Annotated in this window: 98 protein-coding genes and 3 pseudogenes; 59 read left to right on the forward strand and 42 right to left on the reverse strand. The window is 63.1% G+C overall.

Going from position 1 to position 106,515, the window contains the following annotated elements; genetic code table 11:
* Window positions 1-174: 174 nt before the first annotated feature.
* The gene (locus MPN20_RS04270; RefSeq protein WP_242779875.1) at window positions 175-1,506 is read left to right on the forward strand and encodes an MFS transporter; all 1,332 of its coding nucleotides are present in this window, start codon (window positions 175-177) and stop codon (window positions 1,504-1,506) included.
* A gap of 84 nt (window positions 1,507-1,590) precedes the next feature.
* Here the strand turns inward: MPN20_RS04270 and MPN20_RS04275 are convergent, their stop codons facing one another.
* Window positions 1,591-2,241: a GntR family transcriptional regulator gene (locus MPN20_RS04275; protein ID WP_242779877.1), complete on the reverse strand. Its 651-nt coding sequence runs from the start codon at window positions 2,239-2,241 to the stop codon at window positions 1,591-1,593.
* A 105-nt stretch (window positions 2,242-2,346) separates the two neighbouring features.
* Window positions 2,347-3,957 carry an aminotransferase class I/II-fold pyridoxal phosphate-dependent enzyme gene (locus MPN20_RS04280; protein ID WP_242779879.1) on the reverse strand — a complete coding sequence of 537 codons (1,611 nt, stop codon included), beginning with the start codon at window positions 3,955-3,957 and terminating at the stop codon, window positions 2,347-2,349.
* A gap of 74 nt (window positions 3,958-4,031) precedes the next feature.
* Here MPN20_RS04280 and MPN20_RS04285 point away from each other — a divergent pair, with 74 nt between their 5' ends.
* On the forward strand, window positions 4,032-4,946 hold the full coding sequence (locus MPN20_RS04285; RefSeq protein ID WP_242779881.1) for a LysR family transcriptional regulator: 915 nt from the start codon (window positions 4,032-4,034) through the stop codon (window positions 4,944-4,946).
* Window positions 4,947-4,992: 46 nt separating this feature from the next.
* Here MPN20_RS04285 and MPN20_RS04290 read toward each other — a convergent pair whose 3' ends face one another.
* Window positions 4,993-5,940 (reverse strand): IclR family transcriptional regulator, encoded by a 948-nt coding sequence (locus tag MPN20_RS04290; protein ID WP_242779883.1) that lies wholly within the window; start codon window positions 5,938-5,940, stop codon window positions 4,993-4,995.
* A gap of 191 nt (window positions 5,941-6,131) precedes the next feature.
* Between MPN20_RS04290 and MPN20_RS17470 the strand changes: the two are divergent.
* The 4 genes and pseudogenes from MPN20_RS17470 to MPN20_RS04310 form a co-directional block, all read left to right on the forward strand.
* A pseudogene (locus MPN20_RS17470) lies at window positions 6,132-6,224 on the forward strand (lycopene cyclase family protein); the annotation flags it as partial.
* A gap of 105 nt (window positions 6,225-6,329) precedes the next feature.
* A pseudogene (locus MPN20_RS17475) lies at window positions 6,330-6,572 on the forward strand (acyl-CoA synthetase); the annotation flags it as partial.
* Between the two features lie 158 nt (window positions 6,573-6,730).
* Window positions 6,731-7,543: an ATP-binding cassette domain-containing protein gene (locus MPN20_RS04305; protein ID WP_347566796.1), complete on the forward strand. Its 813-nt coding sequence runs from the start codon at window positions 6,731-6,733 to the stop codon at window positions 7,541-7,543.
* Between the two features lie 160 nt (window positions 7,544-7,703).
* Window positions 7,704-7,898 (forward strand): hypothetical protein, encoded by a 195-nt coding sequence (locus MPN20_RS04310; RefSeq protein WP_242779885.1) that lies wholly within the window; start codon window positions 7,704-7,706, stop codon window positions 7,896-7,898.
* 56 nt (window positions 7,899-7,954) lie between these two features.
* Here the strand turns inward: MPN20_RS04310 and MPN20_RS04315 are convergent, their stop codons facing one another.
* The gene (locus tag MPN20_RS04315; protein WP_242779887.1) at window positions 7,955-8,965 is read right to left on the reverse strand and encodes a threonine/serine dehydratase; all 1,011 of its coding nucleotides are present in this window, start codon (window positions 8,963-8,965) and stop codon (window positions 7,955-7,957) included.
* 62 nt (window positions 8,966-9,027) lie between these two features.
* The gene (locus MPN20_RS04320) at window positions 9,028-10,380 is read right to left on the reverse strand and encodes an MFS transporter (protein ID WP_242779889.1); all 1,353 of its coding nucleotides are present in this window, start codon (window positions 10,378-10,380) and stop codon (window positions 9,028-9,030) included.
* A 311-nt stretch (window positions 10,381-10,691) separates the two neighbouring features.
* Between MPN20_RS04320 and paaZ the strand changes: the two genes are divergently transcribed.
* Window positions 10,692-12,728: a phenylacetic acid degradation bifunctional protein PaaZ gene (gene paaZ, locus MPN20_RS04325; RefSeq protein ID WP_242779891.1), complete on the forward strand. Its 2,037-nt coding sequence runs from the start codon at window positions 10,692-10,694 to the stop codon at window positions 12,726-12,728.
* 75 nt (window positions 12,729-12,803) lie between these two features.
* Here the strand turns inward: paaZ and MPN20_RS04330 are convergent, their stop codons facing one another.
* The 3 genes from MPN20_RS04330 to paaI are packed head-to-tail and all read right to left on the reverse strand — an operon-like array spanning window position 12,804 to window position 15,413.
* Window positions 12,804-13,541 carry a TetR/AcrR family transcriptional regulator gene (locus MPN20_RS04330; RefSeq protein ID WP_242779893.1) on the reverse strand — a complete coding sequence of 246 codons (738 nt, stop codon included), beginning with the start codon at window positions 13,539-13,541 and terminating at the stop codon, window positions 12,804-12,806.
* 57 nt (window positions 13,542-13,598) lie between these two features.
* Window positions 13,599-14,894: a phenylacetate--CoA ligase PaaK gene (gene paaK, locus MPN20_RS04335; RefSeq protein ID WP_242779895.1), complete on the reverse strand. Its 1,296-nt coding sequence runs from the start codon at window positions 14,892-14,894 to the stop codon at window positions 13,599-13,601.
* Window positions 14,895-14,954: 60 nt separating this feature from the next.
* Window positions 14,955-15,413, reverse strand: coding sequence for a hydroxyphenylacetyl-CoA thioesterase PaaI (paaI, locus tag MPN20_RS04340; RefSeq protein ID WP_242779897.1), 459 nt, complete (start codon window positions 15,411-15,413; stop codon window positions 14,955-14,957).
* Between the two features lie 373 nt (window positions 15,414-15,786).
* Between paaI and paaA the strand changes: the two genes are divergently transcribed.
* The 9 genes from paaA to MPN20_RS04385 all read left to right on the forward strand — a co-directional run bounded on the left by paaA (window position 15,787) and on the right by MPN20_RS04385 (window position 22,624).
* Window positions 15,787-16,755, forward strand: a complete 969-nt coding sequence (gene paaA, locus MPN20_RS04345) for a 1,2-phenylacetyl-CoA epoxidase subunit PaaA (protein ID WP_242779899.1) — start codon at window positions 15,787-15,789, stop codon at window positions 16,753-16,755.
* Window positions 16,752-17,054 (forward strand): 1,2-phenylacetyl-CoA epoxidase subunit PaaB, encoded by a 303-nt coding sequence (gene paaB, locus MPN20_RS04350; RefSeq protein ID WP_242779901.1) that lies wholly within the window; start codon window positions 16,752-16,754, stop codon window positions 17,052-17,054. The genes paaA and paaB overlap by 4 nt, the downstream gene beginning before the upstream one ends.
* A gap of 13 nt (window positions 17,055-17,067) precedes the next feature.
* Window positions 17,068-18,036: a 1,2-phenylacetyl-CoA epoxidase subunit PaaC gene (paaC, locus tag MPN20_RS04355; protein ID WP_242779903.1), complete on the forward strand. Its 969-nt coding sequence runs from the start codon at window positions 17,068-17,070 to the stop codon at window positions 18,034-18,036.
* Window positions 18,030-18,623, forward strand: a complete 594-nt coding sequence (paaD, locus tag MPN20_RS04360; RefSeq protein WP_242779905.1) for a 1,2-phenylacetyl-CoA epoxidase subunit PaaD — start codon at window positions 18,030-18,032, stop codon at window positions 18,621-18,623. Before paaC ends, paaD begins: the two co-directional genes overlap by 7 nt.
* Window position 18,624: 1 nt before the next feature.
* Complete coding sequence (paaE, locus tag MPN20_RS04365) at window positions 18,625-19,761, forward strand: 1,2-phenylacetyl-CoA epoxidase subunit PaaE (RefSeq protein ID WP_242779907.1); 1,137 nt, start codon at window positions 18,625-18,627, stop codon at window positions 19,759-19,761.
* 87 nt (window positions 19,762-19,848) lie between these two features.
* A complete protein-coding gene (locus MPN20_RS04370) occupies window positions 19,849-20,001 on the forward strand; it encodes a hypothetical protein (protein WP_242779909.1) in 153 nt (50 codons plus the stop codon).
* Window positions 19,998-20,867, forward strand: a complete 870-nt coding sequence (locus MPN20_RS04375; protein WP_242779911.1) for an enoyl-CoA hydratase/isomerase family protein — start codon at window positions 19,998-20,000, stop codon at window positions 20,865-20,867. The genes MPN20_RS04370 and MPN20_RS04375 overlap by 4 nt, the downstream gene beginning before the upstream one ends.
* Window positions 20,864-21,703: a 3-hydroxyacyl-CoA dehydrogenase family protein gene (locus MPN20_RS04380; RefSeq protein WP_242779913.1), complete on the forward strand. Its 840-nt coding sequence runs from the start codon at window positions 20,864-20,866 to the stop codon at window positions 21,701-21,703. Before MPN20_RS04375 ends, MPN20_RS04380 begins: the two co-directional genes overlap by 4 nt.
* Window positions 21,704-21,847: 144 nt before the next feature.
* Window positions 21,848-22,624: an enoyl-CoA hydratase-related protein gene (locus tag MPN20_RS04385; RefSeq protein ID WP_242779915.1), complete on the forward strand. Its 777-nt coding sequence runs from the start codon at window positions 21,848-21,850 to the stop codon at window positions 22,622-22,624.
* A 33-nt stretch (window positions 22,625-22,657) separates the two neighbouring features.
* Here the strand turns inward: MPN20_RS04385 and MPN20_RS04390 are convergent, their stop codons facing one another.
* On the reverse strand, window positions 22,658-23,251 hold the full coding sequence (locus MPN20_RS04390; RefSeq protein ID WP_242779917.1) for a YdhK family protein: 594 nt from the start codon (window positions 23,249-23,251) through the stop codon (window positions 22,658-22,660).
* Between MPN20_RS04390 and MPN20_RS04395 the strand changes: the two genes are divergently transcribed.
* On the forward strand, window positions 23,242-23,958 hold the full coding sequence (locus MPN20_RS04395) for a CueP family metal-binding protein (RefSeq protein WP_242779919.1): 717 nt from the start codon (window positions 23,242-23,244) through the stop codon (window positions 23,956-23,958). The genes MPN20_RS04390 and MPN20_RS04395 overlap by 10 nt on opposite strands.
* Window positions 23,959-23,985: 27 nt before the next feature.
* Here MPN20_RS04395 and MPN20_RS04400 read toward each other — a convergent pair whose 3' ends face one another.
* From MPN20_RS04400 to MPN20_RS04440, 9 genes are all read right to left on the reverse strand, one after another.
* Window positions 23,986-24,786, reverse strand: a complete 801-nt coding sequence (locus MPN20_RS04400; RefSeq protein WP_242779921.1) for a TVP38/TMEM64 family protein — start codon at window positions 24,784-24,786, stop codon at window positions 23,986-23,988.
* Between the two features lie 143 nt (window positions 24,787-24,929).
* Entirely contained in the window at window positions 24,930-26,513 is a 1,584-nt protein-coding gene (locus MPN20_RS04405) for a trypsin-like peptidase domain-containing protein (RefSeq protein WP_242779923.1), read from the reverse strand.
* Between the two features lie 201 nt (window positions 26,514-26,714).
* Window positions 26,715-27,326: a DUF998 domain-containing protein gene (locus tag MPN20_RS04410; RefSeq protein WP_242779925.1), complete on the reverse strand. Its 612-nt coding sequence runs from the start codon at window positions 27,324-27,326 to the stop codon at window positions 26,715-26,717.
* Between the two features lie 86 nt (window positions 27,327-27,412).
* Window positions 27,413-27,856 carry a MarR family transcriptional regulator gene (locus MPN20_RS04415; protein ID WP_242779927.1) on the reverse strand — a complete coding sequence of 148 codons (444 nt, stop codon included), beginning with the start codon at window positions 27,854-27,856 and terminating at the stop codon, window positions 27,413-27,415.
* Window positions 27,857-27,959: 103 nt separating this feature from the next.
* Window positions 27,960-28,649, reverse strand: a complete 690-nt coding sequence (locus MPN20_RS04420; RefSeq protein ID WP_242779929.1) for a DUF3592 domain-containing protein — start codon at window positions 28,647-28,649, stop codon at window positions 27,960-27,962.
* 26 nt (window positions 28,650-28,675) lie between these two features.
* A complete protein-coding gene (locus MPN20_RS04425) occupies window positions 28,676-28,846 on the reverse strand; it encodes a hypothetical protein (protein ID WP_242779931.1) in 171 nt (56 codons plus the stop codon).
* Window positions 28,847-28,863: 17 nt separating this feature from the next.
* On the reverse strand, window positions 28,864-30,237 hold the full coding sequence (locus MPN20_RS04430) for an OFA family MFS transporter (RefSeq protein ID WP_242779932.1): 1,374 nt from the start codon (window positions 30,235-30,237) through the stop codon (window positions 28,864-28,866).
* Between the two features lie 178 nt (window positions 30,238-30,415).
* Entirely contained in the window at window positions 30,416-31,207 is a 792-nt protein-coding gene (locus MPN20_RS04435) for a SurA N-terminal domain-containing protein (RefSeq protein WP_242779934.1), read from the reverse strand.
* A gap of 199 nt (window positions 31,208-31,406) precedes the next feature.
* Window positions 31,407-31,979 (reverse strand): dihydrofolate reductase family protein, encoded by a 573-nt coding sequence (locus MPN20_RS04440; protein WP_242779936.1) that lies wholly within the window; start codon window positions 31,977-31,979, stop codon window positions 31,407-31,409.
* Window positions 31,980-32,152: 173 nt separating this feature from the next.
* Between MPN20_RS04440 and MPN20_RS04445 the strand changes: the two genes are divergently transcribed.
* The 9 genes from MPN20_RS04445 to MPN20_RS04485 all read left to right on the forward strand — a co-directional run bounded on the left by MPN20_RS04445 (window position 32,153) and on the right by MPN20_RS04485 (window position 42,105).
* Window positions 32,153-33,367, forward strand: a complete 1,215-nt coding sequence (locus MPN20_RS04445) for a M20 family metallopeptidase (protein ID WP_242779938.1) — start codon at window positions 32,153-32,155, stop codon at window positions 33,365-33,367.
* Between the two features lie 182 nt (window positions 33,368-33,549).
* Window positions 33,550-34,713, forward strand: a complete 1,164-nt coding sequence (locus tag MPN20_RS04450) for a thiolase domain-containing protein (RefSeq protein ID WP_242779940.1) — start codon at window positions 33,550-33,552, stop codon at window positions 34,711-34,713.
* Window positions 34,713-36,470 carry an AMP-binding protein gene (locus tag MPN20_RS04455; protein ID WP_242779942.1) on the forward strand — a complete coding sequence of 586 codons (1,758 nt, stop codon included), beginning with the start codon at window positions 34,713-34,715 and terminating at the stop codon, window positions 36,468-36,470. Before MPN20_RS04450 ends, MPN20_RS04455 begins: the two co-directional genes overlap by 1 nt.
* Window positions 36,467-37,303, forward strand: a complete 837-nt coding sequence (locus MPN20_RS04460; protein WP_242779944.1) for an SDR family oxidoreductase — start codon at window positions 36,467-36,469, stop codon at window positions 37,301-37,303. Before MPN20_RS04455 ends, MPN20_RS04460 begins: the two co-directional genes overlap by 4 nt.
* Window positions 37,304-37,364: 61 nt before the next feature.
* The gene (locus MPN20_RS04465; RefSeq protein WP_242779946.1) at window positions 37,365-38,402 is read left to right on the forward strand and encodes a DctP family TRAP transporter solute-binding subunit; all 1,038 of its coding nucleotides are present in this window, start codon (window positions 37,365-37,367) and stop codon (window positions 38,400-38,402) included.
* A 1-nt stretch (window position 38,403) separates the two neighbouring features.
* Complete coding sequence (locus tag MPN20_RS04470; RefSeq protein ID WP_242779948.1) at window positions 38,404-39,009, forward strand: TRAP transporter small permease; 606 nt, start codon at window positions 38,404-38,406, stop codon at window positions 39,007-39,009.
* Window positions 39,006-40,484: a TRAP transporter large permease gene (locus tag MPN20_RS04475; RefSeq protein WP_242779950.1), complete on the forward strand. Its 1,479-nt coding sequence runs from the start codon at window positions 39,006-39,008 to the stop codon at window positions 40,482-40,484. The genes MPN20_RS04470 and MPN20_RS04475 overlap by 4 nt, the downstream gene beginning before the upstream one ends.
* Before the next feature lie 46 nt (window positions 40,485-40,530).
* Window positions 40,531-41,298 carry an SDR family NAD(P)-dependent oxidoreductase gene (locus MPN20_RS04480; protein WP_242779952.1) on the forward strand — a complete coding sequence of 256 codons (768 nt, stop codon included), beginning with the start codon at window positions 40,531-40,533 and terminating at the stop codon, window positions 41,296-41,298.
* 27 nt (window positions 41,299-41,325) lie between these two features.
* Window positions 41,326-42,105 (forward strand): MOSC N-terminal beta barrel domain-containing protein, encoded by a 780-nt coding sequence (locus MPN20_RS04485; RefSeq protein WP_242779954.1) that lies wholly within the window; start codon window positions 41,326-41,328, stop codon window positions 42,103-42,105.
* Here the strand turns inward: MPN20_RS04485 and MPN20_RS04490 are convergent.
* Window positions 42,102-43,082 (reverse strand): DUF296 domain-containing protein, encoded by a 981-nt coding sequence (locus MPN20_RS04490; RefSeq protein ID WP_242779956.1) that lies wholly within the window; start codon window positions 43,080-43,082, stop codon window positions 42,102-42,104. The genes MPN20_RS04485 and MPN20_RS04490 overlap by 4 nt on opposite strands.
* An 84-nt stretch (window positions 43,083-43,166) precedes the next feature.
* Window positions 43,167-44,075 carry a LysR family transcriptional regulator gene (locus MPN20_RS04495; protein WP_242779958.1) on the reverse strand — a complete coding sequence of 303 codons (909 nt, stop codon included), beginning with the start codon at window positions 44,073-44,075 and terminating at the stop codon, window positions 43,167-43,169.
* Window positions 44,076-44,188: 113 nt separating this feature from the next.
* Here MPN20_RS04495 and MPN20_RS04500 point away from each other — a divergent pair, with 113 nt between their 5' ends.
* A complete protein-coding gene (locus MPN20_RS04500; protein WP_242779960.1) occupies window positions 44,189-45,832 on the forward strand; it encodes a M20/M25/M40 family metallo-hydrolase in 1,644 nt (547 codons plus the stop codon).
* Window positions 45,829-47,124: an MFS transporter gene (locus MPN20_RS04505; RefSeq protein ID WP_242779962.1), complete on the forward strand. Its 1,296-nt coding sequence runs from the start codon at window positions 45,829-45,831 to the stop codon at window positions 47,122-47,124. Before MPN20_RS04500 ends, MPN20_RS04505 begins: the two co-directional genes overlap by 4 nt.
* A gap of 156 nt (window positions 47,125-47,280) precedes the next feature.
* Here the strand turns inward: MPN20_RS04505 and MPN20_RS04510 are convergent, their stop codons facing one another.
* A complete protein-coding gene (locus MPN20_RS04510; protein WP_242779964.1) occupies window positions 47,281-47,976 on the reverse strand; it encodes a YoaK family protein in 696 nt (231 codons plus the stop codon).
* Between the two features lie 206 nt (window positions 47,977-48,182).
* Between MPN20_RS04510 and MPN20_RS04515 the strand changes: the two genes are divergently transcribed.
* Genes MPN20_RS04515 through MPN20_RS04540 form a run of 6 tightly spaced genes read left to right on the forward strand, consistent with a single transcriptional unit; the run spans window position 48,183 to window position 55,912 of the window.
* Window positions 48,183-49,796: an ABC transporter substrate-binding protein gene (locus tag MPN20_RS04515; RefSeq protein ID WP_242779965.1), complete on the forward strand. Its 1,614-nt coding sequence runs from the start codon at window positions 48,183-48,185 to the stop codon at window positions 49,794-49,796.
* The gene (locus MPN20_RS04520) at window positions 49,793-50,749 is read left to right on the forward strand and encodes an ABC transporter permease (protein ID WP_242779966.1); all 957 of its coding nucleotides are present in this window, start codon (window positions 49,793-49,795) and stop codon (window positions 50,747-50,749) included. The genes MPN20_RS04515 and MPN20_RS04520 overlap by 4 nt, the downstream gene beginning before the upstream one ends.
* Entirely contained in the window at window positions 50,746-51,660 is a 915-nt protein-coding gene (locus tag MPN20_RS04525) for an ABC transporter permease (RefSeq protein WP_242779967.1), read from the forward strand. The genes MPN20_RS04520 and MPN20_RS04525 overlap by 4 nt, the downstream gene beginning before the upstream one ends.
* Before the next feature lies 1 nt (window position 51,661).
* Entirely contained in the window at window positions 51,662-53,491 is a 1,830-nt protein-coding gene (locus MPN20_RS04530; protein ID WP_242779968.1) for a gamma-glutamyltransferase, read from the forward strand.
* A 23-nt stretch (window positions 53,492-53,514) separates the two neighbouring features.
* On the forward strand, window positions 53,515-55,140 hold the full coding sequence (locus MPN20_RS04535; RefSeq protein ID WP_242779969.1) for an ABC transporter ATP-binding protein: 1,626 nt from the start codon (window positions 53,515-53,517) through the stop codon (window positions 55,138-55,140).
* Window positions 55,133-55,912, forward strand: a complete 780-nt coding sequence (locus MPN20_RS04540; protein WP_242779970.1) for a GntR family transcriptional regulator — start codon at window positions 55,133-55,135, stop codon at window positions 55,910-55,912. The genes MPN20_RS04535 and MPN20_RS04540 overlap by 8 nt, the downstream gene beginning before the upstream one ends.
* A gap of 50 nt (window positions 55,913-55,962) precedes the next feature.
* Here the strand turns inward: MPN20_RS04540 and MPN20_RS04545 are convergent, their stop codons facing one another.
* From MPN20_RS04545 to MPN20_RS04555, 3 genes are all read right to left on the reverse strand, one after another.
* Complete coding sequence (locus MPN20_RS04545) at window positions 55,963-57,075, reverse strand: PLP-dependent cysteine synthase family protein (protein WP_242779971.1); 1,113 nt, start codon at window positions 57,073-57,075, stop codon at window positions 55,963-55,965.
* Between the two features lie 212 nt (window positions 57,076-57,287).
* Entirely contained in the window at window positions 57,288-57,782 is a 495-nt protein-coding gene (locus tag MPN20_RS04550; RefSeq protein WP_242779972.1) for an SRPBCC family protein, read from the reverse strand.
* A gap of 1 nt (window position 57,783) precedes the next feature.
* A complete protein-coding gene (locus MPN20_RS04555) occupies window positions 57,784-58,197 on the reverse strand; it encodes a metalloregulator ArsR/SmtB family transcription factor (protein ID WP_242780048.1) in 414 nt (137 codons plus the stop codon).
* Between the two features lie 298 nt (window positions 58,198-58,495).
* Here MPN20_RS04555 and MPN20_RS04560 point away from each other — a divergent pair, with 298 nt between their 5' ends.
* The 10 genes from MPN20_RS04560 (at window position 58,496) to MPN20_RS04605 (ending at window position 71,677) form a co-directional block, all read left to right on the forward strand.
* Window positions 58,496-59,347 carry a fumarylacetoacetate hydrolase family protein gene (locus MPN20_RS04560; RefSeq protein ID WP_242779973.1) on the forward strand — a complete coding sequence of 284 codons (852 nt, stop codon included), beginning with the start codon at window positions 58,496-58,498 and terminating at the stop codon, window positions 59,345-59,347.
* A 293-nt stretch (window positions 59,348-59,640) separates the two neighbouring features.
* On the forward strand, window positions 59,641-60,921 hold the full coding sequence (locus MPN20_RS04565) for a CaiB/BaiF CoA-transferase family protein (protein ID WP_242779974.1): 1,281 nt from the start codon (window positions 59,641-59,643) through the stop codon (window positions 60,919-60,921).
* A 271-nt stretch (window positions 60,922-61,192) separates the two neighbouring features.
* Entirely contained in the window at window positions 61,193-62,113 is a 921-nt protein-coding gene (locus MPN20_RS04570) for a hydroxymethylglutaryl-CoA lyase (RefSeq protein WP_242779975.1), read from the forward strand.
* Window positions 62,106-63,350: a CaiB/BaiF CoA-transferase family protein gene (locus MPN20_RS04575; RefSeq protein ID WP_242779976.1), complete on the forward strand. Its 1,245-nt coding sequence runs from the start codon at window positions 62,106-62,108 to the stop codon at window positions 63,348-63,350. Before MPN20_RS04570 ends, MPN20_RS04575 begins: the two co-directional genes overlap by 8 nt.
* Window positions 63,351-63,470: 120 nt before the next feature.
* Window positions 63,471-64,547, forward strand: coding sequence for a tripartite tricarboxylate transporter substrate-binding protein (locus MPN20_RS04580; RefSeq protein ID WP_242779977.1), 1,077 nt, complete (start codon window positions 63,471-63,473; stop codon window positions 64,545-64,547).
* 5 nt (window positions 64,548-64,552) lie between these two features.
* Complete coding sequence (locus tag MPN20_RS04585; protein ID WP_242779978.1) at window positions 64,553-65,098, forward strand: tripartite tricarboxylate transporter TctB family protein; 546 nt, start codon at window positions 64,553-64,555, stop codon at window positions 65,096-65,098.
* A gap of 9 nt (window positions 65,099-65,107) precedes the next feature.
* Window positions 65,108-66,622, forward strand: coding sequence for a tripartite tricarboxylate transporter permease (locus MPN20_RS04590; RefSeq protein ID WP_242779979.1), 1,515 nt, complete (start codon window positions 65,108-65,110; stop codon window positions 66,620-66,622).
* 50 nt (window positions 66,623-66,672) lie between these two features.
* A complete protein-coding gene (locus MPN20_RS04595; protein ID WP_242779980.1) occupies window positions 66,673-67,488 on the forward strand; it encodes a helix-turn-helix domain-containing protein in 816 nt (271 codons plus the stop codon).
* Window positions 67,489-67,793: 305 nt separating this feature from the next.
* Window positions 67,794-69,875, forward strand: a complete 2,082-nt coding sequence (locus tag MPN20_RS04600; RefSeq protein ID WP_242779982.1) for a hydantoinase/oxoprolinase family protein — start codon at window positions 67,794-67,796, stop codon at window positions 69,873-69,875.
* An 11-nt stretch (window positions 69,876-69,886) separates the two neighbouring features.
* The gene (locus tag MPN20_RS04605) at window positions 69,887-71,677 is read left to right on the forward strand and encodes a hydantoinase B/oxoprolinase family protein (RefSeq protein ID WP_278189664.1); all 1,791 of its coding nucleotides are present in this window, start codon (window positions 69,887-69,889) and stop codon (window positions 71,675-71,677) included.
* An 89-nt stretch (window positions 71,678-71,766) separates the two neighbouring features.
* On the opposite strand, the gene MPN20_RS04610 is transcribed toward MPN20_RS04605, so the two are convergent.
* The 12 genes and pseudogenes from MPN20_RS04610 to MPN20_RS04665 all read right to left on the reverse strand — a co-directional run bounded on the left by MPN20_RS04610 (window position 71,767) and on the right by MPN20_RS04665 (window position 84,195).
* A complete protein-coding gene (locus tag MPN20_RS04610; RefSeq protein ID WP_242779984.1) occupies window positions 71,767-72,222 on the reverse strand; it encodes an FCD domain-containing protein in 456 nt (151 codons plus the stop codon).
* A gap of 612 nt (window positions 72,223-72,834) precedes the next feature.
* Window positions 72,835-73,650 carry a CoA ester lyase gene (locus MPN20_RS04615; protein WP_242779986.1) on the reverse strand — a complete coding sequence of 272 codons (816 nt, stop codon included), beginning with the start codon at window positions 73,648-73,650 and terminating at the stop codon, window positions 72,835-72,837.
* A gap of 33 nt (window positions 73,651-73,683) precedes the next feature.
* Complete coding sequence (locus MPN20_RS04620; protein ID WP_242779988.1) at window positions 73,684-75,057, reverse strand: MmgE/PrpD family protein; 1,374 nt, start codon at window positions 75,055-75,057, stop codon at window positions 73,684-73,686.
* Window positions 75,058-75,071: 14 nt separating this feature from the next.
* On the reverse strand, window positions 75,072-76,226 hold the full coding sequence (locus MPN20_RS04625) for an acyl-CoA dehydrogenase family protein (protein ID WP_242779990.1): 1,155 nt from the start codon (window positions 76,224-76,226) through the stop codon (window positions 75,072-75,074).
* Window positions 76,227-76,230: 4 nt separating this feature from the next.
* Window positions 76,231-77,394, reverse strand: coding sequence for a CoA transferase (locus MPN20_RS04630; RefSeq protein WP_242779992.1), 1,164 nt, complete (start codon window positions 77,392-77,394; stop codon window positions 76,231-76,233).
* A gap of 58 nt (window positions 77,395-77,452) precedes the next feature.
* Window positions 77,453-77,980, reverse strand: a complete 528-nt coding sequence (locus tag MPN20_RS04635; RefSeq protein WP_242779994.1) for a MaoC family dehydratase — start codon at window positions 77,978-77,980, stop codon at window positions 77,453-77,455.
* Window positions 77,981-78,056: 76 nt separating this feature from the next.
* The gene (locus MPN20_RS04640; RefSeq protein WP_242779996.1) at window positions 78,057-79,346 is read right to left on the reverse strand and encodes an MFS transporter; all 1,290 of its coding nucleotides are present in this window, start codon (window positions 79,344-79,346) and stop codon (window positions 78,057-78,059) included.
* Window positions 79,347-79,419: 73 nt separating this feature from the next.
* Entirely contained in the window at window positions 79,420-80,868 is a 1,449-nt protein-coding gene (locus MPN20_RS04645; RefSeq protein WP_242779998.1) for an amidase, read from the reverse strand.
* A 1,198-nt stretch (window positions 80,869-82,066) separates the two neighbouring features.
* Window positions 82,067-82,396, reverse strand: coding sequence for a putative quinol monooxygenase (locus MPN20_RS04650; RefSeq protein WP_242780000.1), 330 nt, complete (start codon window positions 82,394-82,396; stop codon window positions 82,067-82,069).
* A gap of 87 nt (window positions 82,397-82,483) precedes the next feature.
* Window positions 82,484-83,095 (reverse strand): annotated as a pseudogene (locus MPN20_RS04655) (SDR family oxidoreductase); the annotation flags it as partial.
* Between the two features lie 18 nt (window positions 83,096-83,113).
* On the reverse strand, window positions 83,114-83,272 hold the full coding sequence (locus MPN20_RS04660) for an SDR family NAD(P)-dependent oxidoreductase (RefSeq protein WP_242780002.1): 159 nt from the start codon (window positions 83,270-83,272) through the stop codon (window positions 83,114-83,116).
* 164 nt (window positions 83,273-83,436) lie between these two features.
* Complete coding sequence (locus MPN20_RS04665; protein ID WP_242780004.1) at window positions 83,437-84,195, reverse strand: IclR family transcriptional regulator; 759 nt, start codon at window positions 84,193-84,195, stop codon at window positions 83,437-83,439.
* Between the two features lie 182 nt (window positions 84,196-84,377).
* Here MPN20_RS04665 and MPN20_RS04670 point away from each other — a divergent pair, with 182 nt between their 5' ends.
* From MPN20_RS04670 to MPN20_RS04690, 5 genes are all read left to right on the forward strand, one after another.
* Window positions 84,378-84,953: a hypothetical protein gene (locus tag MPN20_RS04670; protein WP_242780006.1), complete on the forward strand. Its 576-nt coding sequence runs from the start codon at window positions 84,378-84,380 to the stop codon at window positions 84,951-84,953.
* Window positions 84,950-86,554, forward strand: coding sequence for a GMC family oxidoreductase (locus MPN20_RS04675; RefSeq protein ID WP_242780008.1), 1,605 nt, complete (start codon window positions 84,950-84,952; stop codon window positions 86,552-86,554). Before MPN20_RS04670 ends, MPN20_RS04675 begins: the two co-directional genes overlap by 4 nt.
* Before the next feature lie 268 nt (window positions 86,555-86,822).
* Entirely contained in the window at window positions 86,823-87,455 is a 633-nt protein-coding gene (locus MPN20_RS04680) for a dihydrofolate reductase family protein (RefSeq protein ID WP_242780010.1), read from the forward strand.
* Window positions 87,456-87,532: 77 nt separating this feature from the next.
* Window positions 87,533-88,291 (forward strand): aldolase/citrate lyase family protein, encoded by a 759-nt coding sequence (locus tag MPN20_RS04685; protein ID WP_242780012.1) that lies wholly within the window; start codon window positions 87,533-87,535, stop codon window positions 88,289-88,291.
* Window positions 88,292-88,435: 144 nt separating this feature from the next.
* Window positions 88,436-90,157, forward strand: a complete 1,722-nt coding sequence (locus MPN20_RS04690; protein ID WP_242780014.1) for a thiamine pyrophosphate-dependent enzyme — start codon at window positions 88,436-88,438, stop codon at window positions 90,155-90,157.
* A gap of 106 nt (window positions 90,158-90,263) precedes the next feature.
* Here MPN20_RS04690 and MPN20_RS04695 read toward each other — a convergent pair whose 3' ends face one another.
* The gene (locus MPN20_RS04695) at window positions 90,264-91,472 is read right to left on the reverse strand and encodes an SLC13 family permease (RefSeq protein ID WP_242780016.1); all 1,209 of its coding nucleotides are present in this window, start codon (window positions 91,470-91,472) and stop codon (window positions 90,264-90,266) included.
* 32 nt (window positions 91,473-91,504) lie between these two features.
* Between MPN20_RS04695 and MPN20_RS04700 the strand changes: the two genes are divergently transcribed.
* From MPN20_RS04700 to MPN20_RS04715, 4 genes are all read left to right on the forward strand, one after another.
* Complete coding sequence (locus MPN20_RS04700; RefSeq protein WP_242780018.1) at window positions 91,505-92,443, forward strand: phosphoglycerate dehydrogenase; 939 nt, start codon at window positions 91,505-91,507, stop codon at window positions 92,441-92,443.
* 69 nt (window positions 92,444-92,512) lie between these two features.
* Window positions 92,513-93,364, forward strand: coding sequence for an aldo/keto reductase (locus MPN20_RS04705; RefSeq protein WP_242780020.1), 852 nt, complete (start codon window positions 92,513-92,515; stop codon window positions 93,362-93,364).
* Window positions 93,365-93,601: 237 nt separating this feature from the next.
* Window positions 93,602-94,204 carry a hypothetical protein gene (locus tag MPN20_RS04710; RefSeq protein ID WP_242780022.1) on the forward strand — a complete coding sequence of 201 codons (603 nt, stop codon included), beginning with the start codon at window positions 93,602-93,604 and terminating at the stop codon, window positions 94,202-94,204.
* A gap of 101 nt (window positions 94,205-94,305) precedes the next feature.
* The gene (locus MPN20_RS04715; RefSeq protein ID WP_242780024.1) at window positions 94,306-95,838 is read left to right on the forward strand and encodes a PepSY-associated TM helix domain-containing protein; all 1,533 of its coding nucleotides are present in this window, start codon (window positions 94,306-94,308) and stop codon (window positions 95,836-95,838) included.
* A 67-nt stretch (window positions 95,839-95,905) separates the two neighbouring features.
* Here MPN20_RS04715 and MPN20_RS04720 read toward each other — a convergent pair whose 3' ends face one another.
* The 5 genes from MPN20_RS04720 to MPN20_RS17270 all read right to left on the reverse strand — a co-directional run bounded on the left by MPN20_RS04720 (window position 95,906) and on the right by MPN20_RS17270 (window position 100,890).
* Window positions 95,906-97,423 (reverse strand): tripartite tricarboxylate transporter permease, encoded by a 1,518-nt coding sequence (locus MPN20_RS04720; RefSeq protein ID WP_242780026.1) that lies wholly within the window; start codon window positions 97,421-97,423, stop codon window positions 95,906-95,908.
* A 9-nt stretch (window positions 97,424-97,432) separates the two neighbouring features.
* Window positions 97,433-98,047 carry a tripartite tricarboxylate transporter TctB family protein gene (locus MPN20_RS04725; protein ID WP_242780028.1) on the reverse strand — a complete coding sequence of 205 codons (615 nt, stop codon included), beginning with the start codon at window positions 98,045-98,047 and terminating at the stop codon, window positions 97,433-97,435.
* Entirely contained in the window at window positions 98,044-99,111 is a 1,068-nt protein-coding gene (locus MPN20_RS04730) for a 4-hydroxythreonine-4-phosphate dehydrogenase PdxA (RefSeq protein WP_242780030.1), read from the reverse strand. Before MPN20_RS04730 ends, MPN20_RS04725 begins: the two co-directional genes overlap by 4 nt.
* A complete protein-coding gene (locus MPN20_RS04735) occupies window positions 99,111-100,079 on the reverse strand; it encodes a tripartite tricarboxylate transporter substrate binding protein (RefSeq protein WP_242780032.1) in 969 nt (322 codons plus the stop codon). The genes MPN20_RS04730 and MPN20_RS04735 overlap by 1 nt, the downstream gene beginning before the upstream one ends.
* Window positions 100,080-100,161: 82 nt before the next feature.
* Window positions 100,162-100,890 (reverse strand): GntR family transcriptional regulator, encoded by a 729-nt coding sequence (locus tag MPN20_RS17270; RefSeq protein ID WP_347566797.1) that lies wholly within the window; start codon window positions 100,888-100,890, stop codon window positions 100,162-100,164.
* 130 nt (window positions 100,891-101,020) lie between these two features.
* Here MPN20_RS17270 and MPN20_RS04750 point away from each other — a divergent pair, with 130 nt between their 5' ends.
* From MPN20_RS04750 to MPN20_RS04775, 6 genes are all read left to right on the forward strand, one after another.
* Window positions 101,021-102,226: a CoA transferase gene (locus tag MPN20_RS04750; protein ID WP_242780034.1), complete on the forward strand. Its 1,206-nt coding sequence runs from the start codon at window positions 101,021-101,023 to the stop codon at window positions 102,224-102,226.
* Window positions 102,227-102,251: 25 nt separating this feature from the next.
* The gene (locus tag MPN20_RS04755) at window positions 102,252-103,046 is read left to right on the forward strand and encodes an enoyl-CoA hydratase (RefSeq protein WP_242780036.1); all 795 of its coding nucleotides are present in this window, start codon (window positions 102,252-102,254) and stop codon (window positions 103,044-103,046) included.
* Window positions 103,047-103,864: 818 nt separating this feature from the next.
* Window positions 103,865-104,647, forward strand: a complete 783-nt coding sequence (locus MPN20_RS04760) for a hypothetical protein (protein WP_242780038.1) — start codon at window positions 103,865-103,867, stop codon at window positions 104,645-104,647.
* Window positions 104,648-104,680: 33 nt separating this feature from the next.
* Complete coding sequence (locus MPN20_RS04765; RefSeq protein WP_242780040.1) at window positions 104,681-105,073, forward strand: hypothetical protein; 393 nt, start codon at window positions 104,681-104,683, stop codon at window positions 105,071-105,073.
* Window positions 105,066-105,530, forward strand: coding sequence for a hypothetical protein (locus MPN20_RS04770; protein WP_242780042.1), 465 nt, complete (start codon window positions 105,066-105,068; stop codon window positions 105,528-105,530). Before MPN20_RS04765 ends, MPN20_RS04770 begins: the two co-directional genes overlap by 8 nt.
* Window positions 105,502-105,972 carry a hypothetical protein gene (locus MPN20_RS04775; RefSeq protein ID WP_242780044.1) on the forward strand — a complete coding sequence of 157 codons (471 nt, stop codon included), beginning with the start codon at window positions 105,502-105,504 and terminating at the stop codon, window positions 105,970-105,972. Before MPN20_RS04770 ends, MPN20_RS04775 begins: the two co-directional genes overlap by 29 nt.
* The last annotated feature ends 543 nt before the right edge of the window (window positions 105,973-106,515 follow it).

The raw sequence follows: 106,515 nt of genomic DNA on the forward strand, positions 1-106,515 counted from the left end.
GGTTATAACTGGTCCGCTCGACGGTAAGTGGTCCGCTCGATGTTGTTTCGTGCAGGCTGGCGCGGAGGCGCGCCCACGCGCGGTTCCATCTAGGATGCAACATGTATCCTAGATGCGGAGCGCTCACTGAAGGGCGACCAGACACAGTCGTCTGACGAGAGGGAATCTCAGGCAGTGAAGTACTCGCGGGTGGGATCGCAGCTCAAACTCATCATCGCCCAGCTCTTCGCTGGAGCCGGGATCGCCTCCGGCTACGCGGTGGGCGGCCTGCTCGCTGAGCAGATTACGGGCAAGACGGCGATGGCCGGCTTCGCCCAGATGAGCGTCATCCTCGGCGCCGGCCTCATCGCCTATCCGCTTGCCGTGTTGGCCGGAAAGCGCGGTCGACGTACGGCTCTGACCTTGGGCTTCAGCATCGGTGCGGCGGGTGCACTCGTCGTCCTCCTCGGAGTCACCCTCCAGCTGCTGCCGATCTTCATGCTGGGGATGATGATGTGCGGCTCGGCCACCGCCTCGGGTCTGCAGGCTCGCTACGCCGCCGCCGAGCTCGCGTCCTCGGCCCACTCCGGTCGCGCGATGTCACTGGTCGTCTGGGCCACGACCGTCGGTTCGGTGCTGGGCCCCAGCTTCACTGCTCCCGGCGCTCACTTGGGTCAGGCGTTGGGTCTCAACTCCTTGGTCGGCCCCTACCTCATCTCGATGGTGGCGTTCCTCCTCGCCATGTTTGCCGCCTCAACGTTCGTGAACGCGCCGAAGCAGCTCGAGGCCTCGGGGGCAGACCCGTCACCGGCCGATTCGTCACCGACGGATTCGTCACCGACGGATTCGTCACCCGATGAGCCGACACTGCGTCTGGGCCCGGCACTGCGCCTTGCCCTGTCCCACCCACTGCCGCGGCTGGCCATGATCACGATCATCGCGGGCCAGATGATGATGACCAACGTCATGGTCATGACCCCGGTGCACATGGATCATCAGCACTTCGATCTGCGCATCATCGGCATCGTTGTCAGCGTCCACATCGCCGGCATGTACGCCCTGTCGCCCCTCTTCGGGTGGGTCGCCGACCGGTGGGGCGCGGCCACCGTGATTCTCGGCGGCATCGTCGTCTTCGCCGCCAGCATCACCCTGGGCATGATCGCGGCCGTGGGGCCCGAGGATTCCATGGTCCTGCTGAGTCTGGCCCTGCTGCTCCTGGGCATCGGATGGTCGATGTTCCTCATCGGGGGCTCCGCGCTGCTGTCGTCATCGGTGCCGAAGCCGGCCCGCGTTCCGCTGCAGGGAGCCTCGGACGCTGCGATGAACCTCGGCGGCGCGCTGATGGCGGCCATGGCGGGAACGGTGCTCGGCGCCGGGGGCTTCCTGGCCATCAATTTCATGGCCACCGGCGTCCTGGTGATCACGGTGATCGTCTTCGCAAGCGCTGCCCGCTCGATCCGTTGGCCATGGCAGTCACCCGCCGAGGTTGTCGACCGTGACCGTGTCAGCGCCGGAGCGTCGGACTGAGAGGACCGAACTTTCCGGCTGAGGTCGCCGGTCAAATGGCAACTTCGCCAACTTCGCCAGCTGCGCCAGGTTCGGCGTTCGACCTCAGTCTCGCGGACCTCCGTGGTACGTGTTCGTCAGGTGACCCTCGAGCAGATCGCGGAACTCGTCGGCATTGCCCGCGGTGACCGCGGCGAGAAGCTCCCGGTGCTCGTCGACGATGGACGCAGAGCGCTCGAGGAGCCTGTCGCCGAAGCTGTAGAGCAGGAACCGCTGCCGGTCGGCCAGGCGGTCGTAGAGCTCGAGGACCACTGAGTTTCCGGCCGCGGTGACGAACGACCGGTGAAACGAGACGCTGAGTTCGACGAAGGTCCCGACATCACCCGTCTCGAGTGCGGTCTGCTGCTCGTCCAAATGCGATTCGAGCTCGCGCGCAAGCCTGACCAGGGCCGAGTCCGCTGTCCGGCGCACCGAGTTCGACTCGATCATGGTCTTCGCCTCGGCGAGCTCATCGATGTCGCGCTCACTGAGCGTACGCACCAGTGCTCCGCGCTTGGGGAAGATCGTCAGCCAGCCCTCGTCCTGCAGTCGAGCCAGAGCCGATCGCACGGGGGTGCGGCTGACGCCGAGCTTTGCCGCGAGCTCCGATTCGCTGAGCATCGTGCCGCTGAGCAGGTCGCCGCTGAGGATTCCGTGACGGATGTGGCCATAGGCCCGTTCGACCGCCGAGGTGGTGCCGGCGTCCGCGTTCGCCATGGTCATCTCCTCCTCCCGCGCTTCAGTCGCTGCCGCGCTCAGTCGCAGCTCGTGGGCCGGGTGCGTGCTCGTCCGGTGACGACGACACATCTTCTCAGTCTGTCGTCACCTCAGATTACGGTACCCGGAATCGTGGGCGACGATGCGGAACGTGTCCATCGTCGAGTCCTGGGCTCCGCGGACGTAGCCCGACGGAGCATCGGCGGTCATGCGGAGGAAGGAGACCACTTCGGCGCTGAGGACCTCACCGGGCAGGACGTTCGGAACTCCGGGCGGGTACGCGGCCAAAGAATCAGCGGAGACCCGGCCGATCGCCTCGGCGAAGGGAACCGTCCGGGTCTGGGCGAAGTACGCATCGCTGATCTCCATGGCCTTCTCGCAGCTGCCGGGCAGCACGATGGGACGCTCCGGCTCGACCTCGGACTGCGGGAGCGACTGAAGCGCAGTCCAGAAGCGATCGACGTCGACCGGCGAGGTCGCGCCGATGAGCAGCAGCAGCGCCGAGGGGGTCGCGAGTTCGCAGTAGATCCGGTGATCGCGGATGAGCTGGTACTGCGCCTCGGACCCGGTGATCCCGGCGCCGCGGGTGTCGATGACGACCTTGAACGGGTCGTTGGCGATCGCATCATGGCCGTCGAGGATGTCAGGGGTCGCGTCGCGGAACCGGGCGTCGTTCTGGACTCGGGTGCGGATCTCCTCGGCGGTGTTCAGCGCTGCCTCGATGGCTTCGGGGTGGGTGACGAGATGACGTCGTGCTTCGTCGAGGGAGGCCAGCAGCAGGGCACTCGTCGAGGTCGACTGGTAGGACTTGACTACCCGATCGACGAGGGTCTCGATGCGCTGGGCCTGCGGTCCGTGGCCCAGCTGAACCATCGCGGATTGGGTGAGTGAGCCGGCGCCCTTGTGCGTGCTCGAGATGACGAGGTCGGCGCCGCAGCGCACGGCATTGACGGGCAGCCGAGAGTGCATGCCCAGGTGGGAGCCCCAGGCCTCGTCGACGATGAGGGGAACATCGTGGCGGTGGGCCACCTCGGCGATGGCGGCGATATCGGCCACCGCACCGAAGTAGCTGGGGGAGACGAGGTAGACGGCAGAGCTGTCCGGGTGCTCGGTCAAGGCGGCCTCGACCTGATCCGGGGTGACGCCGTGGGAGGAGCCGAGTCCGGCATCGACGCGACCGTGGACGAAGTGCGGGCGCAGGTCTGCGTGGGTGATGCCGTCGATGACCGAGGAGTGGACGCTGCGCTGGAGGACGAATTCGCGGCCGAGCCCACGCACGACGGTCGTCGCAATGTGGTTGCCGCCCGAGGCGCCGTTCGTGATGAACCAGGCGCGCGACGCACCCCAGGCCTCGGCGGCGAGCTGCTGAGCTTGGACGATCGGAGTCTGGCGTGAGTGGTTGACCATCCGCCAGTTGTCCTGGTCGATGCCGCTGAAGAGCATGGGAAAGTCGATGCGCAGGGCGTCCTCGCCGACGACACCGCCCAAGCCCGGTGCATGGTCACTGCTGCCCTGATGGGCGGGCACGTGCAATCGCAGCCAGTCCTCGTTTGCCAGGGAGCGCACGGCATCTGCGTAGGGCGCAGTGTGCTGGCGGGGGTCGATGGCGCTGCCCGCCTGTGCAGGTGCAGGTGCCTGTGCAAGTGCAAGTGCAGGTGCAAGTGCAGGTGTAGAGTCGATCGTGGTGTCTGGGTGCAGGTGAGTTTCGGCGAGCATGTGTCCCACGTTAGGGACTCGAATCGATCTACGATATAGCAAGAAATCGTTCACGTTGACATAGTCTCTATATCATGATGAACCTGCAGCAGTTCCGCGTCCTGCTGGCCATTCGGGACGAAGGAAGCCTCAACCGCGCCGCCGAGGCGCTCGGCTTCGGAGTGCCGACCGTGACCCATCATCTGCGCACGCTCGAATCGCATCTGCGGGTCAGGCTGGTCGAACGAGCGCGCAGCGGGACCCGTCTGACGCCGCTGGGAGAGTCCTTCGTGGAGGAGATCGCGCCCGTGCTGGAGCGCATCGACCGCGCAGAGAAGATCGTCACCGCCCAACGCGATGCCGGTGTCGTGTCATTGCGGATCGGATCGTTCGCCTCGCTCGGCTCACGTCTGCTGCCAGCCGCCATCGCCGAGCTGCAGCATCGGACATCCGTGCGAGTCGAGGTCGTCGAGGCTGAGCCGAGTGAGGTGGTGCGCATGCTCCACACCGGCGAAGTCCATGCCGGCATCATCTACGACATTCCCGATCTCCCCGAATTCACCGGACCTGACCTGCGGCTGCGCACTCTCCTCGAGGAGCCCTATCGGGTCATGGTCGCCCGTGACGGGGAGCTCGCCGCCCACGACATCCTCGATTTCGAGGACATGAGCATGATCGATTGGGTGCTCAGCCGCAGCGAATCCGAAGCCTCGGTGCGGGTGCTGCGCCGGATCTACGGGGCGCTGGGCTTCGAGCTGCGCGAGCTCATGCGCAGTGACGACCTCTATATGATCCACGGGCTCGTGGCCGAAGGCCTTGGTTGCGCCCTGACCACCGAGGCTGCTGTCGACACGGACTTCGACGTGGTCCTCAGGCCGGCGAAGCAGGACCTGGGCCAGCGGCGGGTGTCGTTCGTGAAACGGTCCGGGGCAGTGCCTGCCGCCGTGAACTGGTTGGGGACGATTCTGGAATCGGTTGCTGCGGGACGGGGAGCCGCCTCGGCGAAATGAGGGTGCGGGCCGGTGGCGGTGCGCGCCGCCACGATGACTGTGCGGTTCAGAGCTGTTCGTCCGTGACCGGGGTGTCGTCGGTGAAATCCGGCTCGGAGTCCTCGATCGGATCCTCGTGGTCGCTCTGCGCCTCGGCGATGGCCTTGGCTTCGCGGCGGAGCAGGGCGACGAGGCGTTCGACGCGGGCGCCGGTGACACGGTCGGCGATGCTCGCGATCGACAGGGCGGCGCGGGGACGGCTGCCGCGAATCCTCAGCGGCACGCCCACGGCCCATGACCCCTGGGCGAAGAGGCCGGGGTTGTGCACGAATCCGTCGATGCGGGCCTGGTCGATGACGTCGCGGAGCTGTGTGACCGAGACCTTCGGGTAGCGCTCGGCGTAGATCTGCGCGTTCGCGTCGAACTGCGCATCTACCTCGGCGGGGGAAAGCTCCGAGAGGATCGCGAGGCTGCCGGCGCCGATGCCCAGCGGGTGGCGATCACCCACGGACAGGGCGTTGTTCAGGATCTTGCCGAAGCCCTCCTCGCGGCGGGCGCAGATCGAATAGCTGCCCGTACGTAGGGTGAGGAACGCGGTGTCCTGGCTGAGTTCGGCCAGTCGCAGAAGGCTCGACTCCGACTCGGTGACCAAGGGGTCGACCGATTTCTGCGCAAGCTGACCCAAGATCTGGGACTGCACGCCGAGGCGGTAGCCACCCTCGTCGAAGCGTTCCACGTAGCCCATGGCGATGAGTGCCTGGAGCATTCGGTGGACGCTGGCCTTGGGGCGGCCGCTGATGGAGGCGACCTCGGACAGGCTGGCCCCGCTGCTGCGCTCGCCGGCGATGAGGCCAACGAGGTTGAGCAGGGTGAGGGCGCGCTGGATGCTCTGGGCACCGGTGCCCGGCTCGAGGTCGTCGACGGCGTGGGCGACATTGAACGACGCCGAGCGGCGCAGAATCTTCCCGCGCATCTTCACGCGGTGTTCGTCAGTGGGATCAGCGCGGTTGTGCATGACTCCATTATGGGCCAGCGCTCGGCGCTTGAGCGCACCTTGCTGGGAAACGGAGTCGAAGGGCTGAATGCAAGGTCCGCTTGTGGTCCAGCCACAATCGTGTGTCGAAAAATCTGGACCCGTCCACGAAGCTGGGCGTATGTGTCGCAGGTCACACTCGAAGGACATGCACAAGCGATAGTGAGGAAACCATGTACGACTACATCGTTGTAGGAGCAGGTTCTGCCGGATGTGTGATGGCCGCACGGCTGACCGAGGACCCGAACATTCACGTGGCGCTGATCGAGGCAGGAGCGCCCGACACCGCCGATGAGATCCACATCCCGGCGGCCTTCGGCTCTCTGTTCAAGAGTGAGTGGGACTGGGACCTGGACACAGAGCCCGAACCCTACTGGGAACGAGAGGACGCGACGAAGGAGAGCATCCGTGACGGGTGGTTGCTCTCTGGCGACCTGGCCCAGCAGGACGAGGACGGCTACTACTTCATCGTCGACAGGAAGAAGGACCTCATCATCCGCGGTGGCTGCAACGCCTATCCGCGCGCCATCTGGATCGTAGACGTGCTCCCCAAGGGGCCTACCGGCAAGATTCTGCGTCGCGAGATCTCCGCACCGGAGGACGAGGACTGGTGAGCACACTCGTGCGATCCAGGATGTGGAACATGCTTCTGCCCGGGATCGCCCACCTCGGTGCGGACGCGGCCTAGAATCGGATCGGCCCAAAGCCCTCGACCCCTCGCCGAGGGGCCTGCCTGAGCGAGGGGCAGGCGGCCACGATGAGGAAAGCGAGTGTGAACGAGGTGGACACGACGGTTCTGCAGCTAGACGATGTGACCTTCCGACGTGGGGAGACGAAGATCCTCCACGGCATCAATCTGACAATCGGACAGGGCGAGCATTGGGTCCTCATCGGACCGAACGGTGCCGGCAAGTCCACGATCCTCAGCTTCGCCTCGGCGCAGGTCTTCCCCACCTCGGGAACGGTGGACATCCTTGGTCAGCGCATGGGCCGCGTCGAACTCCAGGCCCTGCGTCGCCACATCGGACACGTCAATCCGCGTCACCCTCTGCGCTCAAATCTGTCCGCGCGCGAGGTCGTCCTCACCGGCCTGACCGGCACGATCGAACGCCCCCTCCGGTGGGAGCCTGCACCGGACGAGATCGCGAAGGCCGACGATCTCATCGCCGAGGTGGGGCTGAGCGCCCGTGCGGATGCGGGTTGGAAGGTGCTGTCCCAGGGGGAGCGGGGACGGGCGCTCGTTGCCCGATCCCTCATCGCCGATCCGGAGCTCCTCCTCTTCGACGAGCCGACCACCGGCCTCGACGTGGCCGCCCGCGAACAGCTGCTCGAGACCATCGATTCGCTGTCCGTGACCTCACCTCAGCTGACGACGCTGCTGGTGACCCATCATCTCGAGGAGATCCCGGAGTCCACATCCCACGCCATGCTGATCTCCCACGGTCGACTCACCGCGGCAGGTGAGATCGCCGAGGTGCTCACCACCGACCAGGTCAGTGCTGCCTTCGAGCACCCGATCGACGTCGGTTTCGCCGACGGCCGCTTCTCGGCCCGCGCGATTCGTCCGCGGGCAGCAGCGGTGTAAGTGGCGGCGACGGTCTGAGGGAATCTGTCAGCCGTTCAGCTACGCAGCCGCCTCGGCGAAGACCTGCCTGACCGGGCTCTGGCGGGTCGGCCGCTTCGGCCGGTTCGATTCCGGGACCCGCGTCATTGCGCACTCACACCACGCGGCATAGTCTTGAAGCATGAAGATGAGTACCGTATGGAGCATCGTTGGCGCGATCATCGCCATCATCATCGCGTGGTGGGTGGTCAACGTCGCGTTCTCAATCGCGTGGTTCCTCGTCAAGGCGATCATCGCCGTCGTCGTCGCGGCCGTCATCTTCGCCCTCATCAAGCAGGCCTTCCGGTCCAAGGACAAGCAGCGCACCCGCGACTGACTCTGCGCGCCGGTACGCATCAACCGCTGCGTCGGCGCACGTGAAGCGAAAGTGCTTCAGAGATCGCCGAGGCTGGTGTTCGCTCCGCACAGCACGACGCAGACCTTCTCATCTGGTGCCGGCACATAGCTCCCGGAGCCGGCTGAACCGTGGATCCCCGCCAGTGCAGTCGCGGCGGCATGCTCGACGGCCAATCGGTGTTCGCCCCACAGATGACGGCGAGCGGAGATGATCTGCTCGTCATCGACCAGCACCGAGGTGACCAGGTCGTTCTGCGCTGCAGCCACAGCCAGGGGCGTCGCCCGACGTGCACCCAGAGAGTCCGCGGCCACCGAATCGACCGGAACGTCGACGGGCTCGCCGGCCTCCAGTGCAGCATTCAACGCTCGACAGTTCCTCGGTTCCACCGCGACGGTGCGCACCCCATGGAAGGTGGCGGCCGTTGCCACGCCGGCGAACAGCCCGCCTCCGCCGACGGAGACGACAACCGTGTCGAGGTCGGGGATCTGGGACAGGATCTCGGTCATCATCGTCCCGGCACCGGCGGCGATGAGCGGATGATCGTAGGCATGCGAAGCCAACGCCCCTGAGGACTCGGCGAATTCCTGGCAGGCCAGGGCCGCCTCGGCGAATTCCGATCCGATCAGACGCACATCGGCACCGTAGCTGCGCAGCCGCTCGACCTTGACGGCGGGAGCGTTGGCCGGCAGGAACACGGTCGCCGGAACACCAGCGTCCCGAGCAGCCCAGGCGCAGGCCAAGCCCGCGTTGCCGCCGGATGCGATGGTCACACCCGCCTCGGGGAAGGTGCCCTCGGTGAGGTGGGTTTGGATGAAGTTCTGCGCTCCGCGGGCCTTGAATGTGCCCGTGTACTGCATGAACTCAAGGGCGAAGTGGACGCCCGAACCTGCGGGGTCGTCTGCTGGCGGGGCACTCCAGGTGGCGGCCGTCGGCGTCGGTGCCTCTGGGCGATTCCCGGGCTGGGCCGAGGCGACCGTGACCGGACGGACGCGTCCGGCGATCCGTGCGGCGGCCGCTTCGATATCGGGATAGGACAACTCTGTCACTGGTGCCTCCTGAGGTTTGCGGTTCGGCTGTTCCTCCAGCCTAGACCCCTTGGGCTGCCCGCTCAGCTCGTGTGCTTGGCGATGCCCAGCGACACGCCCTTCGTCTCCTTAACCAGGCTGACGGCGATGAGCGAGATGACGCAGACGATGATCATGTAGACCGCGATCGACAGTGACGACCCGGTGCGTGCCAGCAGGGTCTCGGCGATGGTCGGAGCGAAGGCGCCGCCGAGGATCGCACCCAATGCGTAGCCGATCGAGACCCCGGAGTAGCGGACCTGGGCTGGGAACATCTCCGCATACATCGCGGACATCGGGCCGTAGGACAGGCCCATGCCGACGGTGAGGACGAAGATGCCGATGCCGTACATCCAGATGCTGCCGGTGTCGATCATGAGGAACGTGGGGACCAGCCACAGGATGAGGAAGATGTAGCCGATCTGGAAGGTCCGCACGCGGCCGAGCTTGTCCGACAGGGCTCCGCCCCACATCGTGAAGATCAGCCAGCCGAAGCTCGCCAGCGTGGTCGCCAGCAGTACGGGAGCTCGGTCGAGGCCGACCATCCCGCCCTCTTCGATAGGCCGCGAGGCGTAGGCGGCGAAGAACGCGATGATCATGTAGCCGACGGCGTTGTTGCCGATGAAGATCAGTGCCGAGAGGACGACTTCCTTCGTGTTCTTCCGAAACAGCGTCGACAGTGGGGCTGAGGATTCTGCGCGGCGTTCGGCGAGCTCCGCGAAGATGGGGCTTTCCTCGACCTGGCGGCGAATGTAATAGCCGACGACGACCAGCACCACCGAGAACAGGAACGGGATCCTCCAGCCGAAGCTCGCGAACTGCTCAGGGGTGAGGATCGTGGTGAGGATCCAGATCACGCCGGTCGCGAGGATCATGCCGACGGGCACGCCGATCTGCGGGTAGGCGCCGAAGAGTCCGCGCTTGTTCACGGGTGCGTGCTCGACGGAGAGAAGGGCCGCGCCGCCCCATTCTCCGCCCGCGGAGAAGCCCTGCAGGATCCGCAGCAGCGTCAACAGGATGGGTGCGCCGATTCCGATGGCCGCATAGTTCGGCAGGAGCCCGATGAGCGAAGTCGCCAGACCCATGAGGATGAGTGTGAGGACCAGCATCTTCTTGCGTCCGATGCGGTCGCCGAGGTGGCCGGCGATGATCGCGCCCAGTGGCCTGAACAGGAAGGAGATTCCGAGAGAGGCCCAGGCCATGATCTGGGCGAGAGCTGGGTTGTCGGAGGCGAGAGGACCGAAATACTGGACCGAGAGGATGAGTCCCGCAGCCTGAGCGTATATGAAGAAGTCGTACCACTCGATGGTGGTGCCGACGAGGGTCCCGGCCAGAACTTTGCGTTCCTCGCGGGTGATCGAAGTGGGAGCCGCCGCGGCAGGCGTTGCTGAAGTCATGGGTGAACTTTCCGTCGCTGGTGCTGTGCTGTGCTGTGTTGTGTGGTGCTGTGCTGAGCTCTGCGCTGCGGCTGTGGTGATCCTCGACTCTGAGTGATCCTCGACTCTGAGTGATCGCCGCTGTCTCCGCCCGGGTGACCGAACGGTCAGTAATTGGTTTCGAGCATAGTGCAGATGGTGACTGCTGTCACTCGATCTCTCGATCAATGACATTAACCGACCAAGTGGTTAGTATTGCAGTCAGGAATCGGCAGCGGTGCCGAAGATGGCCGCCGTGCACCGGGAGACATCGTTGAACAGGGAGACCAGACATGACCGAGATTCTCAGTTCGTATGTGGCAGGCGACTGGCACACCCCCAGTGGGAGCCCGGACAGCGCTCGGGCGGTCCACGACGCAACCAACGGGCAGCTCCTCCACTACGTCTCCTCGGCTGACGTCGACTTCGCCGCCGTCGACGAGTACGCCCGGACCACCGGTGTCACCGAACTGCAGAAGCTGACCTTCCACCAGCGCGGCGTCATCCTGAAGAAGCTCGGCACCTACCTGATGGAGCGCGCGAAGCACTACCACGAGATCTCGTTTTCCACCGGCACCACGAAGCGCGATGGCTTCGTCGACATCGAAGGCGGCATCGGCACCCTCTTCACCTACTCCGGCGTCGCCCGCCGGCAGATGCCCAACTCCACGGTCCACCTCGACGGGGGAGTCGAGCGTCTGTCGAAGAACGGCACTTTCGTCGGCCGCCATATCCTCACCTCCAGGCAGGGCCTGGCGGTCCAGATCAACGCCTTCAACTTCCCCGTCTGGGGCATGCTGGAGAAGTTCGGTCCCATGTTCGTCGCCGGTGTCCCCGTCGTCGTCAAACCTGCTACCGACACCGCCCACCTGACCCGCGCGGTGGTTGCCGACATGATCGAATCTGGCCTTCTGCCGGCTGGCGCCATCCAGCTCATCAGCGGCGACGTCACCCCGCTCTTCGACCAACTGGCTGAACAGGATGCGATCGCCTTCACGGGTTCCGCTGCTACGGCGAAGCACCTCGGCGGCCTGGACTGCGTGCGCGATCGCGGCACGCGCTTCTTCGCCGAGGCTGACTCCCTGAACTTCTCCCTGCTCGGTCCCGATGCCGCTCCCGGCACCGAGGAATTCGACCTCTTCGTCTCCGGGGTCGTTGACGAGATGACGATCAAGGCGGGCCAGAAGTGCACGGCGATTCGCCGTGCGTTCGTGCCTGAACAGCACAAAGAGGCCGTTGCCGAGGCCCTCATCGCCAAGCTGGAGACTCAGGGCGTCGGTGACCCCCGCGAGAAGTCCACCCGCCTGGGACCGCTCGTGTCGACCAAACAGCGCTCCGACGTTCTCGATGCCATCGATGAGATCATCGCCGGCGGTGCGCATCTGCTCACCGGCGGCCGCGAAGCCTCCGACAGACTGGCCAGTGATCTTGGCGGAGCCTACGTCGCCGCGACCGTCCTCCAGGCCGATGATCCGTGGGCCGACGCCGTCCACGACGTCGAGGCCTTTGGCCCCGTGACCTCGATCATCACCTATTCCTCCACCGCCGAGGCGGTCGAACTCGCCGCTCTCGGGCGCGGTTCCCTGGTCGGCTCGGTCGTCACCCATGACCGTGAGTTCGCCACCGAGTTCGTCCGCCAGGTCGCCCCTTGGCACGGACGCATCCTCGTCCTCGACCGCGACGACGCCGGTGAGTCGACCGGGCACGGTTCGCCCCTGCCCACTCTCATCCACGGCGGCCCCGGACGTGCCGGCGGCGGCGAGGAGATGGGCGGGCTGCGCGGCATCGAGCACTTCATGCAGCGCACCGCGATCCAGGCCTCCCCGGACATGCTCACCGCGATCGGCGGCGAATGGGTCGCCGGCGCCGAACGTCGGACAGGACAGCATCCGTTCACGAAGACGCTGGCCGATCTGCGCGTCGGCGATGCCCTCGAATCCGAACGGCGGACGGTGACACTCGAGGACATTTCGCACTTCGCCGAGTTCACCGGAGACACCTTCTACGCCCACACCGATGAGGAGGCGGCGGCCGCGAACCCGTTCTTCCCCGGACGCGTGGCTCACGGCTACCTGATCGTGTCCTTCGCCGCGGGTCTCTTCGTCCAGCCCGACCCCGGCCCGGTCCTCGCGAACTACGGCCTCGAAGGACTGACCTTCATCACGCCCGTCTCACCAGGCGATTCGCTCAAGGTAACCCTGACAGCCAAGCGCATCACTCCCCGTGAGACCGATGAGTACGGCGAGGTCCGTTGGGACGCCGAGGTGGTCAACCAGAAGGACGAGCCGGTCGCGAAGTACGACGTGCTCACGCTCGTCGCGAAGGAGTAGAGGCGACGCGACCTCGGGGTGGGTGCTGGCAGCCGTCGAGCAGGAGCCTATCGTCTTGAGCGGAAGCCCGGTGCTTTAGGCCTCCAGGCCGTTGAAGGCCATCGAAGTGACTGCGTCGGCGATGGTTTCGGGGTCGACGGGGTAGCCCGGGCGATACCACTCGGTGATGGAGTTGACCATGCCGAAGAGCAGGCGGGTGATCAGGCCGGGCGTGAAGTCCGAGCGCAGACCGCCCTCGGCGATCGCTTCCTTGACGAGGACCCTGATCTTGTCGTCGATCATGCGGCGCTGCTCGAGAGCTTCGCGTTCGACGTCCGAGTTTCCGCGGACCCGCAGCAGCAGGGTCACGGAGTGGTGGTATTCGATGAGGATGACAACGCTGGCATGGACGGCCGCGCGCAGGCGCTCGAGCGCGGTGAGTCCGGTGCGTTGGCGTTCGTCCTCGACCGCGGAGTCCAGGGCGCTGATGCCGCGATTGATCGCCAGGTGCAGCAGCTCCTCCTTCGACTTCACGTGATGGTAGATCGCGGACTTCGTGATCCCGAGTTCGCGGGCGACGGTGTCCATCGAGGTTCCGTCGTAGCCGCGGGCCACGAACACCTCGGTGGCCTTGTTGATGAGCGTCTCCCGGTCGTAGCCCGGGCGCCCGCGACGATTGCGCTTGGGCTGGTCCGATGCGTTCGCCTCGGGCCCAGCGCCTGCCTCGGACCCAGCGCTCGCCTCGGCGCCGGTGGCTCCAGTTTGTGCGCCCACGGCAGCATCAGCACCTGACTCAAGGTCAGGTGTCGGCGCAGGTGAAGTCGTTTTCGGCATGCGCACCAGTCTAGCCAGCCTGCAGTGCGGGGCCCGCAGCCCGCGTCACGAGGTCGATCACCGGATGCCTTCGCGGTGGTCGATGATGCGCTTGAGCTTGCCCACCGAGCGGGGCAGCTCGCCCGGTGCCATGACGGACACGGTCGATGAGACGCCGAGGCGCTCCTTGATCCGTGCGGCGACCTGCTGGCCCAGCCCCTCGAGCTCGACAGCGCCGGCACCTTCGCGGGACTCGACCTCGACGGTGACCTCGTCCATGCGGCCGGGGCGGGTGAGCACGAGCTGGAAGTGCGGGCTGAGGTGCTCGAACTCGAAGAGCACGGACTCGATGTTCGCCGGATAGACGTTGACACCGCGGATGATGATGAGGTCGTCGGAGCGGCCGGTGATGCGCGAGATCCGGCGGAAGTTCGGGTTTGCAGTCCCGGGCAGCAGGCTCGCCAGATCGTGCGTGCGGTAGCGGATGATCGGCAGCGCTTCCTTCGTCAGCGAGGTGAAGACGAGTTCGCCCTCCTCGCCGTCGGGAAGGACTTCGCCGGTGAAGGGGTCGACGATCTCGGGGTAGAAGTGGTCCTCCCAGATTGTCGGACCGTCCTTGGTCTCGACGGATTCGCTGGCCACGCCGGGGCCCATGACCTCGGACAGTCCGTAGATGTCGACGGCGTTGATGTTGAAGGACTTCTCGATCTCCTTGCGCATCTCATCGGTCCACGGCTCGGCACCGCAGATCGCGGTCTGCAGGCTCGTCGTGGTGGGGTCGACGCCCTGTTTGTGGAACTCGTCGAGGATCGTGAGCAGATAGGTCGGCGTGGCCGTGATGATCTCGGGCTTGAAGTCCTGGATCAGCTGCACCTGGCGCTGCGTCTGCCCGCCGGAGATCGGGATGACGGTGAACCCGTGGCGTTCCGCCCCGTGGACGCCCAGGCCGCCGGTGAACAGCCCGTAGCCGTAGGCATTGTGCATCATCTGGCCGCGCTTGCCGCCTGCGCCGCGGATCGAGCGTGCGATGAGACTGCCCCAGGTGTCGAGGTCGCCCAGCGTGTACCCGACGACGGTCGGCAGTCCGGTCGTGCCCGAGGATGCGTGGACCCGGGCGACCTCTTCGCGGGGAACGGCGAACATCCCGAATGGGTAGTTGTCGCGCAGGTCCTGCTTGTTCGTGAATGGCAGCTTCGCGATGTCGTCGAGGCTGGTGATGTCCGCCGGAGTCACACCGAGGTCGTCGAAGGCCTTCCGGTAGAACGGCACCTTCTCGTAGACCTTCGTGACGGTCGACTTGAGGTTGGCGAGCTGATCGGCGCGCAGCTCATCGAGGCTCATGCGCTGGCCGGCGTCGAGATCATTGGCAGTCATCGTTGTCTCCTTGGTCGAACCTGGTGTGCTTCGCAATTCTTAGGGCGCCGAGGTGGGGCGTCATTTCGGCGGGGGCAGAGTGCGGGAACGGCCGCGGTAGACCGCGACGATCTCGTCCCCGCGGGAGACTTCGATGTCGTAGATGCCCGAGCGGCCCTGCTTGACGATCTCCTTGCCGCGGGCGACGAGCTCATCGCCGACGTAGGTCGGCGTGAGGAAGTCGATGTCACCGCCGGAGGCGACGGTGATCGAACCCGGATAGTTGCAGGCCATCGCGAAGGTGGTGTCGGCGAAGAGGAAGACGTAGCCGCCGTGGGTGATGTCGTGTCCGTTGGCCATGATGTCGGTGATGGTCATCGAGCACTGCGCCCAGCCGGGACCGTGGTCGTCGACGGTGATGCCCAAGTGCTGTGAGGCGCGATCATTGGCGAACATCGCAGCGGCCCCGGTGGCAGGTTCACTGCCGGCGCTTTCCGCAGTTCGAGTGGTCGTCGTTGCCTCGGGACTGGGTTCTCCCATGTCAGGCTCCTCTTCGAGTCGCTGATTGCTGTGGTGATCACTCGCTCGGCAGTGGTGACCGCATGTTGACGATGGCAGTTGAGCGCCCGAAGATCCCGGCGTCGGCACCTTCGGAGAATAAACGACCGTCTGGTCAATAAATATCGTAGTGATCGGCGTCTCTGTCAAGTCCGGTGCAGGCACTGAGCGTCCTGTGCGCTTCGCCGCGGCGGGTGCATTGCACCTCGGCGTGCGGTATGCCACACTGAGAGTGAACAATACAGAACAAATGGTCAGTAAATGATGGTCAGTGGATGGTTCGCCGGTGCGTCGGTCGTACGGTGGGCGGACCGAACGCAGGAGCCGGAAGGGCACATCCAAGGGTGGAGTGGTCATGACAACGCAGGTCAATGAGAACCAGTTCGACGAAGCGCAGCTCGAAGGGCAGTTCGCGTCGACGATCAAAGCCAAGGACCGCATCGAGCCGCGCGACTGGATGCCGGAGAAGTACCGCAAGACCCTCGTGCGGCAGGTTGCGCAGCACGCTCACTCGGAGATCATCGGCATGCAGCCCGAGGGCAACTGGATCTCGCGGGCACCCTCGCTGCGCCGCAAGGCGATCCTGCTCGCGAAGGTCCAGGACGAAGCCGGTCACGGTCTCTACCTGTACTCGGCCGCAGAGACTCTGGGCACGACTCGCAACGAGCTCACCGAGAAGCTCATCGCCGGCAAGCAGAAGTACTCTTCGATCTTCAACTACCCGACGCTGTCTTACACAGATGTCGGCACGATCGGCTGGCTGGTCGACGGCGCCGCGATCTGCAACCAGGTGCCCCTGTGCCGGACCTCCTTCGGCCCCTATTGTCGGGCGATGATCCGCGTCTGCAAGGAAGAGTCCTTCCATCAGCGTCAGGGTTACGAACTGTTGATGACGATGATGCGCGGCACCGACGAACAGCGCGCCTCGGTCCAGGAATCGGTCAACCGCTTCTGGTGGCCCTCGCTCATGATGTTCGGCCCGCCCGATGACGACTCCCCGAACACCGAGCAGTCGATGGAGTGGGGCATCAAGACCCACACCAACGACGAGCTGCGCCAGAAGTTCGTCGACATGTCCGTCCCGCAGGCAGAGGCACTGGGGGTGACGTTCCCCGACGACGGTCTGAAATGGAACGAGGAACGCGGTCACTACGACTTCTCGACCCCGGACTGGGACGAGTTCTGGGCCGTCGTCAAGGGCAACGGCCCCTGCAACGAACAGCGCCTCGCCCACCGCAAGCGCGCCTGGGACGAGGGTGCCTGGGTCCGCGAAGCCGCACTCGCCTTCGCCGACAAATCCGCCGCTGAGGAGGCCACGAAATGACACAGACACCAGCGACTCGCGGCGAATGGCCCCTCTATGAGGTCTTCGTGCGCGGCAAGCGCGGACTCAACCACGTTCACGTCGGATCGCTGCACGCGCCCGACGATCAGATGGCGCTGCGCCATGCCCGCGACGTCTACACCCGGCGCAACGAAGGTGTGAGCCTGTGGGTCGTCCGCTCCTCGGACATCACGGCCTCGAGCCCCGACGAGAAGGACCCGATGTTCGCCCCTGCCGGCGACAAGGTCTACCGCCACCCCACCTTCTACGACATCCCCGACGATGTCCCCCACATGTGAGAAGGGCCTGACGATGAGCAACGAACCTTCCATCAACGTCGACCACGACGAAGCCGGAGCCAACATCGAGCACGGCGACCACGAGAACGCCTATTCGGGCCTGCTCGTCAATGACGCGCATTGGGCCTTCGGCACAGACTTCGAAGACCCCCTGGCCGGCGTCGACACGACCGTCCCTGAGGGTGTCGACCCGAAGGACCTCGCGGCATACTGCCTCATGCTCGGCGACGATGCTCTCGTCTTCTCTCAGCGGATCTCCGAATGGTGCTCCAATGCCCCTGACCTGGAAGAGGACATCGCGCTGGCGAACATCGCCCTCGACCTGCTCGGTCAGTCTCGGCTGCTGCTCGCGCGTGCCGCTGCCGCAGACCCCGGGCTCGTGCCGCAGCTTCCCGAAGGCTCGCCGGTTCCTGACGAGGATCGCCTTGCGTTCTTCCGCGAGGACCTGCAATTCCGCAATGTCCGGCTCGCCGAGGTGCCCAACGGCGACTTCGCCGAGGCGGTCGCGAAGATCCTCATCTACTCCACCTGGCGCCTGGCCATCTTCGAACGCCTCCAGTCCAGCAGGGACTCCGTGCTCTCGGCCATCGCCGTCAAAGGCGTCAAGGAGATGACCTATCATCGCGACTTCGCCGGCCGCTGGGTGCTCACCCTGGCCCGCGGCACCGATGAGTCGAAGACACGACTCCTCAGCGCACTCGACGGACTCTGGCCCCTGTGGGAGGAGCTGTTCGAGACCCACCCGACCGAAGCCTCGGTGGCGGCGGCCGGAATCGGTGTCGACCCCGCCGAGGTGGCCGACGAGGCCGGAGTCATCCTCGACCAGGTCTTCGCCGCAGCCGGCATCGACCGTCCCGAACGGGGCGTGCTCGCAGGCGTGCGTGGGAAGAAGGGCCGCGACGGACTGCACACCGAAGCACTGTCGAAGATGGTCGCCGACATGCAGGTCGTCGCCCGCCAGTACCCGGAAGGACGATGGTGACTGCAGCTCTCGATACCCGCACCCCCGCCACCCCCGACGGCCGCGACATTCATCGCACCGACGCCGAGGTGCTCGATCGTGCCCGTGCCGCCGAGGTGCTCGATCGTGCCCGTGCCGCCGCCGCTCGCGTCACCGATCCGGAGATGCCGATGCTCACGCTCGTCGACCTCGGCGTGCTCCGCGATGTCGCGATCGAGGACGGCCGCGTCGTCACGACCATCACCCCCACCTACTCGGGATGCCCGGCGATGGCGACGATGCGCGATGACCTGCAGCGTGAACTCCAGGACGCCGGATTCTCCGACGCCGAGGTGCGGGTGTCTCTGACACCAGCCTGGACCAGTGATTGGATCACCGAAGAGGGGCGGAAGGCACTCAAAGGTGCCGGGATCTCCCCACCCGGGCAGGCGCCTCGGCGGGAGGGGCCTGTGGCTCTGACTCTGATGCCCACCAAGCGGGCCCTGACATGCACCCTGTGCGGATCGACGAATGTGCGCCTGTCCTCGGAATTCGGACCGACGGCGTGCAAGGCGATGTATCAGTGCCGTGACTGTCTCGAGCCGTTCGAACACGTGAAGGAGATCTGAGATGACCGAAACGATCGATCAGAGCGCCGAGGCGGCTCCCACGACCCAGCCGAGCGCCCCGACCGTTTCCGGCGTGGGTGCCTCCCGGTCGAGCTTCTACCCGTTGACCGTGAAGTCCGTCGACCATCTCACCGAGGACTCGGCGGCAGTGACCTTCGACGTCCCGGATGAGTACGCGGAGCTCTTCGACTTCGCCGCAGGGCAGTCCCTGACTCTGCGTCGGATGATCGAGGGTGCCGAGCACCGCCGCTCCTATTCCATCTGCGCCCCGGCCGGAACGGACCCGCGCATCGGTGTCCGCGAGATCCCCGAGGGGCTCTTCTCCAGGTGGCTCGTCCGCGACGTCCGTCCGGGTGAGACCATTGAGGTCCAGCCACCCAGCGGCAGCTTCCAAGCCGACCCCAACCTCGGCGGGCGACATCTGTGCATCGCCGCAGGATCGGGCATCACCCCGATGCTCTCGATCGCCACGACCGTGCTGTCCAATCCGGACGCCTCGGTCACCCTGCTCTACGGCAACCGGAACACGAACACCGTGATGTTCGCCGAGGAGCTCGCGGACCTCAAAGATGCCCGCAACCAGCAGCTCGACCTCATCCACGTCCTCTCCCGCGAACCCCGGGAGGTTGAACTCTTCTCCGGTCGACTCGACGAGGCAAAGCTGCGCGCGCTGCTGACCTCGCTGGTGCCCATCGGCGACATGGACCATGTGTGGCTGTGCGGTCCCTTCGGCATGCTCAGCGACGCCCGCGCGGTCCTCGCCGAATTCGGAGTGGCCAAGGACAAGGTCCACTTCGAGCTCTTCTACGTCGACGAACCGCCGCCGGAGGTCGTCCACGCGGACAAGGTACTCGAGGGTGCCACCAGCGACGTCACGATCGTGCTCGACGGACGGCGGACCACCTCGGCGATGTCGCAGGGCAAGACGATCCTCGACTCCGCACAGGAATCGCGCTCGGATCTGCCCTTCGCCTGCAAAGGCGGCGTGTGCGGGACCTGCCGGGCCAAGATCTGCGGCGGCGAAGTCGACATGGTGCGCAACTACGCCCTCGAGGACAGCGAGGTCGCGGACAACTTCGTGCTCACCTGCCAGACGTTCCCTGTCAGCGACGAGGTCACGGTCGACTACGACTCGTGATCAGCGAGACTTCCGAGCGCTCGCCGGCCTCGGTCGCTAGGATCGGGAATCACCGACACCGCCTGCACACCACTACTGAGGAGACTCATGCCAGAGGCATTCATCCTGGACGGACTGCGCCCACCCATCGGTCGCTGCGGCGCAATCCTTGCTGATCAGCGACCTGATGACGTAGTTGCGACCACGCTCAAGGCCGTCGGCGTCGGCCAGGGTTCGGCACTGCTGTTGGAGCGTGCATGAGCGCGGGCGCCGCCGCAGCGTCGTCCCCGGTCGTCGTCGAGCGCCTTGCCGATCGCGTGATCATCCGGCTCAACCGTCCCGAGGTGCGCAACGCCATCGACCAGTCGATGGTCGATGCCCTGCACGCGGTGTGCGCTGAGCTTGAAGCCGACCCGAAGGTCGCGATCCTCACCGGCTCGAGCGGCGTTTTTGCTGCCGGAGCCGACATCGAGCAGCTGCGCAACCGCGGTCGCGACGAGGCTCTGGCCGGAATCAACTCGAAGCTCTTCACCCGTATCCAGGAACTGCCGATGCCGGTCATCGCGCTCGTCGACGGCTTCGCCCTAGGTGGTGGGGCTGAGCTCGCGTTCGCCTGTGACTTCCGGATCGGCACGCCGACGACGAAGATCGGCAATCCCGAGGCCGGGTTGGGCATCCTCGCCGCAGCCGGTGCCGCGTGGCGCCTGCGCGAACTCATCGGCGAACCGCGGGCGAAGGAGATCCTGCTCGCGGGCCGGACTCTCCAGGCCGAGGAGGCCAAGGCCATCGGACTGCTCAACGACGTCGTCGATCCCGAGGACCTCGAGCTCGCCGGTGGGGCACTGGCCGACCGGATCGCGAGCTTCGCGCCGTTGGCTGTGCGGTTGAGCAAATCAGCGTTCCACGCACCGAAGGACGCTCACCCGCTCATCGACAACCTGGCCCAGGCCGTGCTGTTCGAGACCGAGGAGAAGTACGCCCGGATGGATGCGTTCCTCGCGAAGAGGGAAGTGAAGAAGCGGGCGAAGGCCCACGCCGCGGCGACCGAGGCGATGGCCCAGCAGGCCGATCCCCGTGCCACTTCCAGTACCGATCCCCGTGCCGATCAGGAAGGTCGCACCGAATGAGTGAGCAGATCGCACAGGTGCCCGACACTGTCGGCGTCTATGGCGGCGGCCGGATGGGCGCGGGCATCGCCCACGCCTTCGCGGTGGCCGGCGCCCGAGTCATCGTCATCGAGAACACCGACGACACCGTGGCAGCCGCCGAGGAGCGCATTGACGCCTCGATCGAGAAATCGAAATCCAAAGGCATCGTCGTGTCCGGCACCGTCGAAGTCGTCCGCGACCCGACCCTGCTCGACCAGGCACTCCTCGTCGTTGAGGCGGTGCCGGAGATCGTCGAACTCAAGCAGGAAGTCCTCGCCGGAATCGCGAAGTACGCTCCGGCCGCAGCCATCGGCACGAACACGAGCGCACTGTCGATCGACGAGCTCGCCGCAGCCCTGCCCAGGCCCCAAGCGCTCATCGGCATGCACTTCTTCAACCCGGTCCCGGTTAGCGACCTCGTCGAGGTCGTCGTCGGCACGCATACAGCACCGCCCCTCGTCGATGCCGCGAAGAACTGGGTGGCGGGTCTGGGGAAGACGGCGATCACGGTCAGGGATTCGCCCGGATTCGCGTCGAGCCGCCTCGGCGTGGCCCTTGCTTTGGAAGCGATTCGGATGGTCGAGGACGAGGTCGCCGAGCCTGCGGACATCGATCGGGCGATGACCCTGGGCTACCGGCATCCGGCCGGGCCGCTGAAGACCACGGACATCGTCGGCCTCGACGTGCGTCTCGGAATCGCTGAGCACCTCGAACGCGAACTCGGCCCCCGATTCGCCCCGCCGCAGCTGCTCAAGGACAAAGTCGCCGCAGGTCAGCTGGGCCGTAAGTCCGGCCAGGGATTCTATACGTGGTGACCGTTCGGACCCGGTGAACCGTCCTCAGGGTCCCGCCCCGACCATCCCATCAGTTCCGCGCCCGACCATCCCATCAGTTCCGCGCCTGACGATCCCATCAGTTCCGCGCCCGACCGCCGCGTCATCATCTGCAGAGGAGCACGCATGACCGAGATCAGACTGACCAGCCGTGACCGCATCGCCGAGATCATCCTCGACGGGCCCGAGTCCCGCAACGCGCTCGACGCCGATGACCTCCGGGACATCGCGGCGGCCGTGGCCAAGGTCGCCGAGGCGATCCCCACCGTGCGCGCGCTCCTGATCAGGGCAGAGGGCAAGGTCTTCAGCTCTGGTCGCGACATCTCGGCCGTCGACGTCGACACCGATGATGCGCACGCGTTCCTCGCCGAGATCTTTACACCTGTCTTCAACGCCATCCGTGCCCTGCCGATCCCGGTGATCGCGCAGGTCCAAGGGGCCGCGCTGGGGCTGGGCTTCGGGATCGCGGCCGCCGCGGACATCATCTATGCCGCCGACAACGCGAAGTTCGGCTCGCCGTTCGCCGCGATCGGAGCGATGCTCGACTCCGGTGCGCACCACGTGTTCCTCGACCGGTTGGGCTACCACCGGACGATGGACCTCATCATCACCGGGGATTTCATGACCGGCGCCGAGGCGGCTGCTGCGGGCATCGTGTCCCGTGCAGTTCCTGCCGAGGACCTGTCCGAATTCGTCGAGGCGAAGCTCGCGAAGATCGTCAGCGGACCCGCCGAAGCCTTCGCCATGGAGAAGGGTTTCGTGCAGGAGCTCGCCGACGAGCGACCGACTCTGGGGCAGGTGCTGGCAAAGGAGGCCGACCTGCAGGAGACCGCGCGTCAGACCCCGGACTATGCCGAGGGGTTCAAGGCTTTTCAGGAGCGTCGGACGCCGAACTTCGGGTGAGCCGCCGTGGGGGCTCAGCCTCCAATGCTGAGATCACTTGACTGGCTGGACCTCGTCCTCGGTGACCCATTTGTGGTTCGTCATCGTCATGCCATCCATGTCGATATCGACCATGTAGACGGTATCCTCGGTCGAGCTGTCGATCGTTGCTTCGGCGCCCTTCATCCCGGGCATGTGGTCTGCTTTGAGAATCACCTTTGCGCCGTCTTTGAGGGGAGCCTTGCCGGGGTTCTTCAGTTCTTCTTGGACGACCCATTTGTGGTCTTTGACCGGGTCGCCGCCGTCGGTGGGCGTGTAGCTGACCGAATATGTGGTGGTCTCGAAGGCGCCCGAGATCGTCGCCTTCGCGCCCTTCATTCCGGGCATATGGTCAGCGGCGAGAGTGACCTCATCTCCAACGGCGTATGTGGGATCGGATGCCTTTTCGATGCCTTTGGGCGGCTGGCCGCCGTCCGCGGCGTGCTCATGGCTTTCTCCGTGGTTCTCACTCGATGCCGACTCGGACTGTTTCTCATGCTGTGAATGCTGAGCAGCCTCGTCGCCTTCAGAGCTGGCACATCCCGACAGTACCAGCGCCGATGCGGCTGCAATCGCAACGATGGTCGTCGACAGAGTGGATGTATTCATTTCTCTCCTGCAATTTCCTTGGCCATTGCGGTCCGATCGCGGGCTGCACGGGGGCGCCCGACGCCGACGATATACCTAGAGGGGGTATAGTTGTCAACGTGATTCAGATAGAAACGATGCGTGTGGCGATGCTAAGGCGAGCCATCGCCATCGCGGCTCTGACCTTGCTCTTGGCAGCTTGTGGGACCGACGATTCGGGCTCTGGGCCACGCCGCGATCAGGTATCGACGGAAGAGTTCCTCTCCGAACACGGATTGGATGGGATGGACGCCGTTGAAGCCATTGACCATCTTGACCGACTTGCAGTGGCTGATCGCCCGAGTGATCTCATGGCATCGGTCTACCCCGATGAGCTGGTGCTGGCCGGTGAAGCGCAAGAGGTGACTTTCGATCTTCCGGAGGAGACAGCGTATGTCTCGATTGCTCCGTACGTGAACACCACTCATGACTGCTTCTACCACAGCCTGACAACCTGTCGCGGAGAGCTCGGAAACGAGGAACTCGACGTGAAGATCACTGACAGCGCCACTGGCGAACGTGTCGTCGACGATCAGGTAACCACGTTCGACAACGGCTTCGTTGGGTTCTGGGTTCCAAGCGACATCGAAGGAACCATTGGGATCACCTATGAAGGAAAATCCGGTTCTGTCGAATTCTCAACTGCGGATGACGGTGCGACCTGCATCACCGATCTTCGGCTCAGCTGATCTGAAGCCTCAGCCATCTGGGCCGGATCAGCCCTCGGGCTTCGCCTTGGACTCGCCCTCGACGTCGGGCCCGTCCTCGATCTCATACGCGTCCTCGACTTCGGATGCGCCTTTGGTCTCTGTTTCTTTCGAGCTCTTTCGGGTCAACTTCCAGCGGCGGAAGGTGATGATCGTCAGCACGATGACCAGTGCCCAGGAGATGCCGACGGCGATGCCGTTGACGATTCCCGGATTTCCGATGAAGGCTCCCACTGCCACGAGGGAGAGCTGGCCTGGAAGGGCCGAGACGACGGTGGCGAAGAGGAATGTGCGGCTCTTGATGCCCAGCGCCCCGCTGCCGTAGTTCACCGGCCAGTAGGGGAAGCCCGGCATGAGGCGCAGCATGCACACCGCGTAGAAGCCGCCGTTGGTCAGTCGTGATTCGATCGCCTCGGCGTGACTGCCCAGCAGCTTCATCACCGTGTCGCGGCCCAGGCCGCGGGAGATCCAGTAGCCGCCATAGCAGCCGGCGACCACGCCGATCATCGACAGCAGAGTGCCGAACGGCAAGCCGAAGACGAGGCCTCCGGCGACGGCCATGATGGTCACCGGTATCGGGGTGGCGGCGACAACGGCGTAGAGGCCGATGAAGATGCTGAAGCCCCAGAACCCTGCCTGGGCGATCTCGTCTTGCAGTGAGTCGAGTGAAGGCAGGCGCACGTTGAAGACCAGCCAGAGGCAGACGAGGATCACCAGGGCGAGTGCGACATTGCGCAGAATCGACGAGACGGGCATGCGTCCGGAGCCCTCAGGCTTCGGGCGCGGGTCGGAGTTCTCGTCGTTCGGCATGGCTTGATCCTACTTGTCTGCCCGCACTGGCCGGCCACTGCCACCACGACAGGATCGCGCCACACAGTGGTGACTGTGCGGCGCGATCAGTGCTTCTGCGTCTTTTCGTCCGGAACGATGGGTGCCGGTCCGATGCGACTCGTTCAGGAGGCGGGCCCCTCGGTGAGGGTCACGGTTGCCGAATGGCTCTGTCCGGACGCGTCAATCCAGGTCAGCCCCACCTTGTCGCCCGGGTTGTGCTTGGCGATGACGTCCGAGAGCGTGGTGGGGTCGGAGATCGTCGTCGAGTCGATCGACGTGATCGTGTCGCCGGCCGTCAGACCCGCCTTCGCCGCAGGAGTGTTCTCATAGACGCCGGAGACCACGGCACCTGAGGAGCTGGTGCGTGCAGATCCGCTGGAGGCACCGGAGGAGTCTTGGCCGCTGCTCTGGTCACTGCCCTGTCCGCCCGGGGTCATAGTGCTTCCGGATTGGGAATCGGTCGCCGACTGGACGCCGATGCCCAGGAATGCCGGATAGCCCAAGGTGTTCGTCTGCGTCTGCTCGCCGCTGACGATGCTCTTGGCTGTGGCCAGTGCGCTGTCGATGGGGATCGCGTAGCCGGTGATGTTCGCCGAGCCCGAGGACGCGGCGGTATCGATGCCGATCACGTCGCCGTCGCTGTCGAGCAGTGCTCCGCCGGAGTCACCTGCGACGATGTCCGCGTCGACCTCGATCATGTTGTTCAGTGACTCGGAGTCAGCGGAGGACTCAGCGGTGGTCGTGACCGAGGCGTTGAGGTCGGTGACAGTTCCGTCGGCAGCCGCCAGCTGGCCGGTTCCGCCGGCATTGCCGACTGCCGTCACATCGGCACCGACCTTGACGTCACCGTTGTCGACCTTCGCAGTCTGCAGCCCGGAGGCGTCCTTGAGCTGGAGAACGGCCACGTCCTTCGTCGAATCTGAGCCGAGAACCTTCGCCGTGTAGGTCTTGCCCGTGGTGGCCACGGTGACCTTGATCTCCGTCGAGTCGGCGATGACGTGATTGTTCGTGAGGATGAGTCCGTCACTGCTGAGCACGATGCCGGTGCCCGCCGCCTCGGCGCTCTGGTAGCCGAGTTTCGTGTCGATGAGCACGACCCCGGTCGATTCCTTCGCACTCGCGGGGGTTGCATCGGTCTGCGTCGAATCGGCGCCCGGCATCGTTCCATCGGCTCCGCCGCCGGAGCCATTGCTTGTGCCTCCGGAACTGCCTGTCCCACCATTCGCGCCGTTTCCGAAGCCGCCGGCTGAGCCGTTGCCGCCACCCGTGCTGCCGCCGGTGCTGCCACCGGTCTGGCCCTGGAGCGGAGCCGATCCGCCGTTGCCAGCGGCCGACAGCGGTGCCTCCTGCGCAGTGATCGCCGAGACGGCATTCGCACCGAACTGAGCGGCGAATCCGCCGCCGACGAGCATGAGGGAGAGTCCGGCCGCCGTGCCCAGAGCAATGAGTCCGCGCCTGCGTGCCCGAGAACGGTGGGACGTGGCGTTCGCCTGTCCGTTCGCCTGAGCGACCGCTGCTCCGAATGCCGACGCCGAGGTTGTCGCCTCGTTCATCGGCGACTGACCTGACGCGGACGTGAAGTTCATCCCGGGGTGCGGGGGCTGGTTGGGGGCCTGCGGGGAGTTGACGGCGGGGTACGGGGAAACGGAGGGCCGCCTCGGCGTCGGGTTCTGGTTGGATTCGGGATTCTGCTGTGGATGATTCATCGTCGCTCACCTTGTCAATGTCGGTCTGTGGTGCTTTCCTCTATTGACTCTCCGCATCCTGTGGCAGGGCTGTGCCGTTGCTGGTTCTGTGCTTCGAGTGAGCACTCAACTCGCCGAGACGCTGTGTGCCCGAACCCTCACAGCCTCATCGCTCTGGTGATTCTGCGGTCCTGTGGTTCTGCGGTTCTGCGCCGCGAAGCGTCAGTGTGCGGCGATGATCATGATGCCGGCGGCGACGCCGATGTAGAAGAGGTTGACGGCGAGGATGAAGACCCGCTCGGAGATGCCGAAGACCTTCGGGCGCAATTTGGTGATGATGAGGACGATGACGCTGATTACGAGGGCGACGAGAGCGATCCACGAGAGCGCGTTGAGGATGCCGGCCAGGGGCTGGACCGCCTCGGCGGTGAAGAGGCGAACGAAGTTGCCCATGCAGGCATAGCTGAGGGCGAACCAGGCGATCGCGAACAGGTAGTGAAGTCGGCCGATGCGAGTGAGCTTCTGCCCTTCGAGGTTCGTGGGCGCGAAGGGCAGGACGAGGAAGATCAGCGCCAGCGCCCCCAGGGCGATCGTTACCCAGGTGGCATCCGACCAGGACGAGAGCCCGGTGGCCACAGCCGCGGCGAGGAGTGCCCAGAAGGGGACGGTCAGCCAGGTCATGATGTTGCTCAGACGCCGAGTGCTGCCGACAGCGTAGTCGCTGACGGCGTGCTCGACGATGCCGTACTCGCTCTTGACGACGTGAAGGCTGATGAAGACAACGAGACGGGCAAGACCGAAGACGAGTGCGAGGGCGGCGAGGACGGAAGTCATGAGTGCTCCTTGAAGAAGGCGATGAACGTGAAGATGTGTGGAGGGATGGAATGCGAAAGTGCGTCCGGGGGAGTGGAAGGCGACGTCTACGGGGCCGGGTCAGCATGTTCGCCCGGGTGGCGAACCGTGCGCACTTCGTCGTGCAGGGAGCGGACGGTCGCGGCCAACCCGCTGGGGTCGAGGCCGATCGCGCGCGCGTTGTCGTCGAGTGAATGGCCGAGTAGGTGCCCGCAGCGGTCGGTCTTCTCCTGACCTGCAGGCGTGATGTGGAGTTCGCGCCGATTGCCCGAGCCGATCGCCGCGTGGTTGGTGACGAAGTCCTTCGTCAGCAGAACTTTGACGATGCCGCTGCCGGCCGCCTCGGTGACTCCGAGCGATTTGGCGAGCAGGCGGCCGGTGATCCCCGGGTGCTGGGAAAGGATGACCAGAGCCACGTACTGGTTGTAGGTCAGGCCCTCGGGGCGGAGGATTTTCTCTGCCCATTTATCAAGGGTGCGTACCAGATCGTGGAGTTCATGTGCCAGGTCCATGAAGTAAGTTAAGCACTTAAGTTAGTCGAGGGCAAGAGCCGCGTGAGACTTCTCTGCAGCGCGTGGTGATGATTCCGCCCAGGGTGGACCGAGGCGATTCGCGTCAGCGGAAGGTGACGACGATGGCGCTGCGCTTGGGCAGGCGTGCGGGATCGAAATGAACCCGGCAGGTGTCGCCGACCTGCACGTTGGAGGAACGGAACGGGATCCTCACGACGTGCCAACGCTGACGACCGGCATCGTCGTGGAACGTGACGGTGGTCTTGTACTTGTAGACGTCCATCTCGTGGACCAGCTTCATGTTCGTCACTGTGCCCGTCACCGGCGAGAACTCCGACTGGACGCGCGCCCGCTCGACTTCGCGTCGCTGGATGCGGTACGCGGTTGCCTGCGGGAGGAACAGCACCCCGATGGCGAGGACGAAGGCGATCATCCAGCCCCAGGTAGGGGCATCTCCAAGGGTGATGGCAAACGCGCACGCACCTGCGGCCAGGCCGAGGACGACGTATCCGAGGAACCGGGTCGCGCCCCACCCTGCCAGGTCATCACGTACCTCGGCGGTGAAGAAGTCGAACACCATTGCGCCGAAGCCGAGGGTGAACGCGCCGACCGTCAGGAAGGGCAGAGCCGGGGCCCGGTCCGCGCCTGTTCCGCCCGTGCCGGTCGAGGCTACGCCGGCCATCCACGTGGTGAGGAATGCGAGCAGGATGACCAGGCACCACAGGGCAATGGAAACGACCCTGACCTTGGACTTCTGTTTGAAGAAGCCGAGGTCAGGGTCGTTGAGGCTCATGTGAGTCCTGTTCGCCGAGGCTGTGTTCAGCCGGTGAAGATCGCGATGGCTTTGATGACCGTCAGGGACAGGCCCCAGACGAGTCCGCCGACAACGACGACGGACAGGGTCGTGCCGACGGCTCTGTACGCTCCGCCGACGGGCGACTGCGGTGAGCCTTCGGGCGGGATCTGGGCGATGTGTGTGCTGCTGCTCATGATGTCTTCCCTATCCTTCAGTCGTTGCCTTTGAGGGCGGCAGCCTGCTCGGCCTTGACGGACTCTTCGCGTTCGAAGTACTTCTCCTTGACCGGGCGGACGAGGAGGTTCGCGATGAAGCCGATGGCCAGGGCGCCGACCATGATGTACATGCCGGGTGTGTAGAGCTCAGGGCCCGACTTGCCGGCCTTCTCGCCGGCCTCGACGACCGAGTTGACGATGAGCGGTCCGGCCACGCCTGCTGCCGACCATGCGGTGAGCAGAGCGCCGTGGATGGCGCCGACCTGGTAGACGCCGAAGAGATCCTTGAGGTAGGCGGGAATGGTCGAGAATCCGCCGCCGTAGAACGAGATGATGACCAAGGTGGCGAGAATGAACAGGACGATGGAGCTGCCGCCGAAGAGTGCCACGATCAGATAGAGCACCAGTCCGACGCCGAGATACATCATGTAGTTGTTCTTCCGGCCCAGGTAGTCCGAGGTCGTCGACCAGATGAAGCGGCCGCCCATATTGCCGATCGACAGCAGTCCCACGAAACCGGCGGCAGCCGCGGCCGTGATGCCGAAGTAGGCCTGGATCATCGGAGCGGCGTTCTCGAGGATGCCGATGCCGGCAGTGACGTTGAGGAACAGGACGACCCACAGGAACCAGAACTGCGGCGTCCGGATCGCATTGCGCACCGAGACATTGCCCTTGGTCTGCATGGGCTTGGTCGTCGCTTTGGCGGGGTCGAAGTTCTTGGGCGTCCACTCGGGGTGTGGGACTCGGATGACGAAGGCGCCGGCGGCGATGACCACGGCGTAGACGATGCCGAGGGTGACGAATGTCGGAGTCAGTCCGGCCACGAGGTTCTCAGGATCCTGACCGCCGCCGTAGAAGCTCATCAGCTGGTTCGACATCGGGCTGGCGATGAGTGCACCGCCGCCGAATCCCATGATCGCCAGGCCGGTGGCCAGGCCCGGACGGTCCGGGAACCACTTCATCAGGGTCGAGACCGGGGAGATGTAGCCGATGCCCAGGCCGATTCCGCCGATGACGCCGTAACCGAGGTAGACGAGCCAGAGCTGGCCGGACATGATGCCGAGCGAGGCGATGAAGAACCCGACGACCCAGCAGATGCCGGCGGCGACCATCGAGGCGCGCGGCCCATTCTTCTCGACCCAAGGGCCGAAGACGGCCGAGGAGATGCCGAGCATGAGGATCGCGATCGAGAAGATCCAGCCGATCGAGACCTCGCCCGCATCGAAGTGCGCCATGAACGGGATCTTGAACACGCTGAAGGCGTAGACCTGGCCGATGCACAGATGGATGGCCAGGGCAGCCGGTGGGATCAGCCACCGGTTGAAGTTCTTCGGCGCGACGATCGCCGATCGTGTGAGCACGGGGGCCATGGAGGTTCCTAACACTGAGGGCTCGCCGTGGCGCCATCAGCGGCGGCACCGGTCGAGTGGATGAGCGCCTCTGTCAGAAGCGCTTATGTTCCCCTATAGAGTAGAGCCCTCCCAGTGTTTTCGCGACAATTTCCCAGAAATTCCTCGCAGTCGGGAGCCCCATGGCCGGTGGGCTTCGTCAGAGGTTGATCGTGACGTCGCCCTGCTTACGCAGTTTCTCTGCGTACTTCTGGGTCGCCTCGGTGGACTTCTGGCTCTTGACCTGCTTCTCGAGCTGGGGGCGCATCTTCTCGATCGGCGGCATCTCCTGGGCCTGCTGACCGCCCTGTTGGGCCTGCTGCTCCTGCTGGGTCTTCGCCTGTTCGTAGGCCTGTCCGATCTCTTCGCCGGAGACCTTGAACTCGCCGTACTCGTCCTTGATCAGATCTTCGATCTCAAGCTGGGTCTTCAGCTCGGAATGGACCTTCTTCTCGTCCATTCCCTGCTTCTCCATCGCTGCGAGGAAGTCCTTCTTGCTCATCTGGCTCGACTCGGCCGACTCACCGAGTGCCTTATCGATGTCCTTGTCCGAGACCTTGATGTCGCGCTTCTGGGCTTCCTGGCTCAGCAGCTTGGTGCTGACGAGGTTCTCAACAGTCTGCTTCTTGAGCTGGTCGTCATCGACCTGCTGGCCTGACTGCTGTGACTGCATCTGCATCTGCATCTGCTGGTACTGGGTTTCGTAAAGAGGGATGAAGTCGTCCTTCGTGATCTCCTCGCCGTTGACCTTGGCAACGACATCAGGGATGTTGTCGGTGTTCGGCTTGCCCTGCTGGGAGTCCTGACCCTGGCCTTGTTCCTGACCGGGACTCTGCTCGGCTGCGGCCGAGGTCTCCGGGGACTTGGATTCGCCCTGGGGCGAACCGCAGGCGGCGACGCTCAGCATGGATACGGACACGGTGAGGCCCAGCAGCCACTTGCTCTTCTGCACATTCACTCCTGATATCGGGATCAGCCTGTCAGGCTAACAGTCCGATGTCACCGGAGTATGTGTGGAGTATGAATGTCGCTTGGCAAGCGGGGTGCGACGGTCGATGACGCCGAGGTCGGAAGGTCATGTTCGGTACGGAGTGAGATGACCGATGCGGTTCGAGTCCCGTATGACCAGGTGCATTCATTAGGTGCATTCTTTAGGTGCGTGAGTCGCTTCGCGCCTGTGGGCTGTAGGCCGAATAGACGATGCTGCTGACAAAGGACTTCGAGTCGAGCAGCTGCAGTCGGGGGTGGGTGACATCAGTGTCATCAGGGAAGAAGCCGCGGCCACGTCCCTGCCACACCGGGTAGGTGAACATCCGGTACTCATCGACCACCTCGGCGGTGATGAGCGCATGCGCCAGGGTGATGCTGCCGGTGACGATCACATCGCGTCCGGGCTCCTCGCGCAGGGCGGCGACCGCGTCGACGGGATCGCCGTCGATGATGCTCGAGTTCTCCCAATCGGGTTCGGTCAGGGTGGTCGAGACGACGCGTTTGTCGATCCGGTTGAGATGATCGGCGACCCCGGTGACGTCATCGGTCTGCAGCGGCCAGTAGCCACGGAAATCCTCGAAGGTCTGCCGACCCAGCAGCAGCACATCCTCGTTGGCCGACTGCCGCATGAGCTCGGCGGAGAGCTCCTCGTCCTGGGCCTGTGGATCGAACCAGTCGTCGAGCATTTCGACTCGACCATCAAGTGTCATGTTCTGGGTGATGATGATGCGCACGGCGGGCTCCTCGTTGAGTGGCGGTGTCACCGACCACGCTACGCACGGAGGGGCTCGAGGTCCATGGTTCGATGCTCGCGCTCGGCTCTGGCGTCGAAACCCCAGGGCACGGCCGTGGCTTTCTCAGTAGAGTCGGACTCACAGCACTCTCGGCCCGAAGGAGAACCGTGTCCATGCCCGCAACACCTGCCGCACCTGCCCCCGATTTCCGCACCGAAGCGCAGAGCCTCCAAGACGATCTCGTCACCCTGCGCCGCACCCTGCACCAGAATCCGGAACTCGGCTACCAACTGCCCTTCACGCAGAAGACTGTTCTGGATGAGCTGGCTGGCTTGGGTTTGGAGATCACGACGGGGGAGTCGCTGACCTCAGTCGTCGCCGTACTCAAGGGCGGTCGTCCCGGCCCGGCAGTGCTGCTGCGCGGGGACATGGATGCCCTGCCCGTGGTCGAGGACACCGGACTCGACTTCGCCTCGACGAACGGCAACATGCACGCCTGCGGCCATGACATGCACACCGCAGGCCTCGTCGGTGCCGCTCGTCTCCTCGCCGCGCACAGGGATGAGCTGCCCGGCTCGATCATCTTCATGTTCCAGCCGGCCGAAGAGGTCGATGGTGGTGCGCAGCCGATGATCGACGAAGGTCTGCTCGATGCTGCCGGTGTGCCGGTCGTCGCGGCCTACGGCATCCACGTCGAGGCCGATGAGCGCGGACGATTCAGCACCAAGGGCGGGCCGCTTATGGCCGGATTCGCCGACCTCTACCTCACGGTCCACGGCGCCGGCGGCCACAGCTCCCAGCCGCAGGCCACCCGCGACCCAGTTCCGGCAGTCGCCGAGATTGCCTTGGCGCTCAACACCATGACGACACGGTCCTTCGACATCTTCGACCCGGTCGTCGTCTCAGTCACCCAGCTCGAGGGATCCCAGGCGAGCAACATCATCCCAGACACGGCGAAGCTCGTCGCCTCGATCCGGTTCCTCTCTCCCAACTCGATCGCCCTGCTGCAGGAACGTGTGCCCGAAATCGCTGAGAACATCGCGCGGGCACACCGGTGCACCGCCGAGGTGGACTTCCAGGTCGGCTTCCCCGTGACCATGAATAACCCTGCCGAAACGAGGACGGCCATCGACCGCCTCGGCGAGGTGTTCGGCAGTGACCGGGTGCAGGAGATGGAGGTGCCGCGGATGGGTTCGGAGGACTTCTCCTTCGTCCTCGAGAAGGTGCCGGGTACGTTCGTGTTCCTCGGCGCGACCCCCGAAGGCATCGACCCGAACGCTGAGACGAACCATTCGCCCCGAGTCCAGTTCGACGACGGTCTCCTCGGCGATCAGGCCGCGGCGCTCGCCCACCTCGCGTTCGCGCGGCTGCTGGATGAGGTGGGCTGAGCCTGGCGGAGCGTTGTAACTCGCCTGATGTCGCGAGGCTGCCTCGTCGAGCACACACCCTCGCGCACTCATCGTTCCATATGGTGGATTCGTTTTGACCAATAGCTGGGACTGGGGAAAGTATGGCAAGGAGAGTTTCATCACAGACATCCCGCCGAGGCGGGTGAACCGAAGGAGTTTCCATGCCCAAGCCTGCGATCATCGGCTGGTCCCACGGGAAGTTCGGGCGCTCCGAATCACCGCTTCCGGAGATGATGGCCGACGTCGCACGCGGCGCGATCGCAGATGCCGGGCTCGAACCTTCCGACATCGACGTCATCCATGTCGGTGTCTACAACAATGGTCTCTACCGCCAGGGATTCGAAGCAGCACTGCCTGGCGTCATCTTCCCCGAACTCGCTCTCACTCCGGCCCACCGCCACGAGAACGCTTGCGCCACCGGCTCCACCGCAGTCTTCGCCGCGCACGACTCCATCGCTGCCGGACGCCATAAGACCGCTCTGGTCATCGGGGCCGAGCGTATGACCCAGGTCTCCGGCCATGAAGTCAATGAAGTCCTCCTCAGTGCCAGCTATCGGGAAGAGGAAGAGCACTACAAATCCTTCGCCGGCGTCTTCGGCGAGATCGCCCGCCAGTACTTCGACCGCTACGGCGACCACTCGGAAACCCTGGCCAGGATTGCCGCAAAGAATCATGCAAACGGCTCACACAACCCGCTCGCCCACATGCAGAAGGACCTCGGTTTCGAGTTCTGCAACACGGTCTCTGAAAAGAACCCCTACGTTGCCGAACCCCTGCGCCGCACGGACTGCTCGATGGTCTCCGACGGGGCTGTCGCCCTGGTCATGGCCGCCGAGGATGTCGCCGCCTCCGCGCCCCAGGCCGTGACCTGGCGCGGCATGGGAAATGCCAACGACGTGTTGCCCCTGTCGAGGCGTGACCCGTTGGAATTCGCCGGCAGCCGCGCCGCCATGAACCAAGCACTGACTGCTGCGGGCATCGGCATCTTCGACCTCGACCTGCTGGAGACCCACGACTGCTTCACCATCGCCGAACTCCTCGAATACGAGGCCTTCGGTCTCGCCGAACCCGGCCAGGGTCACCGCCTCCTCGCCGAAGGAGCCACCGAAGTCGGCGGCCGCCTTCCGGTCAACGCCTCCGGCGGACTCAAAGCCAAGGGCCACCCGATCGGCGCCACCGGAGTCTCCATGCACGCACTCGCCGCTGCCCAGCTCACTGGCCGCTCACCTGGCATCCAGATCCAAGACGCCGAACTCGCCGGCGTGTTCAACATGGGCGGAGCCGCCGTGTCCAACTTCGCCTCCATCCTCGAGCGCACGCGCTGATGCGGGCCATCTCCCCGGCGTCGCCGGCGAAGGGCTTCACTCCAACGCCTCGGCGCGGAGTCAACGTCGCCCACTTCCTCACCCAGACCGCCCGCCGAATCCCCGATCACACAGCAGTCATCGACGACGACCACGGCGTGCGCTGGACCTGGAAAGACCTCGAAGAGCGCGCCGAAGCACTGGCTCTCGAACTCCAGTCGAGTGGCGTGGGCCGCCGCGACACGGTCCTTCTCGTCTCGGCCAACCACGCTGAGGTGATCCAATCGTTCTGGGGCATCATCCGTTCCGGAGCCGTCATCGCCCCACCCAATGCCGCTCTGTCGAACGAAGAGCTGCTGAGCATCTGCGCCGATGTCGCCCCTGCAGCCGTCATCGCGGATCGGGCGCATGCTGACTTCGTCGAAGAGCTGCAGAGTGCTGGATTTACGGGAGCAGTCCTGTGGATCGGCGACCTGCCACATGAGCCGTCTTCATCGAGCGGACCACTTACCGCCGAGGGGACCAGTTATAGCCGGTCCCCTCGACGAGAAGTGGTCCGCTCGACGGGCGCTGCGGGAGACTTCGCGGTCGAGGAGGATGATCCCTGCTGGTACTTCTTCACCTCGGGGTCCACGGGCAAACCGAAGGCGGCGACGTTCACGCACCGCCACCTCGGCGCCGTGCTAATGAATCATCGCTGCGATCTCTTCCCCACCGAGGATGAGAATGGTGCCTCGCTCGTGCTGGCGCCGCTCTCGCACGGGGCCGGCATCCACATGCTGGGGCAGGTCTTCGGCGGCACTCCCTCGGTCATCCACCCTGGTGGCAAGGTCGACCCGACCACGCTGTGGGACTCGATCGACGACTACGGGATCACCAATGCGTTCACCGTCCCGACCATCCTCAACCGCATCGTCGCAGGCTACCCGGCTGATCGCGGCCCCGACGATCACACCCTCAATCGGGTCATCTACGCGGGCGCTCCGATGCTCGCCGCCGACCAGGCCCGGGCGCTCGATCGGCTGGGTCCCTGCTTGGTGCAGTACTTCGGACTCGCCGAGGTGACCGGTGCGATCACGATCCTGCGCCCCGAGGAGCACGGGATGATTCCGGTCGACTCGGCCGGCATCGGCACGTGCGGTCGCGCCCGGACCGGGGTCGAGATCATCATCCTCGACGATGCCGGCACCGAGCAGGCAGCAGGTGAGCAGGGCGAGGTCTGCGTCGCGGGACCCACCGTCTGCTCCGGCTATTTGGGGCGGGCCGACGCGAACACCGAATCGTTCGCCCACGGGGTCTTCCACACCGGCGACATCGGCTACCTCGACGAGCGCGGCTTCCTGTTCCTCACCGGGCGCAAGTCCGACATGTACATCTCCGGCGGGTCGAACGTGTACCCCCGCGAGATCGAGGAGCTCCTCCTCACCGACACCGAGGTGGCTCAGGCCGTTGTTGTGGGTGTGCCCGATGCGCAGTGGGGAGAGATCGGCGTGGCCGTGATCGAGGCGATCGTGCCTGGAACCGCAGGGGCGTCGTCGAAGGGAGGCCAGCCGAGCGAGCGCACCTCCGTTGAAGGTGCAGACGGACAGGCAGTTGCGGAGCCGGTCGCCGAAGAGCGTCGGCAGAGGTTGCGGGCACTGTGCAAGTCCGCGTTGGCACCGTACAAAGTGCCCAAGGAAATCCACTTCGTCGAGGAGATGCCGGTGACGGCGTACGGGAAGCTCGCTCGCAAAGAGATCAAAGCTGAATACTCACAGGGACGAGGGACCGCACGATGAGCGATCTGAGCGGAAAAGTCATCATGGCCATCGGCTGCGGCACGCCTGACGGGCAGGTCAACAACGGCTTCGCCGCAACTCAGGCATTCCTTGCCGCCGGTGCGCGCGTGTGCATCGTCGACCGGGACGCCAACGCCCTCGACCAGGCTCGGGCGGCACTTACCTCGGACCGCCTCGGCGAAGGTGATGGCGCTGATCTGGGCTCACGGCTGACCACGGTCGTCGCCGACGTCGGGGACGAGGACTCGCTCTCGGCGGCCTTCGGCCACTGCGCGCGGACCTTGGGTGATCCGACTGTCCTGCACTACAACGTCGGGATCGTCGTCAACGGCGGCCTCGATGTCCTCGAGACGACTGCCTTCGCCACGGCCCTCGACATCAACCTCACCGGGGCGTTCTCCGCGATGAAGCAGGCTCTGCCCTACATGCGAAAGGCCGGCGGCGGGTCGATCATCACGGTCTCCTCGGTGGGCGGGATGCGCTACATGGGCTATGACTATCCGGCCTATGCCGCGTCGAAGGCGGGGCTGATCGAACTGACGAAGGTTGTCGGTGCGCAGTACGCGTCCGAGGGCATCCGGGCGAATTCGATTGCTCCCGGGCTCATCGAAACTCCGCTCATCCACAACTCGATCAGCGGTCACTACGGCTCGGTCGAGGAGATGCTCGCGGCGCGGCACGCACTCTCACCGACAGGGAAGATGGGCCAGCCCGAGGATGTTGCGAAGCTCGCGGTCTTCCTCGCCTCCGAGGACTCGAGCTACATCAACTCCACGCTCATCCCGGTCGACGGGGGACTCGTGCACTTCGCCGGCTCGCCGCCGAAAGGATGATTGGCCAACCGCGACGACAGACACATAACTCAGCAAGAAAAACAGAATGAAGGAGGCAATGGTGCCGATAACGGTAACGAAGAGGACAGTGCTCAGCTGGCTCGCCGTGCTGATGACACTGGCCCTGCTGTTGAGCGGGTGCGGAACGAACTTCGGCACCACCGACGACGGCAAGCAGCGCTATCGGTGGAAGATGACGGTGACCACCGGCTCTACGAGCACGTGGTACCTCGCAGCCGAGAAGTTCGCGAAGGACCTCGAAGACGAGACCGACGGTCGCATCACGATGAAGGTCTTTGGCAACGAACGACTCTCCGCAGGTGAGGCCACCGCAGGAGTCGAACAGCTCATGGATGGGGCGAAGGACTTCTCCTACAACTCGCCGATCATCTACTCCGGCGTCGATCCGCGCTTCGGTGCGGTCACAGCTCCCTTCATCTTCGACTCCGTCGAGGACGGGCAGAAGGCGCTCGCCGGTGAGGGCGGCAAGGTCTACGCGAAATACCTGTCCGAGCGCGGTGTCCACCTCCTGGGCTTCGGCGAGTCGGGCATGCGACAGCTGACCAACACGCACCGCCCCATCCACACTCCCGACGATCTGCACGGGCTGAAGTTCCGCATTCCCGGATTCGGCCTCTACACCGACCTGTATCGGACGCTCGGGGCGAACCCGACGACGATGCCGTTCGGCGAAGTCTTCACAGCACTTCAACAGGGCGCCATCGACGGCCAGGAGAACCCCCTCGACGTCATCTACTCGTCCAATCTGCAGGAGGTCCAGCCGTACCTGACCATGTGGGATTACTCCTACGACCCGCTGGTCCTGGGCATCAACCAAAAGCTCTACGACTCGCTCGATCAAGAGGACCAGAAGCTCGTCAGCCGACTGGCCGCTGACGCCAACAAGTTCCAGATCAAATCGAACCGCGACGGAGCGGAGAAGATCATCGGCGAGCTCAAGGACTCCGGCATGGAGATCAACAAGCTCAGCGACTCGGAGAAGGACGCTTTCCGCAGCGACCTCAAACCGCTGTACAAGAAATATCGCGCTGTCTGGGGCAAAGACATGTCCGACGCATTCATCCCGGAAGGACTCTGACATGAAGATCGTCAAATGGTTCGAAGACTGGGTCGTGATCTTGTCGTTCATGGTGATCGTGATCGTCACCTTCATCAACGTCCTCTCCCGCTACATCTTCCAAGCCTCGCTGGCCTTCACCGAGGAGATCACGATCAACCTCCTCGTCGTCCTGACGATGATGGGCGCGGTCGTGGGGATCCGCCTCGGCGCGCATCTGGGTTTCACCTACATCGTCGAGAACGTCAAAGGCAGCGCCCGCAAAAGCCTCATCATCATCGGCTCGGCGCTCATGATCGTCTTCCTTGCCGTCCTCCTGATCTGGGGCGGAGAGATGATGATCAACCAGGCGATCCGCGGCCGAGCCACCCCGTCGCTGGGCATCCCGCAGTGGCTATTCACGCTCTCCATTCCGCTGGCAGGGCTGCTTGGAATCATTCGCAGCATCCAGGCCGCACGCGAATCCCTACACGAGGACACCTCCGCCGAGGCGGTCGCTGCGCGCCTGGCACAGGAAGCAGTTCCAAACATTGACGACGCTGAGCTGCACACGTCCTCACACACGTCCTCGCACACGGCGACCGCCGCCGGAAGTGCCAGTATCGACCACAAGGGAGGCCGCAAATGATCGAGCTACTGCTGTTCGGAAGCTTCTTCCTGTTCCTCGCCCTGGGCATCCCGGTGGCGTTCTCACTTGGCCTGTCCGCGGTCACCGTCCTCATCACCACCGATGGGCTGCAGGTTCTCGACGTGGTGCCCTCGGTGATGTTCCCGTCGATGAGCTCGGGCACGCTGCTGGCGATCCCGTTCTTCGTCCTCGCGGGCATCATCATGCAGTACACGGGCATCTCGCAACGCCTCATCGACCTCGCGTTCCTCGTCTTCGGCAGGTTCAGCCACGGTCTGGCAGCGGTGACGATCATCTCCGCGTTCTTCTTCTCCGCGATCTCCGGATCCGGACCGGCCACCGTCGCCGCGATCGGTGCCATCCTCATCCCCGCACTCGTGCGCAACGGCTACCAGAAGAAGCATGCGGTCTCCCTTGTTGCGGCCTCGGGTTCGATGGGAATCGTCGTGCCGCCGTCGATCGCGTTTATCATCTTCGCGGTCGTCGCCTCCGAGTTCGGGTCGATCTCGATCTCGCGACTCTTCATCGCCGGCATCGTGCCCGGCGTGATCATGGCCGTCGCGTTCTTCGTCGCGGCCCTGTTCGTCCCGCGTGTTCGTGAGCTGGCGGGCCTGCCGACGAAGGCGAAGTCCGGCACGTCCGATTCGGGTCTGTTGACCAAGGGCCAGAAGCCCACCGCCGAGGCGGCCGTGACCTCGGGCGCGTCCGTCGGGGCCACCGCCGGTGACGGTTCTACAACGACTCAGTTGCTCGCCGTCGGCACCGGTGCTGCGGATCCGACGGAAACGGTCGATCCGGAGGGCGGGTTCGGAGAGTTCCTGTCCGCGCTGGTCAAAGCCATCCCGGGTCTGCTGATTCCGGTCATCATCCTCGGCGGCATCTACGGCGGAATCTTCACTCCCACCGAGGCGGGAGCCGTGGCGTCGGTGTTCGCCCTGCTGGTAGGACTCTTCGTCTACCGCGAACTGAAGTGGACCGATCTGCCGAAGGTGTTCCTCGAATCGGGAGTCTCGACGGCGGTCATCATGTTCATCGTCGGCGTGGCCAGCCTCTTCTCCTACGTCATCACGGTCGAAGGCATCGCGGAGCGGGTCTCGACCGCGGTGCTCGGGGTCACGGACAACAAGTTCGTCATCCTCGCGGTGATCACGGTCATCCTGCTCATCGTCGGTGCCTTCGTCGATGCGATCAGCGCATTTTACCTGTTCATCCCGATCCTCGTCCCGATCCTGCTGGGCGTGGGCGTCGACATGACGACGATCGGCGTGTTCATGACCGTCAACCTCGCGATCGGACTGTTCACGCCGCCGGTGGGACTTAACCTCTACGTGGGTGCCGGCATCGGCAAGGTCAAGCTCGAGGAAGTGGTGCGCGGCATCATGCCGTTCCTCATCTGCGCGATCATCGCCCTGCTGTTCATCACCTACATCCCGGCGATCTCGAACTGGCTGCCTGACCTCCTCGGGGTCGGATAGGCGCAGTGCTGCTCACTGACCATTTTTCACACATCACAGGAGAACCATGGAACCCTATCTGCTGACGAACAAATCGGCCCTGGTCACGGGTGCCGCCCAGGGCATCGGGCTGGCCATCGCAACCTCGCTGGCACTGCGCGGAGCCTCGGTCGGCATCGTCGACCTCAAGGGCGCCGAGGCGGCAGCCGAATCCCTGTCGAAGCAGTTCCCGGAGCAGTCGTTCTCCGGGTTCGAACTCGACGTCCGGGACGCCGAGGCGGTCACCGCTGCCGTCGCCTCGTTCGCGAAGGCTCGCGGCGGGATCGACATCCTCGTCAACAATGCTGGCACGGCTGCTCGAGTCGGGATCGATGAGATCACCGCCGAGCAGTGGCAGCGCGACCTCGAGACCAACCTCGGCGGGACGTTCAACTTCATCAAGGCCGCCATCCACCCGCACATGCTCGACGCGGGGACCGGATCGATCGTCAACATCTCCTCGATTTCGGGCATCAACGGCGGCGCCGTGTCCGAGGGTGATGCGGGAGCTCGGTCCGGGCCTGCCTATGCGGCGAGCAAGGGCGGGATCATCGCGCTGACGAAATGGGTGGCCAAGGAGTACGGACGGCAGGGGATCCGCTGCAACTCGGTGGCGCCGGGCCCGGTCGAATCCGCGCTCACCGCCGGACAGTCCTATGACACGTCCGGTCAGGCGCTCGACCGGATGGGTCAACCCAGTGAGATCGCCGAGGCGGTCGCCTACCTGGCCAGCGATGGTGCCGCATTCACGACGGGTCAGATCCTGCGCATCGACGGCGGGGCCGTGATGTCGTGACCGCAGGCTGATCGGTAGTCTGAGCAGATGGAGAATCGAGGCTGGGCGTCGGCTGCCGTTCTTGACGTCCTCTGCGTCGGCTTCACTCCGGTCAAAGGGATGCGGCATCGTTCCCAGCCAGATGCCGAGTTCGACGAGCACGGTCCCGTCGGCGATCGCCGCTTCTGCCTCATCGACGCTGAGCAGCGTCGGGTCCTCAGAACTGTCCAAAATCCCTCGCTGGTTGCGGTGGCCGCCCAGTTGAGTGGTGATCAGCTGGAGATGGCGCTGCCTGACGGTCGGTCGGTCAGCTCGGCCCCGGAGCCTTCTGGTGACGTGCTGACCTGCGAATACTGGGGAAGGCCTCTGGAGATGTCGCTCCTGAACGGACCGCATTCTGAGTTGATGTCCTCGTGGCTCGGCACGCCCGTGCGTCTGGCTGCGGCCCCGCGCGGGGGCGTCGTCTTCGGAGACCCGATTTCACTCGTGGCCACCGCCTCGATCCGCGATCTCGGGGTTCGAATGGGGCGCCCTGATCTCCTCGCCGAGGCGTCGAGGTTCCGAGCGACTCTGCTCGTCGACACCGACGTCCCCTATATAGAGGAGACATGGTTCGGCCGCGAGATGACATACGGCGGCACCCGCATTCGGATCGGAGAGCCGATCCCGCGCTGCGCGGTCATGGACCTCGACCCGATCACGGGTGAGCGCAATTCGCGAGTCATGAAGTCCCTCGCCGCCTACCGTCCCAGGAACAAGTCGGGTGAACCTCATTTCGGCATGTATGCGCAGGTCGTGAACAGGACAGAGGAACCGCTCGTGGTCTAGACCCGCCGCACGAGGAGCTCGAACGTCACGGCCACCGGATTCGCGCCGGCAGCCAACTGACCCGAGCGAATCTCACCGGCAACGTCGGCGACCTCACCCTCGAGCTGCACGCTCGGGTCATCGCTCATCGCACCCGACACAGTGCCTTTGAGGTGGGTGAATTCGACGGCAGGCCATGGCGCGGTTCCGTCGGTGAACACGGCACCGGTGGTGCTGCCGAGACTGGCCCGCACCTCGGCGGAATCGAATCTGGCGTCTCGGCACACGCATACGACCGCCTCGTCGAGGATCTCACCGGGACGCACCCGTGAGATGACTGCATCGAATTCGCGGGGCAGATCGGCCGCGCCGCCGTCGGAGGATGCATCGGCCGCGTCAACCTCGGCCGCGTCGACGTTGGGGGAGTCGCCGTCGGTTGCCCTCGGTGCAGGCGCGAAGGCGGAGAACCCGGTCTCGGGATCGTGGTCGCTGAGCAGCCGAGCGTCGTGGAGCGCGAAGACGCGCAGTCGCAGACCGGTAGGTCCGGCAAGAGTTCCCGGCAGCAGGTGTCCGCCACGGATACGACCGTCCTCCTCATCCCAGGAGGCATGGATGTGGCTGAATGGGCCACCGTCCTTGAACCCCACGGTCGCCGAGGCATGACGCAGCCGCGCTGGACCGGGGGACTCGAACTCGGAGGTGAACGACATCGGATGCTCGGCGTCGGGACCATAGGCCGGGTGAACAAAGCTGATGTGTCCGAACTCGCCGGCGAGAAACTCCACCATGAGCCCTTCAGCACCGAGCGAGCCGAGCAGGCCGGCGATCGACTCGACCAGGTCGGTGCCCTCGGGAAGGTCGATTTCGTGCACCGAATGTCGGGTCGGCACCGACACGATCCTGGGCTTCAACTGTGGCCCGACATGGACAACGGCTTGGCCAGGTCCGCCGAGCGGGTAGCCGGGGTCAAGGTTCTGCGATTCGGCTCCGTTGCTCATATTTTTCAGTATTGCCCAGGTCAGCGGGGTGGCGAACGGAAATCCATGATGTGGAACGAGATTCGGTGAGCTCTCCGGTCGCCGCTACCCGGCCGCCAAATGCCGGCGCAGGGCATCGATGGTCAGATCGATTCCCTGCGACTCTCGCTGGGGATCAGCCGCGAGGATCTGGATGTATCTGGCGTCGATGCCGGGGTCGTCGATGGCAACGGCGGTGCACCCCACCTCGGCGAGGTTGTCCGGGATCGTCCGTTCGGCCATCATCGCGATCATCGTCGTCCCCGCGACAGCCCTGATGTGCAGGACGGGGCAGGTGGCCTCGACGGTGGGCGCGAACACCTGCCCTTGGGCGCGGACTGCCTGCTCGATGCGTATCCGTGCGGTGTTCCCGGCGGGCAGAGTGGCGATCGGGTAGTCGGCCATCTCGCGGATGTGGAGGCTGGCCCGGCCGGCAAGAGGATGGTTCCGGTCCATGACCGCGAGGTTCCTGGCCTCGACCTGATCGATGCGCCTGACCCCGGGAACAGAGACGTGATCGTGGCCGCCGACGGAGAAGTTGACGCACAGGTCAGCCTGCCGGTTCTTCAGCACCTGCAGTGCCTCGAGCGATCCTCGATCCAGAATGGAGAACTGCACGCGATCGCTGACCCTGATCACGTCATTGATGGCGTCGGCGACGAGCGTCTGGCCCAGACCGGTGCTCGTGACGATGGTGATGGTCTCAACCGCGTGAGAGTAGCCGCCGAAGGAGTCTGCGAGGAGTTCGGATTCGACGATGGTTCGACGTGCGAAATCAGCGAGAGCCAGACACGGCCCTGTCGGAGTGACCCCCGTGGTTGAGCGGTCGAACAGTGCAGTGCCGTAGTCGTCCTCGAGTGTGCGGATCTGGCGGCTGGCCGTTGAGTGGGAGACGAAGAGCGCTCGCGCAGCCAGATGGATTGAACCGTACTCGATGACGGCGAGCAGTGTCTTGAAGCTGCGGAGATCGGTCATGGGGCCATGCTATGTCTGTGGTGCATAATCTGCACCACATCCGTGCGGCATCCGCACCGGAAGCTGGACGGATCGGGCTTCCTGTGCGGAGCGCGCTCGGACACGCTGGACCCATGACCACTGACAGCACCGCCCGCGACGTCGCGCCAGAGCCCACCCGTCACTCCATCACCCGCGCCGCCGGTGAGTTCGTTCGCACTGATGCGTTCTTCGATCGTCTCGCCGCACGTGTCGCGCGCCGAACGGAGAGTCAGGCCGACGGCAATGAGGCGGCCGAACGGGCATACCTCGCCGAGGAGGTCGTTCCCGAGCTTGCCTCGCTCGGCTTCGAATCGGTGATCCACGACAATCCCGAATCCGCTGAGCACCCGCTGCTCATCGCGACCCGCACCGAATCCCCGGACCTGCCGACCGTCCTCCTCTACGGTCACGGAGATGTCCAGTTCGCCCATGATTCGCAATGGGCCGAAGGTCTCGACCCGTGGGTGCTCACCCGCGATGGCGACCGGCTCTACGGGCGAGGGAGTGCAGACAACAAGGGTCAGCACACGGTGAACTCGCTTGCCCTGGCGACGGTGCTCGAGGTGCTGGACGGGGCCGGTGCCGGTGACGGTGCTGGTGCTGGCGCTGGTGCCGGTGACGGTGCTGGTGCTGGCGCTGGTGCTGCCAAGCTCGGCTACAACGTCACGATCCTCATGGAGACAGCAGAAGAAGCGGGTTCGCGGGGACTGCGGACCTTCGCGGCCGAGCACAAGGGCGAACTCGACGCCGATCTCTTCCTCGCCTCAGACGGACCGCGGATCGCTGCCGAGGTTCCCACACTCTTCCTCGGCTCCCGCGGCGCACTGAACTTCCGCCTCGTCGCCGATGATCGTGACGGCGACCATCACTCAGGAAACTGGGGCGGCAAGCTGCGCAACTCCGCCACCGTCATCGCCGCCGCGGTCAACGCACTCGTCGACGGCAACGGAGTCATCCGGATCCCAGCGCTGCGACCGGAGGCTTCACCCGCCTCGGTGCTCGAAGCCGTCGCGAAACTGCCGGAGGTCGTCGAAGCCGGATCACCCGACGTCGACCCCGAGTGGGGCGAGCCCGGGCTGACCCCGGCAGAGAAAATCTTCGCCTTCAACGTCATCGAGGTGCTCGCGCTCGAGGCGGGAAACCCCGAACAGGTCGTCAACGCGATCCCGGGGAAGGCCCAGGCGCACATGCAGCTGCGGTTCGTCGTCGGCACGGACGTCAGCGATTTCGAGAACCGAGTGCGCACCTACCTCGAGGGGCAGGGGATCCACGGAGTCGACGTCGTCGCCGAGCACTGCATGCCGGCCACCCGTCTGGACCCGAGCGCGCGGGTGGTCGCAGCGGCCGCCGAGTCGATCAAGGCCACGACCGGAATCGACGCGGCGATCGAACCGAATCTGGGCGGAACCATTCCCAACGACGTCTTCGCCGAGGTGCTGGGCCTGCCGACCGTATGGGTGCCGCACTCGTACCCCGGCTGCAACCAGCACGCCCCGAACGAACACGCCCTGTCATCGATCCTCGATCAGGGTGCCCAGATCATGGCCGGAATGTTCTGGGACATGAGCGCGAACCCCGACGACTGGTTCACCTCGAAGAACAGTGACGCAGGAACAGATAACGCAGGAACAGATAACGCAGGAACAGATAACGCAGGAACAGATGACGCAGGAACAGATGACGCAGGAACAGATGGCGCAGGAACAGATGGCGCAGGCAAAGGAGCCGCGAAATGACTGAACAGCTGATACCGAAGACCGCCGCCGAGGCGAAACCGATCAAGACGTGGAAGGTGATCGCCGCCGCGTCGATCGGCAACGCTCTCGAGTGGTATGACATCTCCGTCTACGCCTATTTCTCCGTGTACATCTCCGTCGCCTTCTTCCCGGCGGAGAGCCACTCGGTGTCGATGATGCTGGCTCTGGGGACCTTCGCGCTGTCGTTCTTCATCCGGCCGCTTGGCGCCATCGTGCTCGGCAGCTTCGCTGACCGGAAGGGGCGCAAACCGGCACTGACGATGACGATCGGGCTGATGTTCCTCGGCACGCTCATGATCGTCGTGATGCCTCCTGCCCATGTCATCGGCTTGGCTGCACCGCTGCTCATCCTCCTCGCCCGTCTGATCCAGGGCTTTGCCGCTGGCGGGGAATTCGGATCAGCCACCTCGCTCATGGTCGAGCACCTCCCCCAGAAGCGCGGATTCGCCGCCAGTTGGCAGTTCACTTCACAGGCGATGTCGACGGTTCTCGCCTCGGTCATCGGAGTCGCGCTGACGACGAACCTCAGTCAGGAGCAGCTTGAGACCTGGGGATTCCGTTTGCCCTTCATCGTCGGTCTGCTCGTCGGACCGGTCGGGCTCTACATTCGCCGCCATGTGCCGGAATCACCGGCCTTCAAGGCAGCACAGGCTGAAGTTCCGAAGGAATCGGCTGCCATCGGAGGCATCCTCCGGCACCATAAGGTGGCCGTGCTCCTCGCCATCGGCCTGATCGCCGTCTCGACGTGCCTCAACTACTTCATCACCTACGTGCCGACCTATGCGATCGACAATCTGGGCATGACCAGTTCGGCCGGATTCTGGGCCACACTGGTCTCCGGCATCGTCCTGCTGCTGTGCACCCCCATCGTCGGGTACTTCTGCGACAAGTTCGGACGGCTGACCTTCATGATCCCTGCTGTCATTGCCGTGATGGTGCTGACGTGGGTGCTCTTCACCTGGGTCGTCGCCGTCAATGCACTCTCCGTGCTCATCGTCGCCGTTGCCATCTTCTCGATCTGCAAAGCCGCCTACTACGGGCCGCTGGCCAGCGTCATGGGAGACATCTTCCCAACCGAGGTCCGCGGCACCGGACTGTCGCTGGGCTACAACGTCGGCGTCGCGATCTTCGGTGGGCTCACCCCGCTGGTTGCCGCATGGCTCATCGGCATCACCGGCGACGCCAAAGCGCCCGCCTACTGGGTGCTGCTGGCGGGAGCGCTGAGCGTGAGTGCGATTCTCGTGGCGTGGAAGAAGCTCGGAGTGCGCTGAGCCAAGCGCGGTCAATGCTCTTCATCGAAAACCGGGTGCCCCGTCGAGCTTCGGCGGGGCACCCGGTTTTCGATGCTCAGACCTTGCCCCGCCGGACATCGCCTTCGACGCCACCCTGCTCAGCACACGCAGACAGCGTGTCTGCCGATGCGAGGTTCAGGCGTTCGTAGGGGTGGCATCCGCCTCGGCGAGGGCGCGCTTCTTGGCTCCGCGATGACCGATCACGGTCGCGACGGCGATCGCCACGGCCACGAACGCGATGCCGATCCACTGATTGAGCAGCAGCGTCGCGGCCCCGCTCACTGCGCCGATGAGGATGAGGACCACAGCGAGCAGGCGGCGGACCCAACGGGTGCTGTCGCCACCGGCCAACCGTGAGTCCGAGGCCAGACCGACGATCGTCGAGGTGACCACCACGGTGGTCACGTCGGCGATCTTCATTCTTCTGGCAGCAGCCGCCTGGGCACCCATCAGCGCCGACAGCGCCGAGGTGAAGATCGTGCCGGTGATGCCGATCTCCGGGTCGGGCACGACGGCGACGTAGATGGACAGTGCGGCACAGCCGGCAGCCACGATCGAGAAGATGATGGTGGTCCGCTTGTGCCAGTCCTCGCCGATGGTCCCGAGGATGCGACCGCCGAGGGCAGCGCCGATCATGAAGAAGACCAGCGCCAGCGCGGGGCGGAGGACTGGGACGTCGTCGGCCCCGGCCAAGCCCATGCCGAGGACGACGACGTTGCCCGTCATGTTCCCGGTGAACACCTTGTCGAAGCCGAGGTAGCCGATCGCATCGACCATGCCGGTCGAGAACGTCAGCACCAGCAGCATGGCCAGGTCGAGTCGACGTGTCATCGCGTTCCTTTCGCAGGTCAAGCGCAAGTGGAGGCCTCAGAGGCTTAACCGCACGAGTGTATGTCGCTGCGTTTCGCTGAGGTGACTGTGTGCTCGAACGATCCCAGAATTCGATATTTCCTGAGAGTTTGTATACAAAACGATAGGCAACAGATAGATTGTATGCAAATATCGATGAATGACCTGCTGCTCGTATGGGAGTGCGCGTGAAGAAACGGATAATGGCGGTGCTTGCCAGCGTCGTCCTGCTGGCCGGATGTGTGCCAGTCCAACCTTTGGAAGACCCTCCCGAACGAGTCGATGTGAAGTCGGTGAGTGGTGAGGGCAAGACATTCGAAGACGGTGGAGACCTCGTCATGGCGCTGTCGTCGGAGCCTGATCGGCTCGACCCGACGACCTCTTCTTCGCTCTACACCCGGTACGTCATGCAGACGATGTGTCAGAAGCTCTACGACATCGATGCCAACGGTGAGATCACACCGATGCTCGCCACCGCGATGCCTTCCATCTCGAAAGACGGGAAGACAGTGCGAATCCCGGTCAAGGACGGCGTGAAGTTCGCTGACGGCACCGACTTCAACGCCGAGGCGGTCAAGACGACCATCGAACGCGGGCTCAATCTGGAGGAATCCTCACGGTCTGCGGAGCTCGGGCCGATCAATACGGTCAAAGCCGTTGACGATCAGACGCTCGAAGTCACCTTCGACCAGCCATTTGCTCCGTTCACCGCAGCCTTGGCCGACCGTGCCGGGATGATCATGTCGCCGACGGCGCTGAAGAAGGAAGGCGACGATTTCGGGGATGCGCCGGTGTGCGTCGGTCCTTTCAAGTTCCAGAAGCGAATCGCTCAGACCTCGATCAAAGTCGTGAAGGATTCGAACTATTACGACGCCGACTCGGTGCATCTCGACTCGATCACCTATCAGATCATGAGTGACGCCAACATTCGAGCGGCCAACATCCGCTCCGGCGATGTGCAGGTCGCGGACACCATCTCCCCGCAGGACGTCGACGCGCTGCAGGAGGAGAAGGGCATCGGCTTGCTGCAGTCGAACTCCTTGGGGTACCAGGGACTGACCGTGAACATGGGCTTCGGCGACAACCCGGACAACTTCAAGACCCCGCTGGGGCAGGATCCGAAGGTGCGCGAAGCTCTGTCGATGGCCATCGATCGCAAAGCGCTGGTCAACACGGTCTTCAATGGGTGGTTCTCACCCGCATGCTCAGGTATCGCCCCTGACAGTCCGTTCGCCTCGAAGGCCAGCAACGAATGCGTCGACTACGATCCCGAAGGAGCGAAGAAGCTCCTCAAGGACGCCGGCGTTGAGTTGCCGTTGAAAGTGAATATGAAGGTCTCGAACACGCAGGACACCCTTCGATTCGCCCAAGCGATCCAAGCTGCCACGAAAGAGGCAGGATTCGAGATCTCCGTTCAGCCGATGGAATACACCGCTCTTCTCGACGCGCAGGATCGCGGCGATTACGAACTGCTCCAGCTTGGCTGGTCCGGTCGCGTCGATCCGCACGGAAACCTCTACACGTTCCACTACCCGGGGGCCGGCAACAACGTCACCGGCGAAGACGACGACAAGCTCAGTGATCTGCTCACTCGGGCTGGTGAAGCCACAGATATGAAGGAACGCAAGGACCTCTACGGGCAGGCCTCGCAGAGGATCGCTGAGATCAATTCGATCATCTATCTCTACCGGCAGAAGAACCTCACTGCCTATACCGACGATGTCGCCGGCATCGAGGTCTACTCCGACGGCGTCGTTCACCTCTCTGGAGCTGGCTTCCTGACAACTGGAGGAAAGCGATGACTCGGTTCGTACTGACGAAGATCCTTCATGCGATCATCACGTTCGTTCTCTCTGGGATCGTCATCTTCTTCGGGGTGAGAATGCTCCCCGGTGATCCCGCCCTGGCAATGGCCGGTGAAGAAGCGACTCCGGAAAGGCTCGAGGCGATCCGCTCCGGGCTGGGACTCGATCAGCCTCTGCTCGTCCAGTTCTTCAAATTCCTCGGCTCCATCGTCACCGGTGACCTGGGAGATTCGACCCGGACGGGAATTCCGGTCACGGAGATGATCGCTACGACCCTGCCGGTGACTCTGTGGCTGGCGCTCTATGCGATTGTCGTTGCGGTCATCGTCGGCATCGCTTTGGGAATGATCGCCGAGCGCTTCCGAGGAAAGTGGCCGGAGCTCGGCAGCAACTTCATTGCGCTGCTCGGTCTCTCGGTGCCGAACTTCTGGCTTGGCCTTCTCGCCATCCTCGGGCTGGCGGTCGGCCTCGGCTGGTTCCCCGCTTCCGGGTATGTCGATGTCGTGTCCGACCCGCTCCGAGGCCTCTATTACCTGACCCTGCCTGCAGTGATATTGGGCACGAGCCTCGCGGCGGTCATCACCCGGCAGACAAGAGCCTCGATGATCGAGAGCATGGGCACCGACTATGTTCGAATGGCCAGAGCCAAAGGGCTGTCCAGGCCGAGAGTTCTCTTCCGCTACGGACTGCGGAACTCACTCATCGTCCTCGTGACGATCATCGGCCTGCAGCTGGGCGGGCTGATCTCCGGGGCAGTCGTCACCGAGCGGATCTTCGCCTTGCCGGGGCTGGGCAAACTGACACTTGACGCCGTATTCTCCCGCGACTACCCGGTCATCCAAGCCGTTGTCCTCGTCATCACGGCGTCCTACATCCTCATCAACCTGGCCGTCGACATCCTCTATTCGGTCATCAACCCGCAGATCCGAGTGAGCGAGGACGCATCATGACCACTCCCATCATCACCAACACCGACAAGAACACCCAAGGGCTCGATCCTGCTTTCCAGGCTTCGAACAACCGGGCGTGGTGGCTGCTCCGATCGATCCTGTCCAACCCTCTCGGACTCATCGGGTCCGTCATGGTCCTCATCGTCGTTCTGATCGGAATCTTCGCCCCGCTCATCGCCCCCTATGGCTTCGCTCAGACCAACTTCGACACCCCGTTCCAGGTGCCCGGCACGGTCGGCTTCGTCTTCGGCACCGATGATCTGGGCCGTGACATTCTGTCCAGATTGGCCTTCGGTGTTCGAGCCTCGCTCGAGGTGGGACTCCTGGCTGTGGCTCTCGCCGTGGTCGTCGGCACTCCGCTGGGGCTCCTGGCGGGATACTTCCGTGGACTCGACTCAGTCATCTCGCGGCTGACCGATGTGACTCTGGCATTCCCGTTCCTCATCATCGCGGTCGGCCTGGCAGCGATCACCGGTCCCAGCCTCTCGAACGCCGCCATTGCGCTGGGGATCTCGCAGGTGCCCACAATGATCCGCGTCGTCAGAGGTGAGACGATGCGTCTGAAGTCGGCGGACTTCGTCAAGGCCGCCATCGCAACGAACGCCTCCAAGGCACGTATTCTGGGCATGCACATCCTGCCCAACGCTGCGTCGGCGATCATCGTTCAGGCGACTGTCATCATTCCCACCGCAGTCATCGGCGAATCGATGCTCTCGTTCCTGGGGCTGGGTATCCAACCTCCTTCCCCCAGCTTGGGCATCATGCTCTCCGACGCGCAGCAGTACATCTTCCGTGCACCGTCGACCGCGCTGTTCCCCGGACTCGCGATCCTTTTCATCTGCTTGGCCTTCAACCTCTTCGGGGACGCTCTCCGCGACGCCCTCGACCCCAACTCGAAGAAGGGACACTGACATGTCTTTCACTCCACCCGCGAACTTCACCACCAGGCCGACCTTGGAAGGGCACTTCGGAATGGCGGCCTCCACACATTGGCTGGCCACGGCCGCCTCGCAGGCTGTCCTCGAACGCGGCGGCAACGCCTTCGACGCTGCCGTCGCCGGAGCATTCCTCCTCCATGTCGTCGAACCGCACCTCAACGGCCCGGGCGGTGACATGACCGGGGTCTTCGCCACGGCCGAAGACCCGAGCAATCCGCAGATCATGATGGGACAGGGCCCAGCACCGGCAGCCGCGACCATCGAGCAGTACCGCAGCGAGGGCCTCGACATGGTTCCCGGTGCCGGAGCGCTCGCCGCGGCCGTGCCCGGTGCCGTCGACTCCTGGCTCAATCTCCTCGAACACCATGGAACCTGGGAGCTCGCGGACGTCCTCGACTTCGCGATCGACTACGCGGAGAACGGACATCCCGCCCTGGGCCGAGTCGTGGGCACCATCGAACGCGTCCAGGAGCTCTTCACCGAACACTGGCCGACCTCTGCGGCGCAGTGGATGCCCGAAGGTAAGATCCCCAAGGCTGGAGATCTGATCTACAACCGCCCCTACGCCGAGGTGCTGAAGAGGCTCATCGCCGCTGGTGAGGGTGTCGACGAAACGACGTCGAACGGCACCGACGGACGCACTGCACGGATCCGGGCTGCCCGCACAGCGTGGAAGTCCGGATTCGTCGCCGAGGCGATCGCGAAGTTCATCGCCGCCCCACATCGCCATTCCACCGGAGGGGACCATGCCGGGGTGATGACTGCCGAGGACATCGCCGGATTCGATGCCCATTTCGAAGATCCCGTCACGATCGACTTCCGCGGATACTCCGTCGCGAAGATCGGGGCATGGGGTCAGGGGCCGGTTCTGCTACAGGCCCTGAAGATCCTCGAAGGCTTCGACGACGAACGACTCGATCCTTCGACCGAACTCGGTGCGCACACCATCCTGGAGGCGCTCAAGCTGGCCATGGCGGATCGCGACACCTACTACGGTGATGCCGATGTCGACCTCGACTGGCTGCTCAGCGAGGACTACGCCGCCAGCCGGCGGGCACTGATCGCGGAGACGGCTTCGCTCGAATTCCGTCCGGGAGCCGACCGCACCGGGGCCGGTTCAGACTTCGTCCCGCCGCTCGTGCTCGAGGGGGCGGACAAGGATGCGATGGCCAAGGCGGGCATCGGCGAGCCGACTGTGCAGAAGAACGGTGTGAACAACGGCGACACATGCCACATCGACGTCGTTGACCGGTGGGGCAATATCATCTCTGCCACGCCCTCAGGAGGGTGGCTGCAGTCTTCGCCGATCATCCCTGAGCTCGGTTTCTGCCTGGGCACGCGTCTGCAGATGATGTGGCTCGACGAATCGGCACCTTCGGCGCTGATTCCGGGCAAGCGCCCGCGCACCACGCTGACGCCGACCCTGATCTCGAAGGACGGTCAGCCCGTGATCGCACTTGGTTCACCGGGCGGCGACCAGCAGGAGCAGTGGCAGCTGCTGCTGATTCTGCGCATGCTCGTCGGCGGATACGCACCGCAGCAGGCCATCGACGCGCCTGCTCTGCACACCACGTCGTTGGCGGGGTCCTTCTGGCCCCGCACCTGGGTTCCGGGTGGCGCAGTCGTGGAGGACCGCCTCGGCGAGGACGTCATCAACGGGCTCATCGCTCGTGGTCACGTGGTGACGAAGGCCGGCGATTGGGAGCTGGGACGACTGTCCTGTGTCACCCGGGATCCCGCAACCGGGCGGGTCACGGCGGGGGCAAACCCGCGTGGTGCCCAGGGATATGCGGCAGGCAGATGATGAGCGCTTCGAATAGGGGCGACGTGACGCCATCTGAATTCGTGCTCGAGGTCTCCGCGCTTGAGGTCTCCTACGAAAGCCCCGTGCTTCACGATGTGGGCTTCATACTCGCACCAGGGGAGCGCCTGGCCCTCGTCGGGCAGTCCGGATCCGGCAAGTCGACGACTATCGGCGCGATCCTCGGGCTGCTGCCAGGAGCAGGTCGGGTCAGCTCAGGATCGGTGAAGTATCGCGGCGAGGAACTTGTCGACGCCGATCCTCAGCGTCTGCAGACTCTGCGCGGGCGCTCAATCGCGCTTGTTCCGCAGGACCCGATGGCCAGCCTCAACCCGAGCATGCGAGTGGGCGACCAGATCGCGGATGCTCTGCGGACCTATGGGATGAAGGACTCTGCCGAAGTGACTCGAAATGTCACTCGGCTGATGACCGAGGCTGGGATCCCCGATGCCGAGAACAGGCGTCGGTCCTATCCGCACGAATTCTCGGGCGGCATGCGGCAGAGAGTTCTCATCGCGATCGCGCTGTCCGGGGAGCCCGACCTCATCATCGCTGACGAGCCGACCTCCGCGCTGGATGTGACGGTGCAGAAGCAGATCCTCGATCATCTGCAGGAGTTGGTCACCGAACGAGGAACCTCACTGCTCTTCGTCACCCATGACCTGGGCGTTGCAGGCGAGCGAACCGACACCATCCTCGTCATGCACGAAGGCCGTGTGGTTGAGCGGGGAACACCGGAACAGGTGCTCGGCAGTCCGCAGGACGACTACACGAAAGCCCTGGTCAAGGCTGCTCCCAGCATCGTGGTGGAGCGGGAGGCGAAACCGGCAGAGAACGCCTCGGACGAGTCCGAGGGTGAGGCCGCCTCGGCGAATGTCCTTGAGATCAAGGACCTGCACAAGGTGTACAAGCTTCGCGGGCGTGGCAGAGAAGTCCATGCCCTCAAGGGAGTCAGCTTCGCGGCCAAGCGCGGCCAGACGACCGCGGTGATCGGCGAATCAGGGTCGGGGAAGTCGACCGTTGCGAAGATCGTGCTCGGCCTGGAGAAGGCCACAAGCGGAACGGTCCTGGCAGGCGGACGCAACGTGGATGCCACCTCGCGTGCTGAACGCAGCATCCTGCGGCGATTCAGCCAGCCGGTGTTCCAGGACCCGTACTCATCGCTGAATCCGATGTGGAGTATCGAGCGGATCATCCGAGAACCGCTCGACGTGTTCAAGATCGGCACTCGATCGGAACGGGAGAAGAAGGTCGCGGAGGTGCTCGACCAGGTGGCCTTGCCCGCATCGATGCTCGAACGGCGACCTGCGGATCTGTCGGGCGGACAGCGGCAGAGAATCGCGATCGCCCGTGCGCTCATCAGCGAACCGGAGCTCCTCATCTGCGACGAGGCGGTATCCGCCCTCGACGTGCTGGTGCAGGAGCAGATCTTGGATCTGCTCCGGGACCTGCAGGTGGGACTCGGTGTGAGCTGCCTGTTCATCACACACGATCTTGCAGTTGTCGCGAACTTGGCAGACGATGTTGTTGTGATGAAGAGCGGAGAAGTCGTCGAGGCCGGCGCAACGAAGGATGTCATCGATCATCCGGCAGCGGATTACACGCAGAAGCTCCTGGCCGCAGTGCCCGGTTCCGGTCTGCTCAATGTCTGATTCGGACACCACCGCGGATTCTTCTTCCGATGCCTCGGCCGAGGCTTCACCGAGTGTCGGGGGACTGTCGGGTCATGCCGGCACGTCCACGACGTCGAGCAGCGTGAGCGTCGGCGCGCAGATCCGCAACGACATCATCAAGGGCATCCATCCGCCAGGTGGCAAACTGCGCGAGGCTGCCCTGGCCAAGCAGTACGCGGTCTCGCGGATTCCGATCCGGGAGGCGCTGCGATCACTGGAGGCTGAAGGGCTCGTCGAGTCCCGGCCCTACAGCGGCAGCATGGTCGCGCCGTCACCGGTCGAGGACGCCGAAGACCTGTTCGAGATCCGCATCGTCCTCGAATCTGCGACTGCGAAACGAGCGGCGAAGCGGGCCGCTGAGCAGAGGAACAGGGAGGTGCCGGACAGTCGGTGGCGGGGCGTACGGAGAGAGATCAACACGATCCTCGACGAAGGCGACGACGTTATCGAGCAGGAGCGGTACGAAGACCTCGCGGTGCTCAACATGCGCTTCCACTTCGCTGTCGCCGAGCTCAGCGGCAGCCTCTCCCTCGTCAGCCTCCTGCGCCAGATCTCTGGCAAGATCGAGTGGCTGTATTCGCTCAATGTGACTCGTCGTGGGCCTCAGGCGTGGCCCGAGCACCGCGACATCATCGCCGCCATCGATGCCGGGCAGCAGGCGAAAGCCGCCGAGGTGATGGCCGGCCACGTCCGCCGCAGTCGCGACTCGTACTTCGCCATGATGGCCGAGACGTCGACTCAGACCGACTGATCTCGTTTCGGCAGGATCCGGCGTCGTTGGCCGGGGGATCGGTCCGCCGGTCAGTCCAGGATGCCGGTGGTCATGAACTCGTCGAGGCGAGCCCGGTAGCCGGTGGTGTCGAGACCGGCCTCGGTGAGCCAGTCCTGCGAGTAGTACTTGTCGAGATAGCGCTCGCCGGGGTCGCAGATCAGCGACACCAGACTACCCTTCTCGCCGGCCGCCTTCATCTGGGACACGATGCGGAAAGCGGCCCACAGGCTCGTGCCCGTCGAAGCCCCCGCGCGACGCCCGATGAGTTTCTCAAGGAGCTGGATCGATGCGATTGAGGCCGCGTCGGGTACGTGCATCATCCGGTCGATGCTGGAAGCGATGAAGCTCGCTTCGACCCGCTGCCGCCCGATGCCTTCGATCCGGGAGCCGGTGTCGGTCGCGGCTGCCGGGTCGTGGTCGCGCCAGCCTGCGAAGAACGCGGAGTTGTCGGGATCTGCCACGCAGATGCCGGTGGCTCGTCCGGTGTAGCGGACATAGCGGGCCAAGGTCGCCGAGGTTCCGCCTGTGCCCGCCGTCGCGATGATCCAGGACGGTTCGGGGTGCTGTTCGAACGACATCTGCTCGAAGATCGACTCGGCGATGTTGTTGTTGCCTCGCCAGTCGGTGGCGCGCTCGGCGTAGGTGAACTGGTCCATGTAGTGACCGCCGGACTCCTCAGCGAGCCCTGCTGCAACCTCGTAGACCTCGTTCGCGTTGTCGACGAAATGGCATTGACCGCCGTAGAACTCGATGAGCTCGATCTTCTGCGCACTCGTGGATCGCGCCATGACGGCGATGAACGGGACACCGATGAGCTGAGCGAAATAGGCTTCGGAGACTGCTGTCGACCCGCTCGAGGCTTCCACGACAGGGCGTCCCGGACGGATCCACCCGTTGCACAGGGCGTGAAGGAACAGTGACCTGGCCAGGCGGTGTTTGAGCGAACCGGTCGGGTGGCTCGACTCGTCCTTGAGATAGAGGTCGATGCCCCATTCTGTGGGGAGGGGAACACGCAGCAAGTGGGTGTCAGAGGACCTTTTGGCATCCGCCTGCACTGCTGTGACCGCTTCAGTCAGCCAGCGACGAGCCTGGGGATCGTAGCGGTTGATGTCCTCACCGGTCGGTGCGGTCGTGTCAGTCATGTCTGCTCCTCATCGAACCGATGCCTCATCTCGTCAAGATTTTCACACATTGCAGAAGTCCTCTAATTCACTTCAGATACAGCTCAGCGCGGCCACGAACAGTCCGTGGTCGCGCTGAGCGCAATCATGCCTCAATCGTGCCGGATCCGGAGCCCGAATCGCGCTGGAATCGCGCTGGAACCGCGCTGGAACCGCGCTGGAACCGGAGTGCTTCAGCCTTCCGCGAGCAGTCTGTCGAGCTTGTCGTAGCCCTCGGTGATTCCGTGCTCCATGCCCGAGGCGACCATGCCGTCGCGGGATTCGACCGAGTCGAAGATCGACGTCGAGGTCAGACGGGTGCGTCCATCTCCAAGGTCGGTCAGGGTGAGGATCTCGAGGTTCACGGCATCCGGGAAGCCCTCGAAGGTGAAGGTCTGAACGATGCGTTCGTTGTCCCGGATCTCATGGAACGAGCCGAAGAATCCGTACTCGCCATCGTCGTCGTTCGAAACGTAGCTCCACTTCCCTCCGGTCTGCGCATCCCACTCGCGGACCGTGTTGGTGATCGAATCTGGCCCGCACCACTTGACGAAGAGTTCGGGATCGGTGTGGGCTCGGAACACTTTGTCCGGGCTGGCTGCGAAGTCCCGGGTGATCGAGACGGTCTGGGTGCCCTCGGGTACGTCGAGCTTCACGGTGTCGTAGGTGGTGTCGTTCGTGGTGGTCATGTCATGCTCCCTTGCGTGATTTCTGTTCCGTTGTGCCGGTGGTGCCGGATTCTCGCGCCGAGGTGGCCGCGGAGTCCGCTGTGTTCGTGTCCTCGTCCGCATCCATCGTTTCCAGGACCGCATCGAGGCGTTGGTAGCGTGCTTCTGCCTGTCGCTGGTATCTCTCGATCCATTTAGTCATCAGGTCGAACACATTGTCTTCGAGGTGGACCGGTCGTCGTTGAGCGTCCCGAGAGCGAGTGACCAGTCCGGAATCCTCGAGCACTTTGAGGTGCTTTGAGACCGCCTGGAGGCTGACGTCATAGGGCTCGGCGAGCTCGTTGACCGTCGCATCGGCGATGCTCAGTCGGGCGACCATGTCTCTGCGGGTGGGGTCCGCCAGTGCGGCGAACACCTTTGTCAGCGGGTCCGAGATCTGCCGATCCGGACCGTGTGAGTGCTGTTCCTGTGCCTCGGTCACTCGATCATCTCTCTTCATTAACCAATAGGTTGAATACAACTCTAAACCTGTTCTGGTTATTGTCAACCCATTGGTTGAATAAGGCCGGGAAAGCTCCTGTCCAATACTTGAACAATTCCAACCTGGAGTGTGAGACGCGACTACCGTGGCACCAGCGGGCAACGAGGCCAGCTGTCAGGTTGGGTGCATGACGATTCGCGTTCATCGTGCTTCACGCGAGTGCCGCTCAGCTTGGATGAAGGAGAGGAGCCATATGGAATTGCTGCGATTGGGCCCCATCGGCCAAGAGATCCCAGTGGTCCGCGTCGACGACGAATTCTTCGATCTGCGGCCGCTGACTGATGATATCGACGGGAACTTCTTCGCCGAGGACGGCATCGGCGCGGTCCGTTCCGCGCTGGACAACGGCGAACTCGAGCCACTCGACGGTGCTGAAGAACTGCGCATCGGTGCGCCGGTCGCCCGACCATCTTCTGTTGTTTGCGTGGGCATGAACTATGCAGCACATGCCAGAGAAGCCGGGGCCGAACCGCCTGAGCGCCCTGTCATCTTCTTCAAAATGCCCTCGACGATCGTCGGCCCCAACGACCCGCTGGAGCTGCCGCCGTACGCGACGAAGGCCGATTGGGAGGTCGAGTTGGGACTCGTCATCGGCATGCGGGCCTTCAGAGTCGCCTCGGCGGATGATGCCTACGACCACGTGGCCGGCTATGTGCTCGGCAATGATCTGTCAGAACGCCGGCTCCAGCTCGAGGAGTCCGGTGGGCAGTGGTCGAAGGGCAAGAACCTGCCGGGATTCACGCCGTTGGGCCCGTGGATCACCCCCGCCGCCGAGGTGGACCCGGGGTCCCTGGGCATCCGCAGTTGGGTCAACGGCGAGGTTCGCCAGGATTCGTCGACTGCCGACCTGATCTTCGACGTCGGCGAGATCATCTTCCAGCTCAGCCAGTCGATGGCCTTCGAGCCCGGCGACGTCATCCTCACCGGGACCCCGCAGGGCGATGCGCTGTCGGGGATGTATCCCTATCTGGCCGACGGTGACCTCGTTGAGACCGAGATCGACGGCCTTGGCCGGCAGCGACAGGTTGTGACCGTCACCGACTGATGCCGCTGTGACTGGCGACTCTGAGCCGCCCCTCTTCGATTACTGCGAGATGCTGAGGGAATCAGCGTTGCTGGTCGAAGCCGCCGCCCTGATGGCCCTTCGCCTGGCAGCTGCTTGTCTGATGCCGCTCTGGGCAGTGAAATGTCGCGGCTAACCCTACGGGGCTGGCACTATTGCACACAGGCACGGCTCCGTACTGGCCGGCACAGGCAACCGAGACCGATAGACGAACAAGCCCAGTGACAAACAAGCTGATTGACGAACAAGCCGATTGACGAACAAGGAGCATCGACATGACGACGCGTCGCCTTCCGCTGACAGGGGTGCGAGTCCTCGAACTCGGCAATTACATCGCAGCGCCGACTGCCGGACGGATGCTCGCCGACTTCGGAGCCGAGGTCATCAAGGTTGAGCGCCCCGGCACCGGCGACGAGCTGCGCAACTGGCGACTCAAAGAGGGCACCACATCGATGCTCTACCGCACGATCAACCGCAACAAGAAGTCCGTCGTGCTCGATCTCCGCTCCGAGGAGGGAAAGACGGCGGCTCTCGAACTCGTCCGTCGGTCCGACATCGTGCTCGAGAACTTCCGGCCCGGCACTCTCGAGAAGTGGGGGATGGGCCCGGATGTCCTCGAGGAGGCCAATCCCGACATCATCCTCGTGCGCATCTCCGCGTTCGGCCAGACCGGGCCGATGTCCGAGCGCCCCGGCTTCGCCGCCGTGGCTGAGGGCTACTCAGGCTTCCGCGAACTCGTCGGCGACCCTGACCGGCCCCCGGTGCGCGTGGGCATCTCGATCGGCGATTCGATCGCGGGCATGCAGGCCGCCTTCGGTGCGGTGATGATGCTCTTCGATCGGCAGCGACAGAGGATCATGGGCGCCGCCGAGGCGGTCGTCGGTTCCGATCACAGCTTCGAAGGGGAGGGCCCGTTGGCCGACCGCACGGTCGACGTCGCCCTCAACGAAGCCATGTTCTCTGTGATGGAGTCCCTGGTCCCGGACTTCTCCGCGTTCGGTGAGACCCGTACACGCACCGGCGGCCGGATGGAGGGCATCGCCCCGTCGAACGGCTACATGTGCGCCGGTGGCAAGTCCGTCGTCATCGCCGGCAACGGCGACGGGATCTTCAAACGACTCATGTCCGCCATCGACCGGCCTGACCTGGGCGACGACCCTGAACTGCAGTCCAATGCCGGACGCTGGGACCGACGCGAGGAACTCGACGAAGCGATCGGCGCGTGGTGCGCCGAACGCGACGTCGACGAGGTCACCGCGGCTCTCGAAGCCGCAGGTGTGCCTGCCGGCCCGATCTACACCGCCGAGGATCTCGTCGCCGACGAACAGCTCGCCGCCCGCGGAATGATCCAGCACCTCGACGTCTCGACCGGCGAATCGATCCTGCCCGATGTCGCCTTCCCTGGAATCACCCCGGTCATCGGCGGCTCATCACTGCCGATCGATCATCTGGGTCCTGACCTGGGTGAACACACTACCGAAATCTTTGAATGGCTGGGCCTCGATGCACCGGACGACACACCGGAGGGCGCACCGGGGGGTTCCGCAGGCGAATGATGCGGCTTGGGGAGCCGGACGACTGACGAAAGATCTGGCTGTGTCCGTGTAGCCCTTCCAGGTTGCCAGGACTTTCATTCCCATTAAATGGGAGTCATGGTCTGCACTTCTCAGCCTCTTCTCACATTCCGAACATTTCCTGTTCAGAGCGCTTGTGCTGATCTGCTGAAACGCTATCTTGTGAGTAGTAGGTAGCATGCAACGCCGCGTGCAGCCGACGTCGTCCCGGTGGCCGGGAACACGGGCAGTGGCCACAGAAGGAGCTCACACCATGGTTCGGCCTACATCGGTTCACATCCTCGACACGACGCTGCGCGACGGTCTGCAAATTGAAGACGCGATTGTTCCCACCGACGACAAAGTGGCGCTGGCCGAGAAGCTCATCGCCGCGGGTCTCAAGGAGATCGAGGTCGGATCTTTCGTCAATCCGAAGAAGGTCCCGCAGATGGCTGACACGGACCAAGTCCTGCGCCGCCTGCAGCCCTATGAGGACCAGGGGATCGAGTTCTTCACCCTCGTGTTCAACCTCAAGGGAGCCCAGCGTGCCGTCGAAGCGGGCGCGAAGAACGTCAAACTCGTGCTCTCAGCCTCCGAAGGACACTCCCAGGCGAACTCCGACGCCTCGATCGCGAAGGCCACCGAACGTCTCCTCGAAGCCGCCGCATACGTTCGTGACCACGGTCTTCGCTTCGACATCACGACCGCTGTCAGCTTCATCTGTCCCTTCGACGGCATCACCGACGCCGACCACCTCGTCGAGGTCCTCCGGCCCTTCGTCGCTGCCGGGGCACACGCGATCGGGGTCGCCGACACCATCGGAAATGCCAACCCGTCGCTGGTGCGCCGGAACACCTCGGCGGTCATCGAGGCCTTCCCGGATACCCCGGTCGGCCTGCATCTGCACGATACGTACAACTTCGGAATGGCCAACGTCATCGCGGCCCTCGACCTGGGGATCTCCTCGTTCGACTCGGCCATGGGCGGGCTGGGCGGCTGCCCGTTCGCGCCGGGAGCCGCAGGCAACATCGGCACCGATGACCTCGTCCACCTCCTTCATCGGGAGGGCGTGGCCACCGGGGTCGACGTCGAAGCCCTCGCCGAGGTGCGCGGCCCCTTGACCGCCGCCGTCGGCCACGATCTGACGTCGAGTCTGTCCCAGATTCCAGCGGTCCCAGCGGCCTACCATGCTTGAGCAGAACGCAGCCGCTGCCGCATCGGGCGCCGCTGTGAAGCCGCTGCCGCTGGAGGGCATCCGGGTCATCGAGTTCTCCCATATGGTCATGGGGCCGAGCTGCGGGATGATCCTCGCCGATCTGGGCGCCGAGGTGATCAAGGTCGAACCGCGCGGAGCCGGGGACAAGACCCGCTACCTGCCGGGGTCCGGGTCGGGGCTCTTCCCCGCCTTCAATCGCAACAAAATGAGCGTCCAGCTCGACATCGCCGAGGCGGCCGACCGTGACATGGTCCTCGACCTCATCGACTCCGCCGACGTCCTCCTCGAGAATTTCCGGGTCGGGAAGATGGAGTCGATGGGCTACGGGTACGAGGAGCTCGCCGCGCGGAATCCGCGGCTCATCTACTGCTCGCTCAAGGGTTTCCTATCGGGCCCCTATGGTGAGCGCGCCGCCCTCGACGAAGTGGTGCAGATGCTCGGCGGCCTGGCCTTCATGACCGGTCTGCCGGGTCAGCCGCTGCGGGCAGGCGCGAGCGTCAACGACATCATGGGTGGCATGTTCGGCGTCATCGGCGTCCTCTCGGCACTGCGGACCAGGGAGCGCACGGGCCAGGGCGAGATCATCAACTCGGCCCTGTTCGAGAACAATGCGTTCCTCGTCGGCACCCACATGGCGCAGGCCCAGATCAGTGGAGAACCGCTGCGGCCCATGCCGACCCGCCGCGCCACCTGGGCCGTCTACGACATCTTCCGCGACGCCGAAGACAAGCAGGTCTTCGTCGCAGCCGTCAGCGACGGCCAGTGGCGTGACCTCTGCGACGAGTTCGGTCTCATCGAGCTCTCGATGGACGAGGACCTCAACAATAATCAGGGCCGAGTCGATCAGCGCGATCGGATCCACCGGGTGCTGCAGGCTGCGCTGTCACAGCTGAGTCTGACCGAGATCGAAGAGAAGTGCACCCGTCGCGGATTGCCGGTGGCACCGGTCAACACTCCCGCTGACCTCACCACCGACGCCCACCTCGTCGCTTCGGGCGCACTGGCCGCAACGGGACTGCCGACCGGTGAGAGCGTCGACCTGCCGCTGCTGCCGCTGACATTCGACGGGCACCGGCTTGGGCTGCGTTCCGATGTGCCGGCTCCCGGCCAGCACAACGCTCAGTTCCGTGATGACTTCGCGACCCACGTCGCCGAGGACGTCGGTGTGGCTGAGGCGGACGTCCACCTCGGCGACGAACGAACCCAGTCGCAGTAGGACCGAACAGCACCACGCACCACGCACCACGCACCACGCACCATCAGCACCACCGGCACTGCCGCAGTGAGCACTACCGCAATGACCAGGCACCACTCAGGCACATTCGAAGGAGAAGCAATGCGATCAACGGCGATCACACGCAATGGACGGGCCACCTCGGCGACGGGGAACCCCTCATCCTCACCCCGCAGATTCCGCTCGGGCTCGCTCAAGGTCGGTGCGGTGCTCGCATCCCTGGCGCTCGTCGTCTCGGGCTGCTCGGGCAAGGCCAAGGCCCCGGGGGAGGGTGAGGACTACCCGAAGGGCCCAGTCACGGTCACGGCACCGGCCGAACCCGGATCCGGCTGGGACACGACGGCGCGCGCCCTCGTCGAAGCCCTGCAGAAAGAGGACATCGTCTCCACCCCGCTGCCCGTGCAGAACCGCCCCGGCGGCACCGGCTGCTCATGGATCACGTCGATGATGCAGCAGGAGAAGGGCAAAGACGACCAGATCGCCATCACCTCCCTGGCCAGCCAGACGATGAAGGCCCGCGGCCTGTGCAAGTACGGCCCGCAGGACACCACGCTGATCGCGACCCTCTACGTCGAGGACTTCATGGTCGTGACCCCCAAAGGCGGCGACTTCAAGGATCTCGACTCCCTGGTCAAGGCTCTCAAGGACGATCCGCAGAAGGTCACTGTGGCGGCGTCGGGCGATGACACCCTGCCGTTCGCACTCTTCGCGAAGGCCGCCGGGATCGATCCCGCAGACATCAACTTCGTCAACTACGACGGCGGCGGCGAGCAGACCACTGCCATGCTCAACGGCGACGCGAAAGTCGCCATCGCCGGTATGAGCGAGTTCAGGTCCGTGCTCGAATCAGGTGACATCGAACCACTCGTGACCTTCGCGGAGAAGCCGCTGCCTGCACCTTACGATTCGGTTCCCACCGCCAAGGACTCGGGCTATGACGTGACCCTGGGCAACTGGCGCGGAGTCTTCGGACCTGCCGAAATGCCCCAGACTGCCATCGACTACTGGGCCAAGGCGCTCGAAGACGTCAGCAAGTCCGCCACCTGGAAGGACACGCTGAAGAAGAATCAGTGGGCTCCCGAATTCCGCACCGGCGACGACGCCCAGAAGTACGTCGACGAAGCCGCGACCACCGTCGAGAAGGGCGTGAAAGAGACCGATCTGGGCAACAGCAAATGAAGACGATGAGCCCGGCCCTGAAAGGTGATGTCATCACCGGCAGCGCCGTGACCGTGGTCGGTTTGGTCTACTACATCGCGACGTTCTGGATTCAGGAGACGAAGAACATCGTCACCCCGCGAACCTTCCCCGCGATCGTGGGCGTCGCCCTCATCCTGCTCGGCGTCTTCATCGTCGTCCAGGCGGTCTACCGAGGTAAGAAGGCCGCCGAGGTGGGGCCCGGGGACGGTGACACCGCCTCGGCGAGCGTTGACGGGGACGGTGCGACCGCCTCGGCGAGCGTATCGTCCGGGGTCGTCCTCGATGCCCCCGAGGATCCGCCATCGAAGAAGGTCGTGCTGCAGTTCGCTCTCTTCTTCGTCTACCTGGCGCTCCTCATCCCGGTCGGCTTCCTGCTCTCGACGGCAGCCTTCCTCATGACGATGACCAGCATCTATGCGCGGGATCGGTGGATCCGCAACCTCATCTTCTCGGTGCTGTTCGCGGTCATCATCTACGTTGCATTCGTCTACGGGCTGGCCGTGTACCTGCCCGTCGGAATCCTCGGTTAGGCGGCGGGCATGGACACACTCATCGATCTGGGCGGCGGTTTCGCCTCCGCACTTGAGCCCGTCAGTCTCGCGTTCGCCCTCCTGGGCGTGCTGCTGGGCACCGTCGTCGGAGTGTTGCCGGGAATCGGACCGATCTCAGCGATCGCGATCCTCATCCCGGTCTCCTTCGGGATGGAGCCGGTACATGGCCTGATCCTGCTCTGCGGCATCTACTACGGCTCCATGTACGGCGGATCCATCACCGCCACACTTATCAAAACCCCTGGTGAGGTCGCCAGCGCGGTGACCGCCATCGAGGGCTACGAGATGGCTCGCCGAGGTCGGGGCAAGGCCGCGCTCGCGACTGCCGCAATCGGGTCGTTCCTCGCCGGCACCCTCGCGATCGTCGGGCTGACATTCCTGTCTCCGGTGCTCGTGAAGCTCGCGAATGTCTTCGGGGCCACCGAGTACTTCCTGCTCATGGCCACGGCCCTGCTGTTGGCCTCGACGATGTCGTCGGGATCGCGGGCAAAGGCACTCGTGTCGATCTTCATCGGTTTGGCCGTCGGCCTCGTCGGACTCGACTTCCAGACAGGTCTGCCACGCCAGACCTTCGGCATGAGTCTGCTCTCCGACGGCATCGACTTCACGATCTTCGCCATGGCGCTCTTCGCGATCCCAGAGGCGATCCGCAACCTCGCGCTGGGACGCGGAGCCAAAGACGTGATCCAGAGCTTCGGGGACGACACGTGGATGACGAAACAGGACTGGCAGCGCTCGGCCATGCCCTGGGCCCGCGGCTCGGTGCTCGGCTTCATCATCGGCATCCTGCCCGGAGTCGGCCCGTCCCTGGCCTCGTTCATGTCCTACATCATGGAGAAGCGGATCTCGAAGCGGAAGTCCGAGTTCGGCAAGGGTGCCATCGAAGGTGTCGCCGGACCCGAGGCCGCGAACAACGCCGGAGTCGGCGGTGCCATGATTCCACTCTTCAGCCTCGGCATTCCTGGATCGGCGACCACGGCCCTGCTGCTCTTCGTGTTCACGATGTACGGGCTGCAGCCGGGACCGCTGATCTTCCGCGACGAGTCGGGCCTGATCTGGACGATCATCGCGAGCATGTACATCGGCAACGTGGCGCTGATCATCCTCAACCTGCCGCTCGTCGGAGTCTTCGTCAAACTGCTGAAGATGCCCAAGGAGATTCTGTTCTCGTCGATCCTCGTGCTCGTCGTCATCGGCGCCTACGCGATCGAGTTCAGCCTGTTCGGCCTGATGATGCTTGGAATCTTCGGTGTCATCGGCTATCTCATGGAGAAGGGCGGGATTCCGTTGGCTCCTTCGATTCTGGCGCTTGTGCTGGTGCCGCTGCTCGAGGACAACTTCCGGCGGATGCTCCAAATCTCAGGCGGATCGTTCATGCCACTGCTCACCCGACCGGTGTCGCTGTCGATCATCCTGCTCATGGTCGCCGGCATCATCGCACCAATCATCTTCCGCTGGTGGGTGCGTCGGCGCCAGCTGCTGGCCGATGTGAGTGTGGGATGAGAAAAGCTGTGACCGAAATGCGTTCGGGAGGACCTGTGAAAGAGAGTTCGATGTCTGAGAATGCGGTTAGCGCTCGTGCTGATGCTGCCACTGCTGCCGGTGGCGCTGTTGCCGGTGGCGCTGCCTCCGGTGGCGCTGAGGAGACCGGCGGTTTCACTGCGGAGGCCGGCAGCCTTACCGCGGAGACCGGCTCTGCGAAGGAGATCGGCGTCATCGACCGCAGTGCGGCGATCCTCACCGCACTGCAGGATGCACCGATGACCGCCGCCGAGGTCTGTCGTCGTTTGGGCTATTCCAAGTCGACGACGTATCGGCTCCTGGCGGATCTGCGCACTCACCGGTTCATCGTCCGTGACTCGTCGGGGCTGCTGCGGCTCGGCCCGTTCCCCGGTCGGCGCAGCATCGCGACGACGAACTCGGTGCTCGAGCATCTGCGCACGCTGACCAGCGAGTCAGTGCAGCTGTGGGTCCGAGTCGGGGAGGACCGGGTGTGCGTGCGCAATGTTGAGGCCGACCACGAACTCCGTGTCTCGCGCGGAGTCGGCACAGTGCTGCCGCTCGTCGACGGCGGGTCCGCCGCACTGGCCCTGTGCGGGCCCGGGAATCCGCAGGAGTTCTACGCGACGAAGCAGGCGCGGGTCCAGGGCACAGCCTCGGCGAGTGTGGCCGTCACTGCCGGCGGGATCCTTCTTGCTCTGTGCGTGTCCTATCCGCTGAACCGGGAGCCGGACAATGTGGCCGGTGCCTACCGGACGCTGCTGAGCCAGGCGGCCGTCGAGCTCAAATCGCTGCTCGAAGGCAGCGAGGAACTCGCTGTGCTCAAAGACATCGCACGGTTGGCATTGGGGGCGAAGAGTAAGCCGTAGTGCGGCTGGGAGGAACTGAGAAGGCCTCGTCGTCTGGGCTTTCGGCCGAAGCATCTCGGATCCGGTGAAGAGTAATGGGGCTCTTGCATCCGGGGAGTGCCCAAGGTAGAGAATTCCTTCCAATCAGTTAAACATCAGCTATTTAGAGTCAGATTGAGCAAGAATCATCGTAATAATTGAATATAGCGAGTGATTACGGGTCTGTTCAGCATAAAAGATCTGATGTATATTCGGTTGCGTGAGGCACACCACAGAGAAGTGGTAGGCAAAATCCTGACCCTGCCCCACCCTACGAATGGACTTCTATGAAGCGACTCGGAGTTGACGTCGGCGGAACTTTCACTGATTTGGTTCTGTGGGACGACGACGGAACAATCACAATCCACAAGACGCCCTCAACCAACGAAGACCCTTCCGTTGGCACCATGGACGGAATCAAGAGACTTGCGCAGAAAGCGGGAGTTGAGCCTACAAGCATCGAGATGTTCTTCCACGGAACAACCGTGGCGACGAATATAGTTCTTGAGCACAACGGCGACGACGTCGGAATGATCACCACAGAGGGTTTTCGCGACATACTCCATATCGCGAGGAAGAAGCGACCTCTCAACTACTCGAACTATCAGGAACTTCCTTGGCAGAAATGGCAGCTGGTGCCACGCCGGAACAGGCGCACAGTGCCAGAACGCATCGATGCCTCTGGGGCGATTCTCACACCGCTCGATGAAGGTGCAGTTCGAGACGAGGTTCGACTCCTGCGCGAGCGCGGTGTTGCCGCAATCGCTGTCGCATTTCTCCATGCCTATCGAAATCCCATTCATGAGCAGCGGGTCAAAGCGATCATCGAGGAAGAATTTCCTGATGCATTCATCTCGCTGTCAAGCGAAGTTGCCAGCCAGTACCGCGAATACGAACGCTTCTCAACGACAGCTCTCAACGCGTTCGTCGGACCGAAGACTTCGAACTACATTGCCCGTCTAGTCGATAAGGCATCCGCGGCTGGAGTGAGCGATGACGTGCATCTGATGACTTCGGCAGGCGGCCTGGTCACCGCAAGGAGCGCGCGGGAGACGCCAGTCTCTCTGCTGACGAGCGGAGTCGTAGCAGGACTCATCGGTGGATGTGCGATCGGAAAGGCCTCCGGGTACCCAAGCGTCATCACACTGGATGTCGGTGGGACATCGGCCGACGTCGGCGTTGCACCGGATGGGCGGTTGCGAATGAAGCACCTGCTTGATACACAGATCGGTGACTACCACGCCATGGTTCCGATGGCCGAAGTCGATACGATTGGCGCAGGTGGCGGGTCCATCGCATCAATCGATGAGGGCGGCATGTTCCACGTCGGTCCCCGCAGCGCCGGAGCGATACCGGGCCCGGCATGCTTCGGCCGCGGTGGCTCGGATCCGACATCAACGGATGCGATGGTGGTCCTTGGGTGGCTCCGCGAGGAGAGTTTCCTGTCGGGATCTATGACTGTGCAACCTGCTTTGGCAGAAGAGGCCGTACGAAAACACATCGCTGAACGGCTCGGTTCGAGCCTGGAGAAGGCTGCAATGGGCATTTTTACAGTGCTCGCACATTCGATGACCGAAGCCATTGGACTGCACTCCGTGAGAAAGGGTTACGATCCTCGTGACTTCTCGCTCGTTGCGGAAGGCGGGGCGGGGCCACTCTTCGCTTGGCACATTGCGAAGCAACTCGGGATTCCTCGCATCATCGTGCCTACTTACCCTGGGATAACCTCGGCAGCCGGACTTTTGGCGACAGACATCAGGTATGAAGTGCCGACCACGGTGTGGACCTCATCCGAGGACGCAGACGTTGAATTACTTGCACATGAAGTCGAGCGATTGTCCGCAGATGCCGTTGCTCAGCTCAAGAGGGACGGAATGCCCGAAGAACAGATTAGTCTGGAACGCAGTGTTGACTGCCGATACATCGGTCAGGGATATGAATTGCGAGTCGAAGCTCCAGATGGTGAGGTCGACGCGGATTGGGTGAAGGCAGTCTCGGAGGCATTTCACGAACTGCACGGGCGCATGTACTCACAGCGCTTCGACGAGAAACCTGTTCAGCTCGTCAATGTGCGAGTCACCGGTGTTGGAGCCGTACCTCAGATCAAACTTCCTCGAATCGCAGCCGGGACCGTCGACGCTAGTGCGGCCTTGGTTACAACGACGCGGGCGCTCATGTGGACAGACGATACCGCCGAACCCGAATGGACCGATACACGTGTCTATTCTCGCGAGCTGCTTCAAGCGGGCAATGAATTCACCGGGCCAGCGATCGTCGAACAGTTCGACTCGACGACCATCGTCGGTATCGGCCAGCGAGCAACGGTGGACGAACTCGGGCACATCATCATCGAAAGGAGTGAGGCATGAGCAAGGTTGCAATGCCGAAGACGGGAGTCTCACTGGCGCCCGAAGCACAGCGTAATTGGAACACGGTCGATGTCGATCCCATCACGTTGAGAGTGATCGGCGGAGCTCTCGACTCCATGGCGAAGGAGATGGCGCAGGTCCTCTACCGCATGGCGTACTCGAGTCTCATCCGCGAGTCCGAGGACCTGGGTGCCGGGATCTTCGATGTCAGCGGCAGAGAATTGTGCGAATCCGATTCGACACCGATGCACTGTGGGTCCATCCCTGCCTATATCAAGGGGATCAATCGCAAGCTCGCTGGCACGTACAAGCCAGGGGACGTCATCCTGCACAATCATCCCTATCACGGGGCTGCGCACTCACCCGACTATGGGATCATCATCCCGATTTTCTGGAACGAACAACACATTGGTTTTGCTGGGTGTACGGGACATGTCTCCGACATCGGCGGCAACTTTCCGGGTCTCTGTATGGACGTCGTGGATGTCTGGGCCGAGGGGAAGCTCATGGACTCAATGAAGATATACGACGGCGGCGTCCGCAACGACATGCTCATTCAGCACATCCTGGACAATGTTCGGACACCGGAGCAGAACCGCGGAGATCTTGAAGCGCTGGTGTCATGCGCTCGTATCGGCGAGAAGAGATATCTCGAGCTCCTCGAGTCCTACGGACTCGACACCGTCATGAGCGCAAGCGAGATGTGGATGGACTACTCCGAAACCATGTTGCGCAACAAGATCAGAGAGCTGCCGGACGGCAGTTATGAAGCGCCCATTGGCTATTTGGACGACGACGGTAAGAAAAGGGGCGTACCTATCAAGGTGGCGGTTCGTGTCGAGATCGACGACGATGAGGTGCTCATCGACCTCACCGGTTCGAACGAGCAAGTGCCGACGGCATTCAACGTTCCCTTCGAAGGATCGGTATTGCCGGTCGCTGTCAGTGCTATTCGGACAATTCTCCTTGATGAGGAGACGACCGCAGAATACGTTCCACAAAATGATGGCTGTTTTAGGCCTGTGCGAGCATATGCTCCGGAAGGCACGATCTTCAATCCCGATTTTCCTGCCTCGTGTTTCGCCAGATTCTCTCAGGTCAATCGGGTCTTTGACTCGATCAATTTGGCATTGGCGCCGATCCTCCCCGACCATGCCATTGCCGGATCGTCGTCGGCGCTGTGTGCCATCGCCTATTCGGGGGTGGCCGAAGACGGCGAAAGCTACTGGGTGTATATCGAGATCAACGAAGGTTCGTATGGTGGTCGCAACGGTAGAGACGGTATGGACGCTGTCGACGCTCTGATGGCGAATACGCGGAACAACCCGATCGAAGAGCTCGAGCTCAACCACGCCATGAGAGCCGAACGCTACGAACTTCGCGATGAATCGCCGGCCCCGGGTCGTTGGCGAGGTGGCATCGGCAGCGTGAGGCGATGGCTGATGATGACCGACACATTCCTCGGTTCAGAAGCTGACAATCGAAGCGATCCGCCAGCTGGGGCACTTGGCGGAGCTAACGGAGTCTCAGGCTCGTTCGTGCGCAACCCGGGCACAACTCGCGAAGAAGTGCTTCACTCGAAAGTCACGCAGGAGGTCGTCAAGGCTGGAGACACTTTGGAGATCAGAATGCCATCGGGAGGTGGCTTCGGCAATCCATTCGAGAGGGACACATTCGCAGTGCTGCATGATGTGTGGGATGAATATCTGAGCGCAGAGGAAGCTATCCGAGACTACGGAGTCGTTGTTGACACCGAGAACTGGGTCGTCGACGATGAAGCAACGGCAGCTCTTCGGTCCTGATCATATGGTCGATTGAACCCAGTTGCGCGGGCTCAACCTCGTCGCCACCACGAACTCACACTCGTGGTGGCGACGAGGTCTCGCGCCTCTCAGCGCTTGTCGAAGTTCTGGTAGTAAGCGGAGACCTTGTCGAGGTGCCGGCGCATGAGCGTCATCGCAGCCATCGAGTCCCGGTCGACGATTGCCTCAAAGAGCGCCGAATGGTCGTGGCTGACCGTGGTGCCGATGTTTGCAGCAGCATTGGCGTCTCCGACGACGTTCTGCAGAGCATTGAAAAGGGGAATTGTGACGACTTCGAGCAGAGGATTGTGCGAAGCTTCAACGATCTGCTGGTGGAAGGTCGAGTGACTGGAGAATGACGACTCCTCGCTGCGCAGGCTCGGATCCGAATTCCTCAGCCTCTCGAGGTCGTCATCCGTCCGACGGGAGGCTGCGAAGCCGACCGCGGGAACCTCGGTGATGTGCCGGATCTCCATGAGATTCTCGATCGAGATCGAATCGGCAGACGCCAGCAACGTGACTCCGATCTCCAGTTGCGAGCCCAAATGACCGACGGTGGGGATCGTGACAAATGTCCCCCCATTGACCCCACGCACGCTTCGGACCAGGTGCTCGCTCGATAGCGTCCGCAGAGCTTCACGGATCGTGCTCTGCCCGACCGCAAAAGTCTCCCGAAGCTGCCCATCTGAGGGCAACCGTGATCCAGGGCTGAACGTGCCATCTAGAATCTGACGTCGCAGCTCGGCTGCGACCACCGAGTAGGCGGTTCTCGATTCGACCATGTCAGGCCGGAGCAATCGTCGTCATATCAGTCCAGGTCTCTGTCGTTGTCTTGGCTCTTAGCACGTCTTCAGCTCCTTAGTTCAGGAGACTGCGGCCCATGATGAGCCGCTGCCCCTGCTTGGTTCCCTCATAGAACTGGGCGATCTCGATGTCGGCAATCATGAACTTCAACCCCCAGGATCTCGGTAATCCGATGACCAAACTGTTAGTGCTGCTTCAGATATCCGATCGCGTAGTCCAAGGCACTCTGGCGACCTCGACTGCCCGTGATGCCATCGTAATGCGAGTACGGTCAAGAGTCCGCAAACCGATATTCAGGCCGTGTCCGTTGCGCCGAGGCTGAACGCTGGGTCACCGTCCTCGGCAACGAACGTTCAGTTGCCATGCGCCAGCAGCATTTCGGCACGACGAATGATGACTTCATCGACGAGCTCGCCGTCGAGGACGAATGCCCCGGTACTGCGCGATCGGGCTTCGGACATGACCGACTGTGCCCAGTCGAGCTCTTCCGCACGTGGTGCGAACGCCGAGCGGATGGGGTCGATTTGCCGGGGATGAATGGCCAGTTTTCCATCGAACCCCTGGGCTGCTGCGGCATCAGCCTCCCCGCGCAGCCCGGAATCATCGTCGACAGTGCTGTGGACCGAGTCGATGACGGATAGCCCACACGCGCGTGCGGCGTAGAGGATTCGAGTTCTCGCATAGGCGAGGGGATCGGAAGCGGGCATAGTCGAGTTTCCCGTGCTCCGAATCCGCAGATTCAGTGCCAGATCCGCTGAGCCGAGCGCTAATGCACTGACTTGCTGATGTGCGGCGATCCGGTCGGCCTCGATCACGCCCCTAGCTGTCTCAATGAGGGCGATGACCTCGAGGCCGGTCAGTGATTCGAATGGATGGTCTGCCTCTGCCATTGGAACCATGACTCGTGTGATCCCGCGCTCGCGGACGGCGTCGAGATCAGAGGCAACATGGGCCGTATCGAAGCCATTGATGCGGACGCAGACTCGTTGTGGATCGAGGGGCGAAGTGACCAGCAGTTCCCGCGCTGTGTCCTTGTCCTCGGGTCGCACAGCGTCTTCAAGGTCGATGATTGCCAGGTCGGCAGCCTCGATCGCCTTGCCATAGCGTTCTGGTCTGTCCGCTGGAACGAAGAGCCAGCCGGGGCCCGTAGCTGTCATTGATGTGGTCATCGCGGCGCCTCACCGTTTGCGGCCTCGGTGTGCTCAGCCACAGAAGGTGCCGATGATCTCTGTCGCCGGTCGACTGCCCTGCGCATCGATGATCGTTGACTGAATTGTGCCTGCTTTCTCAACTCCGACGACGGGTAGGGCACAGTCGGAGAACTTCACAGCCACCTCGGTGTTTGTCAACGGTCGTGATTCGTGACCGCGATTGATCTTTTCGGACTCGTGCAGGGTCGTTCCGTCTTTGAGGGTGATGGCAAGGTCTCCGGAGAAGGCCTTCGGATACAGGCTCTCGTCATCGTGTTCGACTGTGAGCAGAGCAGCGGCCGCGAGCACGTCCTCTTCGCCGCGCGCTGACTCGTTGAGTTCATCGAATGTGATCTTTCCATGTCGCAGGGCCGCCGCTGTGAGGTAGGGCAGGCTGAACTTCGCGTCGTACTCGCCGCGCGGTCGCAATTTGTCCTCCACGGGCTCACACACGACCCGTGCCGGCACCTCGTGGATCCTCGCCGTCATGTGTTCGATTTGGGAGTATTCGAAGGCAGGATCCTCGCGCAGACGCAGGGCAATGTCGATGAAGGAATGGGTGAAATGGCAGGTCGGGAACGGTTTGACCGCAACATTGTCGACCTCCCACACCTCGCCGAGGTTGTCGAAGAGTTCCGTACCGGGTGCTTCGCTGTCCTGAATGTGGGTGCGGTAGAGACCGAAACGTCCTTCGTAGATCCCGGCCGGGCCGTCGAAGCCGGCGGCCGCCAGACTCACCGCGTGCAAGCCGGCGTTGGCTGCCCAGCCCGGGTGGAGACGTTTCGTTCCGGATCCTTCGTCGAGGAATTGGAGCACTCCGGAGGAGAACGATCCGACGATGCCCTGAGCGGCGACGAGTTGCTTGGCAGTGAGCTTGTGGATGATCCCTGCGCCGATCGCTGAGCCATAGGCGCCGAGCACACCGGTGGGATGGAATCCCTTGTCATGGAACCGTCCGTCGGCCGCCATCCCCAAGCGGGCGTTGACCTCGATGGCGAGGATGTAGCCGAGCAGCAGTTCGTCGAAGGTGATCGACTCGTCGCCGGCACTTGCACTGATGACAGCGGCCAGTGATGACGCGCTGACATGGGAGACGGCAGCGATATGCGTATCGTCGAAGTCGTGCCCGTGGATCATCAGTCCATTGGCGATGGCAGCGCCTGACTTGGACAGGGTTTCACTCCGGCCGATGACGGGTACTTCACCGGGATCCAAGCGTGAGAGCCCATTCAGGGTCACCTCGGCGAAACCGGTGGTGCTTGCTGCGATGCCGACGCCGATCGAGTCGAGCATGAGGTGACGAGCACGCAATTTCACCTCTTCGGGGATATCCGCAATGGTGATGGACGAGACCTTGGCTGCGATTGTCTCTGAGATGCTTGGCATGGTGTCTCCTGACATCAGATCTGGGTTCGACCGGCGAAGATGGATTTGGCGATGACTGTGTTGAGGACGTCGTTCGTGCCCTCGCCGATGCTCATGAGCGGAGCGTCTCGGTAGAGTCGCTCGATTTCGTATTCCTTGGAGTAGCCGTAGCCTCCGTGGATAGACATAGCTTCGATGGCCGATTCGAGTGCGACTTCGGAGCAGAAGACTTTGGCCATTCCGGTCTCTCCGTCTGCACGACCCTTAAGGAGGGACTGGGCAGACCAGTACATGAGCTGACGCGCGGCCTGCACGCGGGTTGCCATTTTGCCGATACGCAGCTGGATGGCCTGGAAATTGGAGATCGCCTGTCCGAACGATTCGCGCTCCTGGGCATAGGCGACCGATTCTTCGAGCGCGCGCTGTGCGATGCCCACCGAGCGGCCCGCGATATTCACCCGACCCCACTGCAGTGCTGAGAGCACCTGCTGCATTCCGCGCCCCTCGACCCCTCCGAGCAGTGCACCCTCGTCGACCTCGCAGTTATCGAAGAGGACCTCACAGCTTTCGGGGCCCTTATATCCGAGCTTCGGTATGTCCTTAGTGACTTCGAATCCGGGGGTGCCGGCCTCGACGAGGAGGATACTCATTCCACGGTGCGCGGGAGTCGTGTCGGTGTCAGTCTTGACGAGGACGGGAAGTGGATCAGCATGTCGTGCGTTGGTGATCCACATTTTGGACCCATTGATGACGTACTTTCCGTTGACCTTCTTGGCTGTGGTCTTGATGCCCTGCAGGTCAGTGCCGGCATCCGGCTCCGTGAGTGCGAGCCCCGTCCGCCTCTCTCCCGAAGCCAGCGACGACAGATACGTGGACTTCTGCTCCTCGGTGCCATGTTCGGCGATCATCTTCGAGGCCATGGTGTGGCTGCCGAGAACACCTGCGATCCCCATCCACCCGCGGGCCAGCTCCTCGAAGACGATTCCGAAGGAGATTGGGTCGATGCCCAAACCATCGTGTTCCTCGGGAATCGTCAGCCCGAAGAGGCCCATCTCCTTGAGCTTGTCGATGATGTCGGTCGGGTACTCGCCCGAAGCCTCCATCTCCCTGGCGACGGGGACGATCTCCTTGTCGACGAACGATCGCAGGGACGTCTTGAAATCATTCTGTTCCTCGGTGAGTTCGAACATGGTGTCAGGCTCCTGTGCTGGTAGTTGTCGTGTCGAGTTCGGCCAAGAGTTCGGCTCGATGCTCGTCGATCTGTGGTGCTGCCCGGTTGGCATCGAGACGTGGACCGACGCGGGGCGCAGTGGCGATGTTGCTGATCGGACCCCATCGTTCGTGATCGGTGTCGAAGATAAGTCCGCGTTGGGCAACAAGTGGGTCCTGCAGGGCTTCGGCCACGCTCTTCACCTTGGCTACGGGAACGCCTGCAGCCTCAAGCCGATCCACCCATTCGTCGGCCGTGTGCTCGATGAACGCCGCTTCGAGAATGGCGAGCAGTTCGGCCTTGTTCTCGATTCGACGGTCGAAGCTGGAGAATCTTTCCTCTGCAAGGCGGTCGTCTCCGACGACTTCGGTCAAACGGAGGTAGAACTTCTCTTTGGCGCAGCCGACGGTCAACCATCCATCGCTTGCTTCGAACGCCTGGAATGGTACGAGCGAGGGATGGGACGACTTCGTTGTCCTCTGCGGTTCGAACCCTTCATTGAGGTGCCAGTTGCCGACATAGGACAGCATTGACACGGCGGTATCGAAGAGGCTGAGATCGCAGTCCGTCCCCACCCCGTCACGGCGGGCGGCGTGCACTCCGGCCAGCATCGAGATCGCTGCGACCAGTCCGCCGCTGAAGTCGACGAGAGACAAGCCTGATTTGGTCGGAGGCCCTTGGGGCTCGCCGGTGATATCCATCCATCCGGCTGCTGCTTGGAGCATGTAGTCGTATCCCGGCCGTTTGGCGGCGTCGCCCTCGCTGCCGTACCCGGACAGCGTGCAGCAGACGACCTGCGGATTGATGTGGCGCAGGGAATCGTAGGTGATGCCGAGCTTGGCGGGGACATCGCCGCGCAGATTCGAATAAACGACGTCTGCCGTGGCGACAAGGCGGTTGAAGACCTCCCGGTCGTCATCATCGTTCAGGCTCAGCGCAATACTGCGTTTGTTGCGATTGAAGGACTCGTAGAAGAGCGAATCAGTGCCTTCGCGGTACGGAGGCACATAGCGTCCGATGTCGCCACCTGAGTTCGGGTCTTCGATCTTGATGACGTCCGCTCCGAGGTCGGCGAGCTGCATTGACCCCCAGGGGCCAGCTCCGTACTGTTCGACGGCGATGATGCGAATGTCTTCGAGCGGTTTCATCTGTCTGCACCTACTTCTCTGCGAATTTGTGTGGATTGGAGAACTGGTCACAGTGTGCTCAGCTGTAATCGGTGACGGCATCGGCTGATTCGGGGAAGTAATCCTGGCCGATTCCGCTAGCCTTCGTGGCAACCATGACCGAGCGTTTCCATGTGACGACAGTTGTCCCCTCCTGGTTGAGTCCTCTGGTGGTCATCGAAATGATTCCGGCGTATTCCCGTGACTTCGAGCGGCGGGCCTCCGTGCAGACGCTCTCTGCGTACAGAGTGTCGCCGACGTAGACGGGATGGCGGAACATGATGTCGGTGAACGCAAGGTTCGAGATCGCGTTCTGACTCATGTCGAACACGGTCAGGCCGAGGACGAGTGCAACGGTCAGTCCGGAGTTGACGATGACCTTGCCGTCGGTGATCGGGTTCTGAGCCGCGAAGTGTTCGTTGAAGTGGTTCTGGTTCGTATTCATCGTCAGATTGGTCAGCCAAACGTTGTCAGCGTCGGTGATGGTCCGGCCGAAGGGATGCTGGTACACGTCTCCGACGATGTAGTCCTCGAAGAAGCGACCGATGATGGCGTCGTGAGTGGTCATGTGGTGATGTCTCCTAGTTCGAGTGTGCGTCTGGGGTTGTTGGTTTGGGTGAGTCGGATTCGCTGGTTTCCGGCCCTCAAGCGATGTCTTCGAGGCTGCGTCCACGGGTCTCAACTGGGATGATGAGGACCACGACGATCATGCAGACCGCCATGGAGCAGACGAAGCTGATTGGGCCGAAGAGCCCGAATGAGACGAAGAGCCCGGACATGACGAATGGCACGATGATTGAGGCCCCGCGGGCGAAGGTGTAGGAGATGCCGGTGCCGCGTAGCCGATACCGCGTCGGATAGAGCTCGGGCATGTAGGAATAGAGCACGAAGGTCACGAGAGTGTAGATCGCTGTGACGAGCAGGAGGCCGATGATGACGATCAACACGATCGACTGAGCAGCGGCATAGGCCAGTCCCAGTGGTATGACGATGATCGAGAAGACGATGATCGCGGTGCGTCTGTTCATTCGGTTGATGAGCAGGAGGCAAACAAGACCTCCTCCCGGGGCGCCGAGCGCCATGGCCGTCGTGTAGCCGAGGGAGTGTGAAACGTCGATGCCCTGCTCGACGAAGAAGGTCGGCATCCAGGAGATGAACCCGTAGACGAACATATTCACACCGACCGCGACGACCGTACCGAGGATCGCCAGTTGCCAGAAGGGGCGCCGGGCGGTCACCTTCGACTGTGTTTGTTCGGTCGGGGGAGCAGGAGGATTGTTCTTCAGCGTCGTCGGCGACAGTTTCTCGAACTGCTCCACGACCACTTCAGCTTCTTTCAGCCGGCCTTTGACAACCAACCAGCGTGGAGATTCGGGGCATCGTTTCCTGGCGATCCAGACGATGACAGCGAGGACCGCGCCGATGATGAACATCCACCGCCACCCGAAGTTGGAGATGACCACTGCGCCGATCGCGGAGGCGAAGAGAAGTCCGGAATTGACGAGGATTCCCAGAAACGCAGTCCATCGGCCTCGGCTGCGAGGGGGAACGAATTCGCCGAGGATGGCCGCAGCGAGGACGAGCTCTGCTCCGAGACCGATACCCATGATAAATCTGGTACCCACGAGGAACTCGAAGGTCGGCGCAAACGCGGCGGCGAATCCGGCGATGGCGAAGATGAGCAGATTGAGTTGGTAGCTCATTCGCCGTCCGAATCGGTCGCCAATGAATCCTGCTGTCGCGGCGCCGAGGAGCATACCGAAGAACGTCATGGACATGAAGATTGCGATTTCGTGCACTCCGGCGAACCCGGTTGAGACGAGTGCCGCTGACACGCCGGCCGCGACATAGACGTCATAGGCGTCGATCATCGCCCCAGCGCCGATATATGCGAAGAGTTTCTTGTGTTCCCGGTTCGTTGTGAGCGCGTCCATTCGCGCCCCGATTTTCATTTCTTCGAGTTTGGTGTCCACAGACATCGTTGTCGTGCCTTTCTGAAGGGGCGTGTTATCTGATGGTTTGCGAAATCGCTTGTGCGCGATCGAGCAGCGCCAGATCGTCGAATGGTCGGCCGATGATCTGCAATCCCGGCGAGAGTGAGTCGGTAGCTTCGGGGAGGGGGATCGTGATTGCTGGAAGTCCGAGGTAGTTGATGACTCGGGTGAAGCGGCTTGCTCGCATGTAGTCGTCTCTGCACCGCTGGCTCGACATGTCACCGTTGCCGGGCGCTTTCGGGGCCAGGATCGGACTGGTGGGAGTGAAGAGGAAACGTGAACCCTGCATGACAGTTGCAATGAAGTCGTTCTGCGCGTCCGCCCGGCACGCGATCGCATCCGCATACTCGATGGCGGAAACTGCGGTTCCGCGGATTGCTCGTGACAGCACCTGGTCTCCGAGGAGGTTCCAGTCCCAGTCGAGGATTCTGCCGATGTTGCGTGCTGCCTCGACGCTGACGATGGCGACGGAGCTGCGGCTGAGCTCGGTGTCGTCGAAATCCACGCTGAACGCGGTGTTCTGTCCGAGCGCCTGAAGCGCAGTCGAATAGGTCAGGGTCACTTCGGGGTTGCAGATTCGTGAGGCCGCTTCGACCGCCAGATGAGAGATCTGACATTCATTCGCCGGCTGATTCGCGTCGAGCTTACGGCGCGCCTCAGGGGAAACGGTGTCGGCGTCGTCGAAGAGGACATTCGCCGTCGTCCTCACGGTGTCAACGTTGGGGGCGATGAGTCCGATCGTGTCCAAAGATTCGGATAGATGAATGAGGCCTAGGTGGGAGAAGAGTCCATTGCTGGGTTTGTAGCCGACCAGTCCGCAGAAGGCTGCTGGAAGCCGGACAGACCCTCCGGTGTCGGTACCTAAGGACACATCGCTGACGCCCGTTGCGACGGCGATGGCCGAACCGCTCGAGGATCCACCTGACAGGTACCGTCCGTTGCGTGGATTTACACCGTCGCCAAGCCACTGATTGTGCCCCGTGGGGCTCATGGCGAGTTCGGCCATGTGATTGGCTCCGACGATTGTGCCACTGGCGGACTCGATCGCGAGCAGCAGCGGTGAGGTGCAGTCTGACTTTCTACCGTTCAACGATGGGTTCCCCGCTGTGAGGGGGTAGCCCGCGATGCCTATGTTGTCCTTGTGAGTGAACCGAATGCCTGCGAGTGCTGTGCTGCTGGGTTCTTCTACTATGACCGGGCTCGAGGTGTACTTGCGCAGGATCCCAGTCCGCGGGGAATCATGTGAGGTTTCAATCCAGGCGGACGATTGCGCTTCTTCGTCGCTGTGGTCCTGGCGCAGCCATGGGAGAGGGTTCGGGCGAGAGAACGAGCTGTCGATTTCGGCGGCGGACTCTGACAGAAGACGGGTCGCCCGCTCTGCGTCGGTTGATTCGAGGAGTTCATTGACTGCGGTGCTGATGCGCGCTGATGCCGCCGTATGTGTCTTGGCATTGGTCTTCAAGTCTCATCGTCCTTCGTGGAAGCAACAGCACTCCGCAGCATTGCGATTGCCGGTCCAGTTCCGAGTTCTCGCCGGCGAGTACCCGAATCATCTGACAACCTAGAGCTTAAACCTATGATGTATTGCCGTCAATAGTCGGATATTGGGCGATCAAGGTCAAAATATGAAGTAATACCTCAGATCAATGATGGGTATTTTGAGTGTCTGCCGCGTCGCGATGCCCATCATGCAGGCAATCGACGACTCTTAGCCGGTGGCGGTAGGTGAACCGCGTCGATGTGTGCCGGGGAGCGTCCGCCCGACGTTATGGCCACGGTACATCGGGGCTCAGGAACGCGCGATGGATGCTTTGAGATTTCCGCCGAATCCGAGAGGCAATCCAATGGCGGCATTGAGCGCTACCGTGGCTGGCGACGTCGGCCATGATTCGCGGACCAGGCGGGCCACCGAAGAACTCGCGAAGCGTGTGGCCGACCTGATCGGCGTCGAAGCACGTCGAGGCTGGGGAGGCCCTCGAACTCGCCGAGGTCGCAGACGAGATCTTCGACTTGGAACCGGAGCTGAGCGTGGCGCGGATGAACCGCCGTGTCTCGTCGGTCTGGCCCGCCTCTGTGCGGGTACGCGATAGCCTGTTGCCTGCACACGGTCAATCACCGGGTGTTGCTGCGATCGTTTGAAACCGCCAAAGGAAAGGGAACAATAATTGATTCCTGAATCGAGAGGTGGACGAATCGCATACTTTATAGTCGCGGCGTTTTGCCTACTTCTTCTCGCGTTCTGCATCTTCGTATGGTTCTGGGCCGGGACGGTCGAGGACGGATGGGTGAGCGCATATGCGGCAGTGATAGTAGTTTGGCTGGTCTGCGTGCCGGTTGCCTTCGTGCCTCTAGGTTGGTCGTTGGGACTGTTGATCGCCCGAAAGGTCGAAAAGAAGAAGTCCCAGCGAAGGCAAACTCGTCCACATGAGGTCCCCCTCAACTTATAGGCACGTGCTCTGTCTCATGCACGGTTGGCCTTGGGGGCGAAGAAGAAGCCGTAGTGCGGCTGGCAGGAGCTGAGAATAGGAAATTCTGGTGCGAATATGACGCTCCAGGCCGCACCAGAATTTCCTATTGACGGACCCGGGTTGGCCTTCAACGGACCTGTGTTGGCTCTCAACGGGCCTGCCGTTGGTCCGCGGCATGGCAGCCGCGGCGGATCAGTCGACCTGGAGCTCTCCCATGGCGTCCCAGCCGTCGCCGTCGATCTGGCGAGAGATGATCTTCGGCGTTGATGCGAGGGCGTTGTTCATGGGGCCGCCGTCCGCAGTTGCCTTCTGAAAATGATCGGACTTCACGTGCGCCTCGGCGGCGTCATCGTCGAAGGCTTCGACAAGGACGAACTCATTGGGATCATCGAGGCTGCGTGACCAGTCGAACCATTTGTTCCCCGGCTCGGCTCGGGTCGCCTCGGTGAACTCCTTGGTGATCTGGGGCCACTCTTCTGCCTTTTCGGGCTTGACCTGGAATTTGACGACGATGAAGATCATAGGTGGTCCTTTCGCAGATGAACCGGTAGGCGGTATCTCCGCCTGCCTTTTGGTGGCCTGATACAGGTGGTTCGGTGATTCTACTTCTCAGGAGAACTGCATGCCGCCGTCGACTAGCATGGTCTGGCCGGTGATGTAATCCGAGTCTTCGCTGGCCAGGAACGAGACGAGGCTGGCAACATCTTCGGGAACAGAGACTCGGCCGAGCAGGATGTCACCGGCATACTTCTTGATCGCCTCTCCCTTCTGCAGACCTTCCTCGGCGGCGAGTTTCTCATCGATGAGGTCCCACATTGCTGTTCCGACGATGCCGGGACCATAGGCGTTGACTGTGATGCCGTGCTTCGCCCATTCCATGGCCGCGCCCTGCGTCAGGCCGCGCACGACCCATTTGGTTGCCGAATACGGTGAGAGCATTGCGAAGGGGCGGAAGGCTACGATCGAGGCCGCACCAATGATCTTCCCGCCGTTTCCCTGCTCGATCATCTGCCTGGCGGCCGCCTGATAGGACAGGAAGACACCGGTGATGTTGACGCCCAGAATCTTTTCGAAGTCTTCTTTGGAGTAGTCGACGAGCGGTTCGACCTGAGCGATGCCCGCGTTCGCGACGAAGATATCGAGTTTCCCGCCGGCTTCGACGGCAGTGGAGACGAGGGCTTCGACCGAGGCTTGATCGGTGACATCGACCTGGGTTGCTGTGGCGCGACCGCCGGCCTTCTAGATAAGCGAGACCGTTTCGCTGACGCCGTCTGACATGGTCGGCAGGTCAGCGACGACGACGTGGTGTCCGTCTGCGCCGAGGCGCTGGGCGATTCCCTGGCCGATTCCCCGACCGGATCCGGTGACGACTGCGACGCTGTATGTGTCTGTGGGCATGGTTGTACTCCTTGATGTCTCGTCCTTGAGTGAGCACGACCAGTCTGGGGACAAATGGCATGGTGAGAATACGGTTGTTCTCATGTCGTGAGAAACAGTCGTTTCGGGAGCTCAGCCTGCGGGGAGCGTGGACTCGGGGGCTCAGCCTGCGGGGAGCGTGGACTTCAGCGTATGCCGCCGCGCAGATACCTGGAACAGAGACCGGCGCGATCGCGCAGAGCCGTCTCGATCTCCTTCGTGCGGCCGGTGGCCCTGCTCGAGGGGGTACTCACGGCGATCGCTCCCACCTGCAGGCCGGTTCCATTGCGAACCGGAACGGCGGCGCAGGTCTGGCGCGGCAGGAATTCGTCCTGTTCCCATGCGATGCCACGGGTGGCCACCTCGGCGAGGTGATCGTCGAGGAGATCCCGGCGCACGATTGTCTGCGGGGTGAGGACCTGCATGCCGCGGGCATCGAGGTACTCGGTCCGCTGGTTCGCGGGCATGGCCGAGAGGAGGATCTTTCCGAATGCGGTGGCGTGGGCGGCCTCGTGAAAGCCGAAGCGCAGGGGCCGCAGACGAGGGTGCTTCTCGCAGTCCGAACAGTAGGTGAGGATGATGTCCGAGCCGCGGTAGATGGCGAAGTACGCGGCCGTGCCCAGGCTCCGATGGAGTTCGTCAGTGATCTGGCGGATGGGAAAGGGCACAACGAGGCGCTGCTGGAACGAGAGACCGAGCTCGAAGCATTTGGGTCCGAGTTCGAACTGCTTCTCATCACTGAGGTAGACGAGATAGCTGGCGTCCTCGAGCTCGTGGAGCAGGCGATAGACGGTGGGGAGGGGGATCTCCAGCCTGTCGGCGACCGCCTTCGCCGAAGCGCTTCCCGAGGTCGACACCGCCTCGAGGATGGAGAAGACCCGATTGATGACCGCGCTGTTCGACATCTGCTCTCCACCTTTACGGCCTGGGCTCTCCGACCGAAGTTCACCGTTGAACGTTTGTGACTTTATCGCCTCGTGAGAATCAGCATAGTGGGCTGTGGTCCAGTTCACGTAGGTTGCTCATAACCGATTCGGCAATGATGCCCGGAGCACGGGCATCAGCAGGAGGAGCAAAGGAGCACCAGATGGCATTCCCCGCCAAATTTCCGTCGCTGAACGCGATGGAGATGACCGACGAGGCGAGGCAGACACTCGTCCGAGTCCTGCGAGTGGCATTCCCGCACAAGAATTTTCCCGACGGCCCCTATGAGCGTACGGCTGACAAGATCCTCATCGAAGCCGATGCGGAGACCTGGTTCCGAGTAGCCCTCATCCAGGGCCTGCAGTCACTCGATCAGCTGTCTGACGAGGGCTTCTGCGCGCTCGACGACGAATCTGCGCTGAAGGTGCTGCGAAGGGTCGAAGGCACGGAATTCTTCGGCTTCGTCCGACGCACCGCAGTCCTCAACCTCTATGACGACACCGAGGTGTGGGAGACCCTGGGATACGAAGGTCCGTCCTTCGACCAGGGAGGCTACATCAACCGCGGGTTCGACGACCTCGACTGGCTTCCCGAACCGCGCATCCTCTATCCCGAGGATGAGCCAATCCCCGAACTGGGTTCCGGCGCCCAACGGTCACCACAGACGGCTAACTCGGCCGAGGAGTCGACGAATCAGCCGAGCGCAGCACGTGCCGACATGGGGAAGGTGGAAAAATGACTGAGAAGAACACTCAAGCAGGTCGCAGCGTCACCGGACACAGCATCGATGTCGATGAGGAAGCTGTCGTCATCATCGGATCCGGTGCAGGCGGCGGCACCCTTGCCTATGAACTCACCGCCAAGGGCATTCCTGTCGTCGTTCTCGAGGCTGGGCCCGATCTGGGCCACGAGGACTACGTCAACAACGAGTGGGAGGCATTCAACCAGATGGCCTGGTTGGATCCGCGGACGACCTCAGGGTCCTGGCAGGTTGCGAACGACTTCCCCAACCTCCCCGCCTGGATCGTCAAGGCCGTGGGCGGAACCACAACGCACTGGTCAGGGGCGACTCCGCGATTCAAGAATCACGAGTTCAGCGCCCGCAGCACCTACGGACGCATTGAAGGAGCTAACCTCCTCGACTGGCCGATCACCCTCGACGACATGGCGCCCTATTACGACCGGGCCGAGAAGTCGATGGGTTCGACCCACGTCCACGGACGCCCGCCGCTGCCGGCGAACAACAACTACAAGGTCTTCGCCAATGGTGCCAAAGAGGTCGGGTACCGCTTCTACGCCACCGGCCCTTATGCCACCAACGCTGAGGAATACGACGGTCGCCCCGCTTCGATCCAGGACGGCTTCAACTTCCAGGGAGATAAGAACAAGTCGAAATGGTCGACGCTGGTCAGGGAGATCCCACGAGCCGCGGAAACCGGTCTGCTCGACCTGAGGCCCGAGTCTCAGGCGGTGCAGATCACCCATGATTCCGCAGGAAATGCCGACGCCGTGCTCTACCTCGACAAGGACGGCAATCTCCACCGACAGGCCGCCAAAATGGTCTGTGTAGCCGGCAACTCGATCGAAACACCCAGGCTGCTGCTCCTGTCGGCAACACCAAGCTTCCCAGACGGACTAGCGAACTCCTCGGGGCAAGTGGGACGCAACTACATGCGCCATCTCACCGGAACAGTGTGGGGCCACTTCGACAAACCAGTGCGGATGTACCGGGGTGAGACGATGGCCGGCGTCATCGCCGACGAATCAATCCACGATCCCGATCGCGGATTCGCCGGCGGCTATTACATGGAGACGATTTCCCTGGGCCCGGCGTTCATGTCGGCATTCGTCGATCCTGGGGCGTGGGGTCCAGATTTCGCAGCCTTGATGGACCGCTACCTCAACACTTCTGGCATGTGGATCGTGGGCGAGGATCTGCCGCAGGAGTCGAACCGGATCACGCTCAACACTACGGTGAAGGATCAGCACGGACTGCCGGTTCCGAACGTTCACTACGATGACCATCCGAACGACCTGGCGATGCGTGAGCATGGCTTCGCCGCGGGTGAGTCGGTATACAAAGCGGTCGGAGCGCAGACCACGCACCGCACACCGCCCTATCCGTCGACCCATAATCTCGGCACCGCGAGGATGAGTGAGAGGCCGGAGGACGGTGTCGTCGACAGTTGGGGTCGTTCCCACGATGTGAAGAACCTCTTCATCTCCGATGGCTCGGTCTTCACCTCCAGCGCAGCGGCGAACCCGACGCTGACCATCGTCGCTCTCGCCATTCGGCAGGCGGAATACATCGCCGAGCAGCTGCGGACACAGCAGATCTGAACTTGTGCAGATCAGCAGATCAGCAGATCAGCAGATCAGCTGAGTGCAGGTGATGATGAGCGCACGGGTGCCGAAGGCGAAACGCCTTTGGCGCCCGTGCGCTCTGCGCTGTCGTCTGGGTGGCGCTTGGGTGAGGGTGAGGAAATGATGCGTCGGGAGGCGAGGCTGATTGGGTGAGGGTGGGGAAGTGACAGTGCAGGATGGTCAGGGCGATAGTGTGAGGTCGTTGGATATTCGTGATCTGCGGGCACCATGAAGGAGACTCACCTTGCCTCGTACCGTCTATTACACCGCGACGTCTCTTGACGGGTTCATTGCGGACCCGAGCGATTCCCTCGCCTGGCTGCTGCGGCAGCCGAACGAAGATCCCGATGACGACTTCTTCGCGGGGGTCGGCGCGATAGTGATGGGCGCGACGACTTACGAATGGCTGCTGCGTAATCTCGACGGTCCATGGCCGTACTCGATCCCGACGTGGGTGATGACCCATCGAGATCTGCCGATGCCTTCGACAAAGACCGCCTCTGATCAGACAGAACCGAGCCCGAACCCGAGCCAGGATCAGAGCCCGAAACAGGACCCGGGCGAGCAGGGACTCTCGGAACTTCAGGAGCCGGACATCCGGTTCGCCAAAGGCCCGATCTCCGACCACTACTTCGAGATGTGCCAAGCCACCGGCGACCATGATCTGTGGGTCATGGGCGGCGGGGACCTGGCGGGACAGTTCGTCGACGAGGGGCTCCTCGACGAGATCATCACCTGGACGGCACCGGTGACGCTCGGTTCGGGACGTCCTCTTCTTCCGCGCCGCCTCGATCTTGAGCTTCTCGGGATGGACCGTCGGGGACCGTTTGTGACCGCTCGGCATCGTGTCATCGGTGCCCTGCAGGAGGACCAGTAAAAGGCTGACTCAGCGAGGCCCGATCCGGATGGCGGGCGCCCCTGGCGCTGGGGCACGGGCTGTGATTCGATGCACATATGACTGAAGCTATCGAGAACCATCGCGCCCGCCTCGCCGCCGGAGAGATCTACAACGGACTGTGGATGATGTCGACGAGCCAGGAGCTCGCGAAGATCGGATCCGCGGCTGGCTTCGACTACGTCTGCCTCGATATGCAGCACGGTTTCACGCGGCCGACGGATGTCCTGCGACTGACCGATGCCCTCCGTGCCAGCGGTTCGGCCCTGGTCGCGGCGAGGGTCTCAGCGAACCGTTTCACGGAGATAGGGATGCTCGCCGACGCCGGGGTCGAAGCCGTCATCGTCCCGCTGGTCTCCTCAGTGGCCGACGCCGAGGCGGCTGTGCGCGCCCTCGATTACCCGAGTCGCGGCGGCGACCGTTCCTGGGGGCCGACCGCCGAGCTCATGCACAATGCCGTGCAGGACACCCGCGACGAGCGCCCCCTGCTGTTCGTGATGATCGAGAACAAAGAGGGCCTCGCGAACGTTGAGAAGATCTGTGAAGTCCCGGGCATCGACGGCGTCTATGTCGGCCCGGCCGACCTTGCCTTCGCAGTCGACGCTCTGCCCGGCCAACCCAATGACGCCCACACCGAGGCGGTCGCTCGGATCCGTGCAGCCGCAGACAGCGCCGGAATCGTCCCCGGCATCCACTGCGGCAGCGGTGCGGAAGCCAAGATTCGCAAGGCGCAGGGATTCCGATTCATCACCTCGGCGGGGGATATCGGGGCTGCAGGACGTGCGTTCCGGGAGGATCTGAGCACCGCCCGGGGGTGAGGCGGAACGAATGCGTTAGGCGAGGCTCCCGCCCCGCCTAACGCACTCTCACGCCCAGGAAATGTGCCTCCAGCTCCCCGGCTGTCCACAAGCGTGCAGGCGTAGTGTGAATGGGAAACGGGTGAACCAACCGGAGGAGCCGTCATGAGCACAGTGGCCGAATCAATCGTGAAATCGCTGGCCGACTACGGCGTCGTCAGTGCGTGGGGAGTCGTCGGGGACGCCCTGAACCCGATCACCGATGCGATGCGCACAGATGAGCGGATCGAATGGATCGGCGTGCGCCATGAGGAGGCTGCCGCTTTCGCCGCCGGAGCGCAGGCCCAACTCACCGACCACCTGGCGCTGTGCATGGGCACCGTTGGGCCCGGAGCCGTGCACCTGCTCAACGGACTCTACGACGCGAAGAAGTCCCACGCACCTGTCCTGGCCATCGTCGGTCAGGTGCCGACGGCGGAGATCGGCTCGGACTTCTTCCAGGAGGTCAACAATGACGTCCTGTTCGCTGACGTCTCGGTCTTCTGCCAGACCGTGACCTCGGCCGAGCAGATGCCTCAGCTTCTCGAACAGGCGGTCAACTCAGCCATGGCCGAGCGTGGCGTCGCTGTGCTCACCGTCCCCGGCGATATTGGAGGACTCGAGCTGCCCAAGGGTTCCCGCGATCCCTTCTTCGCGCCACTGCAGGCGCAGGCCGCAGCCCCGGATGATCAGATCGCCGAGGCGGCCGCCGCCATCGAGCGCGCGAAGAAAGTCACACTGCTGGTGGGCCGGGGAGCCCTCGATTCCCGGCAGCAGGTTCTCGAGCTCGCCGAACGGCTGCAGGCTCCCATGGTCCTCACCCTCAAGGCCAAGGAGGGGTTGGAGCAGGACAACCGGTTCCAGGTCGGCCAGACCGGTCTGATCGGGAACCCGGCAGCCGCCTCGGCGCTGGAGGAATCTGATCTCGTCCTTATGCTCGGCACGGACTTCCCGTACCGCGAGTGGTATCCCACGCACCCCACGTACCTCCAGCTGGACATGAAAACCGCGCACATTGGCCGCCGCGCGCAGGTCTCACACGCTCTGGTCGGCCACGTCGGCCCGACCCTGCTCAAACTGCTCCCGCAGATCTCGAGCCGGAGCGAGACCCGCCACCTGGACAAGGCTGTCAGCCATTATGAGAAGTGGAAGGACGGCCAGGCTAAGCTGGCCGATCCCAACTTCAACTCCAGCATCGTGGGCAAGATCCGCAGCCTCGTCGATGATCATGAACACCGCATCCGCCCCGAAGCCGTCGCCGCAGCGCTCGACGAATTCGCCGACGATGATGCGATCTTCACCAGCGACACGGGAATGTCGACGGTGTGGCTCTCACGCTTCATCACCTTCACCGGCAAACGCCGGCTGCTGGGCTCCTACAATCTCGGGTCGATGGCGAACGCGATGCCGCAGGCTCTGGGTGCGCAGGCGCTCGACCGCAAACGCCAGGTCATCGCGAACTGCGGTGACGGCGGGCTGATGATGCTGCTCGGCGACCTGCGCACCGCCGTCACCTTCGACCTCCCCGCCGTCTTCGTCGTCTACGACAACGGACGGCTCGGCATGGTCCGGCTCGAACAGGAGCAGGGCGGGTTGCCGGAGTTCGGCACGGTCCTGGACAACCCGAACCTCGCCGAGGTGGCCACCGCCATGGGTCTGACATCGTTCCGGGTGACGAAATCGGGTGACCTCAGGGACACGATCCGAAAGGCACTGTCCACGACCGGTCCCGTTCTCGTCGACGTGCTGACCAACCCCGAGGAGGTTTCGGTGCCACCGGAGTTGAGCATGGATCAGGCCTGGGGCTTCGCGATCGCCAAGTCCAAGGAGTTCATCGAAAGCGCGTGAGGGCTGTCGGGGTCGTGAAGTGAAAGTGATGGTCGCCGAGGTGGTCCCTGCCTGGGGATCGTCGGCCGCAGTTCACCGCTGGCTGAGATTCATCGCGGGCTGAGTTTCACCGCTGGCTGAGCCACAGCGCGAACGTCGTCGCGGGAACCATGACCACGGTGAGGCCGAGTCCCAGAAGCGCGAACTTCGCCCAGGAGATCCTCACCCCCATCTTCGTCAGACGTTGATGCCACAGGAGCGTCGCCAGCGACGCCCAGGGCGAGACCAGCGGCGCGAGGTTGACGCCGATGAGCAGAGCTCCCATGCGCAGGGGGCTCGCGGCGATCGATGAGAACGCCAAGTACGCCGGCAGATTGTTCATCGCGTTGGCGCCCAGAGCCCCAACCGCGGCGAGCTGGAGCAGATCCCAGAAACCGTCGCCCGTCCCCGCGGCTGCGGTCAGGAAAGAGGCGAGACCATGCGCCTCTGCCGCTCTGACGAGCACGAAGAGGCTGGCCGCGAACGCTAGGGTCCGCCACGGCACCAGTCTGAGGTTCAGAGGTGTCCAGCTCTCCTGAGAGAACCGTCGATTCCGGATTGCGAAGGTGCCCAGCAGGAGCAGCGCGGCGACTCCTGCCACGATCGAGACCGGCAGACCGGAGACCAGCGCCGGCAGCAGCAGGCACACGACGATGAGGCTGACGATGAACAGCGGACGGTCCGGCAGCCGGGTGCGTTCCGTCAGCTCGAACCGGCCGACCAAGGACTTTCTGTGGATGATCGACAATGCCCCGATCGTGATGACCACGCCGGTCAGCGCCGGCGCCCACATTGCTGACAGAAACTCGAACGGAGTTTCGCCGAAGACGCCGGCTGCCAATAGGTTTGTCAGGTTGGAGACCGGCAGGAAGAGTGAAGCAGTGTTGGCCAGCCACACCGTGGCCAGAGCGAACGGCAGGGGAGAGAGCCCGGCGTGCCTTGCCAGCACCACGATGATGGGCGTCACGAGGACAGCGGTGGTGTCCAGAGACAGGAACGCAGTGGTCACAGTGACCATAGCGAGCACGAAGGCCCAGAGGAGAACGACCCGCCCTCGTCCCCACACCGCTAACTGCTCGGCGATGACGGTGAAGACCCCGGCAGCACTGGCCAGCTCGGCCACGATGGTCATGGCGATGACGAAGACGAGAACCGGCCCCGTCGTGACCGTCAGATCGATCAACTCGTCGAACGGCAGCAGCCCGGTAGCAATGACGACGACGGCGGCGCCGAGCAGAACCCACGAGCCGATCGCGATCCACCTGGATCGCACCGGGATGGAGTCAGTTTCGTTCACGTCTGAACAGTACGCCGGATATCCTCGCAAATATGAGCAACCGCATCGTCATCACGACTGACTACCTCCACTCCGGCGACACTGTTGACACGATGCTGCGCGAGCACGGCCTCGAACCCGTCTACTCGCCGGCAAAGGGATCGCGTACGGACGAGGAGAAGCTGTCCCTGTTCGAGGGGGCCGCCGGTGCAATTGCCGCGAGCGAACCGGTCACCCGCGAGATGCTCGCAGCTGCTCCGACGATGAAAATCATCGCCCGGGCAGGGGTCGGCTACGACAGCATCGACCTCGACGCGGCAGTCGAACTCGGCATCCGCGTCTGCAACACCCCGGGCGTCAACCATCACGCGGTCGCCGAGATGGCGCTCGCCCTCATGCTCTCCTGTGCCCGGAAGCTGAGCACAGTCTTCGAAGGCGTGACGGCTGGCGGCTGGCCGCGAGAAGCAGGAACCGAACTGCGCGGCAAGACGCTCGGCGTCATCGGATATGGGCCCAGCGGCCGAGCGATCGCAGCACTCGGCGCGGCACTGGGGATGCGAGTCCTCGTCTCCACCGCGCACCCCGACCGGTCGCCGGGTATCGAGTTCGCGGATTTCGACACGACTATCCGGGCCGCCGACTACCTCACGCTTCACAGCCGAGCGGGCACGGGTGAACCGCTCATCGGCGCCGATTCCTTCGCTGCAATGAAGAGCTCGGCAGTGCTCATCAACACGGCCCGCGGATCCCTCGTCGACGAAACCGCTCTCGTTCAGGCACTCAACGACGGTCAGATCGCCGGCGCTGGCCTTGACGTCCTGCAGCGCGAACCCATCGACGAGAGCAACCCGCTGCTGACGATGGACAACGTCGTCATCACCTCTCACCTGGCCGGACAGACATTCGAAGCCCGCGAACGGGCCGGGGTCGCGGCAGCTCAAGCCGTCATCGACGTGCTCGACGGACAGACCCCGAACGGACTCGTCGTCTGATCCTTAAGGATCGCTGAGTCCAGCTGACCGCTCTGGCCGGAACCACCTCGGCGGTCATAGGGTGGGGATATGCCCACTTCAGCGCAGAACTCAGCCATTCCCACTCTTGACCTCAACGACGGACAGTCGATTCCGCAGATCGGTCTCGGAACCTACGCGATGAAGGACGACGAGGGCGTCGACGCGATCGTTGCCGGCATCGACAACGGCTATCGCCTCCTCGACACCGCGGTCAACTACGAAAACGAGCGCGAAGTCGGCCAGGCCATCACTGACGCCAGTGTCGACCGTGACGACCTTGTCGTCACGAGCAAGATCCCCGGCCGCCACCACGGTTTCGACGAGGCGATCGCGAGCACCGAGGAATCGTTGGCCCGACTCGGCCTCGACTACCTCGACCTCCACATCATCCACTGGCCCAATCCGAGTGTGGGCAAGTACGTCGAGACCTGGCGCGGACTCATCGAACTGCGCGAACGCGGGCTGGTGAAATCCATCGGCGTCTCGAACTTCACTCAGGAGATGCTCCAGGAGCTCATCGACGAAACCGGGGTCACTCCAGCAGTCAACCAGATTGAACTCCACCCCTACTTCCCGCAGAGCGAGCTCATCGAGTTCCATCGTTCCATCGGCGTCCAGACCGAAGCATGGTCACCGCTCTACCGCGACCAGGGGCTGTTCGAGGAAACACCCATCGCCGAGGCGGCATCTGCCCATGGCGTCGAACCATCCCAGGTCGTCCTGCGCTGGCACCTGGAGATCGGCAGCCTGCCGATCCCGAAGTCGGCGAACCCCGAGCGCCAGAAGCTCAACGCCGACATCTTCGACTTCACCCTCACCCCCGCCGAGGTGGATGCAATTTCCGCTCTCGAGCGCGGTCGAATGAAGGACCGTGACCCGCTCACTCACGAAGAGATGTGAGATCCCGCCTCAGGCGGTCGGTGCAGACGGAAAGATCTCGTGCAACGAGGCCAAGGCCGCCTGCCCCCGCGATGTCTTCGCCGAGGTGGGGCGTAATTCCATGTGAGAATGGTCCCTGTGAGATCGTAGCTGCAGGACAGCCGTGGGCAGCGTGACCAGGACGCACCACCTGACCTGGATGCACCGCGCTCTCAGCGTGCTCTGCACGGGGCCGCCGCCGCAGGGTTCGCGACCTTTGTGGCGCTGACCTCGCACGTGATCGGCGGCGGTGCCCTCCCCACGGCAATGGGCCTCATGGTGCCCTTGGCTCTCTCTACCCTGATCTGCGTTCTCCTCTCAGGCCGGCGATTGTCCTTGCCACGACTGTCCCTGTCTGTGCTGGCCAGCCAGTCACTGTTCCACCTCCTCTTCTCCGTCTTCGCCCCGATGGGTGGAAGCCACGGCCCGGCGAACGCGGTCGAACGGCGCGGCATGCACCATTCGGGTTCCGCCGGTAAGACCGGATCGATGACCGGCATGACCGGGCCGATGTCCGGTTCCATGGCGGAGCCGGGGGCCGTCGCGAGCATGCATGCCCACACTTCACCGGCAATGCTCCTCGCCCACCTCATCGCCGCTGTCCTCACCATCGCCATGGTGTACTGGGCGCAGACACTGCCGACGAAGATCGGCAGCTTCGTCCGCCTGGTCATCGACGCGCTTCTGCCGACCATGGTGGTGCCCACACCGCTTCCGAGCCGACCCAAAACCCACCTCGGCGTCGTTGATATCCTCCCGCGCCACCTCGGCGTTCTGCGTTCCCCGGTTCTCAGCCGAGGACCCCCTGTGGAAGCTTTCTGACCTCACCAACTCTTCTCTCAGCGCCTGCGGACTCCCGTAGACGCGTGCTCGCCTGACCGCTTTCTCGGACTCGGCCGGCACACTTCACAGAAAGCTTCATCATGACCACATCTCTGTCATCCCTGCCCGAAATCGGGCCGGACCACCCGCGACCGAAGGGCGGGGGCTGGTTCGCCCAACTCCTGCGCCGCCTCCACTTCTATGCCGGCATCTTCGTCGGCCCATTCATCCTCATCGCCGCCCTCAGCGGCGCCCTGTACGCGATCAGCCCGCAGATCGAGAAGCTCGTCTACGCCGATGAACTCACCGCCTCGGCGAGCGGCCTCGCCCTGCCCTTGGCCGATCAGGTCACGGCCGCGACGACCTACACCGGGGGAGGCGAGACCATCAGTGCGGTGCGGCCGGCACCGGAACCCGGGACCACCACCCGGGTGATGTTCGACGACCCGAATCTGGGCGAGAGCGAATCCCGGGCGATCTTCATCGACCCCACCACCGCCGAGGTGAAGGGGGACCTGACCGTGTACGGCACCTCGGGATCGCTTCCGGTGAAGACCTGGATCGATCAGCTGCACCGTGGCCTCCACCTCGGCGACTTTGGTCGGTTCTACAGTGAACTCGCCGCATCCTGGCTCGGCATCATCGCAGGCGCCGGGCTGTGTCTCTGGGTGCTGCGGGCCAGGCGAGCGCGGAAGGCGTCAGCACTGCTGCGGCCGACGACGAAGCACAAGGGGCTGCGTCGGACCTTCTCCTGGCATGCCTCGGTCGGAGTCTGGGCCGCGATCGGGATGCTGTTTCTGTCGGCGACCGGTATCACCTGGTCCCAGCTGGGCGGAGACAATGTCACGAAGCTGCGCGCGGCGCTGGACTGGTCGACGCCAGCAGTCTCCACGGAGCTCGGTGGAGATTCCGCTGAGCATGGGGGAGACGGCGGGCACGCCGGTCACGCTGAGAATGAGAGTCACGAGGGGCACAGTGGGCACGAAGGCCACTCGGGGAAGGGCGGTGGCAATCCGTCGGGGCCTGGTGAGGCATTGGATGCCTCCGGCATCGACCCGGCGGACTTCGACATGATGCTGTCCATGGCGCGAGACGTCAACGTGAACACCGGACTCGTCGAGATCCTGCCGCCTGCAGATGCTGATTCGGCGTGGGTGGTCCAGGAGATTCAACGCAGTTTCCCGACCGAAGTCGACGCTGTCGCGTTCGATCCCGACACCATGGAACTCACCGACCGCGTCGACTTCTCTGACTACGGTCTCGTATCGAAACTCGCACGCTGGGGCATCGACCTGCACATGGGAACGATGTTCGGCCTGGCCAACCAGATCGTGCTCTTCGTTCTGGCGATCGGGATCGCGTCCATGGTGGTGTGGGGCTATGTGATGTGGTGGCAGCGTCGGCCCAAGCACGATCCGGCCAGGAGGTTCGGACCCGTTCCGGTTCGAGGTGCGCTGGCAACGGCTCCCAGGTGGGCACTGGTTGCGGTGGCGCTCGCAGCCATGGGAATCGGGATCTTTCTGCCGATGGTTGGGGTCAGCCTGCTCGGGTTCCTTGCTGTCGACGGGGTGCTAGGCATGCGAACGCGAAGGCGGTCTCGGGGCCGAGCTGACACAGAAGCACAGTCGCTCTGAGCGGAGAGAACAGGGCCGGCCGGTGGAACCGACGGTTCCACCGACCGGCCATCAAAGAACGAAGCGACTACTGCGTGACGTCCTCCTTCACCTTTGCGCCGGCCTTCCGTGTTCTGAGGTTACGGACCACCGCACTCACCAACGGGTAGGCGAGAGCGATCAGGGCAGCGCTCGTGAGAATGAGCGAGAACGGACGCTGGAACATGATGAAGAGGTTTCCATCGCCCAGCGCTGAGGTCTGGACCAGGTACTTCTCCAGCAGAGGGCCGAGCACAAGGCCGAGAACGAATGGCGCTGCCGGGAAGTCGAAGCGCTTCATGAAGTAGCCGAGCAGTCCAGCGAAGAACACGATCCACAGAGTGAACGTGTTGTTGCCCAGAGCGAAGGCTCCGACGAAGCTCATCATGAGAACGATGGGGTAGAGGAAGACGTACGGAATTCTGAGAATCTGCGCGAAGACCGGAGCCATCGGCAGGTTGAGCACCAACAGGATGAGGTTACCGAAGAAGAAGCTCACAAGCAGACCCCACACGAGTTCAGGTTCCTGCTGGAAAAGCAGGGGGCCCGGCTGGAGTCCGAAGATGACGAATGCACCCAGAAGCACTGCTGTTGTTCCGCTGCCGGGAATGCCGAGTGCAAGTGTGGGGATGAAGCTTGCATTGGCGGCAGCATTGTTCGCAGCCTCCGGAGAAGCCACAGCCTCAGGAGCACCCTTTCCGATGAGATGCTTGAACTTGCTCACCTGCTTCTCCACACCGTAGGCAAGGAACGTCGCCAAGGTGGCTCCCGCTCCGGGCAGGACGCCGACAGCGAAGCCCAAAGCGGTTCCACGTGCAGCCGCCGGAGCGGAACGGGTCAGTTCTTCCTTCGTCACCAGCAGATCCTTGAAGCGTGCACGGATGGGTTTCTCACCACCTCGGCGGATCTGGTGGAGAACCTCACCGACGGCGAAGATGCCGATCATCACGGCGACGAAGTCGAGTCCGGAGAGCAGATTGACGCTGCCGAAGGTGAAGCGTGCGGTAGAGAATCCGGACGCGACCCCGACCATGGACACGAGCAGTCCGGCAGCGGCCATTGTGATGCCGCGCAGGATGTTCTCACCGGCAAAGGACACGATCGTGGCCATGCCTAACAAGATGATCGCGAGATTCTCTGCGGGCCCGAAGTTGAGCGCGAATTTCGCGATCGGTTGGGCCAGGGCGATGAGTCCGATGAGCGAAATGATGGCCGCAAAGAATGAGGCCAGAGCAGAGATCGCCAAAGCGGCTCCCGCTCGCCCCTTGCGCGCCATCTGATAGCCGTCCAGGGTGAGCACGACGCTCGACGAATCTCCGGGTGTGGAGATGAGGATCGAGCTGATCGAGGACCCGTACTGGGATCCGTAATAGATTCCAGCCAGCATGATGAGAGCTGTCACCGGCTCGAACGCCAACGTCACCGGTAAGAGAATTGCCACACCCGTGGTCGAACCGAGGCCAGGCAACAGGCCGATGACAGTTCCGAGGAGGACACCGACGAAGCACCACAGGAGGTTTTCGGGGCTGACTGCGGTTTCCAGCCCGAGCATGAGATTGTCGATCATGGAAGTTCCTCAGATCAGTCCGAGCAGGCCGGTCGGCATGGGAACCGACAAGACGAGCCCGAAGACGATGTAGACGAAGACAGCTGCGCCGATGGTGGTGGCGGCGGAAGTCCACCACTTCTGCTTCTCGACGACGAGGAGCAGGAAGAGGATCGCAGCGGCCAGAGAGATGATGAGTCCGAGGACGGGAATGAGCGCCAGGGCGACTCCGAAGGTGAGGAATATGTAGAAGGGGGCGCGGTTGCGCTGCTTCTCCGTCCGTCCGAAGGTGTCGAGATCCCCGCTCGAATCGTCATCGGGATGAGATTCTGCGACAGCGTCGATCGACTCTGCAGCCGTTGCCTCGATGTCCTCAACCACCGACATGATGCGACCACCGGAGGTGCCGACACGTGCGAAGAAGAGGCGGAAGATCTCAGCCGCCGAGGCGAGGAAGATGAAAGCGCCGGTGAGACAGGGAAGCATTCCCGGTCCGACCTGTCCGCCCTCAACCGTGAGGCCATAGTGGAACCCCATGATGGCGGCGAAGCCACCGACGACTCCGAGGATCGAAGTCCCGACGACATCAGCGAGGTCTGGCTTGTTCCGAGGTGGAATCTTCTCCGTGTCGGTTGCCGTGCTCATCGTGGACTCACCTGCAATCCAGCCGCCGCGACCGCTCCAGTCGCCGCACCCGTGTCCGCCGTGCCCGCGTCTGCGCCGCCCGTACCTGCCGTGGCCCGACGGCTCTCAGCCATCCGCACCGCCAGGTCGAAGGCATGGGTGCTAGGTCCGAGATCGGCGGTGCCCGTACCGACGATATTGTGAGCGGTGCCGTGTGCAGGGGTGGCGATGGGAATCGGAATCCCACCGTGAACGGTGACTCCCTGATCGAATCCGAGCAGCTTCATCGCGATCTGACCCTGATCGTGATACATCGTCACCACCCCGTCGTAGTCCCCGCCGACCGCGCGGGCGAAGAGAGTGTCGCACGGGAACGGCCCCTCGACATCGATTCCACGCGAGCGGGCCAATTCGATGGCCGGGGCGATGTCGTCGATCTCCTCTCGGCCGAACTTCCCTCCCTCACCTGCGTGAGGATTGAGTGCGCAGACGGCCAGTCGTGGGTTCGAGGTGCGAGTCTCAGCCACCGCGCGGTTGAGCAGCTCGATGGTCTCCAGCACCTTGCCGGCACTGATGCCGTCGGCGATCTCCGAGACCGGAACATGCGAGGTGACACGTGCCGTGACCAGCGACTCGATGAAGTTGAGCTCCGAGGTGAAGCCGTCGAAGCCAAGCCTCGTGGCGAACCAGCGCAGCTCGTCCTCTTCGGTCATTCCGGCGTGACCCATAGCTCCCTTGTTCAGCGGCAGGAAGAGCACACCGTCTGCTCCGCCACCAGCGCACAGGTCGAGAGCGGTGGACAGATCGGCCAGGGCGCGCTCGCCCGCGGCGATGCTGACTTCACCGACGGGAATGGCAGGCCCGCGGTAGTCTGTGCCCAGATATTCGATGTCATCGCGATCAGGAATCGTCACCGCCGCCGTCGTGGCGAAGGAGTCCAACTCCGCAGCGGTCGCGGTGACGAGCAAACGTGCCCGAGCGCGATTAGCGGGATCGGCGAGAAGTCGAGCCATGAGCTCGGGTCCGACACCGGAGAGATCTCCGGGCACGAGGACGATTCGGGGCTGTGCTGAGTTCAGTGTCATTATCCGATTGCCTCTCGCAGCTCTTTGTCGTTCTCCGAGAGGTATGTGGCGAAATCGTCGCCATAGGCAGCGTTGGGCTGCATCATGTTGTCTTCGATGTAGGTCGTATATGCGTCCGACTTCTCGAATTCCTTCGCCTTCTTGATCCAGTACTCCTTCGCCTCCTCAGAGATGTCTCCCGGGGCGATGACGCCGCGGAACTGGGCGAACGCAACGTCGATGCCCTGTTCCTTTGCCGTCGGAATGTCCTTGAGCTCTGGATATTCGTAGCGTTTGTCAGCCGCCGCACACAGGGGTTTGAGGTCTCCCGACTCCAACTGTCCGGAGACCTCGCCCGGATTCACCGAGATCGCCTCGACCTGGCCGCCGAGTGCCGCGGTGACCGCTTCGGCCCCGGACTCGAATGGCACCCGGTCGAATTTCGCCTTGGTGGCCTTCTCCATCAGGGTGAACGTGATGTTGTCGAGACCAGTGGCACCGGAGATGGCGACGATAGTACGCTCCTTCTTGCCTTTGTCCGTGAGATCGGAACAGGTATTCAGAGGAGAGTCCGCCTTGGTGACGATGAGAGTGTAGTCATCTCCCAGCTTCATGATCGGAGTGAAGCTCTCGTGCGTGAACTTCACATCCTGTGTTGCCGGCAGAGCGAGCATCGCTGTCTCCGTGGCGAGGAGGTAGTTCGGATCGCCGCTGCGCCCGAGGAAGTCCGAATAGCCGACGGCGCCTGAACCACCATCGATGTTCTGAACCGTGATGGTCTTGTCGGTGGCATCCTCAAGCCCCGCGGCTGTGGCACGGCCGGCGATATCACTTCCGCCTCCGGCGGCGAAGGGCACGATCATCGTGACATTGCCCTTCGGCTCGAATTCTCCGCCGGCGGTATCTCCTGAGGCTTGGCCGCAGGCGCTGAGTCCCAGTGCGAGAGCGCCGGTCACGGCCGCGGTGGTGAGCAGTTTCTTCGAGTGCATTTCTATCTCCTTTGACAGAATCTTCTGTGGTGCCCGATAGCTTGGTGCTGATGTTGTATTCGGCTGAGGTCAGTGTTGGAGCTCAATTGGTCGCAGATAGCGAAGCGCGTACCTCCTCGAGCCAACGATCGGACTCCGGGGTGGCTCCATCGAGCTGGTCGACGGTGTCGACGAGGAACGACAGGTTTCCGTGGTCGTCGAATTCGCGTTCGATCTCTTCAGGATCGCGACGGAGGATGACGTCGAGCATGCGTGCATGCCTGGCGACGTTGCCGTCGAGATCCTCGATCTCTCGGCGGGCCTGGTTGTTCAGGGCCATGCACATCTGCAGCTGCATCGCCATCGCCCGGTACGTCGATTCGATCCTCGCGTGGCCGGCCAGGCCGACGATCGCATAGTGGAATTCGAACCCGGCCGCGACCATGTCACCTTCGGTACCGGATTCTGCGATCACTTCCATCGTGCGCAGCGTCTCGCAGCAGCGTTCGACCCTGTCCGGAGCGAGCTCGGGCAGCATCAGGCTCATGGCCATTCGTTCGAGTTCGCGACGCAGGGTGGCGATCTCGAAGACATCGTGCTGGGAGATCGACATGATCCTCACGCCCTTGCGCGGCACGTGCTCGACAAGGCCGGTGTGAGCGAGTTCTTTGAGCGCCTCACGCAGCGGCGGGCGTGAGATACCCAGCTCTTCGCACAGACGCTCCTCAACGAGTCGCTCGCCCGGCATGTAGTTTCCTGCCAGGATCGTCCCTTCGAGTGCTTGCCTGGCTAATGTCGCCAAACTGGGTTGAGATGCGATGAGAGTAACCACTTCCGGATAGATCCTCTTTTGTATACAGTAGTGTGAAGACTGTAACGCGGATCACACCAGCAAATCAATAGTTTGTCCAAGGTTGGGCAAGCGATTCCTACAGGATCGACGAATATCAGAGGAGGATCTCATGGATGAAACCGAATCCGGCTCGACCGGTGGTGGCGCAGGCCCCCTCTCCGGGGTGACCGTTCTTGAGCTCGGAGTGTTCATGGCCGGACCGTTCGCCACGATGCAGCTGGCCGACCTCGGCGCGCGGGTGATCAAAATCGAAAATCCCATCGGCGGTGACCAGACGCGGAGCACAGGGCCCTTCATCAACGGCGAGAGTGCCCCCTACATGCTCATCAACCGAAACAAGGAATCAATCACCCTCGATCTCAAGAGCGAGGTCGGGCAGGAAGCCTTCATGCGACTGGCTGAGACGGCCGATGTCGTTGTGGAGAACATGCGCCCTGGAGTCATGCAGCGCCTCGGTGTCGCCTATGAGAACGTCCGCGAGCGCAACCCCAGGATCATCTATGCTTCGGCCTCGGGCTGGGGCCAGGACGGCCCGTTGTCGAAACTGGCCGGGCTCGACATCATGGCCCAGGCCCGGAGCGGACTGATGAGCATCACCGGCGCGCCCGATTCGCCGCCGGCCAAGGTGGGTGTACCCATCTGCGACCTCACCTCGGCGATGTATGTGGCGCTTGCGCTCACCTCGGCGCTCTATGAACGGAACCGGTCAGGGGAGGGCCAGTACATCGATGTCTCGCTCTTCGAGAGCGGAGTCTCCTACGCAGTATGGGAGGCGGCGGGGTACTTCGTCGATGGAAAGGTGGGCCGGCCGAACGGTTCCGCACACCAGAACCAAGCCCCCTACCAGGCGGTCCACTCATCCGATGGGTACGTGACCATCGGTGCGAACACTCCTCGCAACTGGGTGAGGTTCTGCCAAGGACTCGGCCTGGAAGAACTGCTCGACGATGAACGGTTCCAGGAGTCCTATGACAGGCTCACTCACAGAGAGGCACTCATCGCTCTCATCGAAGTGAAGACGACGGCGATGACGACCGACGAAATCGTCGAAGTCCTCAACGAGGCGGGGGTGCCCTGCGCACCGATCAGCGACTATTCGCAGGTATTCACGGATGAGCACCTGGCCAGCCGCGACTTCTTCTGGGACTCCGAGCACCCGGTTGCCGGCACCGTTCGACAGATCGGTTCCCCGATGCGATTGTCACGGACACCGGCCAGACGAGGACCTGCCGGCCCCTCTCTCGGTGCCGACAACTCGCTTCTCGACGAGCTCGGGTTCTCAGAAGACGAACTGGTTGAACTGAAGTCACAATGAGATGCGAACAGGGAAAGGCGCGACAATGACCGAAGCAGCAGACGCAGAGGCGAAGACAGACAACCTGATCGTCGAGCGCGAGGACGGCGTCCTCACCGTCACCTTCAACCGGCCCAAGGCGCGCAACGCGATGACCTGGGACATGTACATGGGCCTCGCCGAGGCGTGTGAAACGACCGATGGAGATGACTCCATCCGCGTCATGGTCTTGCGCGGAGCGGGCGGGAAGGCCTTCGTCGCCGGAACGGACATCGCTCAGTTCACCGAGTTCGACGGCCCCGCAGGCGTTGCCTACGAAAAGCGCATCTCCGAGGTGCTCGCTCGTCTGCGAGCCGTGAACGTCCCGGTCATCGCGGCGATCGAGGGCTACTGTGTCGGTGGCGGACTCGGCATCGCCGCCTGTGCCGACGTGCGCATCGCCTCACCGCGGGCACGCTTCGGGGTGCCGATCGCACGGACCCTCGGCAATTGCCTCTCCGGGGACACTCTGGGCCTGCTCATCGAGCTGCTCGGCCGTGCCCGCGTAGTCGACATGCTGCTGCGTGCTCGCTTCATCGAAGCCGATGAGGCACTGAGCGCCGGGTTCGTGGGACTCGTCACCGAGGACATCGCCGAGGCGACCGCAGAGTGGGCAGTCACGCTCAAGGGGCACGCACCGCTGACGATCTGGTCGGTCAAGGAAGTCGTGCGCAGGCTCTCGGATGCTGGCGGTTCAGTCGACGATGAGGACATCGTCGAGCGAATCTACGGTTCGCAGGACTTCCACAATGCCGTGCATGCGTTCATCGACAAGACCCCCTACGAATGGCGCGGGTGCTGAGTCGGTCGCTTCCGACGCAGGCTTGATTAAATGAACGTTGACCTGGGAAAACATCGAGAGCATCATGATCAGTCTCAACCTCCCGGAGCTCCTCAACACCATCCTCAGGGCACTCGGCCGCGCCTGATCTGATCACGGATCTATGCGACCGCGCAGGTCGCAACGAAGGCTTCTTCTCGTTCGAGAAGAAGCCTTCGTCGTCCATTCAGGTCATGGAGTGGGACTCGACGAAGCCAAGCGCCACGGGAGCAAACCCCACTCTCTTGGGCGCGCAATAGAGCGTCTGCCATGGCCGCAATAGCGCCCAGCCACCTTAGCCACAGAAGTTCCCAAATCGACCAGTGCTCGTCATGTCTCCCCGTCCTCATGGTCGACTGGAGCTGCTGCACGAGATTTTCCTCTGAGCGTGTCCTGGAAATACTTGTCGCACCGCTCGGGCGTCTCATACTGCCGGCCGGGGTTCCGACTAGCTACGCTCACTCGGACATAGCCAAACTGCTGTCCGAATTGCGTGTCAGCTTAGTTCTCGGATCCGGTAGGCATATGTGTCCAGTCGTCGAAACTGCGACCCGCTGTACAGCATTTCTTCGTCGGCGGATTCAGGTGACAAACCGGCATACCCGCTAGACAAAAATTAACTGTCGATTTCATACTTTCATGGGATGTGCCCGGCCGGTCGGCGTGCATATGCTCACAGTGAACAGCTACCAGCCAGCTAAAGCGTGCAAGCCCGCTCGGTGTTGAGTGGCCGGCCTTGAGTTGAAGTCGTGCCGGTATCTGCTCGCCCCTCATATAGACAAATCGGAAGGAACGAACAGATGAAACGTCCATTGATGGTCGTCGCTTTGATCGCCACCACATCTTTAGCGATACCGATAGCTGGATCAGCCGCGGCCGCCGAGACAGGCGGACAAAGCCAGGAAACTCAGATTCAGCAGGTACGAAAGCTTGCTAAGACAGGGGAGCTGGAAACTCAGGTGGAGGATCTCGCTACATACATTTCCGGTGAGCCCGGGAACCAAGTTCTCGATATTGGTCGAGCACGCGCTTCTGGAGCGAGCGAGATCGTCGTCGAGGTGACCGAAGAAACAGTGTCTGCGAACAACTACCTCGTCGACGAAATCATGTCGGGCGAGAAACTCGAAGATGTTGACTTAGGATCGTTCCCGCTCGTCGAGGAGATGATGGAGACCACTCCCAGTCAGGGGAAAACGGCTAGAAACGGAGAGATTCCGCTTGCGAAGGCAGGTGTCAGTGCTTGTGGGGACAAGAAGCATCCCGTGCCCTCGAAATCGCCGAAGCGGCACAAGAAAACATCATCGAAACCCCACACATCGCTAAAGAAGGCCGGGTTCCATAAGACGGCCGGGTATGCCTGTGGTGCGAGAGGATACACATGCGCAAATGACTACACTCAAGGACGGGGGATCAAGACTAAGTACGGATACTGCAAGAGTCCCACGTTCCGAAACCAGGGTTACGTGACGGGCAAGAAATCCTACTGGATTCAGTATGGTGAACCGAACCCTGAGATTCACAAATACCCGTGGCCATACAAGACTTGGGGCCTGTATGTGAAGTGGTGGCATGACAAGCACTGAAGTTATTTCGGGCGATAGGCGAGGGAGAGTTTTGTGAATCGCAGTACACGTCGTCGTCCGATCCTTCGTATCGTTCTCGCGGCGGGAGCGGCGTGCGCTGCTCTCGCCGCGATAGCAGTCGCGGCGATTGTTTTCCTTCCCTCATTCTTCGTCCAGGATGCCGTCTACGACAACGTTCCGTCGAAAGCATCCTGTGCGGACGTTCCGACAACAGAGACCGTAGAGCAAGTCATCCGCGACTTCCCCGAAATCGGTGATGCAGACCCGATTCTGATCGACCGATGCGATGGTGCGATCATCGAGATACAGGTTGCGGACCACAGCACACGGGAAGATGTCGAAGACTATCTGAAAACGAATGGAAAGTATGAGAAGTCAACCGGTTGGTGGTGGCGTTCGGTTCCCATCGCGATCCGCAATGTATGAGTTCCTGGCAGTCCGCCGCCTTGTGGCCGTGTGCTTACTTGCAGGTGCGGGGGCGGCGACGTATCTCGTCGGGTCTGGCCGATTCGACTATGCAGCGCATTTCCTCGCGGGGGCAGGTGGCACACTGATCCTCATCGGTGCGACAAGTTTCCTCTGGCACCTATTGAGAAGTCGGTGGCCGTCAATATTTGCCTCCGCTGCACCGGCCATCGCGTCCGCCACCCTCATCTCTATCGGTTTCGGCCTGGTTGCCGAGTTTACGGTCTTCGCAGCACCGGTCGCTGACATCGTCGACATCGTGCACCAGTCGCTCGGGGCGGTCGTTGTCGGGATGGCCTGCATTCTCTTACCCGGCAGTCGCGGATCGTGGATCGCTACCTTGGTCAGCGACGGAACCATTGGCGCGCTGGGTCTGGTGATGATCATGATTGGAGCAGCTCTTGTCGGAATCATCTGAGAGCGAAGACAAGGTGCGGCGCATGCGTATGGTGAGCCTGACAGTGCTGGGGCTGGTCGGCGTTATCCTCATCGTCGTCGGGGTGGCCGTATCGTGGCAGCGCACGCTGATTCCCCGTGCCCTTGACGGCACGGCCGGGAACATCGAGACCTTTGAGGTTGATCAGCCCGGAGTCGATGACTGGGTGAGCCTGAGTATCGATGATCGTGAGATCACTACGGGAAACGACGCGTTGATGTGCCTGAGAGAAGGTTCGACTGTCACCAAATCATCGTTTTCACACCATATGTACGTGGATGGGGAGTCGTGTGATCTGCCGTTCCCGCGGCAAGCTGTGACAGATACGGTCGTGCCGCTGCTGCTTACCGGGATACTCGCTTCGCTTGTCTTATCGAAACGCAGTCGCCGTAACGCCGGCCTTCTCTTGGGCGGCGATTCCTGAGGTCAAGCTGGTGCGGGGATAGACACATTTGTCAACGATTCGTCCGAACCGTTTGGCGGATTTGTTGAGACCGTATACCCGTTTGACAGTGTCATTTTCAGAAGCTGCCTGCACGGAATATCAGAACTCGAGTGCACGCGAATCACGATCGGAGAGCAACCTTCTGGTCTGCCCGGGCTATGGCGCGATAGACGGTGGACCTGCCTACGGAGAACAGCTCTGGCAGGTCCCGCTTGCTGTATTCACTGGGTGTGTGGAGTTTGTTGAGGTGGGCTTCTTTTTGACTGTGAGCTTCGGAGTCTTCAGCACACCGACCCATTCCGGTAGGGAGTTCGGCATGGGAGAACGTCTTCTCCCGAGGTCACCTCAACATTCTCGCGATTAGTTCGTCCGATGGCAGCGCCAGGCTGTTCGTTCGACGACTGTAAATCCCAGCTTGGCTAGATTTCGGGCTCTTCATAAATAGGGCTGTAGGAGCCTACTCATTCCGCCAGCGTGGAGCAGTGATCGGATGAGGTAGTTGCTCCGGTTACGGAATCCCAA

The sequence above is a fragment of the Brevibacterium sp. ZH18 genome (assembly GCF_022748595.1).
Classification (GTDB): domain Bacteria; phylum Actinomycetota; class Actinomycetes; order Actinomycetales; family Brevibacteriaceae; genus Brevibacterium.

What these genes read in the sequence shown, in the direction of transcription:
- MPN20_RS04490 (WP_242779956.1), bottom strand. Translation starts at nt 43,082, where the DNA reads ATGAGCAACGGAGCCGAATCGCAGAACCTTGACCCCGGCTACCCGCTC.
- paaK (WP_242779895.1), bottom strand. Translation starts at nt 14,894, where the DNA reads ATGACTGCCAATGATCTCGACGCCGGCCAGCGCATGAGCCTCGATGAG.
- MPN20_RS04495 (WP_242779958.1), bottom strand. Translation starts at nt 44,075, where the DNA reads ATGACCGATCTCCGCAGCTTCAAGACACTGCTCGCCGTCATCGAGTAC.
- paaA (WP_242779899.1), top strand. Translation starts at nt 15,787, where the DNA reads ATGACAACGCAGGTCAATGAGAACCAGTTCGACGAAGCGCAGCTCGAA.
- MPN20_RS04280 (WP_242779879.1), bottom strand. Translation starts at nt 3,957, where the DNA reads ATGCTCGCCGAAACTCACCTGCACCCAGACACCACGATCGACTCTACA.
- MPN20_RS04635 (WP_242779994.1), bottom strand. Translation starts at nt 77,980, where the DNA reads ATGACCACTCACGACGCCATCATCGGTCGCTTCTTCGAGGACTACATC.
- MPN20_RS04700 (WP_242780018.1), top strand. Translation starts at nt 91,505, where the DNA reads ATGAGCAACCGCATCGTCATCACGACTGACTACCTCCACTCCGGCGAC.
- MPN20_RS04640 (WP_242779996.1), bottom strand. Translation starts at nt 79,346, where the DNA reads ATGGACGCGCTCACAACGAACCGGGAACACAAGAAACTCTTCGCATAT.
- MPN20_RS04285 (WP_242779881.1), top strand. Translation starts at nt 4,032, where the DNA reads ATGATGAACCTGCAGCAGTTCCGCGTCCTGCTGGCCATTCGGGACGAA.
- MPN20_RS04620 (WP_242779988.1), bottom strand. Translation starts at nt 75,057, where the DNA reads ATGCCAAGCATCTCAGAGACAATCGCAGCCAAGGTCTCGTCCATCACC.
- MPN20_RS04725 (WP_242780028.1), bottom strand. Translation starts at nt 98,047, where the DNA reads ATGAGCACGGCAACCGACACGGAGAAGATTCCACCTCGGAACAAGCCA.
- MPN20_RS04455 (WP_242779942.1), top strand. Translation starts at nt 34,713, where the DNA reads ATGCGGGCCATCTCCCCGGCGTCGCCGGCGAAGGGCTTCACTCCAACG.
- MPN20_RS04395 (WP_242779919.1), top strand. Translation starts at nt 23,242, where the DNA reads ATGTATTCATTTCTCTCCTGCAATTTCCTTGGCCATTGCGGTCCGATC.
- MPN20_RS04615 (WP_242779986.1), bottom strand. Translation starts at nt 73,650, where the DNA reads ATGACCACATCAATGACAGCTACGGGCCCCGGCTGGCTCTTCGTTCCA.
- MPN20_RS04380 (WP_242779913.1), top strand. Translation starts at nt 20,864, where the DNA reads ATGAGTGAGCAGATCGCACAGGTGCCCGACACTGTCGGCGTCTATGGC.
- MPN20_RS04330 (WP_242779893.1), bottom strand. Translation starts at nt 13,541, where the DNA reads ATGCCGAAAACGACTTCACCTGCGCCGACACCTGACCTTGAGTCAGGT.
- MPN20_RS04425 (WP_242779931.1), bottom strand. Translation starts at nt 28,846, where the DNA reads ATGAGCAGCAGCACACACATCGCCCAGATCCCGCCCGAAGGCTCACCG.
- MPN20_RS04445 (WP_242779938.1), top strand. Translation starts at nt 32,153, where the DNA reads ATGCCCGCAACACCTGCCGCACCTGCCCCCGATTTCCGCACCGAAGCG.
- MPN20_RS04510 (WP_242779964.1), bottom strand. Translation starts at nt 47,976, where the DNA reads ATGACACGTCGACTCGACCTGGCCATGCTGCTGGTGCTGACGTTCTCG.
- MPN20_RS04525 (WP_242779967.1), top strand. Translation starts at nt 50,746, where the DNA reads ATGACCACTCCCATCATCACCAACACCGACAAGAACACCCAAGGGCTC.
- MPN20_RS04450 (WP_242779940.1), top strand. Translation starts at nt 33,550, where the DNA reads ATGCCCAAGCCTGCGATCATCGGCTGGTCCCACGGGAAGTTCGGGCGC.
- MPN20_RS04575 (WP_242779976.1), top strand. Translation starts at nt 62,106, where the DNA reads ATGCTTGAGCAGAACGCAGCCGCTGCCGCATCGGGCGCCGCTGTGAAG.
- MPN20_RS04595 (WP_242779980.1), top strand. Translation starts at nt 66,673, where the DNA reads ATGTCTGAGAATGCGGTTAGCGCTCGTGCTGATGCTGCCACTGCTGCC.
- MPN20_RS04475 (WP_242779950.1), top strand. Translation starts at nt 39,006, where the DNA reads ATGATCGAGCTACTGCTGTTCGGAAGCTTCTTCCTGTTCCTCGCCCTG.
- MPN20_RS04570 (WP_242779975.1), top strand. Translation starts at nt 61,193, where the DNA reads ATGGTTCGGCCTACATCGGTTCACATCCTCGACACGACGCTGCGCGAC.
- paaD (WP_242779905.1), top strand. Translation starts at nt 18,030, where the DNA reads ATGGTGACTGCAGCTCTCGATACCCGCACCCCCGCCACCCCCGACGGC.
- MPN20_RS04600 (WP_242779982.1), top strand. Translation starts at nt 67,794, where the DNA reads ATGAAGCGACTCGGAGTTGACGTCGGCGGAACTTTCACTGATTTGGTT.
- MPN20_RS04560 (WP_242779973.1), top strand. Translation starts at nt 58,496, where the DNA reads ATGGAATTGCTGCGATTGGGCCCCATCGGCCAAGAGATCCCAGTGGTC.
- MPN20_RS04460 (WP_242779944.1), top strand. Translation starts at nt 36,467, where the DNA reads ATGAGCGATCTGAGCGGAAAAGTCATCATGGCCATCGGCTGCGGCACG.
- MPN20_RS04415 (WP_242779927.1), bottom strand. Translation starts at nt 27,856, where the DNA reads ATGGACCTGGCACATGAACTCCACGATCTGGTACGCACCCTTGATAAA.
- MPN20_RS04650 (WP_242780000.1), bottom strand. Translation starts at nt 82,396, where the DNA reads ATGATCTTCATCGTCGTCAAATTCCAGGTCAAGCCCGAAAAGGCAGAA.
- MPN20_RS04275 (WP_242779877.1), bottom strand. Translation starts at nt 2,241, where the DNA reads ATGGCGAACGCGGACGCCGGCACCACCTCGGCGGTCGAACGGGCCTAT.
- MPN20_RS04605 (WP_278189664.1), top strand. Translation starts at nt 69,887, where the DNA reads ATGCCGAAGACGGGAGTCTCACTGGCGCCCGAAGCACAGCGTAATTGG.
- MPN20_RS04485 (WP_242779954.1), top strand. Translation starts at nt 41,326, where the DNA reads ATGGAGAATCGAGGCTGGGCGTCGGCTGCCGTTCTTGACGTCCTCTGC.
- MPN20_RS04690 (WP_242780014.1), top strand. Translation starts at nt 88,436, where the DNA reads ATGAGCACAGTGGCCGAATCAATCGTGAAATCGCTGGCCGACTACGGC.
- paaI (WP_242779897.1), bottom strand. Translation starts at nt 15,413, where the DNA reads ATGGGAGAACCCAGTCCCGAGGCAACGACGACCACTCGAACTGCGGAA.
- MPN20_RS04730 (WP_242780030.1), bottom strand. Translation starts at nt 99,111, where the DNA reads ATGACACTGAACTCAGCACAGCCCCGAATCGTCCTCGTGCCCGGAGAT.
- MPN20_RS04660 (WP_242780002.1), bottom strand. Translation starts at nt 83,272, where the DNA reads ATGCCCACAGACACATACAGCGTCGCAGTCGTCACCGGATCCGGTCGG.
- MPN20_RS04590 (WP_242779979.1), top strand. Translation starts at nt 65,108, where the DNA reads ATGGACACACTCATCGATCTGGGCGGCGGTTTCGCCTCCGCACTTGAG.
- MPN20_RS04760 (WP_242780038.1), top strand. Translation starts at nt 103,865, where the DNA reads ATGAAACGTCCATTGATGGTCGTCGCTTTGATCGCCACCACATCTTTA.
- MPN20_RS04310 (WP_242779885.1), top strand. Translation starts at nt 7,704, where the DNA reads ATGAAGATGAGTACCGTATGGAGCATCGTTGGCGCGATCATCGCCATC.
- paaE (WP_242779907.1), top strand. Translation starts at nt 18,625, where the DNA reads ATGACCGAAACGATCGATCAGAGCGCCGAGGCGGCTCCCACGACCCAG.
- MPN20_RS04390 (WP_242779917.1), bottom strand. Translation starts at nt 23,251, where the DNA reads ATGAATACATCCACTCTGTCGACGACCATCGTTGCGATTGCAGCCGCA.
- MPN20_RS04540 (WP_242779970.1), top strand. Translation starts at nt 55,133, where the DNA reads ATGTCTGATTCGGACACCACCGCGGATTCTTCTTCCGATGCCTCGGCC.
- paaB (WP_242779901.1), top strand. Translation starts at nt 16,752, where the DNA reads ATGACACAGACACCAGCGACTCGCGGCGAATGGCCCCTCTATGAGGTC.
- MPN20_RS04430 (WP_242779932.1), bottom strand. Translation starts at nt 30,237, where the DNA reads ATGGCCCCCGTGCTCACACGATCGGCGATCGTCGCGCCGAAGAACTTC.
- MPN20_RS04665 (WP_242780004.1), bottom strand. Translation starts at nt 84,195, where the DNA reads ATGTCGAACAGCGCGGTCATCAATCGGGTCTTCTCCATCCTCGAGGCG.
- paaZ (WP_242779891.1), top strand. Translation starts at nt 10,692, where the DNA reads ATGACCGAGATTCTCAGTTCGTATGTGGCAGGCGACTGGCACACCCCC.
- MPN20_RS04755 (WP_242780036.1), top strand. Translation starts at nt 102,252, where the DNA reads ATGACCGAAGCAGCAGACGCAGAGGCGAAGACAGACAACCTGATCGTC.
- MPN20_RS04720 (WP_242780026.1), bottom strand. Translation starts at nt 97,423, where the DNA reads ATGATCGACAATCTCATGCTCGGGCTGGAAACCGCAGTCAGCCCCGAA.
- MPN20_RS04675 (WP_242780008.1), top strand. Translation starts at nt 84,950, where the DNA reads ATGACTGAGAAGAACACTCAAGCAGGTCGCAGCGTCACCGGACACAGC.
- MPN20_RS04385 (WP_242779915.1), top strand. Translation starts at nt 21,848, where the DNA reads ATGACCGAGATCAGACTGACCAGCCGTGACCGCATCGCCGAGATCATC.
- MPN20_RS04320 (WP_242779889.1), bottom strand. Translation starts at nt 10,380, where the DNA reads ATGACTTCAGCAACGCCTGCCGCGGCGGCTCCCACTTCGATCACCCGC.
- MPN20_RS04545 (WP_242779971.1), bottom strand. Translation starts at nt 57,075, where the DNA reads ATGACTGACACGACCGCACCGACCGGTGAGGACATCAACCGCTACGAT.
- MPN20_RS04685 (WP_242780012.1), top strand. Translation starts at nt 87,533, where the DNA reads ATGACTGAAGCTATCGAGAACCATCGCGCCCGCCTCGCCGCCGGAGAG.
- MPN20_RS04480 (WP_242779952.1), top strand. Translation starts at nt 40,531, where the DNA reads ATGGAACCCTATCTGCTGACGAACAAATCGGCCCTGGTCACGGGTGCC.
- MPN20_RS04705 (WP_242780020.1), top strand. Translation starts at nt 92,513, where the DNA reads ATGCCCACTTCAGCGCAGAACTCAGCCATTCCCACTCTTGACCTCAAC.
- MPN20_RS04505 (WP_242779962.1), top strand. Translation starts at nt 45,829, where the DNA reads ATGACTGAACAGCTGATACCGAAGACCGCCGCCGAGGCGAAACCGATC.
- MPN20_RS04715 (WP_242780024.1), top strand. Translation starts at nt 94,306, where the DNA reads ATGACCACATCTCTGTCATCCCTGCCCGAAATCGGGCCGGACCACCCG.
- MPN20_RS04630 (WP_242779992.1), bottom strand. Translation starts at nt 77,394, where the DNA reads ATGAAACCGCTCGAAGACATTCGCATCATCGCCGTCGAACAGTACGGA.
- paaC (WP_242779903.1), top strand. Translation starts at nt 17,068, where the DNA reads ATGAGCAACGAACCTTCCATCAACGTCGACCACGACGAAGCCGGAGCC.
- MPN20_RS04585 (WP_242779978.1), top strand. Translation starts at nt 64,553, where the DNA reads ATGAGCCCGGCCCTGAAAGGTGATGTCATCACCGGCAGCGCCGTGACC.
- MPN20_RS04770 (WP_242780042.1), top strand. Translation starts at nt 105,066, where the DNA reads ATGTATGAGTTCCTGGCAGTCCGCCGCCTTGTGGCCGTGTGCTTACTT.
- MPN20_RS04410 (WP_242779925.1), bottom strand. Translation starts at nt 27,326, where the DNA reads ATGACTTCCGTCCTCGCCGCCCTCGCACTCGTCTTCGGTCTTGCCCGT.
- MPN20_RS04470 (WP_242779948.1), top strand. Translation starts at nt 38,404, where the DNA reads ATGAAGATCGTCAAATGGTTCGAAGACTGGGTCGTGATCTTGTCGTTC.
- MPN20_RS04735 (WP_242780032.1), bottom strand. Translation starts at nt 100,079, where the DNA reads ATGCACTCGAAGAAACTGCTCACCACCGCGGCCGTGACCGGCGCTCTC.
- MPN20_RS04500 (WP_242779960.1), top strand. Translation starts at nt 44,189, where the DNA reads ATGACCACTGACAGCACCGCCCGCGACGTCGCGCCAGAGCCCACCCGT.
- MPN20_RS04750 (WP_242780034.1), top strand. Translation starts at nt 101,021, where the DNA reads ATGGATGAAACCGAATCCGGCTCGACCGGTGGTGGCGCAGGCCCCCTC.
- MPN20_RS04625 (WP_242779990.1), bottom strand. Translation starts at nt 76,226, where the DNA reads ATGTTCGAACTCACCGAGGAACAGAATGATTTCAAGACGTCCCTGCGA.
- MPN20_RS04375 (WP_242779911.1), top strand. Translation starts at nt 19,998, where the DNA reads ATGAGCGCGGGCGCCGCCGCAGCGTCGTCCCCGGTCGTCGTCGAGCGC.
- MPN20_RS04520 (WP_242779966.1), top strand. Translation starts at nt 49,793, where the DNA reads ATGACTCGGTTCGTACTGACGAAGATCCTTCATGCGATCATCACGTTC.
- MPN20_RS04565 (WP_242779974.1), top strand. Translation starts at nt 59,641, where the DNA reads ATGACGACGCGTCGCCTTCCGCTGACAGGGGTGCGAGTCCTCGAACTC.
- MPN20_RS04550 (WP_242779972.1), bottom strand. Translation starts at nt 57,782, where the DNA reads ATGACCACCACGAACGACACCACCTACGACACCGTGAAGCTCGACGTA.
- MPN20_RS04370 (WP_242779909.1), top strand. Translation starts at nt 19,849, where the DNA reads ATGCCAGAGGCATTCATCCTGGACGGACTGCGCCCACCCATCGGTCGC.
- MPN20_RS04400 (WP_242779921.1), bottom strand. Translation starts at nt 24,786, where the DNA reads ATGCCGAACGACGAGAACTCCGACCCGCGCCCGAAGCCTGAGGGCTCC.
- MPN20_RS04530 (WP_242779968.1), top strand. Translation starts at nt 51,662, where the DNA reads ATGTCTTTCACTCCACCCGCGAACTTCACCACCAGGCCGACCTTGGAA.
- MPN20_RS04580 (WP_242779977.1), top strand. Translation starts at nt 63,471, where the DNA reads ATGCGATCAACGGCGATCACACGCAATGGACGGGCCACCTCGGCGACG.
- MPN20_RS04405 (WP_242779923.1), bottom strand. Translation starts at nt 26,513, where the DNA reads ATGAATCATCCACAGCAGAATCCCGAATCCAACCAGAACCCGACGCCG.
- MPN20_RS04670 (WP_242780006.1), top strand. Translation starts at nt 84,378, where the DNA reads ATGGCATTCCCCGCCAAATTTCCGTCGCTGAACGCGATGGAGATGACC.
- MPN20_RS04420 (WP_242779929.1), bottom strand. Translation starts at nt 28,649, where the DNA reads ATGAGCCTCAACGACCCTGACCTCGGCTTCTTCAAACAGAAGTCCAAG.
- MPN20_RS04290 (WP_242779883.1), bottom strand. Translation starts at nt 5,940, where the DNA reads ATGCACAACCGCGCTGATCCCACTGACGAACACCGCGTGAAGATGCGC.